The sequence below is a fragment of the Halohasta litorea genome (genome assembly GCF_024494645.1).
In the GTDB taxonomy this organism is placed as follows: domain Archaea; phylum Halobacteriota; class Halobacteria; order Halobacteriales; family Haloferacaceae; genus Halohasta; species Halohasta litorea.
The window spans coordinates 113,050-225,571 of the sequence record NZ_JANHDJ010000005.1 but is presented as its reverse complement, the minus strand read 5'-3'; the positions used below and the strand labels follow the sequence as shown (position 1 = coordinate 225,571).

Sequence of the window (112,522 nt, the reverse complement as noted above, 5' to 3'; positions counted from 1 at the left end):
GCTCATTCCGATTTCTCCCCCTCACTCCCGTCGGTGGCTCCTGGATCGCTTCTCCCACGACGCTCTGGCCCGGTCGGGGCGATGGCTCCGCGAGCCATGTCGAACTGGGTATCGATCGCCTGGACGAACCGATCGCTGACCGTCTCGTTGGTCTCGATCAACTCCTGGATTTCGGCGAAGTTGGCTTCGGCCTCCTGGATATCGATGCTGCCGCCCTGGCTGGCGATGGCCTGGATCGATTCGAGCTGCGCCCAGGGTTGGGCGAGGATCTCGGTCGAGGCGCTGCCGAGGGTGTAGATATCCCGGTCCTTGCCTGCGCCCTCGATTGTCTTGGTGGGCAACTCGGGGTGGTCCTGGATCGCCGAGAGATACCGCGACTGGTGGTGTGGTTTCCCAACTCCCGCCCGCGTCGTACGGTAGCGACAGAAGTAGAGCCGGGAGTCGGCCGCCCGAGCGCCGACCGCGAGCTGGCGGCGGGCGCGGTGGTTGTGGTAGGCCTCGAAGGGGTCGCCGATGGGCTTGCTGGCTGTTGCATACGTTTCGGTCACGTCGGCGGCGGTCGGCTGCGTGACGTCCGGATAGCCGCTCATCTGTTTGAGCCACGCGGTCGGGAACAGGCGGGTGAGGCGTTCCTCGCCGGGATACACCGAATCGACCACGTTGATGAGGAACACCGCTTTCCGCGAGTCGTTTTTCAGGAGCGAGACGTCGCCGACAGTCACCCCTCCCTCGGCGACGGTCACCTCAGCCGTGTGGGCGTACGGTGCATCGTAGGTGATCGCCCGCTCCAACATCGTGATGAAGTCGAACCAGTCGTTCGAGAGGAAGTCCTGGGTGTCGACGAACTCGGCAATAGACAACAGCCGCGAGAGGTTCCGGAACTGCTCGCGGGCGTCGATATCGTCGCTCTCGCGGGCGATCCGCCCTTTTAAATCAGTTGTGACGATCCACTGTTTGAGCGTGGTCGCAATCGATGTCGGATCGACGCAGTCTTCGATTACTCTCGTATCGAGATCAGGGACCCGCGCCTCGATCAGCCCGAGGGCCTGGTCGTCACCGTCGGCATAATATTGGGCGAGGGCGTGGATCTCCCGGACGGCAAGATCCTGTTCGAGCCCGTTGACCCCTGCCGAGGCGGTCGGGACGCCCGACTGCTGGAGGAGCCGCCGGACCCGCGGCATCGGATCGCCCACCGACCGGAGCAACACGGCACAATCGTCGTAGGCCCAGTCGTGTTCGTGGCGGAGGAACTCGATCTCGTTGGCGACCTCCTGGACCTGTCGGTCGAGCGTCTCGGCGGCGATGATCCGGGCTGGCGTCGCTGCGGCCGTCGAAACCGAGCCGGTTGCCAGGAACTCCGCATACGGTGTGCCAGCCCGTGTTTCGGAGGTCCTAGAGTCGGTAGCTGGTGTCTCGGCCGATGCGTCGTCAGTGTGATCGACGGTTTCGAGGCCGTCAGTAAAGCGGTCGAGGCCACCCGCTTCGCGGGCAGTGCGTTCGATGCTTGCCTCCTGTTCGGCCACACAGACCAGCTCGGCGTTAGCGGTCAGCGAGCCGATATAGGCGCGTTCGACTGCTGAATACTCCTCGAACTCGACGGCGATGACGAGATCGAACTCGCGTTCGATCTCCGTTCGGAGTGTTTGGTCTTCGAGAGCCTCAACCGCACGCGGGACCATCGATGCCTGTTCGACGAGATCCCGCTCGGCGAGCTTGTCGTGAAACGCGCGGTTCACCTCGGCCAGTTCTCGGAGAAGGTCGTCGTACCGTGAGTCACCCATCGATTCGGTGTCGAAGCCACCCTGCCAGGTTGCATCGAGCAGCAGCTGGCCCACGTCGCTGCCGAACGAATCGTGTTCTTGGGCCCGGTCGTAGTACTCCGACCAGTTGCGGCCCTGTAGGACCGCCGCGAGGAACTCGATGCGCTGTTCGTACGTCAGGCGGGTGAGCTGTGGGGCGGCCTCTTCGAGCAGCGTCGAGGCGTGCCGCGCGACCGATTTGACGTTCGGCCGGGACTCTAAGCCGACGACGTCCCGCAGCTCGGCGGTGAACTCCGGCACCTCGTTGGGGAGGCGTTTGAGAACCAGGATATCCCGCGGATCGCCGCCAACAGTCTCTAGGGCGGCGCGATAGATCGGAGCGATCCGTGCGGCAAGCGAGCCGCCAGCAAACGGGAGGCGATGTACCGTCCCCGAAAGTGATGGTGCATACGACATATATAATCGGTGATGAACGTAGGTATCATAGCGGAATCCCGTGGCAAATAGGTTTGGATGGCTCCCCTGTCGAAGCCCACCACGCGTCGCTCGGGTAGTGGTTGGTGGGCGTTGGCTGGTGGGGTGTTGCTTCGACAGTCGCTGGGATCGTGGGTTACAATCGGTGGCTCCGTGAGGCGGTCACATCCAGACCTGGACTGTAGTAGCAGACCGGCTCGGTATCGGGTTCGGCGAAGCCGTGGCTTTGCAGCAGTGTGTTCGTCGTGATGTCGGCGGCCGCGGGGTAGAGCGTCCACGGCTCGTGATCGATGTCCGTGTACCGAATCGAGCCGTCCTGGGCCTCGGTATAAAAGCGGTAGCGTTCGACGAGGAACTCGCCGAACGGATCGTCGGGGGCCGAAAACGGCTCGCCAGTCGGCCAGTAGCTCGCCTCGTAGTGGGCGGGTCGGGCTCCTGGATGCAGTCGTCGGCTCGAAAACTGGACGCGTCCGTCGACCCACTCCAGCGCAATCCGTGCATAAAAGTACGGCAGATGGTGGAACAGTCGCGCGCCGATGACGCTGGCGATCCCCTGTGCGTCGAGGCTGAAAAAGTAGACACTGGGGACGCCGTCGCGGGTGACGTAGGTCCGGAGGTTGAGTTCGGGAAGCCGAATCCCGAGGCATTTGGGCATCCCCGCGGGGCGAACCTCGACGTTGGTAAAGGGGACGACAGAGAGCCACGCCGAGCCATCGAAGGTGTCGGGAGCGAGCCCCTCGGGCAGGTGGGCGTCCATCACTCGTGGCTCGACCGGATAGTTCTCGAACAGCAGGTGTCGCCAGCCCATCTCCAGGGGAAGTACCATACGAGATGTTGGTGAGTAAGACAAATATCACTTTGGCTGAAGGCCACTTCGGCAGCTGCCAGTCTTCGTTAGCGGTGAATTTAGGGTGTATACGGTGTGAACGGTCGACGGGTTTTATTTTGGGAGCGGCTATCATAGTAGCTACCCCTACCCGCGTGTCCTACGACACGTTCCTCCGGCCAGTAGCTTCGGTCGGCCGCTGGCCTGTTCCTGTGTATCGAGTCGTGACTCTGTCGATTGGCCGTGCTTTGTGGTCGACCGCCGATCGGACATTCGGTCATGCTCTCCGGCGGGTATCTTGGACTCCGAGCAACAGACCGCAGAATCGTTATCAGATCGTGGTGAGTCTCACCGTGGGAGATACTGCTTGCACTACTCGACGGTGGCCTGCCGATTCCGTATCGCCCCGCCGCAGTTAGGGCACTGACTTGGCGGGGTTTCAGCGACGATCAGGTCACCGCAGTCGAAACACTCGTACGTAGATTCGCTTTCGGGATCGATTTCGGCGTCTTTCATTGGGATTCACGAGTGCCGGATACCGTGCCGGGCACTCCTTTAAGAATAATACGTGTATAAGGGAATATCCAGACGTTCGCTATCACACGTGATTTGCAAAGCGCGGTGTACTATTCAACCCTCAACCGCTGGCGGATGGCTACCGTCCTCGAACAGGGTGTCGAACAGTTTTCGCTGGACGGTTCGGATATGTCGATAGAACGCCGTCGACGAGATAGCCAACGTCTCGGCAACCTCCTCGCCGGTCTGTCCCCGCGGCGATTCGAAGAAGCCGCTGTAGTAGGCCGTCTGGATCACTTCCAGTTGCCGTTCGGTCAGCTCGTCGACGAACCGCGAATACAGGTCGTGTTCGGCGGCCTGATCGAGCGTCTGTTTGGACCGCAACTCGACGCCAGCGAACGTCTCGCGGACGAGCTGGAGGATGTTGCGGACGGTCACACTCCCCGGGATATCGATGCCGAGCGTCGTTGCGGTGGGGTCGGCGGTGGCCTCGCGGAACACAGCCCCGTGGTCGGCCAACTCCAGAGCCAAAAACGGCTCGGTGAGCTGGAGCCGGACGACGCTGCCGGTCCCGTCCCGACTGATCGGCTGGACGCCGTCGACGGCCACCAGTTCATTTGCGGCGTCCTGGACCGCCTCGACAGTGCCGTCCTCGACGGTGACGAACACGTACTGGCCGTCGCTCGTCTGCTGGACGCCACCGTGGTAGGAGAGCGTGCAGTCGGCCTCCCGAGCGAGTCCCGAGAGGACGAACGAGCCGTCGTCGATCGCGACTTCGAGTCGCGTCATCGATGTCGTGAGCAGGGCGTGCTTCCGCTCGATCGCACTGAGCGCCGACGCGGTTGTTTCGGCGAGTTCGCTCATGACCGCCCGCGTGGTCTCGTCGAAGGCGTTCCGACTCCGGGCGTAGACCGTGAGCACGCCGTGTGTGAGGTCGTTGTAGACCAGCGGGATACTCAACACCGAAAGGAAGTCCCGAGTGAGAGCGTCCTTGCGCCAGGGGTCGTCGTGAAGCCCCGCGGCGACGTTCGGAACCACCGTTGGCTCCCCGGAGGCCGCGGTGTGTTCGGCCGGTTCGGCGTTCGATGTCGTCACCGAAAACGAACGGCTGTCGAGATAGCCCTGGCCGTTGCCCGCCCACGCCCGCGGTTCGAGCGTGTCGGTCGACTCCGAGACCGTCCCGATCCACGCGAACTGGAACCGATCATCAGCTGTCAACAGTTCACAGACGGCGTGGTCGACCTCGGCTCGGGTTTCGGCCTGCACGATGGCTTGGTCGATCTGCCGAATCGTCTCGTTGGTCCGGTTCAGACGACTGAGCTGCTCGTTTTGCTGTTGGAGCGTGCGGTCCTGCTCGCGGAGCTTCGACTCGCGGCTCACTCGGTCGAGAGCCGCCTCGGCGGTTGCGGCCAGCAGGTCGGCGAGTTCGCGGGTGATCTCGTCGAACGCGCCGACGGTCTCCGATCCGGCGACGAAAACGCCGTGTTCACCGAGCGGAATGTAGATCGCACTCCGGAGGTCGGTCGCGCGGTTCGCGAGTCGATCCGCCCTGTGGATGTCGTCGTACCACAGCGGTTCGTTTTCGACGAAACTGTAGCTCACGAGCGTCTCGCCGTCCGCACGGCTGGTCGGTAGTGGCCCGTGGAGGGTTTTCATCCGTGCCGAGTGGGCCGCCGGTCGGAGCTCGTTGGTGTCGGCATCGAAGAGGTAGACCGCACTTGCATCGAGGTCGACTACGTCGGCGGTATCGTCGACGATGTGCTGGGCGATCTCGTGGTGGGTTTCCGCATACAGGAAGTCCCGAGCCGTCTCCTGGAGCGTCGTCAGGGCCTCCTCGCGCTGTTTCCGTTTGGTGATGTCCCGGCAGCTATAGAGGAGCCGCCCACCCTGGATCGAGACCTCCCGGACGGTGACCAACAGCGTGTGTTCGGTGCCCGCCTTGTCGGTGGCCGTACACTCGATGTTTTTGAGGGTCCCGCTTGCGGCGAGCTCCTCGCGGTCGAAGAGATCCTCGCCGAGCAGCTCGTCGATAGTCCCCATCTCGTGGATCTCCTCGGCGGTGTAGCCGAAAATGAAGTGGACGTTCGGACAGACGTAGGTGTAGGCGTCGTCCTCGTCGGTGATGAGGATCGTGTCGGTCATGTTGTTGAGCGTGACCCGGTGGAGCTCCTCGGAGCCGCGAAGCTCCCGTTCGAGGCTGACGCGGTCGGTGATATCGACGCCTTCGACGACGATCGAAACGAGATCGCCGCGCTGGTTCTCGACGGGTCGAACCGAGAGGTCCATGATCCACGGTTCGTCTGCTCCCGACTGTTCGATAACCGCGTTCCCGAAGCTGCCGCCACGGGCTGTCTCGACGATCTGTTCGATATCCTGTCGGGTGCCATCGGATTGAGACCACCATGGGAGCGTCCAAAACGGGTCGCCGAGAAGTGCCTCGACGGAATCGTCGACCATCTCACGGGCGGTCTGGTTCGTGCGGGCGAGTGTCCCGTCGGGGTCGAGCACCCACGTTGCCGTCCGGGAGTCCTCGAAAATCGCATCGAACTGCCGGGCCCGTTCTCGCTGGGTTACCGTTCGTCTGCCACCCCGAACGGCTTGCTCGATCCGGTCGATGAGTTCGGGCAGTTGCTCGCTCGGCTCGGCCAGTGGAACGTAGTCGCTGACACCGGCCCTGATGGCCTCGCTAGCGACGGTTTCGCTCCCCGCAGTCGCCCCGATGACAACTGGCAGCGACGTGGTGTCGGCGCGCACCGTTTGCAGCAGGTCGATGCCGGTCCCGCCGTCGAGTTCGTATTCGGTGACGAGGCAATCGACGTTCCTAGAGCCGAACCGATCGACGGCATCGGCTGCGGTCCGGGCGCGTTGGACTGTGGCCGGGGTCCGTGTCGTCAGTGCCTCGGCGAGGTCGTCGAGCCAGTCGCTCGTGCCGACGACCAGGAGGGTCGACGCCTCGAAAGTCGACGCCATGGTGCTCATACTCGAACCCCGTGACCCGTCACTGATCGTCCACCGGTGTCCGGAGCGAGCAACTGTCCGGACGTAGGCTCCTGATACGCAACCATCACTGGTTGAATATCAAACTGGGGTATAGAAAAGGTGTGTGCCGTGCAGCAGCTGGTCGAGACGCTGTACGACCTCGACGACCGACGGGAGCGACAGTCGGAGACGAACGTCTGCGCCGACCACTCAACTCGGGAGTCGACCGGCGCGTTCGAGGAAGCTGAGCCCGACGACTGTCGCCAAGAGAACGCCTGCGGCGGCGGTAAACACGGTGTCGTAGGCGAGCCCGTATTCGATCAGCGTGCCGACGACCGACGACCCCACCGACTGGGAGACCATCCAGACGGTACTGAAGACGGCGTATGCACTCCCACGGGCCGAATCCGGCAGCGCGCCCAGAATGTAGGCGTCGGTCGCGGGGAACAGCGCGTGGATGACGAAGCCGACCAACGCCGAACTGATCGCGAGGGCAACGAACCCGTCGGCAGCGACTACCAGAAGCAGGCAGCCGGCAAACGAGGCGACGATCCCGAGCAGCAGCGGTACCGACGGGAGATCATCGGCCAGCTCGCCAGCGACGAAGAAGGCCGGAACCCCTGCAGCGAAGACGATCGTCAGCATCGTCGAGGCCGCCGACGGCGAGAGCCCACGAGCCTGCATATACAGCTCGTAGAAATTAAAGACGCCCTGCCAGACGAAGACCGCGAGGCCTGCCAACCCCAGTGCAGCGAGGATGATCCGCCACTCCGAACGCGCCCCGGCCACGAGCGAGCGGTCAGCCCCCCCGGCTTCGGGCATCTCGGTCTGCCGAGAGACGACCACGGTGGCGACAGTCACCACCGCAGCACCGACGGCGATGGTCCACAGCGCAAGCCGCCAGTCGACCCATAGCGAGACGGCGACCAAGGGAGCGGCTGCCACCGCCGCCACCTGATTGGCCGCGCCGTGGATGCCCATCACGCGGCCGACGCGCTCGGGGTAGAGCTCGCTTAAAAGCGGGTTCGCCGAGACGAAGTAGACGCCCGACGCGGTGCCCATGAGGAACGCGCCGATCATCAGCTGGCGGACCGTCACTGCCGCAGCCGTGGCGGCGGCTGCACCGGTGAGGATCGCCCCCGAGACGATCACGAGGTAGTGCCGGGGGAGTCGCGTGAGCAGCCATCCGGCTGGCAGCCGGAGCGACGCGCTGCCGACCCACGCCAGCGTGACGATGAGGCCAGCGGTCGCCTCGCCGATCCCGAACTCGGCGATGAACACGTCCAGCAGCGGCGCGAAGACGATCCTGGCGAGATTGAGGAAGAAGACGAGCCCACACAGCGAGCCAAAGAGGCGATGTCGACTCACACTTGCGGTTCGGAACAGAGGGTTTCAAGCGTTCCGACTGCCCGATTCATCAGCGTAAACGAACTTCCTACGCCACTGTCGAGGCGGTCACTTTTTGGGAGTGGATCGAGGAACAGTGTGAGCCGCGTCTCGATCCGGCCGAGGAGGGCCATATGTTCGTATTGATTGTCCGCCGTTTTTGAATTTCCGACTCTCAGACAGCCAGTACCCGATACGAAGTAGCGTTGAGTTGTATCGATAACACCGATCCACACCCCTTTTGACGGATCACCCGAAAGCCACACCCAATGGACGACGAACTCCGCGAGCGCGTGAAAGGGGAAGCCGAGAAACACGCCCTGTTCAACGCGCTCAAACACGACAGCGACCCCGACGTGGGCGCGATCATGGGCCCACTGATGGGCGAGAACCCCGAGTTCCGACCGCACGGCGACGAGGTGCCGGGCGTCGTCGGCCAGGTCGTGGGGAAAATCGGCGGACTGGACCGCGAGGCCCGCCGCGAGCGACTCGCCGAATTGGACCCCGAGTTGGTCGATGAACTCGATGCCGAAAACGAGGCCGACGAACACACCCTGCCCGACCTGCCGAACGTCGAGGAGTACGACACGGTCCGCCTGCGGGCCGCACCGAACCCCAACGGCCCGTGGCACCTCGGCCACGCCCGGATGCCGTCGGTCATCGGGACCTACACCGAGCGCTACGACGGCGAGTTCGTCGTCCGCTTCGACGACACCGACCCCGAGACCAAACGCCCCGACCTTTCGGCCTACGATGCCATCCTGGAGGACATCGACTACCTCGGCTTCGAACCCGACGAAGTCTACCGCGCCTCGGATCGCGTCGAGACCTACTACGACCACGCCCGCGAGCTGATCGAGATGGGCGGCGCCTACACCTGCGATCTGCCCGCCCAGGAGTTCTCGGCGCTCAAAAAAGAGGGAACCCCCTCACCCAACCGCGACAAGGACCCCGAGACCGTCCTCGAAGAATTTGAAGCGATGATCGACGGCGACTACGAGTCCGGCGAGATGGTCCTCCGGGTGAAAACCGATATCGAACACAAAAATCCCGCACTGCGGGACTGGGTCGCGTTCCGCATGATCGACACGCCGCATCCGCGCGAGGAAGCCGCCGACTACCGCTGTTGGCCGATGCTCGACTTCCAGTCGGGCATCGACGACCACCTCACCGGTATCACGCACATCATTCGCGGGATCGACCTCCAGGATTCGGCCAAACGCCAGCAGTTCGTCTACGACTACTTCGACTGGGAGTACCCCGAAGTCCTGCACTGGGGTCACGTCCAACTCGATGCCTACGATATCAAACTCTCGACGTCGACGATCAAGGAACTGATCGACGATGGCGAACTCGACGGCTGGGACGACCCACGCGCGCCGACGCTCCAGTCGGTTCGCCGCCGCGGGATTCGGGGCGAAGCGATCGTCGAGTCGATGATCGGCCTCGGAATGTCGACCTCGGATGTCGACCTCGCGATGTCATCGATTTATGCCAACAACCGCGAGCTGGTCGACGACGAGTCGAACCGGTACTTCCTGGTCCGTGGCGGCCAGCGTGTGCCGGTCGTCGGCGAAGACAAACCGGCCGCAGGCCACCCGCCGCTCCATCCGAACCACGAGGACCGTGGCGATCGCGAGATTCCGGTCGGCGACGCCGTGCTCGTCGAAGCCGACGACCTACCGAGCGAGGGCGAGCGCATCTGGCTCAAAGGCTACGGCTGTGTCCGCTACGTCGACGAGGAGTTCGTCGCTACGGGTGACGACATCTCGGCCGTCCGCGAGGAGGGTGTCGAGGTCATCCACTGGGTGCCAGCCGACGACACCGTTGCGGTCACGATGCGAACGCCCGACGGCGACGTGACGGGCCACGCCGAACCGGCCTTCGGCGACACCGCGGTCGACGAGATCGTCCAGTTCGAGCGAATCGGCTTCGTGCGAGTCGACCGACACGCCGACAACGAAGCAGTCGTCTACTACACCCATCCGTAGGTGTGGTTGTTCAGCAGACTGGTTTGGGGTTGACGCCCATCGATTCGAGCGAGTCGGTGTACTCGTCGTAGGCCGCCTGGATCGCCTCGCTGGCTGCGGCCGCTGCGGCCTCCCGGTCGGCGTCGCTCTCACAGACTGCCTCGACCAGTTCCGCGGCGCGGTCGATCTGCTCGTCGACATCGTCGCCGAGATCCCGGAACACGCTCGCCGTCCGGGGGTCGGCATCGCCGACGAAGTAGCCGGTGTACTGTTCTTTCGACTTTTTGGCGACCAGACAGCGCCCGACCAGGCCGCCAGCCCGCTGGACTGTGGCGGTGAAGGTTCGGAGTGTCTCCTGAATCGCCGGGAGTTCGTCGACGTCTGCTGCGCTCGGCGCATCGTCGAGCTTCCCGGCCACAGTCTCGTAGTGGTCGGCCTCCTGTTCGGCGAGATCGCCGAAGAGGGCCGCCGCATCCTCGTTGGTTTCGTCGTCGGCCCACAGCTCGAACGTTTCGCGGGCGGCGTCTTCGGCGATCGCCGCGGCCCGAAGCACGGTTTCGGCCTCGATATCGCCGCCCGTTTCGGCGTACAGTGATTTCGAGGAGCCGAGTCGCGAGAGGGCTGTTTTGTTCTCGGTTTGGACGTGGTCGATGAAGTCGTCTGTCATGGTCGACTCATGAGCCCGGAGGCTCTTGAGTGCACCCGATTCGGTGTCAGGAGTGTCAAACCAGCGCAGTCGCTACGGACTCAGCGTCTCAAAAATAGTCGAAACGGAGCTTACTCAGCGCTGCCTTTCTCCGCGGGTCGGCTTCGCCTCCCCGCTCCGACTCGAAGCGGCGACTTCGCTCCGCTCAGTCGTCCGCTTCGCCTTTCTCGATCGGTGCGCCGACGAGGTTCCCCCACTCGGTCCAGGAACCATCGTAGTTGATGGCGTCCTCGTAGCCGAGCAGTTCGTGGAGCGCGAACCAGGCGACCGACGAGCGCTCGCCGATGCGGCAGTAGGCAACGGTCGTTCCCTCGCCGTCGATGCCTTTGTCGGCGTACAGCTCCTCGATCTCCTCGGCGGATTTGAAGGTGCCGTCGTCGTTGGTCACGGCGGCCCACGAGATGTTCTGTGCGCCGGGGATGTGGCCGCCGCGCTGGGCGGTCTCGTTGAGTCCTGGCGGTGCGAGGACTTTGCCGGAGAACTCCTCGGGCGATCGAACATCGACCAGCGGCAGGCCCTTGTCGATGGCGTTTTCGACGTCGTCGCGGTAGGCCCGGATCGACTCCCGCGGCCCGGAGGCCTCGTAGTCGACGGCGGAGAACTCGGGGACCTCGTCGGTCACTGGGTAGTCGTTGTCGAGCCAGTACTCGCGGCCGCCGTCGAGGAGTTTCACGTCGTCGTGGCCGTAGTATTTGAACTGCCAGTAGGTGTAGGCCGCAAACCAGTTGGCGTTGTCACCGTAGAGGACAACCGTCGAGTCCTCGGTGATGCCGTGGGCACCCAGCAGCTCTTCGAAGTCGTCTTTCGAGAGGATGTCGCGGGTGGTCTGGTCCTGGAGGTCCTCCTCCCAGTTGAAGCCGATGGCACCGGGGGCGTGACTCTCGTCGTAGGCCTCGGTGTCGACGTCGACCTCTACGAGTCGATAGTCGGGGTCGTCGCTCTGGAACTCGTCGAGATGGTCTTCGGCCCAGTCAGCCGAGACCAGCACGTCTTTCGCATACTCTGTCATACACCCACCGATTGAACCCCCACCGTCTTAGTACTAGTATCAACGGCGCTTTCGGCCGGTCCTGAAGGATTCCGGAGAGTATTGCCAGCGGTTGTCGCTGCGGTGGCGAGAGACCCACTCAGACCCGAGCCGACACCGACCACAGCCGACCCTCCCGCCAAAAACACGGCAACAATATCCTGTATCGAGGAACCCCGGCGGCGGTCGACACCGCCGGATGGTTAACGGCCACTGCGCTACTTGGAGCTAGTATGTCCGCAGATCTACTCGTCGAGGCCGCGTGGGTCGCCGACCGACTTGACGATCCGTCGGTCCGTCTCGTCGACGTCCGCGACGCCTGGGAGTACGACGCCATGGGTCACCTCCCGGGTGCGGTCTCAGTGCCGTTCGATAGCTTCCGTGACGCCGACTCGCCGGACCCGGGGACGCTTCCTGGAGCCGAAGCCTTCGCCGACCTGCTCGGCGAGGCCGGGATCAGCGCCGACGATACCATCGTCGCCTACGACGACACCCACGGCGTGTTCGCCGCCCGCTTCGTCTTCACGGCCCTCGTCTACGGCCACGACGACGTTCGGCTCCTGGACGGCGATTTCAGCGCATGGCGACGCGAGTACGAAACCACGGACTCGGCCCCGGATATCGAGCCGACGAGCTACGAGTCTCCAGGACTCGTTGCCGACGCCCCGATCGTCGACCGCGAGGCCGTCGCGGCTGCGATCGACGGCGGCGAGACGACCCTCATCGACACCCGCGAGGGGTGGGAGTACGAGGAGGGCCACCTGCCGGGAGCAGTCCGGCTCGACTGGATGGAACTCGTCGACGAGGAGACTCGGGGGGTCAAATCCACCGCCGAAATCGAGTCGCTGCTGGCCGACCGTGGCATCGAGACCGACCGCTCGCAGCCGATCGTGCTCTACTGCAATACCTCGCGCCGACTGACTCATACCTTCGTCGTCCTCCGCTCGCTCGGCTTCGAGGACGTGGCTGTCTACGAGGGCAGCATGACCGAATGGGAGAACGCCGACGGCGCGATCGAGACGACAGATACCGACGAGTAGGAGGCCCTTACCGGCAGTAAGGCCGTCCTACTCGCTACTCGAAGCCGCGGTCGACGCCCGCCTCGTCGATGAGATCGTCGAGTTCCTTCGAGAGGAGTTCGTCGGCATCCGCGAACGTCTCGGAGAGTTCGTCGAGTCGGTCCGGCCGGTCGCTGAGTTCGTACTCCATCGGGCCGAAGGCCGGGCTGTCGACGGCCTCCATCATGTCCGTAAAGAAGTCCTCGCCGGTCGTTGGTGCCTCCGAGTGGACTTTGAGCGTCTCCTGGATACGCGTCGCCATCGACTTCGCCTCGGATTCGTCTTCGGGTGGTTGCTGGACCGCGAACCGGCCGGTATCGGTCTCGCGGTGGGGGAGTACCGAATCGATCTCGTCGTCGATGCGGCGGGCGACCTGCGTGCCGACGCCCTGGAGCTCGTGGGGGTTCTTCGCGTAGGTTTTGAGCTGGAAGACACCGGCGGCGGGGTGGCCCAGATACAGGTCCTCGCCGACACCGCGCTGTCGTTGTCCGGCGACCGCTCGCCAGCCCTCCGGGTCACGGTCGCCCTCGATCACGTCCGAGAGAATATCGTCCCAGTCTCTGACGCGCATACGCCCAGATGGGACAGTGACTCAATGAGCCTATCGGTCCCGACAGCCTCGCCCGCCTACTCGGCGGCCCACGCGAGCGCGTCGGCCTCGTTGTTGAACGTCTCGACGTCGACGCCCGCTACGTCTTTGACCTGACTGGAGAGTGCCATGCTTTTGATCCCATCCGAGACGACCGCCCACTTCGTAATCCCGTACTCGGTGCCGACCTCAGCGGCCTCTTTGGCCTTCTCGAAGACGTCCTTGTTCAGCGACGAACTCATATTCAACAGCGACAGGTGGGCGTTGACGCCACCCTGTGCGGCGAGCTCCTCGAACTGTTCGTTTACTTTCGTGTACTCTTCGGCATCCGAGGGCATCCCATCCGAGAAGTTTGCAACCACAACGCCGTCTTCGACATACAGCTCCCAGTCAGTCATTTCCGTCCCAACAGAACCGGTGGGGTAGAATATATATGCCGCTCAAATATCCGTATTTGATAATTTGGAGTCCGGGCACAGCATCGATAAACGGTTCGTTAATATCGAATTTATTATATTATTCTGTGAAATAGAGCTCCCGGATGACCATCCCCATCCCGCCGAGAAGCAACACCACGGTGAACACCGACTCGTTGCCCGAGAGGAACCGTTCGCCGCCCCACAGCACGACACCGAAATACAGCGCGACCCGGAAGCGCTGGCTCTCCATGCTCCCCCAGAACAGTCCGTAGATAACGAGCCCGGAGACGTAGAGCGTCACACCGATCTCGCCGACGACTGCCGGAGAGAGGCCGTTCGTACTCAGAAGCCGAACCGACGCGGCCAGTGATACAGCGACGAGGAATCCCACGCCAGCTCGAAGTAGCACGCCCCAGTAATCGGTCCCAGTCGACTCACTCATATCGAGAGGAATGCCGAGCAGCCACTTCCACCCTCCGACTCGGGGTGGCCATCAATAGTGTTTTTCAGTCCTCAGCACCGAACGCAGGTAGTGACAGCGAGCCTCCGCGGCGAGATCATCGCCGTCGACGAGCCAACGACGGTCGAAACCGAGTACGGCGAGCGCAAACTCGCCGAGCTTCGGCTGCGACCAACCGACGGCAGCGAGACCAACGGCGATGCGGCGGTCGACGTAACCCTCTGGGCCAAGTGGGCCGACACCGCCGACCACGCCGAGCCGGGGATGGATCTGATCGTTACCGAACCGGCGGTCGAGGAGTACGATGGTGGAGTCACCTACAGCACGACGAGCGAGTCGTACGTCGTTCTCGAACCGGATTTCCTGGTCGACGTGACTGCCATCCGGTCGTGGGTGCAGTGTCCCCGGATGTATTATCTCAACAAGCTCTCGGCGATCCCGCTTAACTATCCGGTCGTCAAGGGAACCATCGTCCACGACGTATTCGGCGATCTGCTCCGCGGCCGTGATCTCGATGCCGCCATCGAGGATCGGGTCGCCGAGGCGGGCCTCGAACTCGGCCTGCTCGGCCGCGATGTCGCGGAGGTCGAAGGCGAAGTCCGGGGCAACGCCGCGGCGATCGAGGGGTGGCTCGCACAGGGAACCCTCACGGAGGAAGACGCCTGGCGCTCCGAATACACGCTTATCAGTCCAACGTTCGGCCTCAAGGGCCGAGCCGATGCCCTCCGGCGGGGGATGCCGGTCGAACTCAAAACGGGGAAGAATACGAGCCGTGAACCGCGGTTCCAGGACAAGATCCAGGCGGCCAGCTACGCCCTCATGCTCGACGAGCGCGGCGTCGACGCCGACACGGGCACCCTCTTATATACGAAGAACACGACGCTCGAACGCACCGAAGAGTCGGGCGATCTCTCGCCCGCCAAGGAGTTCTCGATGGGGAAGGGTCTCCTGGAGTTCGTCGTCCAGAGCCGCAACGCACTCGCCGCCATGGAGGCCCGCGAGGAGGTGCCGACCGGCTACGAGGCCGACGCCAAATGCCAGTACTGCTTCGAGCAGGACACCTGCATGGTCGTCTCGGGACGACTCGACCAGGAATCGAAAGCGGGTGCAGTGGGTCGACCCATCCCCGAGGAAGAACGCGAGTACTTCGATCGCTTTTATAAGGCGATCGAGGCCGAACGCCGCGCCACCCACGACGAGTACCGGAAACTCTGGGAGCAGGGCGACCAAGAGCGGGCCGACGACGATCGGGCGCTGATCGGGCTCGAACCCATTGAACAAAACGAGATCGACGGCAACCGGTGGGAGCTTCGTGCGCGCAAACCGCGGGAGGCCGTCTCGAAACTCCGCGAGGGCGACGTCGCGCTCGCCAGCGACGGCGACCCCGTCTCGGGCCACGCCGAACTCTGTCGAATCACCAAACTCGACGAGGAGATCGTCGTCACGACCGACGAGCCGGTCGAGTTCCGTCGGCTCGATGTCTACCCCTCGGAGATCTCGGTCGACCGAATGCTGACTGCGCTCCACGACACCGTCCTCAAGAGCAGCGACGATCGCAAGGAGATCCTCTTCGGCCGCCGGGAGCCCGCCTTCGACGACGGGAGGGAGACGTTTATCGACAACAACGAGGGCCAAAACCAGGCGGTCAATCTGGGCGTCAACGCCCAGGATTGTGCGCTGATTCACGGTCCTCCTGGAACCGGGAAAACCTACACCATCGCGCGGCTGATCCGCGCGCTCGTCGATCGCGGCGACCGCGTCCTCCTTACTGCGTTCACCAACCGGGCGGTCGACAACGCCCTCGAAGCCCTCCGTGAGCAGGGGTTCGAGGACATCTGCCGCGTCGGGACTGATACCGGCATCCGGGAGGATATGCTGGACGTGCAGTTGGAGACGAAGGGGGACCCCCACGAGCGAGCGAGCGAACTCCGAACCGCGCCGGTCGTCGCCGCGACGACCGCCAGCTGTGGCTCGCGGGTCATGCGCGAACAGGCCTTCGACGTGGCGGTCGTCGACGAAGCCTCTCAACTCACCGAGCCCTCGGCGATGGCCGCGCTGAATCTGGCCGACCGGTTCGTCCTCGTCGGCGATCACGAACAGCTGCCACCGGTCGTCCAGGCCGCTAACGCCGGCCAGGTGTCGGGAACGGGCAATCCGCTCTCTACGTCGTTGTTCGAGCGACTGATCGAGCAGTATCCCGACGCCGCAGTGATGTTGACCCGGCAGTACCGGATGTGCCAACGAATCCAGGCCTTTTCTTCCGCGGAGTTCTACGACGGCGCACTCCGCCCTGCAACGGGCGCTGTCGCTGCCCAGTCGCTCTCCGAACTCTGCGATCCGGATTCGCTGCCCGCCGAGCTTCGGGACTCGGTCACGTTTCTCGATCCCGGTGGCACGCGCGTGGGTAACACGAACCCGACCGAAGCCGACCGGGTGGCCGAGATCGTCGATCAGTATCTAACAGCGGGTATCGACCCCGATGCGATCGGCGTCATCGCGCCGTTCCGCGCGCAGGTCGCCGAGATCAGTCGTCGGGTCGACGTGACTGTCGATACGGTCGACCGCTTCCAGGGGTCGAGCAAGGAGATCATCGTCGTCTCCTTCGTCGCCACCGGCGAACTTGCGGGGCCGCTGTTCGAAGACTATCGGCGGATCAACGTCGCACTCACACGGGCGAAAAAGGGGCTCGTGCTTGTCGGCGACCGAGGAGCACTGTCGACCGACCCCTTCTACCAGCGGCTGCTCGACTGGGTCAACCGCTAACCCACCACGGCCGACTCACCAACGGAACCGTATTTATCTGCTGAACTACACTTTTCGGCATTCACGCCGTTGGCTGTGTGTATGAGTAACGAACAGGAAACACGCAGTTCAAAAGAGATCTCACGGGAGTCGGGACAGATCGGCGTCCGCGAGCTGTCGGTGGCCAGTCTTTCGGGGCTCGTCGGGATGATCGCCATGCAGCCGATCTTCGGCGTGGCAACGATCCTTGGCGTGCTCGATCCGGTCGCGTTCTCGGGGTTCGCCAACATCGTCGGCTACGGACTGAACTTCTGGGGCGGGGTTGCGATTTTCGTCCTTGGTGGGATCACGGTCCTGCCGCTGTTGTTTATCACACTCGGGAACTACCTCCCGCCAGCGACGAGTATTCCGCTTCGGGGGGTCACATACGGCACGATCATCTGGACCGGCTTCGCCCTCGCGTTTTATACCGACCAGAGCGGTGTCGGATTGGTGATTTATCTGGTGATGACGCTCGTTAATCACTGGGTATACGGCGCAGTACTCGGCTCGGTGTACACACGGTACGCCTCGATCGCAGCCTACGAAGTGTGACTGTGGCGGGCTCCGCGTGGTAGGGTGTTCCTACTACCGGTATGGGAGATGGTTAGACACGGTCGGCCGTCGACCGAAGTACCCTACCGGTGACAGGTGCGGCGAACCACGTGACACCCAGTACGGGGATGTATCCGGTATGTAAGTGAAATTCAGTTGCTTGTGAGTGTCCGTATCTATATAATATAGCCCTCCAACGGAACACTATCTTAATACAACTGGTCAGAATTACTATATGTGCAACCTGATCCTAACGGAATATGGCAGAACGCCACTCGGACGATTCCGGGCAGAAAGCACAGCTTAACAGACGGGACTATATGCGGCTCGGTGGTGCGGCAGTCGGTGCGACCGCACTCGGTGTCGGGGCAACGACATCGGTTTCGGCTCAGGCCGAGACGGTCGTCGACCTCGGCGAACAGGGCCTCAGCGCGGGCGACGAGATCGACCCGTATCTCGAAGAGTACGTCGGTGACGGCGTCGAGGTACGCGTCCCGGAGGGCGAGTACGACTGGAACGGCGAAGGGTTCACCGGTGCCTCGAGTGACGCGGCCATCGTCGGACAGGGCGAAGTGATTCTCAACAACGTCGCTGGCGAATACTACCAGACGATCAAGGCCCGCGGCGGCACCGTCGAGATTCGGAACTTTACCATCCGAGGCCAGGCAACCGGGAACAGTTCGCGGTTCCGCCTCGATGCGGATTCGGATGGTCACATCATCATCGACAACGTCAACTTCCCCGACGGAGGCGAAGAGGGCGCGGAGTCGAAAGCGTTCTACGCACCCCGCGACCACGCCGGTGTGATCGAGATCCGCAACTGCTACTACGCGAACTTCGACGACAACGGCATCTATGCGAGTTCCCCCGGCTACGATGACGGCGCTGGCGGGCAGGTCATCGTCGAGAACTGTACCTCTCACAACAACAATATCTCCGGTATCCGTATCGGCTCACCCGACAGTATCGTCAGAAATTGTCTGATAATCAACGATAAGGCACCGCGGACAAGCCCCAGCGGCTATCAGAACTCCCGTGGGATCCGTGTCCGTGCCCCCGGTGAGAACCAGCTGATCGAAGACACCGAGATCATCCACTCCTACGACGGGGCAGGGATACCGATCCAGCTCCACGGCACCGCAGCAGGCGGCTCGGGAACGATCAAAAACGTTCGCATCCTGAACAACACGGACAACGACGCGATCCAGGACCAGGAGGGCGAGACCGCCGAGACGTGGACCGGGACGAACATCGACATCACCGGCGACGGCAACCTCAGCGCTCCGTCGAACTTCGATGTGACAACCGGAAGCAGTGCCGAGGAACCGACAGGAGAGGATCCGCAGGGCGACACGACGGTCGACACTCCGGATTCGTCCGACAGTACCGGGTCGACTGATCCAGACAGCTCGGATTCGTCCGGCTCGGGTGATCCTGCAGAGGGCACCGACCGACTCCTCGTCACGACATCGCCATCCGATGGCGCGAGCTACGAGTTTACAGCCACTGGTGAGATCACGCCACGGTACGATCTCGATCAGTACAATGCAAACGACGACTCGGTCGGCGAGAGCGCGACCGAGAACGACGACGGCACGTGGACCGCCACGGGCCAGCTCTCGGGAGCGGGCACCAGCGGCGACTCCTTCGATGTCGCTGGCGACATTACGTCGGTCTCTATCGATGGCGACAGCGGGGCCGTCTCGCTGTATCTCAACGACGAGGAGCTCTCGACGGACGATCTCGTCGACCAGTCGTCCGACGAGCAGCCGACCGATGACGACCAGTCTACTGACGACGAACAACCCACAGAGGACCAGCAATCGGACGACACCGACGAGACTGCGGACGACGGCGACCTCACGAACGTCCTGCTACTCGACGGCACGGTCAGCGAGGACCTCGCCCAGTACAAAGTCGTCGTCAGCGGCGAAATCGAGCGGAGCGACTCGCTGAGTTCGACTGCCGACGGCGGCAGCCCGTGGGACGAGATCGAAGACCGCGTCGACGGATCGAGCGCGACCGGTGTCGTCGCCAAAGGCCTCGATGGCTACCGGTTCTCCGGCGACCTCGTCAGCTTCCAAGTCAAGGGTCACGTCGACCTCACTATCGAACAGGCCTCCCAGTAGACCCATGGCGGCATACAGTGACTGGGAGTCGCTTTCGGCGGACCCCGATCCGGAAGCCGACCTCGGATACGTCGGCACCGAGTGGGATGTCATTCGGACGACGCAGAAAGAGCAGTCCCATCTGCTCTTTTTGCCGCAGGACGAACAGCTCCTGAAACAGGAGGCGTTCGTGATCGCCGACGAATCGGCCGTCGTCGATATCGCTACCCACCGGTGACATAGCGGACGGGTAGCCGCGTCGGGGGTCGCGGCACCCACAGTTAGTCGGCTCTGATCGGTTCGATACCGGGTTATTGTCACCGATACTGTCTCCACCATCAGGTATTGTCTCCAATCGAAGGTCCAGGACGGACAGCAGTCGCTTCCTCTCACCGGTTGTGAACGATGCGGACCTCGTACGGCAACGTCGGATGACTGTACCGACCGCGTGGAGCCGACTCGTCGGCGACTGTCACCGACACCGACGCGGGAGCCGCCGCCCGGTCGGTCGGATACCACTCCTGGCCGGTCGGGATGACGACGAACCGGGCGTGTCGGTCGCCAACCCACGCGAACGACTCGCTGGGCGTGCCCCACGCCGAGAGCCCGACGCTTTCTTCGAGCCACTCGACGAGCGCCAGTGGTTCTTGGGCTGGGAGTCCGACCTCGGTTACCCCGTCGACGACGCCCGAGTCAGCCCGCTGGCGCGGATCACCGTCGTAAGCGAGCCCTTCGAGAACGTTTCCCGCGGCGTCTTCGAAGTAGATCGCCGTCGCGTCCAAAAACTCGAACCGGCGGCTCGGTTCGCCCTCGACGGGGAGGATCGTCGCCCGGTCGGCCAGCCAGTCGACGGCCCGGTCGCCGTCGAGCAACAGTCGAAACGCCAAATGCACCAGCGGGGCGTTGTCGGCGTCGGTGAACTGGAGGGTGGTCTCGCCGAGTCGAACCGCCGACGCGTCGGCGGTACTGTCGCCGCTCGGAGCGAACCGTGAGCGATACCACGCGGCTACTCCCGCCGGATCGGCAGCCGGAACCGCCACCTGTTCGAACCGCATTGGTTGTCTTCGGGTGGCGAACCGCTTATAAATAGTGGCAGCCAGTCCGCTCTACTCGGTTTGGACTGTGTCGGCTTCGTCATCGTTGATCTCGGTGAGCACTCGGTCGTGGAACTCCTGGAGCACCGCGCTTTCGTCGTCGGCGAGCACCACGTCGCTTGCCATCAGCGTCGCCAGCCCGAAGGCCCGCGGGCTCGGGGAGTCGACCGTGTGGGTGTGGACCTCGATCTCGCCGTCCTGGACCCGCTGTAAGAACTCCGTAACGCCGGTTATGTTGAGCTTATCTTCGGTGATCTCCCGGTAGGTCTCCTCGATGACCGCAAACGAGTCGAGCTCTTGGGCGAACGACAGCAGCATCTCGCTGGATACCTGCTGTTGGGCGGCGGATTTCTCGTAGCCCTTGTACCGTTTGAGGATCATCAACGATCGGGTCGCGTTGATCCTGAAATACCGCTGGAGGAGGTCGGTGCCGTCGAGGGCCGCCCGCAGCTCTTCGACTACCGAGTCGGGGTCGAGCTCCTGGATGATGCCCGCCACGTCGACCTTCCGGTTGAGCGGCATCTCGATCGAAAACCCGTTGTCGGCGACTGCGACCTGGACGTTCGCCGTCGCGTGCTGGGCGCAGTGGTAGGCGATCAACCGCGAGAGGCCGTCGTTGAACGCCCGACCGTAGTCGGAGTGGATATAAAACCGGCGGCGGTATTCGGTGCGGTCAATCTCGATTTCGATCACCAGCCGGTCGTCCGTGCTCACGGCCGCCTCGCCGAGATACTGCCGCTGTTCGTCGTAGAGTCGGCTGATCGCCCGGACACTGTGTTCGTCGATCGGGAACCCCCGGAGCCAGCTCCTGACGCCCGCAATCCCGCCAGTGTCGAACCGCTCGCAGAGTTCGGTCTGGAAGCCGACGATCGCCCGCCCGAGATCGTAGGACAGCGGCAACCGTTCGGAGAACCACGAAGGGACGGTCGGCCGCGCCGCGGTCGGCTCGACGTACACTTTCGAGCCGCGCCGATAGCAGTACTCGAAGTTCTGGCCGCCGAGGACGAACACGTCGCCGGGGTCGATCGTATCGAGATACCCTTCGTCGAGGGTTCCAACCCACTCGCTGTCGCTTCGGGTGTGGACCGCACAGCTGAACGAATCGGGGATCGTCCCGATGTTGGTCATATAAATCACGCGCGCGAGCCGACCGCGTTTGCCGATCAGCGGTTCGCCGACCGGAAACTCCTCGTAGTGGTGCTCGCCGTCAGGCGGATCGTTCGTGTCCCGCCAGATCTTCGCGTAGACGTTCTTGTCTTCGAGTCCGGCGTAGTCGGCGGTTAAATACCGCATCAGCCGTTCCCAGTCCGTGGAATCGTAGTTACGGTATGGATACGCCCGCCGAAGGATCGATTTGACATCTGCTTCCCGCCGGACGTGATTGATCGCCATCCCGTAGACGTGTTGGGCCGCAACATCGCTGGCGTTCTCGGGGACGAACACCCGGTCGACGAAGCCCTTTTCGGCCTTCTGAAGCATTACGGCACACTCGATGAGTTCGTCGCGGTCCAGGGCGATCACCCGTCCGGTCACCGTCTGGCCGAGCTGGTGGCCTGCCCGCCCCACTCGCTGGAGCAGCGCGGCGACGGATTTCGGCGAGCCGATCTGGACGACGAGATCGATATGCGGCATATCGATCCCGAGTTCGAGACTGGTCGAGGTCGTCACCACCTCCAGCTCGCCTGCCTTCAGCCCCTCTTCGATTTCTTTCCGGCGGTCTTTCGAGAGACTGCCGTGATGACAGCCGGAGTTAGTCTCACCATACCGGTCGGGAAACCGCTCGCGGAGGGTCTGGAGCACCCGTTCGGCCCCCGACCGCGTGTTGGTAAAGACGAGCGTGTTCGTGTGGTCGCCGATTAGTTCGTCGAGTCGGTCGTACAGTCGGTCCTGGATGACCTCCCGAGGCGTCTCGATCAGGTCGTCGGTCGGACACTCCAGTTCGATATCGAACTCCCGGACGAACCGCGAGTCGACCAGTTCGTACTCCCGTGGTTCGCCGCCCGGCTCCTTGCGACCGACTAGAAACTCCGCGACAGTGTTCAGTGGCTCGACGGTCGCCGAACAGCCGATCCGGGTCGGCGACCCCTCTGTCATGGCTTCGAGCCGTTCGAGCGAGACCGACAGATGCGTCCCGCGTTTGTTCTCGGCGAGACTGTGGATCTCGTCGACGATCACGTACTCGACGGTTTCGAGTTTCCGTTTGAATTTGGGGGAGTTCAACAGGATCGCCAGCGTCTCGGGCGTCGTGTTGAGGATGTGGGGCGTCTCCTCCAACATCCGCTGGCGGGCTGCGCTGTCGGTGTCGCCGTGGCGGATCGCCTGGCGGATCTCGGTGTCGACGCCGCGATCGGCCAGTCGCTCGGAGATCCCCTCCAGGGGGACCGTCAGGTTCCGGTGGATGTCGTTGGCCAGCGACTTCAGCGGCGAAACATACAGGCAGTACACCGAGTTGTCGAGACCGTCCTCGCGCTCGCGCCGAAACAGTTCGTTGATGATCGCCGCAAACGAGGCCAGCGTCTTGCCGGAGCCGGTCGGCGCACAGATCAGGGCGTTCGTTTCGTCGTGAATATGTGGGATCGCCCCGCGCTGCGGCGGGGTGAAAAAGCCGCCGTTGGAACCGACGAACGCGCCGAACGCCTCGACCCACCACTCCTGGACAGCCGGCTCGAACAGTTCGAGCACGTCGGCGTCGGCGATCTCGACCGTTGCCGGATCGAACCCGTAGTCGGCGTCGGCGGCTGCGGCCGTGAGACGCTCGCGGCCGGGGGAGGGCATCTTGGATTCCGTTGTCGGCGGCCGCGTAAGTCGGTTGTGTTGACAGCCGACCCCAACGCCTTTTGGCGACAGCAGCCTGCGGGTGTGTATGCAGGTCACGTTTCTGGGGACCGGCAGCGCGATGCCGACCGCCGATCGGATGCAGACCGGACTCCTCCTCTCGGCCGGTAGCCAGTCCCTACTGGTCGACTGCGGCAGCGGCGTTCTCCACCGTCTCGCCAACACCGAAACGGGGTACGAAGGCGTCGGTAGCGTCCTCCTAACCCATCTCCATCTCGACCACGTTGCCGATCTGCTGCCGCTGTTGAAGGCCCGGTGGCTCGCCGGGAAGGAACACCTCGAAATCGTCGGCCCGCAGGGGACCAAAGGGTTGGTCGACGGGCTGTTGTCGGTCCACGACTACCTCGATGGGCGGGTCGACCTCCGGATTCGAGAGGTGACCGCTGGCCACCCCTTCGAGGTCGCGGGATTCTCGGTCGAGGGCCACGAGACCAGACACTCGATGGACGGGCTGGCCTACCGGTTCGCCGACCCCAGCGAAACGGAGCCGGTGTTCGCCTTCAGCGGGGATTCGGAGGCTTTCGCCGGGTTGGCCGGGTTCGCCGACGGCTGTCGAGTGCTCGCCCACGACTGTTCGTTCCCCGACGACGTCGACGTCTCGGGCCATCCGACACCCACGCAACTGGGCGAGGCGCTGGCCAACTGTGCGGTCGACCGGCTGTATCTCACCCATCTCTATCCGCACACGGAGGGTAACCACGACGAAATGCGGCAGGCGGTCGCAGACGGTGGGTTCGAGGGGGAGATCCGGTTCGCACGGGACGGGCTGCGGGTCGACCTGTAGGCGAACAGAATTATATCGGAGACGCCCAACAGAGTACCAGTATGGGCGGGACCGGAGAGCCAGCGGTGAGTTTCGTCATCCCTGCGCGGAACGAGGCGGCGTATCTCCCTGCAACACTCGAAAGCATCCGGCAGTTGGAGGCCTCGCTAGGCTACGAGTGTATTGTCGTCGACGGCCAAAGCGAGGACGAAACGCCGGAGATCGCCCGCGAATATGGGGCCCGAGTCGTCGCAGGCAACGGAACCGGACAGGGTGAGGACCGCCATCTCGGTGCGGAGTCGGCGGCGGGTCGCTGGCTGGCGTTTATCGATGCCGACACCCGTCTCAGCGACGCGTATCTCGACCGAATGCTCTCGTTCGTCACCGACCACGGGCTGCAAGGCGCAAGCTCCCGGTGTCGCGTTTCTGGGGGTTGGCGAACCGTCCCGATCGAACGGCTGTTTAATCACGTCCTCCCACGGTTGTCGCCGCCGCCGTTTCCGGGATTCAACGTCTTCGTCGATCGGGAGGCCTACTTCGATGTCGGAGGGTTCACGACGGGACCGAACGAGGATATGGCGTTCAGCCGAGCACTCGGCAAGCGGTATCCAACTGGCGTCTGTCCGGCCGTCCTGGTCGAAACGTCGGGCCGACGGATCGAACGCGATGGACTGCTTCGAACCCTCGTCTACTACACGAAGCTCGAATATCAGCGCCAGTTCCAGCCGCTCCTGGATAGGCTGTAGTCGCTGCCCGGCGCCGGGCTGCCGCTTTGGTCGCTGCAAACGAGTCAGAAAGATTCATTTTTGATTATTTATAATTCTCTGTATGGCCGCTGTGACCCATCCGTTCGTGGTTCTCGGGATGGTCTCGACAGTGGCGGCCATCGGGATTGCTGCTGTCGCGTGGTATCAGCGGGAGTCGCCGGGTGCGCGCGAGTATACGATCGTCATGGCCGTGTTGGCGATCTGGTCGACGTGCTACGTCCTGCAGTTGCTCCAGCCGACCGTGTCGGCCAAGACGCCGTGGCTCGTCGCCCGCCACGCCATCACGCCGTTTATTGGGGTGTTGTTCTGGATCTTCGCCGCCCGGTACACGGACCGACCGGGGTTGTTGTCTCGGCGCTACCTGTGGCCGCTGGTGGCGGTGGGGACGGTGAGTGCAGTTCTCGTGGTCTCGAACCCTGGCTCGATCTACTGGACGGCGTTGCGACCGGCCGTGACCGCCTCGCTGCCGGTCGTCGACATCGATTTCGGTCCAGCCTTCTGGCTCAATGCGGGCTATACGCTGGGGATCGTCGGAGGTGGCCACGTATTCATCGTGGTCATGTTCCGCGAATCGCTGGAGGTCTATCGGCCGCAGCTCACGGCGATGACCGTCACCGGGGGCATCGAGTTCGGGCTGACGGCGATGTTTTTGAGCGATCATCTGGCCGCGTTCCCGTCGCTCAATCCGTGGCCACACATCCAGCTCATTACCTACGGGACGACGCTTGCGGTGATCCCAATCGGCTGGTCGTACGTCACCGGCGCGCTGTTCAAACTCCAACCGCTGGCCGAACGCATCGTCATCGAAAACATGGACGACGCCGTCTTCGTCTTCGACAGCAACGACACCCTGCGGTACACCAACAGCGCGGCCCTCCGATTGCTCGATCCCGCCACCGCCGCGGCGATTACGGGCGAGGCTGTCGAAACCGTCTTCGCCGACTATCCCGAACTGCTCGCCCAGTACCGACGGATACCAACCGACTCGACGGCCGACCCGAACACGCTCCAGTTCGTCGTCGACGGCGAGCGACGCTACTACGATCTGCGCGGGTCGCCGATCACCAACTCGGCCGGGATGACGACGGGCGCGGTCGTCGTCGCCCGTGACGTAACCGAACCCAACCGCCAGCGGGCCGAGCTCCGCGAGCGAACCGATGAGCTCGAAGCCAAAAAGGCCCAACTCGAACAGCAGAACGAACAGCTCGACCAGTTCAGCAGTTTCGTCTCCCACGACCTCCGCAGCCCGCTGCAGGTCGCCCGCGGCTACCTCCGACTCGCCGAGCAAACCGAGAACCTCGATCACCTCGCTGAGATCGACGATTCCCTCCGGCGGATGGATTCCATGGTCGAGGACCTCCGCGAACTCACGCGTGTCGACCAACGCGATCTCTCGACCGAACCGGTCGCCGTCGAATCGGCCGCCAGACAGGCCTGGGGACAGGTCGACACCGGGACGGCGAGCCTCGAAGTCGAACATCCAGGAGAGGTCCTCGCCGACAGGGAGTTCCTGTTGCACGTCTTCGAGAACCTGTTTCGGAACAGTATTCAGCATGGCTCAACGAGCAGCCGGACGCAGTCCGGCGACAGAGAGGACCGAAGTTCCCCAGGCAGTCGGCCTGCGGCCGACGACAATGGCGGAGGGGTGACCGTCCGCGTCGGCCCGCTGGCCGACGGGCTGTTCGTCGAGGACGACGGCCCGGGGGTTCCTGCGGGCGAACGCGAGTCGATCCTGGAACACGGCTATAGCACATCCAGCGGCGGCACCGGCCTCGGGCTCTCGATCGTCAGCACGGTGGTCGAGGCCCACGGCTGGACGATCACCGTCAGCGAAAGCGACGACGGCGGTGCCCGCTTCGAGTTCACCGGCGTCGACGGCACTGCCGAGACACCGCCGGACGTGACCCGGCTACCGAGTGAGTAACTCGACTGAGATCCGTTGACAACTGTCGATGCGGATACTTGTGGTATGTCCGCTACCTGAATTACAACACGGTTGTATTCATAACATATATTTATTATGTTGCTTAAAAGTATAAATAAAAAACTTTATTAAATATGTGATTGTTCTGTGCTAATTTATCCGATGATTATTAATGCACATCTGAGTAAATTATTGTCGTACCGTCTTACAAGCACAAAATGGGCTGTTCCGAGCAGATTTACACGGAGATACAATCATGAGTAACAAACCGACGAAACTCTCACGACGTACTGTCCTCACAACAACTGGCGTTGCCGCAACCACTGGGCTGGCTGGCTGTAGCGGCGGAAGCGATGATAGCGACGGGAGCGGTGACGGCGGCGACGGCGGGGCCAACGAGCTCGAACTTCTCCACGCGTGGTCCTCCGGCGACGGCAACGCCGCCATCGCGGCCCTCATCGAGGGGTTCCAGGAGGAACACCCGGACGTCGAGTTCGCCGAGGAGCCGGTCGACGGCGCGGCCCGCAGCAACCTCGATCAGGTCGTCCTCAACAAACTCCAGGCCAACGACCCGCCGAGTACGTTCCAGCTGTGGCCCGGCAAGAACTTAGCGAAGTTCGACGGTGCCTACGAGGACATCGAGGACGACGTGTGGACCGACGACCTCAAGGAGAACTATCTGGCTGGCCCACAGGAACAGGCCCAGTACAACGGCAGCTACGTCTCCGTCCCGCTGAACATCCACCGGATCAACAACCTGTTTTACAATACGGCAGTCCTCGATGAGGCTGGCGTCGACCCTACGAGCCTCTCGTCGGCAAGCGATGTCGTCAGTGCCTGTGAGACGATTGCCGCCGAAACCGACGCCGTCCCCTTCGCCCACCAGACCAGCGGGACGTGGTCGACCGTCCAGCTCTGGGAGACGATCCTCCTCGGACAGGCCGGTATCGACGGCTACGAGTCGTTCATCAACGGCAACGGCGACGCCGAACAGGTCCAAACCGCCCTCGAATCGGTGGTCGAACTCAGCGAGTACTACCCGAGTGACTCCTCGTCGATCACCTTTACCGAGGCCAACACGATGGTGATGGACGGCGACGCCGCATTCATCCACCAGGGCGACTGGGCGGCGGGAGCCTACAGCAACGAGGACGGATTCAATTACGGCGAGGATTGGGGCCAGGTAACGTACCCCGGCACCTCCGGCAGCTACCTCCTCAACATGGATTCGTTCCCCTACATGGCGAACAACCCCTCCCCGGAGGCGACCCGGCAGTTCCTCAGCTACTGCGGCACCGCGGAGGGACAGGTACTGTTCAACGCCGAGAAGGGATCGATCCCGCCGCGCAGCGACGCCGACGTCTCCGCGCTCAACCAGTTCCAGCAGGACCAATACGAGGACTTCAACGCCGCGGACAACCAGCCGCCGTCAGTCGAACACGGGCTGGCTGTCTCCCCGGCTGTCAAGACGAATATCAGCGATGCGTTCAGTAGTTTCCTCGAAAACTACGACGCCGCCGCAACGGCTGACGCACTGACCGGCGCGTTCAACTGATCGGGACCTCCTCTACTCCCGCATTATGCGCAACCCACTTACTGTACTCAAACGACGCCTCTCGGAACACCGTGAGGTACGCACCGATGGTGGCACAACGTCGGCTGGCTCGATCCTCGACCGCGACTCGGTGCGGTCGGCCCCGTTTTGGCTACCGCCGTTCCTGCTGATCGGACTGTTCATCTACGGCGCGATCGCCTGGAACATCGTCCTCTCGCTGACGGACTTCCAGGGTCTCGGGACGCCCGATTACAGTGCCCTCGACTTCGAGAACTACGTGGTCGCCTTCTTCGGCGGAACACCCTCGTGGTCGGAGCTGACCGTCTCGCCGATCTGGAACTCGGCGTGGAACACCGTCGTGTTGATGGTGTCCTTTTCGGTGGTCTGTCTCGCCCTTGGGCTCGTGTTGGCGATCCTCGTCGACCAGGAGATCCGCTTCGAGAACACGTTCCGGACGATCTACCTGCTGCCGATGAGCCTCTCGTTCGTTGTGACGGCGAAGTTCTGGCTCTACATGTACAACGTCGAAACCGGGCTGGTCAACCTCTTTCTCGGGGCCGTCGGCGTCGGTCCCATCGAGATCGTCCAGAACCCCGACCTGAAACTGGCGGCCGTCGCGTTTGCCCTGATCTGGCAGTTCAGCGGCTATGCGATGATTGTCTATCTGGCCGGGCTGCGGGCGATCCCGACCAGCCACTTCGAGGCCGCCCGCGTCGACGGCGCGAGCACGGTTCGGATGTACTGGCGGGTCATCATCCCACAGCTCAGAACCGCCACCGTGAGCGCACTCGTCGTGTTGACGGTGTTCTCGCTGAAGGCCTTCGACTTCCTGTTCTCGATGTACGGGGGGTACCAGCCCGGTCCCTCCGCGGACATCCTCGCCACCCGAATGGTGAGAGAAGCCTACAGCAACGGGAACTGGGCCTACGGTTCGGCTATCGCAGTGATCCTCTTCATCATGGCACTAGCTATCGTTACACCGTACATCTACTCCCAATACAAGCGGGGTGAACTATGAGCACCGAGACGGGTCGAGTCGGCGAGTGGTCGCTGTTCGGCCACTCGCTGCGACGGGTCGTCCTCTACAGCATCCTCGTCGGGATGGGCGTGTTCTACCTCATCCCGATCGAGACCGGGATCATGACCTCGATCATCAATCCCGCGAGCTACACCGGGAGCTTCCCGTACCTCCCGCCGCTGGAGCCGCTGGTGCCGGGAACCGGAACGTTGTCGCTGGAACCGTGGCAGGGTGCCATCGACGGGCTCGGACAGGGCCTGGTCAACAGCGTCATCCTCGTCGTCCCGGCGACGATCTTCTCGGGGCTGCTCGGCAGCATGGCCGCCTTCGGGCTGACGACGATCAGCTGGCGCGGCCAGATCGGCATCTACATCCTCTTCGTCGCGGGGATCTTCATCCCCTACCAAGCGGTGTTGGTGCCGCTGACGCAGTTCTGGTACAACGTCGTTCCGCTGCAGGCCGTCTTCGCGCCGCTGGCGACCCTGCCGTTCGTCCAGGAGTACCACTGGAAGCTCGTCGCGCTGATCATTACCCACACCGCCTACGGGCTGCCGATCTGTACGCTACTCTTCCGCGCGCACTACAAGAAGCTCTCCGACGAGATGGTCGAGGCCGCCCAACTCGACGGCGCATCGGTGTCGACGATCTACCGGCGGATCATCCTGCCGCTGTCGATCCCGATGTTCGCGGTCGTGTTCATCTACCAGTTCACCCAGATCTGGAACGACCTGCTGTTCGCGCTCACGATCGTCCAGTTCGGCGACGCGGCGGTCGTCACCCAAGATCTGGTCGGCATCGGCGTCTCCCAGTCGGGGACGAACTTCCCGCTGCGGATGGCCGCCGCACTGTTGGCTGCGCTGCCGACGCTGCTGGTGTACATCTTCTTCGGCGACAAGTTCGCCAAGGGGGTCGCTGCATAGCATGACAACCGATTCGACAGGAGGAACCCACCCATGGCAGAACTAACACTCGACGGCGTCACGAAGGTATTCACAGAAGACGACGGCAACGAGATCGTCGCGGTCGACGACGTCTCGGTCGACATCGAGGACGGCGAGTTCCTCGTCCTCGTTGGCCCATCCGGCTGCGGGAAGTCGACGACTCTCCGGATGGTCGCCGGGCTCGAAACGGTCACCGACGGCGAAATCAGCCTCGCCGGGCGGCGGATCAACGAGAGCCCCCCGGCCGAGCGGGACATCGCGATGGTGTTCCAGTCGTACGCGCTGTACCCCCACATGACCGTCGCCCAGAACATGAGCTTCGGGCTCGAAGAGTCGACGGAGCTCGACGACGACGAGATCAGCGAGCTCGTCGACGACACCGCCGCGATGATGGGGATCGAGGAGCTGGTCGACCGGAAACCCGCCGATCTCTCCGGCGGCCAACAGCAGCGTGTCGCCCTCGGTCGGGCGATCGTCCGCGATCCCGAGGCGTTCCTGATGGACGAGCCGCTGAGCAACCTCGATGCCAAGCTTCGGGCGACGATGCGGACCGAACTCCAGCGTCTCCAGGAGGACCTCGGCGTGACGACGATCTACGTCACCCACGATCAGACCGAGGCGATGACGATGGGCGACCGGATCGCCATCCTCGACGACGGCGTCCTCCAGCAGGTCGGCACGCCCCTGGAGTGTTACCACACACCGAACAACCGGTTTGTCGCCGGGTTCATCGGCGACCCGTCGATGAACTTCTTCGAGATGGAGGTCGACGGCGAGCGGCTGGTCAGCGATCGGTTCACGTATCCGCTCACAGCGGATCAGGCCGACGCCGTCGGCGAGGCCCGCGGTGTCACGCTGGGTATCAGACCCGAAGACATCGGAATCGACCCCGATGGCAACGCCGACTCCCCCCACGAGTTCGACATGCACGTCGATGTCGTCGAGCCACGGGGCGACGAAAACACGATTCATCTCACCTTCGAAGCGGGCCTCGACGAGCCCGAGACGTTCACCGCGACCGTCAGCGGGCTGCGACAGCTCCAGGCTGGCGATTCGGTCGTCGCGACGTTCCCGCCGGAGGCGATCCACCTGTTCGACGCCGACACTGAGCAGGCGCTTCACAACCGCTCGCTCGACATTCCCGAGGCGACCGAACAGATCGTATAAAACAGTCGGCAGCTACTCCAGGAGGCCGATGTCTTTGGCGACCAAGTCCTGGATCTGGGATTTGAGCGCCGGGTCGACCTCCGCACACTCCTCGCCGTCGTGTCTGTTTTCGTTGTGCCGTTCGAGTTGGTCGGCGACAGCCGAGAGCCCAACAGTCGTCTCGGTGCCACAGGCCTCACAGACGATTGGGATCTCCGGGTCGTCGGTGTCGTCAGTCATACCCGCCAGTTGCCCTGCGGGCTGAAAACCGGTCCGGTTTCCGCGGACCGATAGGTACAAACCACCAACCGAGTTACGACCGGACAACCTGGTATTCGTGAGTTGTATTCGCTGATTATATACTGTTCCGCCTCAACCGTTCAGTCGATGAGCCGTTGGAATCCGAACTCGCCGTGTCGATACAGAGGATCGAGCTGTAACCGCTTGCCAGCCTGCCAGGAGGTGTGATAGATGGTCTCCCAGACCGTTGGCCTCGCCGCGACAGTGGCCACGCTGGCCGTCTTTACGGCGGCGGGGCTCTGGTATGCCCGTGGCCGCGTCGGGACGGCCGAGGACCTGTTGACGGCACGGAACTCCACCGGAACGGCAGCGACGACCGCGACGCTCATCGCCTCGACGATGGGCGCGTGGATCCTGTTTAGCCCCGCCGAGGCTGGGGCCGCCTTCGGTGGAATAACCGCCGTGTTGGGGTACGCCATCGGCAGCGCGATCCCGCTGCTGTGTTTCATCCCTGTCGGCGCTCGCATCCGCGGGTTGATGCCGACGGGCCACTCGCTGACCGAGTTCGTCCTCGTTCGGTTCGGCCCCCTGATGTACCTCCTCGTGGTGGTCGTCTCGGTGTTCTATCTGTTCATCTTCCTCGCCGCGGAGATGACCGCGATCGCGGGCTCGCTCGAACTGGTCGCCGGGGTTCCGGCGTGGCAGACCGCAACCGCGGTCGGTCTGTTCGTCCTCGTCTACACCGCCTACGGTGGACTCGTCGCCAGTATCTTCACCGACACCGTCCAGACCCTCCTCGTGCTCCCCTTACTGGCGGTCGGCTTCGGGGCGGCGGTCCTCTCGCTGGGCGGCACCGACGCGATCTACACCACCGCGATGTCGACCGACCCGACCCTGCTCGATCCGGGTTTCCGGCCCGGATTGGAGTTCGGCCTCTACGTCGTGTTCGCCGTTCTCGGAGCGAACATGCTCAACCAGGGGATCTGGCAGCGCGTCTATGCCGCCGACGGCGAGTCGACGCTCCAACGTTCCTTCGGCGTCGCCGCGCTGACGGTCGTGCCGATGGTACTGCTGGCGGGGCTGTTCGGCGTCGCCGCTGCCGGACTCGGCTTGGTCACCCCCGAGACTCAGAGCGTCGCGTTCTTCCTCGTGGTCAGCGAGGTACTGCCGGAGACAGTCGCCTTCGTCGTGGTGCTGTTGGTCGTCCTGTTGGTGATGAGTTCGGCCGACACGATGCTGAACGCGATTTCGAGTCTGGTGACCGTCGACCTCGCCCGCCTCGGTGCGATCGAAGGCGACCGATCGCTCCGGCTGGTCGGCCGGGGGCTCACCGTCCTCGTCGCCCTCGGGGCGATCGGCATCGGGGCACAGGGGTACAGTGTCCTGGAGCTGTTTCTCACTGCGGACTTACTCGCCGCAGCCGTCTTCGTGCCGCTGATCTGGGGGCTCTACTCGGCGGGACTGACCGAACGCGGTGCGCTGGCCGGGAGCCTCGCCGGACTGGTGGGAGGCATCGCCTACTTCCCGATGCTTCGGGGGGTGCTGCTTGTCGTGCCCGGTCTCGGAGGCTTGCTGCCGGAGCCAGCGATGCTGCCCGCCTTCCTCGCGGCGACCGGCGGTGCGACGCTGGTGACCGGCCTCGCTGTTGCGGTCGGAAACGCGGGCTTCGAGTTCGCCTCGCTGACGACCGAGATCGAATCGTTCGACGAGCCGACCGCCGAGGAGCCGCAAGCGGCCGCCGGGGAGGTGTCGGACTGATGGCCGTCGGGTCAGCACTGTTTGCCGTCATCGTTTGGGGCTCGATCGGGAGCGTGCTGGCGGCTTTCGGCTACCTCTCGTGGCTGCTCGTCGCGCTCCGTCGGGAGACGTAGGCAGTTGTACGGACAGCCTCGATTGAGACTATTTATTCTAACATCAACGCGGATGAGAAACTGATATCCGTTTCAAAAAGCGGCGAGGAGCCTGCTGATTTAAGTCCGTGTGTCGACGATACGTCTCCATGAGCGAGCCCCTCGAAGACGAGTTCGGACGGGAGGTGACCGGCGTCCGGATCTCGCTGACCGACCGCTGTAACTTCGACTGTGTCTACTGTCACAACGAGGGGCTCGGCGACACTCGCGGGCCGATGGAGCCAGCCGACGACGAGATGACCGCCGACGAGGTCGTTCGCTTCCTGGAGGTCGTCGAGGAGTTCGGCGTTGAGGCGGTCAAGTTCACCGGCGGCGAGCCGATGCTACGGGCCGATCTCGAAGAGATCATCCGCTGCACACCCGACTCGATGGAGGTCTCGTTGACGACCAACGGCACCTTCCTCCGCGGTCGCGCCGAGGGGCTCCAGGAGGCGGGACTCGAACGCGTCAACGTCTCGCAGGACGCGCTCGATCCCGAGCAGTTCGCTGCGGTGACGAAATCGGGTGCCTACGAGGCGGTCCTCGACGGGGTCGAGGCCGCCCTTGCGGCCGGGTTAGCCCCCGTAAAACTAAATATGGTCGTCTTCGAGCAGACCGCGGGCTACGTCGAAGGGATGGTCGAGCACGTCGCCGCCAACGAGGGACTGCAGCTCCAACTCATCGAGTATATGCCGGAGCTGACGGGGCGGCCCGAGTGGAACATCGACATCCAGCGCGTCCATGACTGGCTGGCCGACATTGCCGATCGGGTCGAACACCGCGAGATGCACGACCGGAAACGCTACTGGGTCTCCAGCACCGATCCAGACAGCGGGAACCTCGGCGACTGCGGGATGGTCGAAATCGTCGATCCCGTGGAGAACCCGACGTTTTGTGCGAACTGCCATCGCGTACGCGTGACACATGAAGGATATCTCAAAGGGTGTCTCAATCGGAACGACGATCTCCGGTCGATGGGCGAGATGAGTCGCCAGGAGATTCGTGAGGCGTTCCGCGCTGTCGTCGACAACCGCGTCCCCTACTACGGCGAGTATCTGGTCGAGGGCGACGACGGCGAGTGGGAACTCAACGAGGAGTATATCGGGGCCTGAGGCTCGATCGGTGGGCCCAACAGACAGTATACACCGACTACTTATACACGATCGGCGAGAGGGATGGCTGTGAAACTGACTGTCTTCGGCGCGAGCGGACCGACGGGTAAAGCGGTCGTCGAGACAGCGATCCGACGGGGTCACACGGTGACCGCAGCAGTCGAGTCGACGGCTCCGGCCTCACGGTTCCCCGACTCCGTCCGGGTGGTAGAAGCCGATGTCTACGAAGGGAGTGGCCTCGAAGCGGCGCTCGAAGACGCGACGGCCGTGTGTAACCTGCTGCAGCACTCGAAGCGCACGCCTGCTGACTACGTTACCGTCGGCGGGAGTCACATTCTCGATGCGATGGAGTCGGCTGGTGTCGATCGCTATCTGACTGTCGTCCCGGCGACAGTGCAGACCGATGGTGACCGGCATGGCATCGGCGAGACGATCGTCGCCTCGGCGATCCGACTCCTCAAACCGACGGTGGCAGCGGATGCTGACACTCATGTCGAAGATATCACGACTCGTGACCTCGACTGGACAGTGATCCGCGTGCTCCGAACGGGAGAGGGACGAACCACCCGACAGTATCAGACAGGCAATGTCAAACTCGGCGTCGGGAGCGTCTCCTACGGCGACGTGGCCGCATTTCTGCTCGACTGCTGTGATCGCGGGATCTACCTCCGGATGCAGCCCAAAATACGAACGTAGGTCGGTGCGGCTCGATCCGAGAGAGTGTTAGTTTCTGCTCGTCACTCGGCGTACGTCGAGTCCATCGACGACCTCGCGGAGCGATTCGACGATCGATTCGCGGTAGGTCCAAAACCCGGTGTACTCGCCGGGGGACTGCTCTTCGGCCAGCAGGGCGGCGTGCTGGCTCTGCTTGGCTGTCCCATCGAAGATGATCCACCAGTAGTCGCCGTGTGTCTCGTCCGTTGGAGCGTACGCCTCGAACCCGGTATCGGCTGGCGGCGTCCAGTCGGGATCGCCGTATACCGAGACCGTGATGTCGGCTGGAAGCGCGGTGTAAAACGACAGTTGGGGCTGTGTCAACGAGAGCTGTTGGAACCCCGCCGATAGCCGACCGCTGCCGACCTGGGCCGCCCGAGTTTCGATCAGCCGTGAGGCAAGCAGGAGCTGGCGTTTGTTCGAGGAGCGAAACAGCGTCTCATCGAGTGCCCCGAACAGTTCCGGTTGATCGCCGACCGTCGCTAAATTCGACTCCCAGGCATCGATATACTCCGCAACGCTTTCGATATCGTCGGTAGAGAGCGTTTCCTCTCCGTTTTCGATGGCGACCGTCGATTCGGGGAATCGCTCGTCGGTGGTGTATTCGATAACGACGTCATGGACGCCGACGTAGTCGATGATTCGATCACAGTGGTCGGCACTCGTCTCGACGTTGTAGAACACCAGTCTCCGGCGACGTCCTTCGATTCTCGCAAGGATATCACCGAAGACCATACGGTCACAATAACATACACAATGATGAATATTCCGCTCAGTGGCGACCTGTCGGTCGGTTCTCATCACCGTGTCATGACTCGACACCCCCGGCGCGGTTCGTGATGTTTAAGTGGTGGAGTCGAGTTACTTCGACTGTAGTACTGTAGGGGCTTCGGCCCCGAGTCCATGAGGGCGACAATACGAAACCAGCGGGTTGCGGTAGCCAAGCCTGGCCCAAGGCGCAGGGTTGCTAACTCTGTGGCGTCACTGCCTCCGGGGTTCGAATCCCCGCCGCAACGCTCGCACAACTGACAATAGCTATGAGTGCAGAAGAACCAGAAGACGGCTTGACAGAGGAGGAAGAGGAGAACCTCCGCTACTTCGTCCGGATCGGACAGACCGATCTCGACGGCACGAAGTCAGTCGAGCGCAGTCTCACAGACATGAAAGGCATCGGACAGCGGACGGCACGCATCGTGTCGGACGCCTCCGGGGTAGACCGAACGGCGACGTTCGGCCTGCTCGACGAGGAAGAGATCGACGCCGTCGTCGACGTCGTCGAAAATCTCGCAGATCACCTCCCGGAGTGGATGCTCAACCGGCAACACGACTTCTACACCGGTGAGAACAACCACATCGTCGGGAACGATCTCGAGCAACAGCGCCGCCAGGATATCAACCGGATGCAGATGATCGATTCCTACAAGGGCGTTCGACACAAGCGCGGACAGAAGGTCCGCGGTCAGCGCACCAAGTCCACCGGTCGTACCGAGGGGACCATCGGTGTCAACGTCGAACGGATCAAGGAAGAACAGGCCGAAGAGGCCGCAGGCGAAGGTGACGAGGAATGACGACCGGACAGAACACCAAACTGTACGAAACGCCCAACCACCCATACCAGGGCGAGCGGATCGCCGACGAGAGCAGTCTGCTCGGCCGCTACGGGTTGAAGAACAAAGAGGAACTGTGGCGCGCACAGTCCGAGCTTCGATCCATCCGACGCGAGGCCCGCCGACTGATCGGCGACTCGCAGGGTGACGTCGAGGTCGCCGAAGAGGCTGGCGCGGAGTTCCTGACCAAGCTCCGCCGCTACGGAATCCTCGATGAGAACGACTCGATCACGGACGTGCTGTCGCTCGACGAGACCGACATCCTCGAACGACGGCTCCAGACGGTCGTCTACCGCAAGGGGCTGGCTTCGACGCCGCAGCAGGCGCGGCAGTTCATCACCCACGGCCACATCACCGTCGACGGGGCTCGCGCGAAGGCTCCCTCGCGGAAGATCGAGGCTGGCGAAGAGGCGCTCGTCGAGTACGACGAGCGCAGTCCGATCGCCGACGAACTCCACCCAGCACGGGCGGAGGCTCAGGAGTAACCAATCATGAGTGAAACAGCAGACGACAAGTGGGGCATCGCCCACGTGTTTTCGTCGTTCAACAACACGCTCATCACGATCACCGATCTGACGGGGGCCGAAACCATCGTCAAATCCTCCGGTGGGACCGTGGTGAAGCAGAACCGGGACGAGGCATCGCCGTACGCCGCCATGCAGATGGCCGAGACCGTCGCCGAGGAAGTCAAGGCAGCGGGCATCGCCGGACTCCACGTCCGCGTTCGCGGCCCCGGCGGCAACGGCAACAAATCCCCGGGCCCCGGCGCGCAGGCGACGATCCGCGCGCTGGCCCGAGCCGGAATCGAGATCGGTCGGATCGAAGACGTGACGCCGATCCCGCACGACGGCACCCGAGCCCCGAAGAACAAGCGAGTCTAACGACGCATGGCACAGGAATTCGACGTTGAGTTCATCGAACGGGAGGATCGCAAGGCGCGATTCCTCGTCCGTGGACTGACACCGGCACTCGCAAACGGCTTCCGGCGCGCGATGATCGCCGATGTGCCGACGTTCTCGATCGATACCGTCCGGTTCGTCGAGAACACCTCGGTGATGTTCGACGAGATGATCGCCCTCCGACTCGGGCTCATCCCGTTGACCACGCCGCTGGACGACTTCGAGATCGGTGACACCGTCACGGTCGCACTCGATGTCGAGGGGCCGGCGACGGCCTACTCGGGGGATATCGAATCCGCCGACGCGCTGGTCGAGCCAGCCGACGAGAACGTGCCGATCATTGAGCTCAAAGAGGGCCAACGACTCGAGTTCGAGGCCGACGCGGTCCTCGATCACGGCAAGGAACACGCCAAACACCAGGGCGGTGTCTCGGTCGGGTTCCGACACCTCCAGCGTGTGAGCGTCGTCGACGACATCGGCGAGTTCGACGACCAGGAGCCGCAGATCCTTCGCGGGGTAATCGAGACCGACGACGGCGAGATCGTGCTCACCGACGAGTTCGACAACGATCTCACTAACCGCTACCCCGGCAAGGAGCTCGAAGTCGAGGACGTGCCCGGTGCCTACGTGTTCCACGTAGAGACCGACGGCTCGTTTGCGGTCGAGGAACTGGTGCTTCGCGCCGCCGAATCGCTCGGTGCCCGCGCGGACGAACTACACGACGCAGTCACAGCCTAACACAAGCCCCACATGACCACACACTCGATCCACCCGACCGCCCGCGCTGCCGGAGAGACACGCGTCTCGCCAGCAGTCCGGGGCGGTCGATCTTCTCGCCCGATGGCTGGGCGAGGGGACGCACGTCGACGCTCGATGACAGAGCGACGGCGGTGGTGGATCGAAACAGGTAAAGGGTGGTGTGGGCTACATCGGAGTGCGAGCAGGGATAGCCAAGTCAGGCCAACGGCGCAGCGTTCAGGGCGCTGTCCCATAGGGGTCCGCAGGTTCAAATCCTGCTCCCTGCATTTTGCGACTCACTCGAACCGAAGAGTCGTAAAAACCTGCTTCCGGCACTCCACTTTCTATCAGGAGATTACTCATGAGCAGTAAGACGAATCCGAGACTTCAGAGTCTCATCGCCGAGCTGAAGACGGCCGCAGGCGAGTCCGATGCCGCAGTCTGGCAGGACGTCGCCGACCGTCTCGAAAAGCCCCGGCGCACCCACGCGGAAGTCAACCTCGGTCGCATCGAACGGTACGCCCGTGACGATGAGACCATCGTTGTTCCAGGAAAGGTCCTGGGGAGTGGTGTGCTCGAAACGAACGTCACCGTCGCCGCCGTCGACTTCTCGTCGACAGCCGAAACGAAGATCGGACAGGTCGGCGACGCAGTAAGCCTTGAGGCGGTTCTCGACGAGAACCCCAACGGTACCAACGTGCGGGTGATCCGATGAGCGCCGCCGAGTTCGAAGTCGACGTCGTGGTCGATGCCCGAGACTGCATTCTCGGTCGCGTCGCCAGCGAAGTCGCACAGAAAGTCCTCGCCGGACAGCGTGTCGCGGTGGTCAACGCCGAACACGCCGTCATCACCGGCAACAAAGAGGATACCCTCGACACCTACCGCAAGCGCGCGGAGGTCGGCTCCGACCGGGGTCCCTACTACCCCAAGCGGCCGGACCGAATCTTCAAACGTGCGATCCGCGGGATGGTGCCGTACAAGAAGGAACACGGCCGCGAGGCCTTCGAGAACGTCCGCGTCTACGTGGGCAACCCCTACGACGAGGACGGGGACGTGCTTGAGGGAACCTCGCTGGACCGACTCTCGAACATCAAGTTCATCACGCTCGGAGAGATCTCCGAGAAACTGGGAGCGAACGTCACATGGTAACCAACACATCAGGCAAGAAGAAGACGGCCGTCGCCCGCGCCACCGTGCGCGATGGTGACGGTCGCATCCGTATCAACTCCCAGCCAGTCGAGCTGGTCGAACCGGAGATGGCACGCCTCAAGATGCTCGAACCGTTCCGCATCGCTGGCGACGACCTCCGTGACGACGTCGACATCGACGTCACTGTCAACGGCGGCGGCTTCAGCGGCCAGGCAGACGCCGTGCGAACGGCGCTGGCGCGTGGACTTGTCCAGCATCTTAATGATGCAGAACTGCGTGAAGCATACATGCAGTTCGACCGCTCGCTGCTGGTCAACGACGTCCGGCAGTCCGAGCCGAAGAAATGGGGCGGCCCTGGTGCCCGCGCTCGCTACCAGAAGTCCTACCGCTGAGGTGACCAAACTATGATGATCCCAGTCCGGTGTTTCACCTGTGGCAACGTCATCGGTGAACACTACGAGGAGTTCGACGAACGGTCCCAGAGTGGCGAAGATCCCGGCGAGGTCCTCGACGACCTCGGGGTCACTCGTCACTGCTGTCGGCGCATGATGGTGTCGCACACCGATCTCGTCGACGTTGTTGCACCCTACCAATGAGAGGCCAGTACAACCGCTACGAGAAAGCCCGCATTCTCGGGGCGCGAGCGCTGCAGATCTCATACGGCGCGCCGGTCCTCGTCGAAACCGCTCAAAGCGAGCCCATCCTCATCGCAGCAGAGGAGTACGACGCGGGCGTGCTGCCGTTTACGGTCAAACGAGACTAACATGACACAAATCAGCTCGATTTCACTCCGACGCGTGCTCGACTCCCGTGGCAACCCCACGGTCGAAGCGGACGTACTCACCGAATCCGGCGGCTTCGGCCGCGCGGCAGCGCCCTCCGGGGCCTCGACCGGCGAGTATGAGGCGATCGAACTCCCGCCAAAGGAGGCGATCGCCAACGCGAGAGAACACGCCGTCCCCCGACTGGTCGACACCGTCTACGCGGGCGACCAGCGGGCGGTCGACGGCGCGCTCCGGGCCGCCGACGGCACCGAGAACTTCTCTGAGATCGGCGCCAACAGCGCGGTCGCCATCTCGATGGCAGCCGCCAAGGCCGCAGCCGACGTGCTCGGTGCGCCGCTCTACCAGCACCTCGGCGGCGCGTTCCGCGGCGAGAACTTCCCCGTCCCGCTCGGCAACGTGATCGGCGGCGGCGAACACGCCAAAGACGCGACGGACATCCAGGAGTTCCTCGCCGCACCAGTCGGCGCACCGAGCGTCTCCGAGGCCGTCTTCGCCAACGCGAAGGTCCACGGCGCAGCCGGTGACATCCTCGACGAACGGGGAATCGGCGCAGGCAAAGGCGACGAAGGTGCCTGGGCACCGCCCGTTTCGGACGCCGAAGCCTTCGAGATCATGGACGAGGCCGTTTCCCGGGTTTCCGAAGAGGTCGGCTTCGAGATCAAGTTCGGTCTCGACGTGGCCGCCTCCGAGATGTACGACGAGGGAGCCTACCAGTACAGCGACGGCGAGAAGTCCCCCGACGAGCAGATCGAGTACATCGCCGAGCTCGTCGAGGAGTACGACCTCGCCTACGTCGAGGACCCACTCGATGAGAACGACTACGAAGCGTTCGCGGAGCTGACCGAGCAGGTCGGCGACCAGACGCTCATCTGTGGTGACGACCTCTTCGTCACCAACGTCTCGCGCCTCCAGGACGGCATCGACCAGGGCGCGGCCAACAGCATTCTCATCAAACCCAACCAGATCGGTTCGCTCTCCGACACCGTCGACGCGATCGAGCTGGCGGTTCGCAACGGCTACGAGACGATCATCTCTCACCGCTCGGGCGAAACCGAAGACACGACGATTGCACACCTCGCGGTCGCAACCGATGCCGGATTCATCAAAACCGGCACCGTTGCGGGCGAGCGAACCGCCAAACTCAACGAACTTATCAGAATCGCGGAAGACGCAGTATGAGCGACAACGACACCGAAACCGTAGAGACACAGGACGAGCCCGACGCGGCCGACGAGGCCCCAGTCGACGACGAGCCTGTCGAAGCCGAACCGGACGCCGAGGAGTCTGTCGACGAGGCAGCCACCGAGGACGAACCAGCAACCGAGGCAGACGCCGACCCCGAGACCGCCGACGAGGCAGCCGAGGCCGACGCTGACGCCGAGGAAGCGGAGGAAGAAGACGCCTCACCGTTCGACGACGACGTGATGCCGGACGACGAGGCCGACCTCCTCATCCCGGTCGAGGACTACCTCGGCGCGGGTGTCCACATCGGGACCCAGCAGAAGACCCAGGACATGGAGCGGTTCATCCACCGCGTCCGTGACGACGGGCTCTATGTCCTCGATGTGAGCCAGACCGACAGCCGCATCCGCACGGCTGCGGACTTCCTCGCGGGCTACGACCCCGAGCAGGTGCTTGTCACCTCCTCGCGGCAGTACGGTCGGTTCCCCGCCGAGAAGTTCGCCGACGCGATCGGCGCACGCGCTCGCACCGGCCGATTCATCCCCGGCACGCTGACGAACCCCGACTACGCGGGCTACATCGAGCCCGACGTCGTGGTCGTCACCGACCCGATCGGCGACGCCCAAGCGGTCAAAGAGGCGATCACGGTCGGTATCCCGGTGATTGCGATGTGTGACTCCAACAATCAGGTCAGCAACGTCGACCTCGTCATCCCGACGAACAACAAGGGTCGGCGGGCGCTGTCGGTCGTCTACTGGCTACTCGCCAACGAGACGCTCGACCGCCGCAACGCTGGCACCGTCTACGCGCTCGAAGACTTCGAAGACGAGCTGTAGACGCGACCGCCACCTTTTGTTTATTAGCTATCCGCTGAGCGGAGCTTCCGGACTACCAGCACGGGTCCGGCGGTCGAGGCGGCCAGCCGATCGGCCACATCGCCGAAGATGTGGTCGGCCAGCGAGGGTTTCCGCTCGCCGATGATGACGAACTCGCTATCCTCGGCTGCGGTCGTGATCGCTCGCAGCGGCGACCGTGTCACCCGGAGCTGGGTCTCGATTCGATCACGGTCGACGCCTGCCGTCTCCAGTTGGTCGGCGGCAGTCGACAATAGTTCCTCGCCGGTCTCTCGGTCCGCCTCGCTCTTGGCGGCGTGGAACAAGAGGACCTCGCTGTCGGTGCCGTCGACGACCTCGGCGGTCGTCGTCGTGAGCTGGTCGAGATTCACCGGCCCGCGGATCGGAACCAGGACGCGCTTGATGACTGGCGCGGGGTTTGGTAGCAAGATTGCCGTTGTTGCTTCCTCGATGGCGATGCGTTCGATGGTGTCCTGGACATCATGGGTAAACACGGTCCGGGTGGCGACGCGCTCGGCATTGGGCTCGAACAGCGAGGCGTACGCCGACAGCGTCCGGCGGAGTCGCTCGCCGTACTGGTCGCGGGCCTGTTCGAGTGCGGTCTGGTCGGGGACTTCGTGGTAGCCGAGCAGCACGACCTCGACGCTCGACAGCAGGTCGACGACGGCCTCCGAGAGCGACTCGCCTTGCAGGGCGGCCACGGGCACCAGAACGGCGGTCGAGGCTCCCATACCGCTGCACGACGGTCGCCAGCCACAAGAAGCGTCTCACAAGCCGGAATTCCGTAGAGTCGGCCGAACCGTTCGGCGTGAGCGACGGGATCGGATGGCCAGCAATCAGTCCTCGTCGGAGCGGTCGGTACGAACGACTAACACCGGCGAGGCCGCGGCCTCGGCGATCCGGTCGGCCGCATCGCCGAAGATGATGTCGACGACCGAGGGCTCTTTCTCGCCGATGACGACCAAGCCGGTATCGGTCGCCGCGTCGCTGATCGCCCGGATCGGCGTGTCGCTGACGGCGAGTTGGCGGTCGATCCGGTCGGGGTCGACGCCAGCGGCTTCCAGCTGGGCGGCGGCCGTCGAGAGGAGTTCCTCGCCGTCGGCTCGCGTTTCGTCGCTCGGTGCTGCATGGAACAGCACGATCTCCGGGTCGACGCTGAGGGCCGCGGTCATCGTGAGGATCGGATCGAGGTTCACTGGGCCTCGGATCGGTACGAGGACCCGGTCGATGGCCGGGGCCGGGTTGGTCACGAGGATCGCACCGATATCTTCCTCGATGGCGATCCGTTTGAACGTCTCCGGAGCGTCGTGGGTGAACACCGTCCGCGGTGTGACCGTGCCGCCGTGGGCCGCAAAGAGCTCGACGTACTCGTCGAGTTTGCGCTGCATCTGCTCGTTGAACTGGTCGTGGGCCTGCTCGGTCGCCGTCTGGTCGGGGATCTCGTGGTAGCCGAGCAAGGTGACCTCGACGCTCGACAGCACCTCGACCAGCGCCTCCGAGAGCGCCTCGCCCTGTAAGGCTGCAACCGGCACCAACACGCTCGTCGCGTTACTCATCCATCTCACCTCCCTTGAGGCGTACATCACGGGCATACAAGAAGTACCACCCCACCGCGCCGATCATGACGAACAGCCCGACCACCTGCGAGGTCGGCTGCATAAAGGCGATCATGGCGATGCTCGCCGCGCCACCGACCGCCGGGACGACGGGATACCCCGGCGTCTGAAAGGTGGGCGTGTACCACTCGGGGGACTGTCGACGGAGGACGATCAGCGTCACACAGATCAGCCCGTACATAATGAGGTGGAGAAACGAGGCGACCTCGGCCAGCAGTTCGGTCTGGCCGGTACCGACGAGCAGCACTGTGGGTCCGCCGACGAGTGCGAGCGCGAGGTGGGGCGTTCCGTACCGGAGGTTCACCCGACTGACCTCCTTCGGGACCAGTGTATCTCGACTGACGGCGTAGAGGGCACGGGAGGCACTCAGAATCGAGGCGTTGGCCGACGAGACGGTGGCAAACAGCCCCGCGATCAGGATGGCGATCGCCCCCGGCAGGCCGAGATACGAGCGGGCGACCTCGACGATGGCGGTCTCGCCGAGCTGGCCCAACTCCCGGCTCCCGAAAGCACTGGTCGCAACGAAGATCGTCACCACGTACAGCACGCCGACGACGATCACCGACCCCACCATCGCCAGCGGCAGATTCCGGCTCGGTTCCTTCATCTCCCCGGCGACGGTGGCGATCTGGGCGAACCCCAAATAGGAGGTAAAGACGAGCGCCGCGGTCGACAACACCGGTCCGATGCCGAAGGGAGTGAACTCCTCGGGCGTCGTCTCCGCGCCGAGGAAGCCGAGGGCGTCGACGATGCCGACGGTGAGAAAGACCGCCAGAATCCCGAGCAGCAGGCTGACGATCGCGTTCTGAAGTTTCGTCGTGTTCTCGGTGCCGCCGACGCTCAGCGCCGTCAGGGCGACCCCACAGAGGACACCGAGGACGGCGACGAGACTCAGCGGGCCGAGGTCGGGCGGCCGCGGCAGGCCGATCTCGACGAGGACGGCCAGTGCGTACTCGCCGAAGCCGACCAAATAAAAGGCGGTGGCGAAGACCAACCCGAGCCAGAGACTGAGGCCGACGACCGCGCCGAACAGCGATCCCATCCCGCGGGAGATGAAGTAGTAGCCGCCGCCGCTTTTCGGCATCGCGGTGGCCAACTCGGCGGTCGGCAGGGCGACAAGCAGCGCGACGATCGCGCCGATCCCGAAGGAGACCGCCGCGGCAGGGCCAGCGTTGCCCGCCGCTAGTCCAGGAAACACGAAGATGCCCGCGCCGATCATCGTCCCGATGCCGATCGTGAGGCCACCGCTGAGGCCGATGGTGCGTTCGAGCTCGGATCCCTCTTCGGTGATGGTCGTCTCGTCGGTCGTCTCGCCGATGTCGACTGCGGGGTCGGCGTGGGAGTCGGCCTGCGGCGTTTCGGGTGGGGCTGGCTGGTCGTCGCTCATCGCCACACGAGCGCCGCGTGTCGAGTTATATTGGCTGTGGGGGCCGTCTCCTCGTCGACGCCGTTCATTGGTGGCTGTCGTTTCGGTTTCGTGTTAAATATTTGGCCGCTACGTGATCCATATCCCGTTATGTTCCGTGGGTTGTGAGTGAGTCCGTCTCCGAACCCAGTACTCCCCACCGGCAAGCAGTCCATAGGCGACGAGATAGAACGGCATCCAGGCGAATACGAAAAAGAACCCCGGGGAGTCTCCCTGCCCACTCCCCAGTGGTGGGAACGCGACCAGTACGTGCCAGAACAGCAGGATAACCGCCAACAGAACGCCTGGGCTTCGAATCCCATAGCGCAGCCACACCAAGAGCGGAACGCCGACAGTTCCGAAGGCCATCACCGAAAACAAGCCGACTGCGTGCCAGAGCGTCCCGGAGACCGAGATGTCCGTCGCGGGATGGACACTGTAGCCCAACACGATCGCAGTATACAGGAGACTGATCCCGACGCTGATGGCGATCGACCGGATACTCCTCTCGGATATCGGGAGTCGCTGTTGGAGGGACATCACACCTCATCAGGCAACTGATATCCTGATAAGTCTCACCCTGTCGGAACCTGCAGAACTCGTATTGTCTCACAACGGGATTGTTGAGAGAGTCGGTTCGATGGCCAACAGTCATAGTTGCTGACTGCTAACGCCGGGTATGGACGGCCCGCAGTTGCCGGGAGCCACGGTCGACGCCGAGGACCGCATTATCCTCCATGTCGATATGGACTGCTTTTATGCCTCCTGTGAGCGGCTGCGCGAGCCGGATTTACAAGGCGAACCGCTGGTCGTCGGGATGGGGTACGAGCCGGGCGAGGGCCACGGCGCGGTCGCCACCGCCAGCTACGAGGCCCGCGAGCACGGCGTCGAGAGCGCCCAGGCGATCGGCCAGGCCCTCGATGCGCTCCCGCGGGCCGAAGACGCTCCCGCCGACCACGACGGTCCAGTCGGATTCTACCGGCCGGTCGATCTCGACTTTTATAAGGAGATCGCGGCCGATGTCAAGGCGATCCTCCAGGAGCACGCCGAAACACTGCGAGAAGTCAGCATCGACGAGGCCTATCTGGACGTGACCGACCGGACCAGTTGGGACCGCGTCGACGGTGGCGAGCGCACGATTGCGGAGGGGTACGGTCGCCATATCAAACAGCAGATTAGCCGGACGGTCGGCGTTCCGGCGAGCGTCGGCGTCGCACCGAACATGTCGACCGCGAAGATCGCCAGCGATTTCGACAAACCCGACGGCCTCACGGTCGTCCCGCCCGACGAGGTTGCCGCGTTTCTCGATCCGCTGCCGGTCGACGAGATCCACGGTGTCGGCCCCGTCACGGCCGGCGAACTCGGCGAGCTGGGAATCGAAACCGCCGGTGAGTTGGGGACGGCCGACGTGTCGGCCCTCGAAGCTCGCTTCGGCCAGCGCGGCCGCGAACTCCACGCTCGCGCCCGCGGCGAGGACGACCGCGAGGTGACACCCACCGGCAAACCCAAGAGCCTCTCGCGGGAGTCAGCGTTCACCGAGGCGACCGCCGAGATGGATACCAAACGCGATCGGGTGAGCGCGCTGGCGGCCGACGTGGCCGCCCGCGCACAGAGCCGCGGGGCGATGTACCGCACCATCGGCATCAAGGTCGTCACCCCACCATTCGACGTGAACACGCGGGCCTCCTCGCTGTCGGGGCCGGTTGAGGACCCCGAACTGGTCGAGTCAGTCGCGCTGGATCTCCTCGAAGAGTTCGCCGACGAGCGGGTCCGGAAGCTTGGTGTCCGAGTATCGAATCTCGATTTCCACGGCCAAGAGCAGGCCCGGCTCGATGGCTTCGAGTCGGCTGCGGGAACTACCAACTCGACTGCGACCGACACCGAGTCAGTCGAACGCGTCGACGGTGAGAGCCGGCTCACCGACTGGCTCGAAGCCGAGGGAGGGGCCGAGTCGGCAGCCGACGACGATCGCCACCGCGAGGGCCAGTCGTCGCTCGGCGAGTTCGAGTGAGCCAGACCGTGGCGGTTCACGCTCCGAAACCGCTCCTGGAGATATAAGTGAGACGGCCCCAGAGAACACCACGTGTCGAGACGTACCCGACTCGCAGCCGAGGCGACCGACGACTCCCTTCGCGTCGCGATCGCGGTCGGTCTCGCCTCGGTTCCGGTCTCGCTGCTGCTGTCATGGGGCTCGCTGTCGGGCGAGGCGGCGGCGACCGGCGGCCAGTTCGACGGACTCGCGGTTCTCGTCGCTGGCGTGGTCGTCGGTGCCTACTATCACGGCCGGTCGACCGCTACCAAGCGGGCCGGGATCTGGACCGGGCTGACCGGCGGCCTCGCGGCACTGATCGTCTTCGGCGTGCCGTCGTTCGGGGCGATCGCCACGGCGTCCGGGACCCGTGGAATCATCCTCGTGTTGGCCCCGGTTTTCACCGTCCTCGGGGTGGGTCTCTCGGTCGTCGTCAGCGTCCTCGCGGCTCTCGGAACCGACTGGCTGCTCCAACGCATCGACCCTGATCGGAGATACGAGTCGATCGATGACGACGGCCAGCCGACCGACTCGCGGTGGTGGATTCCCGTTGTCCTCTATGCCGTCGTCGGGCCGGTGTGGCTGGCGATCCTGTTGTGGCCCCATCCCGACGCCTTCGGGTTCGGCCTCTCGTTTCTGAGCGCTGTCGGCCTGTTTGTCTGTTCGGCGGTCGCGTTCATCGGACTGTTCCTGGATGCGACGGCCTCCCGAGCTGCCGACGCGTGGCAGCCGACCTGGTGGCGGTACGTGGGGGTGCCACCGGCGGTCGCCGGTCTCGTCTACCTCGCCGCAACGGCCCGAGAGTCGGGCTATCCGGCCGGAGATGCGATGTTCGGCTTTTATATCGCGCTCGCGGCAGTCGCGGTAATATACGCCGTCGTCCGATACCGGCAGATCGGGACCGTTTCGTCGACCGAGTGCGAGTAGCGGGTAAACCGTTTTATCAGTCGGTCGACTCGTTGAACTGTGAACCGATTCGTCGGCTTGCTAGCGGTCGGTGGAGCGCTGCTGCTCGCAGCTGCCGGAGCGATCGTTTCGACTGTCGAGCCCTCGTTCGGGCCCTCGACAATCGGTGGGGTTCCGACCCTGGAGGTCCTCACCAAGGGCCTGTTCGCCGTGGCGGTCCTCGTCGGCCTCTGGGGACTCCATACGCTCGTCGTGGGCGTGCTCCTGCGAACGGCGACCAAGCGACGGGCCCACGACATCCGGAATGTGCTCCGGCTCGTGTTCGGTGCGGTGGGGATCGTCGCCCTGCTTGGCGTGCTCACCGACCAGTGGGTCGGCGTCCTGCTGTCGCTGGGTGTGGTCGGATTTGCGATCACCTTCGCACTCCAACAACCGCTGCTGTCGCTATTGGGGTGGTTCTACATCATGACCAAACGCCCCTACGGCGTCGGCGACCGGGTTCGGATCGGCGAGACCAAAGGGGATGTGATCGAGGTCGACTTCCTCGTGACGACGATCTGGGAGATCGGCGGCGAGCTGGTCTCGACGAACCAGCCTTCGGGTCGCGTCGTCACCGTCCCGAACAGCACGGTGTTGGACTCGGAAGTCACCAACTTCGGCGGCGGTGGCTCGGAGTACGTCTGGAACGAGCTGGCGATCCAGGTCTCCTACGAGACGGATCTCGACGTGGCTTCATCGGTGATGATCGAAGAGGCCGACGAGGTGATCGGCGAGGAGATGGTCGACCGCATCGCCGACTTCCGCGAGCGACTCGCCGAGACGCCGGTCGAACTCGAAGTCACCGACCGACCGACTGTCAACATCGTCCAGGCCGAGTCGTGGGTCGAACTCCGACTCCGGTACGTCGTCCACCCACGGCGCGGCACGCGCGTCAGAAACGAGTTGTACGAGCGCATCCTGGAGCGGTTCAACGAGAATCCAACCGTAACGAGCTTCCCGGTCAGTCGGAACCGCTGAAAACAGGTTTAACTGTCGGCTCGCAGAAACCAACGCAGAGATGCGAGAGTACGCTGCGACGGTGCTCCGGAGTCAGGCGGCGCTCTACGAGCAGGTCGACACCCACTGGTTTCGGATCCTGTTAGTCGGCTCGACGCTGCTGGTCTCGGTGGCAACCGTCCTCATGTTTGCGGAGAACCCCTTCTATGTGAACAAGGATTCGGCGCTGTTCCAGCATGCGGGGTGGTCGATCCTCAACGGCGCGGACCTCTACGTCGACATCTGGGACCTCAAACCGCCGCTGATCTACTTCGTGACGGTGGTGCTGGCGGCGCTGTCGTTCGGCAATATGGCAGTGTTGCACGTCCTCAGCGTGATCGTCGCCGTCGGCACCATCGTCGCCGGGATCACGCTCGTCGGTGTGCTGACCCACCGATTGACCGACGACGGCTTTGCCAGCGTCGTCGCTGGCCTGACGATGTTCATCCTGACTTCGGTGTACTCGTTTCCCTACGCCGGAATCCGACCGAAGTATTTCGTTTTCCTCTGTGGTGTCGGCGCGCTGCTGTTGGCGGTCGACGACCGGCCGTTTCTCGCGGGTGCGGCGGGCGCGGCCGCGGCTGGCTTCTGGCAGCTCGGCGCACCGATCGCCCTGCTCGTCGTCGGGATGAGCCTCCAGCGCAACGGCTTCGATGGGATGTGGCGGGCGATCGGCGGCGGGCTCACCGTGACCGTCCTCACGGTGGCTCCGTTCGTACTACAGGGCCACACGATACCGCTGTTCGTCGAGGCCGTCCTCGCACCGATCTATGGCGTCGAGAACTACACTGTAGTCAGTCGGCTACTCATGTTTGTCATCCAGATCGGCTACGGCGTGTTGATCCTCCCGTTTGCGGTCTACGGCTGGGGCCAGGCCATCGCCGACGACTACACCGAATACTGGTGGGTGGCTGCTGGCGGCGTGATCTACAGCTACCAACTGTTCTTGGAGTTTCAGGGTGCGATCGAACTCGTCCTGTTTTTCGTCTTCCTCGCGTTGGGTGTTGGGTTGTTGGTCTCCTATGGCTCGACGCCTTCCCGGCGGTCGGTGATTGCTGGCTGTGTCCTCTTGTTGGTCGTGACAAGCGGCTACTGGAACCTCGCGTGGGTCGTTGCGGATTCTCCCGACCCACCGCTGCAGAACGCGGTCGAAGCCGAACACGACGAATGGGAGGTCCCGAAATACGACTCGCTGCCCGAAGACCCCGAGGGGTGGCCGTCGATGGAGACGATCTACTGGGAGAAACTCCAGCCCGAACAGTGTCACTACCGGTTGGGACTCAAACAGCAGTTCTTCGAGCAGGAAACCGGAGGCACTCTTTATAAGTCGACCTGTGGCCAGTGGCCCTTCGAGGAGCCACCGGCACAGTGGATTGTCGGCAGCCTCTCGCCGTTCTAACGGATTTCGTCTCTGTCTTCCTCCTGGACGTGTTTTTATCCACCTGCATCCATCAGAATTAAGAGCCGGAACCCCGTCGAACGTGTATATGAATAGTCATTACTCCGTATTTTTGAAACAACCGACTCGGAGGCGTCTCACACGATACCATGAGTGAGTCGCTTGGCGTCGTGATTCCCGCCTACGAGCCGGATATCGAGGCTCTCCTGACGTATATCGACGATATTCGAGCAACGCTCGATCCGTCGACGGTTCGTGTCGAGATCGACGCCCCAACCGACGCGGTACGTTCCCGGATCGAACCAGTCGTCGATGAGCTCAATGCTGTCGCCCAACGCCGCGGCAAGGGCGGCGCGGTCATGGACGGTTTCGACGGGCTCTCGACGGATATCCTCGCATTCGCCGACGCCGACGGCTCGGTGCCCGCCTCGTCGCTGGCCACCATCGTCGGCCACGTCCGCGGGGAGACCGCCGACGTGAGTATCGGTTCGCGCCGCCATCCCGACTCGAAGATCGTCGACCACCAGACGGTCGCCAGACGATTCCTCGGCGACGCCTTCGCCTTCACCGCACGGCAACTGCTGCCGACGAAGTGTTACGACTACCAGTGTGGCGCGAAGGCCCTCCGGGCTGAGGCCTGGGACGAGATCGGCCACCACTGCTACGAGTCGGGGTTCGCGTGGGACCTCGAGTTCATCTCGGTGGCGGGCTCGCTCGGCTACGAGATCAGGGAGGTCCCCGTCGAGTGGGAGGATCACCCCGATTCGACCGTCGATCCGGTATGGACAACGATCGAACTCGGCCGGGCGCTGTTGGATGTCCGTCGGCGGGCCGACGCCATCGCGGCCAGCCCCCGATATCGGGACATCCAGCCGACCCCCCGATCGAAGCTCACCTACACCGGGAACAATGGCGACTGAGTCACCGCTGTCGGCGCTGACCCACCGCGCCCGGATCGGCAAGTTCGTCTCAGTCGGTGCGCTTGGGGCGACCATCGAGACCGCGATCGTCGCGCTGCTGACGACGACCGCCGGGTTCGGACCGCTGGCCGCGAAAGCGGTCGGCGCGGAGCTCTCGATCTCGACGATGTTCGTCGTCAACGACCAGTGGACCTTCGCCGATAACGGCAAACTCGGCCTGGGTGCGTTCGGCCGCCGGTGGGGGAAATCCCACCTCGTTCGGGCGGTCGGGCTCGGTGTCGGCTTCGCCGTCCTCTTCGTACTAACGAGCGTCGTTCAGTTCTCGCTGCCGGTGGCCGGGCTCGAACTGTGGCCGACGGTCGCGAACGTGATCGGGATCGGCGTCGGCATGGTGTTCAACTACGTCGCCGAGAGCCTCTTTACCTGGCGCGTCGACTGACGGTCACACCGAAACGGAAAAACGGCCACACGTCCGAAAAGCGGTAATGGAACAGGGCGTTATTCGGTGTGAGGATCTCGATGGCGCGTTCGATCTCCAGTCGACCGTCGAAAGCGGCCAGAGCTATCTGTGGGACCGCTCCGACGGCGAGATGTACACCACAACGGAAGCCTACGGCGGCAGTGCGTGGTACGAGACGGTCGTGCCACCGATTCCCGCAGTTTCAGACGAGCAGGCCGTGGTTCGGGTCCGCCAGGAAGGAGAAGAACTTCAGTGGGAGTCGACGACCGATGCGGTGCCGATCCTCACACATCTCTTGCGGCTCGACGACGATCTGACGGCGATCGAGGCCGCCACCCCGGCCGATCCGCTGCTCGATCGCGCCTTCGAGCAGTATGCGGGGATGCGACTCGTTCGTGATCCAGTGTTTCCCTGTCTCGTCTCGTTTATCTGTTCGGCCCAAATGCGCGTCTCGCGGATTCACGGGATGCAGCGTCGACTCGCCCGCGAGTACGGCGACGAGATCGCCTTCGACGGCCGAACCTACCACGCGTTTCCGACCCCCAGCCAGTTGGCCGCGCGAACCGAAGACGAACTCCGGGAGCAGAGCTTAGGCTACCGTGCGCCCTACGTCCAGCGGACAGCCGAGATGGTCGCCGACGGTGAGGTCGACCCTCGTGACGCGCTCAATTTCGACTACGAGGATGCCCGCGACCACCTCGCCCAGTTCGTCGGCGTCGGCAACAAGGTCGCCGACTGCGTCCTCCTCTTTTCGTTGGGATTCACCGAGGCCGTCCCCCTCGATACCTGGATTCAGACCGCCATTGCCGACCACTATCCGGACTGCGATCAGGGTGGGTACGTCTCGACATCACGGGCCATCCGCGAGCAGTTCGGCGGGGAGTATGCGGGCTACGCCCAGACCTACGTTTTTCACTATCTCAGAAACGGCGGAAACTGACCGACGGCAGCCGGGTGATACTCCTTTTTTCGAGAAAGTAGGCGAAGTTTCATACGCGCTGCGGGCCTAGTTAGTGCCATGGACTGCCGAGTCGTCGTCGAGGCTGCGGTGCCCGTGTACGATGTCGAGACAGTGGACGAGGCCGTCCGAATCGCCATCTCGAAGACGGGTGAGATGCTGAACCCGGATCTCAACTACGTCGAAATCGAGATGGGGACACGAACCTCGCCCTCCGGAGAGGAACTGCCGCCCGCCTTCATCGCCGCCGACGAAGCGCTGGTCGCCCTCGAACTCGAACTGATCGTCTTCAACGTCGAACAGGAAGAACACGCCAGCCGGATCGCCCGCAAGGAGATCGGCCAGCAGTTGCACAACATCCCCTTAAAAGTGCTGTCGACCGAGATCATGCCCGAAGACGACGCGGACGAAGCCAGTGGCGAGTAAGCAGCTCACGGCTGCAGCCCGTGTCCGTTTTTCAGCCAGTCCGGAATAACAGTCCGGATACTGGTGGTTTTTATAAGCGTTATCGCTACGTAGTAGTATGGAGACGCACATCGTTCCGGTCGGCTTCGACTACGACCGCCTTATTGCGCCGCTCATCCGCGATCAGTTCGATGTGGACCACGTCATCCTCCTGGAGGGCGCGGTCGGCAGCGAGGCCAACGTCGAATACTCCCGCCGACTCGCCACCAAACTCGAAACGGATTTCCAGAACCTCCTGGGCGCGGAGACCGAGCGCATCCGTCTTGAGGACGTCTACGACTACGACGCCGCCTTCGAGGGTGCGTTCGAACTGATAAACGAACAGCTCGACAGCGGCGCGGAGGTCTGGGTCAACGTCTGCTCGATGCCCCGTCCCGTGAGCTTCGCGTTTGCGACGGCGGCCCACTCGGTGATGGTCGAACGCCAGGAGGACCGCGATCGGATTCACACTTACTACACGGCCCCCGAGAAGTACCTCGAAACCGAACTCGCCGAGGAACTCCGGGCCGAACACGAGCTGCTGAGTGATCTCCTGGATGCCGGTGATCTCGACCGCGAGCGGATGGAGACCAGACTCGAAAGCATCAACGAACTGCTCTCGGAGTTCGACGAACGCGGCGTGACTATCGGTGCGAAGAAGATCGGCAACAGCCACATCGTCGAACTCCCCGTGGCCTCCTTTTCGAGCGTCAAACCCTTCGAGGAGCTCGTCTTGTTCACGCTGGGCGAACACGGCGAGTTCGAATCCGTCAGCGAGTTGGCCTCGACGCTGGCGCGGGATCTCAACGAGGAGTACACCGACAGCTTCCGCTCGAAGGTGATCTACAACGTCGACCGGCTCGGCCCCGGCGGGAAGGGGTATATCGAACAGGAGGAGGTCGGCAAATCCTACCGGACCAAACTCTCCCGGATCGGCGAACTCTGGGTCCGCTCGCATGCCGACAAAAATCGGGAGTAGTTAGTTCGACGACCGATCGATCGCTTTGAACGCCGCCTCGAAGTCGTCGAGTTCGCTCATCAGCGATTCGGCGTCGCTCCGCATCGCGTCGGTCGTCTCCTTGAGCCGTTGATACTCCTCGGAGTCCTCGAGTTCATCCTGGCTCATCTCGCCCTTCAGGACCGTGAGTTTCGAGGTGGCCCGGAACAGCTCGCTGACCGTCTCGTCGTACTGTTTGGCCGTGAGCTGCTGTTCGATCGCCTCGACGAGCGTCTCCTTGTCGACCGGCTTGCAGAGGTAGTCGTCGAACGGCATCTCGATGATGTCGAACTCCGGATCGATGGCCGTCACCATAATCACCCGGCAGTCGTAGCCGTCGGCCCGGATTCGTTCTAGGACCTCGTTGCCCGACAACTCCGGCATCCGGCGGTCGAGCAGGACGACGTCGACGTCCTCGTCGACCACCTCGATGGCCGCCTGGCCACCGTACACCGTGCGAACCGTATAGCGGTCCTGGAGCTGGAGGCTATATATGTCGGCGATATCCTCCTCATCGTCGACGACGAGCACTGTCGGCGTTCCGGGTTCGTGGTCGGACATACTGGTGGCAGTTGGTTGAGGGGATTGAACTACTCGGAGGAAACAATTTCGGTCGGTCCCTAATCGGCTGTGACAGCGTGTGGCCGACTTACAGTACTGTCCCCACGAGCAGGTTCCCGAACCCGAGGACGAACGCCGCGATCAGCAGCAGTGTCGTCACCACGACAACCGGTGAAAGCTCCGTCTCTCCGGTGAGAATGTATTGTTCCATACCCTCGTTCGACCACAGAGGGGCTTAACAGTTTAGGAAGGGCCCAGTCAGCAGCGATCGTACCGAACCCGACCGCGGTAAGTCGTTCCTACTGTCGAGTAGGATGTTCCTACTGCGGGCTGTCCGGCGGTTCAGCATCCTCCGATTGGCCCTCCTCCTCGCCCGTGAGCCGGTTGGTCGCCTGCCGAAACACGCCGAGGAGAGTGTGGACTTCCCGATCGGTCGGGTGAGCGCGGCCGACGAGTCGACGGAACAACCGTTGTGTCTTGGCCGTTTTTCGCTCGTTGTAGGCCTGCGCATCTAGGAACTCCGCGAAGTAGTCATAGAGCCGCTCGATATCCGACTCGTCGGCCCGGTGGTGGTCGACATCGGGAAGCTGTGTCTCCGCGACAGTCAGCTCACGCAGCTCATAAAAGAGGATCGTCGCTGCCTGGCCCAGATTAAGCACTGGATACTCGCCGCTGGCGGGGATCGAACACACCTCGTCGAGCCGCTCGATCTCGCGGTTGTGGAGGCCCCGCCCCTCCCGGCCGAAGACGAGCGCCGTTCGAGTTTCGACGGTCGACAGCGACTCGCTGAGTTCGACCGGCGTTGTAAACGGGAACCTGACGTGTCGGCGGCTGTCCTCGCCCGTAATCGCGGTACAGCCCACCGTGTGGTAGTTCTCGATGATTTCGTCGAGGGTGACCTCTTCGGCGTTCGGCAGCACGTCCTCGCGGGCGTGGCCCGCAAAGCCGTAGGCCTCGCCGTCAGGGTCGAGTTCGGGCGGGTCGACGAGCTTGAGCTCCGAAAGCCCGAAGTTCTTCATCGCGCGGGCGATGGTGCCGACGTTGCCCGGCGTTTCGGGTTCGACCACGACGACGATCGGTTTCTGTTGCCGGGGGCTCATTCGTCGCCGGTCGGATAGCTCGTATCGAGGTCCAGCTCGTCGAGTTCCTCGTCATCGATTCGATCCGCGGCCTCGGTCGATTTGTTGGCTTCGTCCATATACTCCCGGAGGTCTATCTCGCTGCGCTCGTAGTCGGCTTCGAGTCGTTCCTGGAGCTCCTCGGGGCTCGGGGGCTCGGGGAGGCCCTCGGGATCGGTTTCGACGTGGTCGACGCCGCCGAAGCCCTCGGGTGCCCGGTTGCCGTCGGCGAACCAGCTGTGGAAGCTGTCGGCGAACTCCGGCTCCCCGCGAAGCTCGCTGCCGCCGTCGTTTTGGTACCAGTAGATGAACTCCGGCTCGTGGTCAGCACAGAGGACCACTTCGTCCATCGGCTCGCCGTAGACGAACGCCGATGGGTTACACCGCTGTTTGTCGGCTTCGCCGTGGATCAGGTAGCAGGCGTCACACGGCTGTTCGACCAGCCGCGAGAGGCGAAGCAGTCGCTGGCGTGGGTCCTCCGGGATCTCTTCGAGCGGTTTGAACTCCTCGTTGTCGGTGAAGATCTCGCTCTCCTCGAACCGCCAGCCACGAAGCCCGACGCTGACTTTTGCCATAGCGAACGTAGCAACTCGGCCGACAAAAAGAGACTGACTCCCGGCGGACCGGACCGCCTATGTCGGCGGCGTTCACAGTGAGTGTATGCGAACTGTCGACGCCGCTGGGCTGCAGATCGGTGACGACCAGCCCCCGCGAATCATGGGCGTACTGAACGTCAGCTCGGAATCCCCCTACAAGCCGAGCGTTTTCAACTCCCCGGATGAGGCCGCCGCCTACGTCGACGAGGCGCTGATCGACGAGGGTGCCGACATCGTCGACGTCGGCCTCGAATCGGCCAACAAGCAGTTCGAGGTCCTCACCGCCGAGGAGGAACTCGACCGGCTCGACACCGCCCTCGAGACCATTGAAAGCGTCTCCGGCGACGCCGTCTTCTCGATCGAGACCCGCTACCACGAGGTCGCCGAAGCCGCCATCAGGGGCGGCTTCGATATGGTCAACGACATCTGTGGCTTTGCCGACCCGAAGATGCCCGAAGTCTGTGAGGAGTACGACGTTGCGGTCGCCAAGATGGCTTCGCCGCCGGACCTCGAACGGCCGGGTGCTGTCGAGGACGTGGATGATATCTACGACGCGCTGGAGCTCAACGGCCTGACCGACAAGACGATCGTCGACCCCGCCTTCGGCGGCTGGAGCGAGGACAAGACGATCGAAGACGATCGGGAAACCTTCCACCGGCTCCGGGAGTTCCGTGGCTACGGCCAGCCGATTTTAGTCTCGATCAACCGGAAGAACTTCCTCCGGTCGGTCGCCGGTCGGGACACCGACGACGCCCTCGCCGTCTCGCTGGCCGCGACTTCGATGGCCGTCGAGCGCGGCGCGCACGTGATCCGGACCCACGACGTGGCCGAAACGCGGGATGCGGCCCTGATCGGCAAGGAGTTCTCCCGGCCGCGGCTCCAGGAGACGGTCGAGGGGATCGGTCTCCAGGAACTCGACGTCACGACACCCCGCGAGGCTCGCCGTCATCTCGACCGACTCGGCGCTGACAAAGACGATACCGAGACTGCCGCCGACAACAGCGTGACACGCGTCTTCGAACTCTCCGGCCTCGACAGTGAGACACGGAACCGGCTCATCGATACCTGTGAGACAGTAGGCGTCGACTGCGTCAGCCACCCGTCTGACGACCGGGTGGTATTAGTTGGCACGAAATCCAGTTATGAAGAGCTTACCGAGGGTCTGAGTGGTGTTTCCGGCCAGATATCCGCTGTTGTCGAACGTATCAGAAAGGCGTGCTGTTAAGAGAAAACTTATGCCGGATCATGGTAAACCAAACAATTGGACGCCGGAGGGGCATTCGGGTAGGGGTACTCTGTGCCAATCCGGCCCATACAATATCACAGCCGATGAGCCACCGGCTCTTTCGGCTGGTTTTATAATTCACCGATGAGCTACAGCTGTCGCTTTTCGACGTGGGAACCGATTTACGAGGCGATCCTCGCGGATCTCGGCTTCGATCGGTCGGCCGACGAGACGGCCCGAGATATCGCCGCCGAGATGGCCCACCCGTTCGATCACGACCGACTCGCCGATCTCGATGGGGCAACGGTCGCCGTCGTCGGTGCGGCTCCATCGCTGTCGGCCGAGCTCGCGTCGTTCGAGCCCGCAAGCGTCGACGCGATCGTCGCCGCCTCGACCGCGGTCGACGTGTTGGCCGACCACGGCCTCTCGGTCGACCTGATGGTGACCGACCTCGACAAGAACGTCGAGACGGCTCGGGAACTGACCCACGACGGTACGCCGGTCGCGGCCCACGCTCACGGCGACAACATCCCGACGCTTCGGGAGTGGCTCCCGCAGTTCGACCCCGAGTGGATGCTCGTGACGACACAGGCCGAACCCCGAGACCCCATTGAGAACGTCGGCGGCTTTACCGACGGAGATCGGGCGGCCTTTATAAGTGACGCGTTCGGGGCCGCGGAGCTGCGGTTTCTCGGCTGGAACTTCGACGATCCGTCGGTCGACCCGCTGAAGGCGCGCAAACTCCGGTGGGCCGAGCAGCTACTCTACTGGCTTGAAGGGCGACGCGGCGAACGGTTTGCGATTCTCGACGGGCGACGCGAGTCGTTGGCCGACGACCCGTCGACGTTTTCGACTAACTGATTTAAAAGGAGTTACTGCTCCTCGGCGGCCATTTTGAGTATCAGTGGCGTGACGACCATATCGAGAAGGGCAACCCCGTAGGCCACCAGTTGGACGGTGCCACTTAAAAAGAAGAACGCGATCGCGATAACGATGAGTCCACCGGAGAGCCCGATTCCCCATCGAACAGCCGGATTGTGTAGTACCATAGGTTCGACTTCGTAGACTATCATAAAAAGTCGGCTATGAGTTCAAGCGGGATTGAATCCGGCCATCATGTATGAACGACGGGCATCGTGTGTGGACTCCACAAGTTTCCTTATCGGTCCGACCGTGGTGTCGGTATGCAACTCCACTGGCACCGGCGGGATCTCCGCGGTGCGGACAACCGGGCGCTGGCAGCCGCCGCCGAGGCAGCACGGGAGGCCGACAGCAGTGTCGTTTCGCTGTTCGTCTTCGACGACGAGGTGCTCGACCACGCCGGAGCCCCGCGCGTCGACTACCTGCTTGATGCGGTGGCCGAGCTCCGGGCGTGGTATCGCGACCGCGGCGGCGACCTCCTCGTTCGCCACGGCGATCCACGTGAGGCTGTTCCCGCGGTGGCTGAGGCTGTCGAGGCCGATCGCGTCGTCTGGAACACGGATTACTCCGGGCTGGCCCGCCAGCGCGATGCGGCGGTCCGGCAGGCGCTGGCGGCCGCCGACATTCGACGCGAGTCGTTCCACGACGCCATCTGCCACGAACCCGGCTCGATCACGACCAACGCGGGCGACCCCTACTCGGTATTTACCTACTTCGGCCGCAAGTGGCAGGACCGAGGGAAGGACGATCCCTACCCGGCCCCGGAGCCCGAACAGCTGGTCGAGGCCGACGCTGTGGGTGTCGACGCTGGCTCGCTACCGACGCTCGCCGACCTGGGGTTCGACCAGCCGGAAGCCGAGCTACTGGCTGCTGGTACCGCCGCCGCCAGAAAGCGGCTCGCGGCCTTCTGCGAGGACGGCATCTACCGCTACGAGGAGGATCGGGACTATCCCATGCGAAAATCGACCTCGCGGCTCTCGGCGGATCTCAAATACGGTACTATCGGGATTCGTGAGGTCTACTGGGCCACCGAGGAGGCACGCGAGGAGGCCAGCGAGGCCCAACTGGCGTCGATCGAGGAGTTCCAGTCCCAACTGGCGTGGCGGGCCTTCTACACGCACGTGCTGTGGTTCAATCCCGAGGTGGTCTCGAAGAACTACAAGGAGTACAACACCGAAATCGAATGGGAAAACGACGCGGAGCTCCTGGAGGCCTGGAAAGACGGGAAAACGGGGTATCCGATCGTCGACGCCGGAATGCGCCAGCTCCGTGCGGAGGGCTTTATGCACAACCGCGTCCGGATGATCGTCGCCTCCTTTTTAACGAAGGATCTGCTGATCGACTGGCGTGAGGGGTACGACTGGTTCCGCCAGAAGCTGGTCGACCACGACACCGCCAACGACAACGGCGGCTGGCAGTGGGCCGCCTCGACGGGGACCGACGCCCAACCCTACTTCCGGATTTTCAATCCGATGACGCAGGGCGAACGCTACGATCCTGACGCGGAGTATATCAAGACATATGTAGCGGAACTACGGGATACCGACCCGGAGATCATCCACACCTGGCACGAGGCGTCGCTGACCCAGCGGCGGAACGCCGCGCCCGACTATCCCGACCCCATTGTGGACCACAGCGACCGCCGCGAGAAGGCGATTGCGATGTTTGAGGCCGCACGTGGGGAATAAGCCGACTGAACCGAACTCGACCGGAACGAACCACAACTGATTCGCCGGACGATCACAAACGCGTGGCTATGGGCAGACACTCGATAGGGCCGGGAGTCGATAGATGAACCGTCGCCAGGCGGATACAGCCGTCGGCGTCCTTCTCGGGGTTGTTCTCATCGTTGGCGGGAGCTACAGTTGGCAGGCCTACCAGCGGCGTCGCGCCGTCGATGGGGCAATGGGACCGATGATGGATACGTCGATGGGATCGATGCACGGACCGGACCCCCTCTGGCTGATCGTCGGAACGCTCCTGATTGTGGCCGTGATCGGTGGAGGCTATCTGTTGGTCCGGGCGGAACTGTCGAGCGAAGCGGATTCACACCCCACAGCCACCCCACCCACAGCAGCAGTCGACGAATCGACAACTGCCGACGCTCAGCCGTCCGATGTCGACGTCGAGTCGAGCACAGCCGACACAGGGCCGGAGGGAACAGAGTCCACATCGACTGCGGCGGCTGGTGACCCGGCAGCTGACGAGTCGACAGCCGAGCCAGAGTCGATCAATCCCGAGGCCCATCCACAGAAACGGGTCCTGGATCTCCTTCCGGAGGACGAACGCCGCGTACTCGAACCGGTGATCGACTCGCCGGGTGTCACACAGATCGAACTCCGGGACCGGGCCGATTTCTCGAAGAGCAAGGTGAGCCAGACGGTGAGCGATCTCGAATCCCGGGGACTGCTGTACCGGGAACGACAGGGCCGAACCTACCGGGTCTACCCGAGCGACGACCTCCAAGCGAACCGACAATAGCTCTCAGCCACCGACCGGGCGAATTCGGCAGCGACGAACGGTCCGATCACAAGGAAACGATTAGAAGCCAGTAAAAACGTTCTCGGAGGATCTCCTCGCTGTGTTCACACCCATTGGGATAACCATTCGACCCTCGTATGACTATCTGAGGCGACACACAATGATACCCAACACAGTCGGACGCTGGCTGCTCGTAACGCTCGCAATCCTCGGAGTCGCACTGGCGGTGCCGGTCGTCAGCGCTCACGGTGGCGACCCGGTCGGGATCAACGAGACGGTCGACGCCGACCAGCCGGTCGTCGACCGGACTGATCGGATTGCGTGGATGGACACCCACATGGGTACTGACACCGTCGACGCACGGGGGTGGCATATGGGGCCGCCTGTCGAGGAGATGGCGACACATATGGGACTGACCGTCGACGATATGGGCCAGTATATGGGGATCGACGACCACCGAGAGTTCGGTGACGACGGCCGACAGATCACTGACGACCATCGCGAGAGTATTGATGATCATCGAGGTGTCGCGGACGATCACTACGACGATCAAACCCAGGGCCACAGAGGCGGCTGTTAGCAGCACTTGGCGACTTCGACCTTTACAAACACAGCTCCGTAGTAACCAACAGGTCGGCGAAGTCGACACGCCGGTTTTCAGCGTGGACGTCGAACGGACGTGGGGATGAGTAGCTACGAACTCGGGATGCTTGTCGTCGCGGTCGCACTGCTCGGGGCAGTGGTGCTACCGCGGCTACTGGCGGACAAACCGCTGTCGTTTCCGATGTTCTACGTCGGTTTTGGAGCCCTGCTGTTTTGGATTGCTCCCGTTCCTGCGGTCGACCCGGTCGCGGAGTCGACGCTGACCGAGCATCTGACCGAGCTGGTGGTCATCATCGCGCTGATGGGCGTCGGGCTGAAAATCGACCGGCCGTTCGGGTTGAAGTCGTGGACGGCGACGTGGCGGCTGATCGGGATCACGATGCCGCTGTCGATCGCCAGCGTGGCGGTGCTCGGCTGGCTACTGCTCGGCCTCCACCCGGCGACGGCGATCCTCCTTGGGGCCGTCCTTGCACCGACCGATCCAGTCCTCGCCTCCGATGTCGAGGCTGGCGCGCCGCTGACCGAGATGGAAGTCGAGGCCGCCGACGTCCACGAGTGGGGCTCGATTCGCTTTGCGCTCACCTCCGAGGCGGGACTCAACGACGGGCTGGCGTTCCCGTTTACCTACCTCGCTATCGCCGCCGCGGGGGCGAGTGCGGTCGACGGGGTCGGCTGGTTGGTCGACTGGGGGCTCGTCGACGTCGGCTACCGGATCGTCGTCGGCCTCCTGTTTGGTGTCGTCATCGGCCACCTGATGGCTCGACTCGTCTTTCACGCCCCCGCGGTCTCCGAGCAGGCCGAACTCATGGCCGGGGGCGAAGCGCTTGTCACGACACTGTTCGCCTACGGTCTGACAGAACTCGCCGGAGGCTACGGCTTTCTCGCCGTGTTCGTCGCCGCCCTTGAACTCCGCCGATTCGAGTGGGAGCACGGCTACTACCACCAGCTCCACGATTTCGCGGCAGTCGTCGAACGGCTCCTGATGGCGACGGTTCTCGTTTTGTTCGGCGGTGCGATCGCCAGCGGCCTGCTGGCACCGCTGACGTGGGAGGCGGCCCTACTGGGCCTCGGCTTCCTGCTCGTCGTCCGCCCGCTGGCCGGTGTCGTCGGCTTTCTCGGCTCCTCGGCCCCATGGGTCGACCGGCTGGTGATCTCGTCGTTCGGCATCAGAGGGATCGGTTCGTTCTACTATCTCTCCTATGCGCTGGCGGACGCCTCCTTCCAGGAACTCGAACTCCTAGTGGCCGCGGAGCTGCTGTGGGCGTTCGTCGGTTTCGTCGTGTTAGCCTCGGTCGTCGTCCACGGTGTGGCAGCGAGTCCGGTGATGACCGTCGTCGACCGCCACCGCCCCTCGCAGGACGAGACGACTCCGGATGCCTGACAGAACTCCCGTACTGTCCTTCGACTGGGACTCTCCACGAAAATGTTAACACACCGAAAGTTTAGGGAGGATTCGACCGTCATCTCAAAAGCATGACGTACGAACTACCAGACCTCCCGTACGACTACGACGCACTCGAACCGCACATCGATTCACGGATCATGGAACTCCATCACGACAAACACCATCAGGGCTACGTCGACGGCGCGAACGCCGCCCGCGACCGACTCGAAGAGATGCGGGATTCGGAGGATTTCGGCGATATCAAGAGCGTCAAGCGGGCACTGGCGTTCCATCTGTCGGGTCACGTCAACCATACCATCTTCTGGGAGAATATGCATCCGGACGGTGGCGGCGAGCCCGGCGGCGATCTCGCCGATCAGATCGAGCAGGATTTCGGCTCGTTTGAAGCCTTTAAATCGGAGTTTTCGGCGGCCGCGGGTGGCGTCGAAGGCTCCGGCTGGGGGCTGTTGTGCCACGATGCCGCCAGCGACGAGCTGCTCATCGCGGCGGCCGAAAACCACCAGAACCAGACTCCGCAGGCTACCACGCCGATCCTCGTTTGTGACGTGTGGGAACACGCCTATTACCTCCAGTACGAGAACAACCGCGGGGAGTACGTTGAGAACTTCTTCGAGGTCATCAACTGGGACGACGTCGCCCGGCGGTTCGAGCAGTGTCAGGGCCGGTCGATCCAGTAGGATCGAACCGGCAGGCTGACACGATTGAGGAAACTATTTTGCTTACGTAGTTGTTCGATTGCGACCAAAATACATTATTTGCCGGTGTTTATGTGCCAATTGTTACCGAACTACTCCTCAAGCTTTAACAGCAATCGAGACAATATAGAAATAGAGGTATTACACATGAGCTACGAACTAGATCCACTTCCATACGACTACGACGCCCTTGAGCCGCACATCGACGAACAGATCCTGACCTGGCACCACGACACCCACCATCAGGGCTACGTCAACGGCTGGAACTCGGCCGAAGAGGAGCTGGCCGAGAACCGCGAGAACGGTGACTTCAGTTCCAGCGGCGGAGCCATTCGGAACGTGACCCACAACTCCTCGGGTCACATTCTCCACGACCTGTTCTGGCAGAACATGTCCCCCGAGGGCGGCGACGAGCCGTCCGGCGACCTCGCCGAGAGAATTGAAGAGGACTTCGGCTCCTACGAGGCCTGGAAAGGCGAGTTCGAAGCCGCAGCCAAAAACGCCAGTGGCTGGGCGCTGCTCGTCTACGATTCGTTCTCGAACCAGCTTCGGAACGTCGTGGTCGACAAACACGACCAGGGCGCGATCTGGGGCGGTCACCCGATTCTCGCACTCGACGTCTGGGAACACTCCTACTACTACCAGTTCGGACCCGACCGCGGCGGGTTCATCGACGCCTTCTTCGAGGTCGTCGACTGGAACGAACCGAGCGAACGCTACGCACAGGCCGTCGAGGCATTCGAGTAACGGGGCAGTTCACACCATTTTTTGTGACGCTACACCGCCAGCGGCAGCGCAGGCGCTGTCGTCCGCGATACCAAACCCCCACAGTTTTCCCCGCCAGCAGCCCTACTGCCGTGTATGCCACGACCCAAAGACGATTTCGAGGAGCTGTATCCCTGTGATTTCTATACCCCTGATGAACTGCTCGACGAGGATATGATGTACTCCGTCTACGAAATCGCTCGCCTGCTACAGGGCCTAGAGGTCGACGCCGAGATCGACGAGGGCGTCGAAGACATCCTGCTCGATTGGGCGATTCCGTGGATCATGCGCAACTCCGAGCAGTTGGCGATCGCCGAACCCCCGAGCGACGAGGAGCCTGGCTACTACGGGCTCAAATCCGACTCGGCCGAAGAGTAGTCGACGCCTAATACCGTTCAGACCATACTATGAAACTGTTAGTTGCTGGTGACGCCCGCGTCGACGCGGGCAAGACGACGTTCGCGGCTGGATTGCTCGCTTCGCTGTCCGATGCGGTCGGCTTCAAACCGCGAGCGGGCAACGACTACTGGTTCGACCACGACGACGTGGCGACCGCACTGGCCGAAGGTCGGCTGTACGGAAAGGATACCGCGACACTCACCGCGGCGGCCAGCGAGGGCGTCGATGAGGAGTTCCAGGAAGAACGACTCAACCCCGTCCATCGACTCTGGCGACCAACCCCCGATCGGACCGGATTACTCGGTGAGAGCGGGCGGACGTTTCTGGCCGACCGCGTGACGACGGCCGAGGGCCAGCAGTTCGTCGTCAACGGCGAGGCCGAAGATGCAGGGCTCGTTTCCGACCCACTGTTCGAGGCGCTGCGGCTGGATGATGCGCCACGAGTCCGGACCGTCGATGGGTTCAACGAGCTGATGGCCGAGCGGTATCTCCCGGCCTTCGAGCGTGTCACCGAGCGGATCGCCGAGACCGATCCGGCAGTCGTCGAATCCTACAGTGATATTGCGCTGCCCGTAGCGGGTATCGACTTCGATGCTGTCGCGGTCGTTGGACCGACGCGAGCCCGGATCTACGACGGTGATCGATATTTAAAAGCCTGCGAGGTCGCAAGCGGCAGCGCCCGAGAGGGACAACTCGAAGAGCGTGTCGATCGCGTCGTCGAGATGATCGAGCCGGTGTCGGCACACGACCTCCATCCCCTCACGAGCGACGAACGAGATGATCCGAAAAGGGTTGCAGCGGCCTATGAACCCGTTTATGAGGCATTGCTAGATGCGGCATTTCGATAGTGTAAGTGACGTGTTGCGGTCCGATACTCACTTGTAGATCGGCTTGTTTCCTACTGCTAACAGCCGCACTCGCGGCACCCACACCATGCAGCAGTATCTCGATCTCGTCGACAGCACGCTCTCGGGCGGCAACTACAAGCCGAACCGGACCGGCGTAGACACGATCGCGTCGTTCAGTCAGTCCTACACCGTCGACCTCCAGGAAGGGTTCCCGCTCCTCACAACGAAGGACCTCTCTGGGTTCCGGTGGAACTCGCTGATCCACGAGTTCAAGTGGTATCTCTCCGGGGAGGAACACATCCGCTCGCTCCGCGAGGAGACCGGCATCTGGGACGCCTGGGCCGACGACGAGGGGCGATTAGACACCGCCTACGGTCGGTTCTGGCGGCGGTATCCAGTGCCTACCGACGGGCTCGACGGCGAGGCCTGGCCCGAGGAGGACCACCGCTGGCGGAACGACGACGGCACCTTCGACCAGATCCAGTACGTCGTCGACACGCTCCAGGAGTCGCCAAACAGCCGACGCCTCGTCGTCTCGGCGTGGCATCCCGCCAACGCCGCGGTGAGCACACTGCCACCCTGCCACTACACCTTCGTCTTTAACGTACAGGGCGACCGGCTCAACTGTCACCTGACCCAACGGTCGGGCGATATCGCCCTCGGCGTCCCGTTTAATATCGCGGCCTACTCGCTTTTGACCCACGCCGTCGCCCAGGAGACCGGCTTTGAGGTCGGCGAGTTCGGCCACACAATCGTCGATGCCCACGTCTACTGTGGCGAGGGCGACCGCGGGGAGTGGTACGCCGACAACCTCGATGAACTCCAACGGCGGCTCGGTGGGGTCGACACACGAGACGAGTATCTCGATGTCCGCGCGTGGCTCACCGAGACCGCACCCGACGAAACCGACGAGACGGAGGGCTACGACCACGTCCCCGGCTTGCTCACCCAACTCTCACGGGAGCCGCGATCCCGCCCGACCATCGAGATCGCCGACAAACCGCTGGACGCGCTCGATTTTGCGGACATTCAGCTCACGGATTACGACCCAGCCGAGGGGATTCGGTTCGCGGTCGCGGAGTGACCATGTCGACCGACGCTCCCCCCGAGATCGCCCTAATCGCGGCGGTTGCCGAAAACGGAGTGATCGGCGTCGACGGCGAGATGCCGTGGCACCTGCCAGCTGATCTCCGGCATTTCAAGGCGACGACCACGGGCCATCCCGTTGTTATGGGCCGACTAACCTACGAGTCCATTGCGGCGGATATCGGTGGCCCGCTGCCGGACCGGACGAACATCGTCTTGAGTCGCGGGTCACCAGCGCTTCCGGATTCGGTCGTCGTTGTCGACTCCATCGAGGCGGCCGTCGAAGCTGCCGGAGAGGCCGCTGGGAATAGCGGGACGGTCTACGTGATCGGTGGTGCAACGATTTACGAGCAGTTCCTCCCACGGGCGGACCGACTGATTCTCACCGAAATCCATGATGCCTACGAGGGTGACACCCGATTCCCGTCGTGGGACCGGAGTGAGTGGATCGAGCGGAGCCGCGATGACCACGAGGGCTTTTCGTTCGTCGAGTACGAGCGTCGTTGAAGCCACCATAACCGTTTTCCGGCTGCACACGCTCTCCCTTTGCCATACCTGAACAGGCCGATGCGGATATCCAAAACGCGGGCCTTGGAGACGGAACCCAACGATACCGCTACGAGCGGGATCGGCGTAACGAAGCTGTTGGCCATCCGGAACCGTCGGTTTCCGGTCGTCTCCTGGACGAACTGCGGCTCCTCCGAGAGTTATAAGGGCAGCGTGAAACACGACCCCGAAGACCCCTTTTCGGCCGGGTTGCCGTCGAGAAGTACCCGTCGAAACAGATAGATTCAGGACTGTTCGGCCCAACATCCGTTCGATGACTGTTCGGCTCGATACGACCACCGAAAAGACCGTGCTGCTCGACGTCGACGGGACGCTCTGTGACAATGTACCGCGGCTCCTCGACTATATCGACGACGAGTGTGGTGTCGCGCTCACCCGCGATGCGATCACGGAGTGGTCGTTTTCGGTCCCCGGGACGGACCTCGATATCGGCGACCTCATCCGGCGGGCGCTCGACGAACGGCCCGAGTGGTTCCTGTTGGGGATGGAGCCGATCGCGGGGGCCGCCGAGGCCGCCCGCTGGCTCGACCACCAGGGCCATACGGTTCGGATCGCCACCCACCGACCGCCCGAGAGCCACCCGCTTACCGCCCAGTGGCTCGACGAACACGAGATCCCCCACGACGGGATCATCCAGGAGGTCCCACAGAACAAGGGGCGGCTCGACGGCGACCTGTTAATCGATGACTACCATATCAATGTCGGGAACGCGCTGGCGGCGGGGAAGGCCGCCGGGCTGTTCGTCCAACCCTACAGCGATCCGACCCGATGTTCGGAGGCTGTCGTCGCCGAAACGTGGTCGAAGATGCTGTCGGAGTTCGGTCGCCAACAGCCAGCCCCCCGAGAACTAACCGGGTAGCAAGGGTTTTTCCTGTCTGACCCCATAGCACAGAGCAGATGAATCAGTACGGACGTCGGTTCACGCGGAGGTCGCAATGAGAGGTAACGATCAGCAGGCCTACGACCGGGGCACCTCGCTGTTCTCGCCCGATGGCCGGATCTATCAGGTCGAGTACGCACGCGAGGCGGTCTCCCGTGGCGCACCGAGCGTCGGCCTCAGAACCAGCGACGGCGTGATCCTTGCCGCCCAGAGCCGGGCGGGATCGCCGCTGATGGAGTCCGAGAGCATCGAAAAGCTCCACAAGCTCGACGACCACGTCGGCGCGGCCAGCGCGGGCCACGTCGCCGACGCCCGACAGCTCGTCGATTTCGCCCGCCGACAGGGCCAGGTCAACCGGCTCCGTTTCGGCGAGCCTATCGACGTCGAGGCACTGACCAAGGACCTCACCGACCACGTCCAGGAGAACACCCAGCGCGGCGGCACCCGACCCTACGGGGCAGCCCTCCTCGTTGGTGGCATCCAGAACGGCACCCCGCGACTGTTCGCAGCCGACCCCTCCGGGACGCCTAACGAGTGGAAGGCCACCGTCATCGGCGGTTCGGGCCGTGACATCCAGGAGTTCCTCGAAGAGGAATGGACCGAGGAAGTCGACCTCGGGACCGGACTCGGACTCGCTGCACGGGCCCTCCGTGTTGCCAACGACGAACTCGGTCCGAGCGAAGTGAGCATCTCGACGGTGACCGTCGAGGACGGCTACCAGACGCTGACTGTCGAGGAGATCGAGGACGTCTTCGCCGAGGCCGACATCGACCTCTCCGACGACGAAGACGACGAATAAGCGGTTTCTGACGGGACGTTTTTCAAACTGCCGTCGAATGGATAGCTATGGCAGCACTTTCGCCGACAGTCGATCGGCTGACAATCTATCCGATCAAATCATTGGACGGGCGGTCGGTCGAGTCGGTCTCGATCGTCGACAACGGCGGACTGGCTGGCGACCGGGAGTTCGCGCTGTTCGACAGCGACGACACCTACGTCAACGGGAAGCGAGAACGGCGGATTCACTCGATTCGGGCGACCTACGAGGGCGACGGGGCGCGGATCGACGCTGTCGAGCTTTCGACGGCCGAGACGGAGCCACAGCAGTTCACGGCCGAGGAACTGGCCGACGCCGGGGCGGCCGTCGACTGGCTAAGCGACCAGGTCGGCTACCCGGTTTCGCTGGCGCGTGATCCCGACGGTGGGTTCCCCGACGATACCCACGCCTCGGGACCGACGATCATCAGCACCGCGACGATCGAGACGGTCGCCGGGTGGTTCGACAGGATCAGCACCGACAGCATGCGCCGTCGGCTCCGGCCAAACATCGAACTCGGTGGCGTCCCGGCCTTCTGGGAGGATCACCTGTTTGCCGACCGGGACCACCACGTCGAGTTTTCGATCGGTGACGTGTCCTTCCGCGGAGTCAACCCCTGTCAGCGGTGTGTGGTGCCATCGCGCGATCCGGATACAGGCGAGGAGTACGATGGATTTCAGTCGACGTTCGTCGAGAAACGGGCCGAAACGATGCCCGAGTGGAGCGGCGGCGACTGGTTCGATCACGACTTCCGGTTGATGTTGAATACGATTGTCCCACAGTCCGAATGGGGCGCAGAGATCGCTGTCGGCGATTCCGTCGAGATCGGTGAGACGGTCCCTGCCGAGGAGTAGGCGGTGGCTACCCTGTCGGTAAACGGTTACTACCCGGTACGGAACGAGTAGTCGAGGCTGTCGGCGGAGTGGGTCAGCGAGCCCATCGAGATGATGTCGACGCCAGTGGAGGCGTAGTCGGCGACCGACTCGACCGTGATCCCACCGCTGGCTTCGATGAGGACTTTGCGGTCGGCGACTTTGATCGTCTCGGCGAGGCTGTCGACTACCTCGCTCAATTCGGTTGGTGTGAAATTATCGAGAAGAACGATGTCGGCTCCCGCCTCGACCGCCCGCCGGGCCTGAGCGGCCGATTCGGCCTCGACTTCGATTTTCGTCACAAAGGAGACGCGCTCGCGAAACTCCTCGACGGCGGTTTCGAGGCCGAGTTCGGCAATGTGGTTGTCCTTGATCATCACCATATGCGAGAGGTCCAACCGGTGGGTGTCGCCGCCGCCAGCGACGACCGCGCGCTTTTCGATTCCCCGCAGTCCTGGAGTCGTCTTGCGTGTCCCCGCGATCCGGACCTCGGGATCGACCGCCTGGGCGCGATCGACCGCCTGTCGGGTCTCCGTCGCAATCCCGGAGGCGTGTCCGGCGAGATTGACCGCGACGCGTTCGGCTCGGAGCGTCTCGCGGGCCGGACCGGTCGTTCGGAGCACGGTCTCGCCAGCCGCGACCGCCTCGCCGTCGGCCACCGGCGTCTCGGTCGACACGTCGAGATACTCGAAGACGGCCGCAGCGGCCTCGATCCCCGCAGCAGTCCCGGCCTCTTTAGCGACGAGTCGACCCGTCGTCTCGCCGGGCACGTCGTTGGTCACGTCGTGGTGACCGACGTCCTCGCGGAGCCAGCGCTCGATCCGGTCGCTCGTGAGCATTAGTTCGGCCCTGCTTCGGCTGTCGGAGTCTGTTCTCGGCTGCCGTCTTCGAGATAGTGGCAGCCGACACTCTCGTCGCTGTCGGCTGCGGCGTTGGCGATCAGGATGGCGACAACCGTGGCGTTGCGGAGTTCATAGAGGCTCCTGGAGGTCCGGGTGCGCGTGTAGGCGTCAACCTCGCCTTTGAGTCGCCGGAGGACGCCCCGCGCGCTGTCGATCCCCGTGGCTGTCCGCCGCAGGCCGAGTTCCGCACTCGTGATCGACCGCAGGCGGTGGAACTTCTCGGCGGCGAACCGCTCGGGGAGTGCGGGGTCGCTGTTCCGCAGTCGCTGGATCTCGATCGCCGCGGGGTCGTGGCCGGTCGCGTCCTCGCCAGCACGGAGGCCCCAGACGAGGCCTTCGAGTAGACTGGTCGAGGCCAGCCGGTTCGCGCCGTGGACGCCGGTCCGGGCGCACTCGCCGACCGCATACAGGCGATCGAGACTGGCGCGGCCGCGGTCGTCGACCGCGATCCCGCCACAGAGGAAATGCTCGCAGGGGGCGACCGGAATCCCCTCACGCCAGTCGACGCCTCGCTCTTCGCAGGTCGACGCAAGGTTCGGGAACACCTCGTCGAAGGGGTCGTCGAGCGGCGAGACGTCGAGGGAGACCGAGCCGGTGGCGTCGATCTCGTCCTGGACCGCGCGGGCGACCACATCCCGCGGCGCGAGTTCGGCGTCGGGGTGATAGTCGGGCATGAACCGCTCGCCGTTTTCGTTGCGAAGGACGCCCCCCTCGCCGCGGACGGCCTCGCTCAGCAGGAACGGATCGTCGACCGCGGCGGCGGTCGGGTGGAACTGGACGAACTCCATGTCCTCGACGGTGGCTCCGGCGAGAAACGCCATGGCGATCCCGTCGCCGGTCGAGCCAGCCGGGTTGGTCGAGTCCTCGAAACAGTCGCCGATCCCACCCGTAGCGAGAATTGTTGCCCCCGCAAAAACGGGCTTGCCGTCGGGTTCGGTATCCAGGAGCGCGCCGTGGACCCGCCCCTCGTGGCGAATGAGTTCGAGCGCAGTCGTGTCTTCGAGGATCGTGACGTTGTCGACCTCACTGAGATACGAGAGGAAGGGCCGCAAGACGTGTTGGCCCGTCGAGGCGTCGACGTGGAGAATCCGATCGGCCGAGTGGGCCGCCTCGCGGGCGAAGTCGTAGTCGGCCCCGAGGGTGTCGAAGTCGATCTCTAGGGTGTCGATCAGGACGTCACGGACTGCGGGAGCCGCGTTCTCGACGAGGACGTCGACGGCTTCGGGGTCGGCCGTATTCGCGCTGGCCTCGATGATATCTTCTTTCAGCGATTCGGGGTCGCCACGGGTGGTGGCGATGCCGCCCTGTGCCCAATCTGAGGAGGCGTCCTCGGGTTCGCTGGCTTTGGTCACCAGCAGGACCTCCTCGTCTTCGCGGGCCGCGGCGAGGGCGGCCGCACAGCCAGCGATTCCCGAGCCGACGACGAGCACGTCGGCTGTGCGTGGGCCGGAGTCGCCAATGGAAGTCGGCTCTCCCGACATCTATAGCTCCAACATTCGGTCGAGGGCGAGGCCCGCGAGTTCCTTCTCCTCGGGGGCGACCTCGATGACGTTGTGTTCACGGCCCGCTGCCAGCTCTTCGAGCACCCACGTCAGATAGTTGGGGTCGATCTGCCGCATGGCATCGCAGTCCATACAGGCATCGCCACAGAGCGGGACGACGTTCACGTCGTCATGCCAGCGGTCGAGGTGTTTGGCCAGATGGATTTCGGTGCCGATGGCCCACGTCTCGCCGGGGTCGGCGTTTTCGACGACTTCGGTGATCGTCGCGGTGCTGCCGACCACGTCGGCGGCCTCGACGACCTCCCGTCGACACTCGGGGTGGACGACGACGTTGGCTTCTGGGTGTTCGTCACGGACTTGGGCGATGTGGTCGGCGGTGAATCGCTCGTGGACCTGACAGTAGCCGTCCCAGAGGACGATTTCCGCGTCTTCGAGCTCGTCGGCGTCCTTGGCCTCGGGGTCCCACGGGTTCCACTCGGCGATCGAATCCTCCATCCCGAGTCGGTGGGCGGTGTTCTCGCCGAGGTGTTTGTCGGGAAGGAAGAGTACCTTGTCGCCGCGCTCGAAGGCCCACTCGAAGGCCTTGTGAGCGTTCGAGGAGGTACAGACGAGGCCGCCTTGTTCGGCGCAGAACGCCTTCAGGTCGGCATACGAGTTCATATACGTGATCGGGATGATCTCGCTGGCGGGGTCTGCGGCGGTGATCTGCTCCCACGCGGCGTCGACCTGCAGGGCCTCGGCCATCCCGGCCATCGGACAGGAGGCCTCCATACAGGGGAGGACCACGGTTTGGTCGTCGTCGGTGATGATGTCGGCGGATTCGGCCATGAACGTCACCCCGCCGAAAACGACGTACTCGGCGTCGGCCTCGGCGGCGCGTTTGCTCAGCGCATACGAATCGCCGATGAAGTCGGCGTGCTCGACGATCTCGCGGCGCTGGTAGTTGTGGCCGAGAATCACCACGTCGTCGCCCAGCTCGTCGAGGGCGGCCTCGATCCGCCGGGTTCGGTCGGCCTCGATCCGCCGGGTTCGGTCGGCCTCGGTCAGCTCCCGATAGCTGGCCGGTAGCTGCTCTAAATTGTCGTATTTAAACAGACTCAGTTCAGTCTCGAACGTCGCCGTTTCCATGTTTGCCATTCGGTCGACACCTAGATGGTGTAACCACGAACAGCCGCATTGAAGGATTTTTCTATTCGATACTGAACTCCGATCAGTATTCCTCGTGAGTTGGCCGGACAGATCCTCGAAGCTTATATTTCAGCAAGTATATCTATGGATACTGCACAACAGCACATATTGTGTGTTGTTCACATGCCATAGTCCTGGAGAGAGTAAGGGCCGACAGAGGATTCGGGTGGGACCGGGTTGTGGCCGATCCCGGATGGCGTCGTGTGGTTTTGTGGGTCGACAGCCCGCCACACAGGGGCACCGAAAGCGCAACTGTTTTGTTCACCACCGGGATACTGTAGGATGCGTTCAGCAGAACGCGTCAGCACGCTCTGATGGTGTAGTCCGGCCAATCATATTACCCTCTCACGGTAATGACCGGGGTTCAAATCCCCGTCGGAGCATTTTCCGAACCGAACAAACTGTAACAGCAGCGCCGAAAGTGGCGGCTGTTTTGATTGATCTTTCGTCTGTCGACCAGCGGCGGCTACTCCGGCGCAGTAATCCGTGTGTCCGATTCGATCGGCGTCGGCAGGTCTTCGATGAACTGTTTGATTACCGTCTCCTCGGCGCGGTGTAACGTTTCGCTACAGGTCGACTTGGCGATGCCGACCTCCCCGGCGAGCTCCGTCAACGAACAGGTTCGCGCCGTGTCGTAATAGCCTTCTTCGACCGCTGTACGCACCCGTTTTTGTTGGGTTTCCGAGAACAGTTGGCTCGTGTGGCTCGCTCCTGGATAAACTCGACACGGAACTCCAGGCCGAAGTGCTGAAGTTGGCTCCCGAGCTCCGAGAGCCGGTGGCGTCGACGGTCGCCTCGCCCTCGGTCGACCGATCGTTTCGCCTTCGACGCCCCGGCTGGAACGGACTGTCTCCGAGACTAAACGGCCGGGTTTATTTTCCCGTCACCTGTAGTGACCGTATGGAAATCATCGAGCGTGGGGCTGCGGGGTCGGCCCGCGTTGCGGTCGTCGGCGGGCTACATGGTGACGAGCCAGCCGGTGAGCGGATCGTCAGGCGGCTCGCCGACCTGCTTCCCGATCCCGACGAAACGGCGGGCGAGGGGATCGTGCGGCTGATCATCGCGAACGAACCGGCACTCGAAGCAGGCGTCCGCTACACAGACACCGATCTGAACCGGGCGTTCCCCGGCGACACCGACAGCGACGAGTACGAACGCGCGCTTGCGCCGGAGATCGTAGCGGCCGTCGACGATATGGATGCGGTCTTCGCCATCCACACCTCCCACAGCGTGCCGCCGCCGTTTGCGATCTACAGCGAGCTGACCGACTCGGTCCGCCGGACTGTGACGGCCATGCCAGTCGACTACGTCCTGGATGCCGGTGGCCTCCGGTCGACGACGCTCGACTCGGTGGCTCCCCATTCGGTCTCGGTCGAGGTCGGCCGCCAAGGCAGCCAGCAAGCCGTCGAGTTCGGCCTCGAATCGACGTTGGCGTTCCTTCGGGCCCACGGCGCGCTGGACGACGAGCCGCCGACGTTCACGCCCGCAACCGTCGTTGAGGGGATCGAGGAGGTCCCCAAGGGCGGCGGCGAGCCACACGTCAACTACGCCAACTTCCAGGAGATCCCCGATGGGGCGGTCTTCGCGAGCGACGCCGAGTACACCCATCGCGTCGACGAGCCGGGCATCGTGCCGGTGCTCGCCAGCGAACACGGCTATGAAGAGATTTTCGGGCTCTATGGCCGAATTACCGGGACGCTCGAACCGCCGAGCGGGGAAGTCGCCTCGGAGTGAAAGCCGGATTCCGCCTTCGAGTCGACGACTCGCTGCGGATACACGTGTCTGCTATGTGACTTCCTTCATTTCTTGCCGCTACATATGACCCTCCGAGAGTGTTTCTTCAGTAGAAAAACCTGCCGACAGGCGCTGTATCGAGTGTTTGAGGCAGCCCCGGCTGTCTTTGGTAGGACCGGAGCTTACCGAAATCCACCGAATCTTAGGCCCACAGGCCAGTAGCAATAGTAATGACTCGACGGACTACGCGACGTTCTCGACGGGCTTATCTCGCGGGTGTCGGCTCGGCAGCCGCACTCGGCGTTGCGGGCTGTCTCGGCGGTGGCGGCAATAGCGACGAACTGACGGTGGCGCATATGCCGATCTTCCCCGATCTCCAGTACTACGTGATGGACTCGGAGGGATATTTCGACGAGATCGATGCGACCATCGAGAGCCAGGAGTTCACCAACGGGCCGGATATCGTCGGGGCCTCGGCCAGCGGCGACATCGATATCGCGATGTTCGGAGTCGTTCCCGCGATGATCGCCATCGACCGCGGCATCTCGGCCAAGGTCACCGCGGCCAACATCAAAGAGCCGATGGCGATCGTGGCCGACGAGCAGCTCAGTTCCCTCTGGAACGACCACGGCAGCGATGCCTTTGGCGTCTGGGAGGAAGAAAACGGCGAGCAGTTCACCTTCGGCACCTTCCCGCAGGGATCGGTCCCGGATGTCCTGTTGCGTTACTGGCTCCAGGAGGAGGGCGTCGACCCCGAGTCAGACGTCCGGATCACCGAGATCAACGGCGCGAACGCGGTCTTTCAGGCGATCGCCAACGGCGAGGTCGACGGGACCTCGATCATGGAGCCCGTGCCGACTCGTGTGGCCCAGGAGGATCTCGGCTTCGGGACGTTCCGCACCTCCAGTGAGATCATGACCGGCCAGCCCGCCGCCGTGACGCTGATGACCGACGAAGTCCGGGAGTCGCCGGTCGCCAGTGAGTTCCTCCGCCAACACGTCCGGGCGACCGAGTTCATCGCCGACAACCCCGCCGAAACCGCGACGATCGTCGAATCGGGGATCGGGATGCCAGCCGAACAGGCCGAACAGGCGCTTACTGGCCCCCTGGCGAACTTCGTCACCGATCCCGCGGAGATCCAGTCCGGCACCGAGATCTTCGCCGAGTTCGCCGCCGCAAACGGCCAGACCGACGAACAGCTCACGACTGACGGGATCTTCGACATGAGCATCTACGACTCCCTGTAATGGCAACGGATCTCCAAGGGGAGCGCTCGCAGACGTCTGAAGCGTCCGATCTCCCCGCACTCGGCGTCGATATTCGACGGGCAGCGCTCGGACTCTGTGGCCTCGCCGGATTTATCGGGCTCTGGTGGGTCGCCTCGCTGTTCCAGCCGGAGTTCGTCCTCCCCTCTCCGGTGACGGTGGCCACCACCTTCGTCGCCGAAGCCGCCAGCGGCGAGATGCTGACCGCCCTCTGGCAGAGCAGCCTCCACTGGATTCCAGGCACGATCATCGGGACGCTGTTGGGCATCATCGCCGGGATCGCCCTCGGCTGGAGTCAGCTGCTCGACGATATCACCTCGCCGGTGGTCCGGACGCTCCGACCCGTCCCACCGCTGGCGTTGATCGGCTTCGCCATCGCGTGGTTCGGCATCAACAACGCCGGGGCCGCCTTCATCATCGCCATCGGGGCCTTCTGGATCAACTTCTATGCCAGCTACGGTGGCGTCGAGGGAGTCTCCGATGACCTCCTGGACGTCGCTCGCAGTTTGGGCGTCAAGGGTGATCTCGAACTGGTCAGATCCGTCGTGATTCCGGCGGCCTCCCCCGAGATCATGACCGGTATCCGAACCGGGATCGGCCGGTGCTGGATGCTGGTGGTCGCCTCCGAGATCTTCGGCGTCCCCGGGATCGGTCGCCGAATCCTGCGGGCCTCGAACAACCTTCAAGTCGATGTGGTGATCAGCTACATACTGGTTTTGAGCCTGATGTTCCTGCTGGTCGATTCGGCGTTCCGCGCGGCCCAACGGCGGGTGTTAGTATGGCGATAGACCACTCCGGCGGCTCGACGGTTCGTATCGAGAACGTCAGCAAGCAGTACGACAGCAAACAGGGGACCGTCCAGGCGCTCGGCGGGATCGAGTTCAGCGTCGAGCGCGGCGAGTTCGTCTGTATCGTCGGCCCCTCGGGCTGTGGGAAGACGACGCTGTTCCGGATTCTCGCGGGGCTCGAACCCCCAACCGACGGCGAGGTCCTGCTCAACGGCTCGACGGTCACCGAACCCAACGCCGATATGGGGATCGTCTTCCAGGAGTACCATCTGTTCCCGTGGCAGACCGTCCAAGAGAACGTTGCCTTCGGACTGGAAAAAGCCGACACCCCGGCCGACGAGAAACGACAGCGCGTCCAGCACCTGGTCGATCTGGTCGGCCTGGAGGGGTTCGAGGACAGCTATCCGAAGGCGCTGTCCGGCGGGATGAAACAGCGCGTGGCACTCGCTCGGGCGCTGGCGATCGATCCCTCGCTGCTGTTGATGGACGAACCCTTTGGCGCGGTCGACGCCCAGACACGGGAGATGCTCCAGGACGAACTCATCGAGATCTGGCAGGAGACCGGCAAAACGGTGTTGTTCGTCACCCACGATGTCGAAGAGGCCGTCAAACTCGCCGACCGAGTGGTCGTGATGGGGAAGAACCCCGGCTCGATTCGGGAAATCGTCGAGATCGACGTCGACCGGCCGCGGTCACGCTCGGACTCCGAGTTCGGTAGCTACTACGAGCGAGTTCGATCGCTCATATAACCGCGTCCCGCGAGTGCGTTATGAGGCTGCCGTCCATCGATTGGCTCCCGACAGCCCTCCACTAGTCCGAAACCAGCCATAGCGCCGAGCTATGCCCACGATTGCGGGGCCTCCACCTCGTCGTAGCGGCAGCGAGTCCGTCTCCCACTCCTTCGTCGACGGGTTCGTCGGGGGCTGATCTCAAGCGAATGACGAACTGATTTAATCCCTGCGGTATATGTTCGCACATGAACCAGACTGTTGTTGATCTGTTAGCAAACAACGCCGACCACGCGACGGCGTTCGATTCTCGATTCGATGCTGTACAAGACGCCCAGCATCCCGATGCCGTCACAGTCTGCTGTTCGGACTCCCGAGTGCTCCAGGATCACAGTTGGGGCAACGATCGACCGGGCCATCTCTTTACCTGCGGCAACATCGGCAACCGCGTCATGCAGCGAACCGAGACCGGTGACGCCGTCTCCGGCGACGTACTGTACCCGATCGCCCATACCGGCACTAAAACCGCCATCGTGATGGGCCACACCGGCTGTGGTGCCGTCACGGCCACCTACGACGACCTCACCGAAGGACTCAACGAGCCCGCCGGAATCAGCCACTGTCTCGACCTGTTGAAACCACGGCTGGAACCGGCTCTCGATCTGCTGCCCGACGACGTGAGCCGAGCCGGAGCGATCAACCGACTCGTCGAGTACAACGTCGACCGTCAGATCCAGTTCTTGAAAGCAAGCGACGACGTGCCCGACGACGTCGACTGCATCGGGGTCGTCTACGACTTCCAGGACGTCTACGGCGGCGACCGCGGCGAGGTCCACGTCATCAACGTCAACGGCGAGACCGACACCGACCGCCTCCGGGCCGAACACGCTGCGGTCGGCTCCAGGATCGATCGGCTCTGGGAGTACTGACCGGCAACTGGCTCCCGACACACCACGACCGGCTACTGTTCTCGACTGCCGATGGTCAACACGGGGACCGGCGTCGTCCGAAGCACGCGCTCGGTCGTGCTCCCCAGGAGGTGTTGGTTGAACCCCTCTCGGCCATGGGTGCCCATGACGATGCAGTCGGCACCCACATCGGTGGCGTAGTCGGTGATCTCCCCGCGGATCGAGCCGAACCGGACCGCGGTGGTGACTTCGATATCGCCTGCGACGTGATCGGCCGCCGACTCCAGGATGGCGTTGTTTTCGGCGTCGCTTTGCTCGGCTGCGGCGTCCGCGCCGATCCCGACCGGGAGCTCGTCGATAACCACGAGCAGGTGGAGGGCCGCCCCGTGAGTGGCAGCGATCTCACTGGCCAGTTCGACGGCTTCGGTCGCCCGCTGGCTGCCGTCGGTCGGGACGAGGATCGTCTCGTAGGGGTAGGCGACCTGGGCGTCGGTCGCTCGAACCGTACACACCTGTCTGTCGCTTCGGGTGACCACCTGGTCGGTGGTGCTGCCGAGGACGTACTCGCCGAGGTTTCGGTTGCCGCGGTTCCCCATGACGATCAGCCCACAGTCGTAGGTGTCGGCGTAGTCGATGATGACATCGGTCGGAGTACCTTGAATTACGTTGGTGGTCATCGTCACGCCGCGATCCTCGCCGCGGTCGCGGGCCTCCTCGACGATTCCGGTCCCCGATTCGACCAGTGCGTCGACCACGTCGCCGCCGACGCGGGTCTGGCTCGGAACGTTCGTGTCCGCGACGTTGATCGCATCTACTGTCGAATCGTGCTCGGCGGCGATATCGAGGGCGTGATCGAGCGCCGCCGACGCAGCGTCGCTCCCATCGACTGGAACGAGGATTCGGTCGTACATACGGGACGTAGGCAGTCGACTGATTTACATTTGTGGGCACGCGGACTCCACGGGCTGCTATTCGGTCATGTCGCTGTCACCGCTCTCGTCGGCAGCCGGTTCGTCCAGTGTGTCGATACCCACGGTGGTGATCCGGGTACCGTCGACGGCCTCGACGGTGAGCCGGTAGCCGCCGACGTCGACCTGATCGGTGGCGTTGGGTGCCCGTCCCAGCCGATCCAACACTAGTCCGCCGACAGTGCCGAAATCGGTACTCTCGAATTTCGTTCCGAGGGTTTCGTTAATCGTCGAGATAGTGAGCCCGCCGTCGGCGACGTAGCTGCCGTCCTTGCGCTGGTCTATCGAGGGTTCGTCGTCGGCCACATCGAAGTCGTCCCGCAGATCGCCGAGGACGACCTCGATCACGTCTTCGACCGTCACGATCCCCTCGAAGGCCCCCCACTCGTCGATAACCGCGGCCATCTGTCGCCCCTCACGCTGGAACTGCGCCAGCAGATCTGTCAGTTGGCCGGTCTCGGGGATGATCGACATCTCGCGAGCGATCTCGCCCGCCGTGATCGACTCGGCGCGCTCGGCGTCGAACTCCTCGGCGCGAAGTACGTCCTTGACGTCGACGAAGCCGACGATCTGGTCGGGTTCGTCGGCCTCGACGACCGGATATCGAGTATGGCCCTCCGTGATAATAGTCGACCGAAGCTCGGTCAGCGGGAGATCCGCCGAGACGCTCGCCACGTCGGGTCGGGGAATCATCACCTCTCGGACCGACAGATCGTCGAGATCGAAAATCTGCTCGATCATCTCGACCTCCTCGCTGGCGATGTGGCCTTTCGTTCCCGACCGCGTGAGGACGGTGAGGATCTCCTCTTCGGTCAGCGTCTCGTCGGTTTCGGAGGCCGGTGGGATGCCAATCAGCCGGGTGAAGTAGTTGGCCGTCCCGTTGAAAACGTAGATGCCCGGCCGGAAAATGTAGTAGAAGAACTGCATCGGCGGGGCGACAAACAGCGAGACGCGCTCGGCCTGGGCGATGGCGATCGTCTTTGGGGCGAGTTCGCCGAAGACGACGTGGAGGAACGTGATCACGCTGAAGCCGAGGGCGAAGGCGATGAGATGGATCAGATCCGGCCCAACAAGCGACTCCAGGACGGGCTCGATAAGCGCGGCGACCGCAGGCTCGCCGATCCAGCCCAATCCGAGCGAGGAGATCGTAATGCCGAGCTGGGTGACCGCGAGATAGTCATCGAGATTGTCAAGCGCTTCATCGAGGAGATCGGCACCGGGTTTTCCCTCCTCGACGAGCCCTTCGACGGCCGATGCGCGAATCCTGACGTAGGCGAACTCCGCGGCCACGAAGAACCCATTTAGAAGAACCAGAAACAGCGCGGCGGCGAGTCGGCCAGCCGACAGTGCGAGCGTAGTCATTGCGTTGCCTATCACTCCCCCAACTGAAAATACGCTCGCTCGTTCCGCTGATCGACGGTGAGCCACGGGCCACGCACTCGCCACCCATTTATGAGTCGGCTGTCTCTCCCTAGCTGTGGTTGGAGAAGGCCCTGATACACTCGTCATCGTCGCGCTCATCCTCGCACTCGGCGTTGCCGCCCAGGTACTCGCCGACCGGTACCGTGTGCCGAGCGTCCTGTTTCTGATTTTGGCGGGTGTCGCTGTCGGCCCCAAGGGGTTGTCGATCGTGACCGTCGAGACCTTCGGCGACTCGCTGACGACCATCGTCGGGCTCAGCGTCGCCATCATCGTCTTCGAGGGGTCGTTCCATCTCAAGGTCGACAAACTCCGTGAGGCACCCTCCGCGGCGCTCCGGCTCGTCACCCTCGGGGCCCTCCTCTCGTTCGTCGGCACGACCCTCGCAGCCAGAGTGTTCCTCGGTGCCGACTGGGGGATTTCGGCGCTGATCGGCGCGCTGTTGATCGCCACCGGGCCGACTGTCATCACGCCGATCCTCGCGGTGGTTCCGGTGCGGGACCGCGTCGCGGCGGCCCTCGAAACCGAGGGGATCGTCAACGACGTGACCGCGGCCATCCTCGCGGTCGTCATTTTCAAACTGCTGACCGCCCAGGAGGTCGCCCCGACGGCCTATTTGGTCGAGTTCATCCAGCGGCTGAGCATCGGCGTGTTTTTCGGCCTGCTCGCGGCGGGGGTGCTGTGGTTCCTCTTCGTCCGCTCGGAGCTCTCGACCGGCTGGACGCCACAGAACGCCCGCCTGATGACGCTTGCAGGGGCCATATTGGCGTTCAGCCTCGCCGACACGGTCGCCTCGGAGTCCGGTGTCGCCGCGGTGGCGACCGCCGGGATCGTCCTTGGGAACGTTGATCTCCCCTACGAGGAGACCATCGAGGAGTTCAAAGGCGACGTGACGATCATCGTACTGTCGTTCGTCTTCATCGCGCTGGCGGCCCTGATCGAGTTCGACACGCTGCTGTCGCTCGGGCTCGGCGGGCTCGCCGTCGTGGCGGCGGTCGCGCTGCTCGTCCGGCCGCTGCTCGTCTTCCTGTCGACGACCGGCGAGCGGTTCGAGACGACCGAGAAACTGTTTATGAGTTTCGTGGGGCCGCGGGGCATCATTCCCGCCAGCGTCGCCACACTGTTTGCGATCCAGCTTCAGACGCCAGCGGCCCCCTCGAACCCCGAGGGCGCGAGCATCCTCGCGGGGACGGTCTTTCTGGTTATTCTGCTCACTGTGGTATTCGAGGGTGGATTCGCCAGACAAATTGCGGAGACATTAGAGGTCATACCAATGCGTGTACTCGTCATCGGCGGCGGTCGTGTCGGCACGGAGATAGTCGATCGGCTCGAAGAGCGGGGTGAAAACGTCGTCATCATCGAACAGCGGGAGTCGACCGCGGAGGACCTTCGTAACCAGGGCTACGCCGTCCACGACGGCGATGGAACCAACATCGAGACGCTCCGGAAGGCCGGGGCCGAACAGTCGAAGATCGTCGTTGCCGCGACCGGTGACGACGACACGAACCTGCTTGTGGCCCAACTCGCCAGCTCTAAGTTCGACACTGAGACGGTCATTAGTCGGGTCAACGAACCCGACAACGTCGAGGCGTTCAACGAACTCGGCGTCAAAACTGTCTCCTCCTCGGCAGCCACGGCATGGGGGATCGACAACCTGATTGAACGCCCCGCCCTGTCGCGGTGGATGACCGAACTCGGTCGGAGCGGCGACGTCCAGGAGATCGAAGTCACCGACGAATCGCTGGTCGGCAAAACGGTCGGCGACGTCTCCGAGTCGCTTCCCGCCAGCTGTATGATCGCCCTCGTCAGCAGGGACGAAGAAAACACCGTCCCCGAAGACAGCCAAGAGATCCACTACGGTGATCACCTCACCGTCCTCGGCCGAACTGATGCGGTCCACGACGCGATCTCACAGCTCCATCCCCACGACTGAACGGGCTCGGTCGACGACGCCCGACGACGGTTCTTTAATAGATCGGTAGCGAAGAGAGCGGTGTGAGTACGTACCGGAACGGCGGACTGTTTCTACTGTTATCGTTTCTGTGGGGAACGTCGTTTATGGCGATCAAAGTGGGGTTGGAGTTCATGCCGCCCGTCCTGTTCGCGGCGTTCCGCTACGACCTCGCTGCCATCGGGATGCTTGCCTATGCAGCAGCCGCGACCGAGTATTGGCGGCCCCGATCCCGAGCGGACTGGACCGTCGTCGGTATCGGCGCGATTCTCATCATCGCCCTCTACAACGCGTTCCTGTTCGTCGGCCAGCAGGGTGTGACGAGCGGTGTCGCCGCGATTCTGATCGCGATGAACCCGGTCTTGGCAACGGGGTTTTCTCGACTCCTGCTGCCAAGCGAACGGCTTGGAACCGTCGAATCCGTCGGCCTCTGTCTCGGCTTCCTCGGCGTCGGACTGGTTGCGCGGCCGACGGCCACGACCCTGTTGGCGGCCGACCTCGTCGCGCCGGGGTTTGTCCTGCTTGCGGCCGTCGCTGTCGCCCTCGGCAGCGTGTTGGTCCAGCGCGTCGACAGCGATCTCCCGACCGAGGGAATGGTGGCGTGGTCGACCGCACTCGGAGCCGTCGTTCTCCACGCGATCAGCATCGGTCTCCCGTCGGAATCGGTGGCTGACGTGACGGTCACGACCGAGGCGATTCTGACGGTTATCTATCTCGCGGTGTTCGCCAGCGCGGTCGGCTACGTCATCTACTTCGATCTGCTCGACCGACTGGGGGCCATCGAGATCAACCTCGTCTCCTACACCGTTCCCGTCTTCGCGGCCTTCTCGGGGTGGCTTGTCTTGAGCGAGTCGGTCGACGCGCTGTCGGCGCTCGGCTTCGCCGTCATCTTCGGTGGCTTCGTCCTCCTGAAGCGGGAGACGCTGCATGAGCGACTCGGCTCTGTGAGCCCGAACCGCGAGTAGGCTCGCTGCGACAGTCGACCGCTCGATTACTCGGAATCTCCCTGGGCTGACTCATCCGAATCATCCGGGTTCATGCCGAGCTGTCGAACCAGATTCAGATCCAGGAGATGGAGGTGTCGACCGATGCCGAACAGAAGCAGTCCGAGTCCGACGAAGATGAGCGGCAACAGGATCGCATCGATCAGCTCCGCCAGACTGTCCATGCGAGCGGGAACGAGTCCGACAACCGCAAGCACGAAAGCCGTTAGAATAACGATCAGTCGCCATGTGACGACCACACACGCAGTATACTTTTAAAATCGGATCGTCCGGTTTGTCGACGCGTTGGCGGCGGGTTATCGGTTCTGCCGCTGTTCGACCTTGTTCAACTCGATTAGGAGTCGGAACACCGCTTTGACCAGATTCGAGTCGACGTCGAACTTGTCGGCGTTCGCCCCGGCACGCTCCATGACTTTCTCCTCTTGGCCCTCATCGGTCGTCGGGAGGTCCTGCTCGGCTTTGACCTCCGCGATCGTGTCGGCGACGTAGGTTCGCCGAGCGATCAGTTCGACCAGCTCACGGTCGATATCTTCGATTTCGGTGCGCAGTTCGTCTAGGCTCTTTTCTTCGGGGTTCGTGCTCATTGGATTCGTGCTCCCTCGGTTCGGGTTGTCGTCTCAAGAAGGCTCCCATCGCGGGCAGCCCATTGCTCGCGGACTGCTGCCAGCGACTCGCCATCGCCGACCGCCACGACACTGGGACCGGTGCCCGACAGCGAGACGCCCTCGGCGTGGGGCATGGCTTCGACGGCCGGATCGGTCGCAAAGTCGAGTGCTGCCGAGTAGGCGAGTCCGTTCACGGTCATCGCCTTCCCGTAGCGGCCATCGAGGGCCAACTCTTCGACCAACTCGGCCATCTCGGTGATGTTGCCACAGCGGTCGACATCCGCATCCGCGCTGTAGGCTCGCTCCGGCGGCGTCCAGACCAGTACGTCCCACTCGCGGGTCTCGCGGGCCAGTAGCTCGTCGGTGTCGTTATCAGTGACCACGACACCGCCGACCATGCTGGCGGCGGCGTCGTCGAACGCGCCGGTGATCGTCACGCCCACGTCGCGGGCGGCCTCGACACCCAGCCGACAGGCGTCCAGATAGGTGATCTCGTCGCTTGCGCCGACTGCGGCCTCTCCGTCGAGTTCGCCTTCGCCAGTTGGGTCGACGACTGATACGCCGAGCGCGTCGAGGGCCGCGAGAACCGTCGCGTTGGCGGCCGCGCTCGAACTCTTGAGCCCGGCGGCCATCGGCACCTCGCTGTCGGTGTGGACGGTGCCACCTTCGCCGTTGCCGAATCGTTCGGTGACGAGCTCGACACAGCGTTCGATCAGTCGGGTGTCGCCGTCGGGGGCCGCAGCGATCTCACCGGTGACCGACTCGACGGACGCGTCGAGATCGACGGTGGCGGTGGTATCGACATCAATACCGAAGGCCGCGCCAGTGTGTGTTGCCAGCGCGTTGAGAACGGTTCCGGCACCCGGTGCCGAGGCGACTCCCTTCATACGCCAACCGGTGTGAGGCGTGATAAAAGAGGTGACGGTTCGGACTGCACTCGGCCGGATCGTTCAGTTTACCGCCGCACTTATTGCCGAAATCAAGCTCCCAATAATCGCGGTCGGAATACCGGTTACGGCGAGCGGGAACAACGCCTGGCCGAACGAAAACGCTTGCTGGGCTCCCGATCCTTTCGAGAGGACGAGCACGCCGATCGCGATGATACTCATGAGATAAAACCCGAAGAGGCTACCGACCCCACCCGTTATGAGTGCGGTTTTCGGACTCGAAAACACGGAGCCGAGTAGTCCACCGGCAACTGCCGCGATGACCGGTCCGAGGAAAAAGATGATAACGGCTGTCTGGAGGTAGGCGATACCGATAAAGACGGGACCGAAGTCGGTCGCACCGCTAGCGCTGGTAATGAGTTGTGACTGTGCCCACGAGCCGGAAATAAAGGCCAACACTCCGAGGGCGATGCCGAAAAGCGTGAAAATTAGCGTTATAAACCCAACTGCTTGCAGTGTCTTTTTCATAGTTGTTGTCGAGTGTTATGGATTGAGCCACGTGCCGTCGAGGAGTTCGGTCCGTTCGTCGTCACGTTCTTCCCATGGTGTCCGCAGAGGGTCGACCGCGAACAGATACGAATCTGCTCTACAGAAGTAGCTGTAGAACCGTTGTCCGTCGTTGGTGTAGAGTACCTGGTTCCAGGACTCGTCGCCCCACTGGACTTCGGATTCGATTTCGAGGTCGAACGTCTCGTCGGCAACGACTGCCTCGAAAGCCGCTTCGGCGGCCCTGAGGTCCTCGTACTGCTGGCCGTAGACCGGTATCGGATCGGTTTCGGTTGGATCGATGCTGCCACTGGTGGCCACATCGTGAATCCGAACGTAGAGCCGATAGCGCCGGTCGGTCGGCTCTGCAAACGGAGCGAACCGGTCGTCCATCGACGACAGCACGTCGTACCGTCTCCCACCCATCGGTCGATCGAGATACTCGATCTCGCGGCTCGAATCCGAGACGGCGTAGACACCGTGTCCAGGAAGCCGCTGATCGGCATCCTCGTGTCGGTCGGGGTCGTCGCTCAGGTGTCGGATCTCGAACATCGTTCCGGCTTCGTCCCCGCCGAGCCAGCCGTAGTGTCGGTTGTCGATCGGATTGGGCGAGTAGCGCTCTTCGGTCGCTTTGACTGTCGAGGCGTTGCCGTAGATCCGTGCGACGTATTCGAGTTCCTCCTCGACCCGGTCCCAGTCCTCGCGGTCTCTGAACCGTTTGGCCTCGGGAAACCTATCGTCGTTGACGGCCGCGAAATCAATATGGTTCCGGAACTGTGGTTCGGGAATCTCGGTGACCGTACTCGCCACATCGGCCGCGAATGTTTCGGCGTCTTCGAGCGGCTGTGCGTCGAGCCGTCCCTCGTCGGCGATCGTCTCCAGTAACGATTCTATCTCGGTGTAGACGTCCCGAAGCCGACTCCGATATTCCTGCATCGTGTCATCGTACTCGGTCTCGAACCACCGGAGCTCGTCGTACACCCGCATTGTCTCGTCGGCGAGCCGCGTATTGATCGGTTCCCCGGATGGCTCTTCTGACTCCCCGGGGCTCTCGCCCTCACCCGAGTTTTCGGACCCGTCCGACCCACCTGCCTGCTCCGGATAGGTGATGTTCGATCCCGATGAAAGACAGCCTGCAACCCCAACGCCGATACCAACACCGGCGACCGCAAGGCACCGACGGCGTGTTGGTTGCATAATCCTGATTGGTTGTTCGTGGATAATAAACCCCACGTTCGGGGAGGTAGTGACCGCTCGAACGGCGGGGTTTTTCCGGTCTCACACGTAATCCGGGTATGGCTGTTCACAACGACGTTCCCCCGCGAACACTCGGCGTCGAACTCCGAGAGGAGGGTGTCGTCGTCACCTACGCCGACGACCGAACGACGATCTACCGCGGCGTCCCGCAGAAGGTCAGCGGCTCGCTCAAAACCGCACCCGGCAAGGAGACCCACGTCCTCGTCACCGACCCGACCGAAACTGAGGGCGTCCTGCTGTACGTCAACGACCTCAAGACCGCCGACGAGATCCTCGAAGACACCGGCGTCGGCCGCATCCTCCTGGAGGAGGGTGACCGCGAGGACGTCTTCCCCGGCGTGACCGTCTCCAGGACCGACGGGCTCCGGACGACCGTCGAGGCCGACCCCGAGGAGGCCCGCGGCCGCGTGTTCGTCTTCGTCGAGGACGACTGGGGCGAAGCCAGCTACGAGTTCGTCGACGAATCGAGACTCGATTAGCCACAGTCTACTTATAAACAAATCATCAATGAGTCTCAGAAAACAGTGGCGACCCCTCGAACGGTCGACGGTGGGTCGGGCTCCCGACGCCTACGGCCTCTACGAGTTGGGCGACAGCGACGGCACCAGCCTCGGGTTCGGGATCGGCGTCCTGCGGGACGAACTCAAGGAGGCGCTGGCCTACGGCGAGCCAGCGGGATTCGAGCCGACATCGACCGAGGGTGCTGGCGAGCCGACACAGGTGCGGTGGGAGCGGGCGACCTCGAAAGCCCACGCCGAGCGGCTCCTGGACGAACACTGCTGAGCGGTTTTCAGGCTCCGTGTATCATAAACCGCCAGCGGTCGAAGGGACCCTATGAGCGAGGATGCGGGAGTCGAACTCACCGTTCGCAGTGCCGAAAAGCGGGATGCCGGACGCGGGATCGCCCGGCTCCCCGACCGAGCGATGCGCGAACTCGGCGTGCTGAGTGGCGATACGGTCGTCATCGAGGGCGCGGCCTCGACGGTCGCCAAGGTGTGGCCCGGCGGCCACAACGTGACCGAGGGCGCAGTCCTCATCGACGCCGACACACGCACCAACGCGAGTGTCAAAGTCGGCGAGACCGTCCGAGTCAAAAAGGAGCCGGTGTCGGATGCCCGCCGTGTCCGACTCACCCCGCCGACGGAGTTGGCCGCGGCCGACATCTCACACGAAACCATCGAAACCGCCGTCGAACGCGATATTCGGGACCGACCGATCCGCGAGGGCGAAGGCGTCCGCATCGAACGCCTCGCCGGAACCCGGTTCACCGTCGCCTCGACCGACCCCGAGGGAACGGTGCGGGTCACCGACTCGACGCGTGTTACCGTCGACCCCGTCAAGCAATCACAGTCGAATCCGACGAGCAAACCGCCGGAGTCGATCGACGAAGCCATCGATGGGATATCTGCGGAGACCGACAGCGAGGCCCAATCACCGACCGGCGTTACCTACGAGGATATCGGCGGCCTCGACGACGAGCTCGAACTCGTCCGGGAGATGATCGAACTCCCGCTGTCGAACCCCGGCATCTTCACGCGGCTCGGCGTCGAACCGCCGAAAGGGGTCCTCCTGCATGGCCCGCCCGGCACCGGCAAGACCCTGATCGCCAAGGCCGTCGCCAACGAGGTCGACGCCACGTTCCTCACCGTCTCGGGCCCCGAGATCATGTCGAAGTACAAGGGCGAGTCGGAAGAAAAACTCCGGGAGAAGTTCCAGGAGGCCGCCGACAACGCCCCCGCGATCGTCTTTTTCGACGAGATCGACTCTATCGCGGGCAAACGCAACGACGGCGGCGATGTCGAGAGTCGGGTCGTCGGCCAACTCCTGAGCCTGATGGACGGGCTCAACGCCCGGGGCGACGTGATCGTCATCGGCGCGACAAACCGCGTCGACTCCCTTGATCCCGCGCTGCGGCGTGGCGGCCGCTTCGATCGAGAAATCGAGATCGGCGTCCCTGGCGAAGCCGGTCGCAGGGAGGTCCTGGATGTCCACACGCGGCGGATGCCGCTGGCCGACGATGTGGACGTCGACAAACTCGCCGCCCGAACCCATGGGTTCGTCGGGGCGGATCTCGAATCGTTGACCAAGGAGGCCGCGATGACCGCGCTCCGCCGGACCAGACGGGCTGGCGAGCCGCTGGGGAATATTACCATCTCGCGGGCCGACTTCGAGAGCGCGATGGCCGCCGTCGAGCCCAGCGCGATGCGGGAGTACGTCGCCGAGACGCCGACGACTGATTTCGACGACGTGGGCGGGCTCGACGAGGCGAAAACACAGCTCGAACAGGCGGTGACCTGGCCGCTGATGTACGGCCCGCTGTTCGATGCGGCCGACACGGCCCCGGCGGCTGGTGTCCTGCTTCACGGGCCGCCCGGCACCGGGAAGACGCTTCTCGCACGGGCGATCGCCGGGGAAAGCGAGGTCAACTTCATTCAGGTCCAGGGGCCGGAGCTGTTGGACCGCTACGTTGGTGAGTCCGAAAAGGCGGTCCGAGAGGTCTTCGAACGTGCCCGACAGTCGGCTCCGGCGATCGTCTTTTTCGACGAGATCGACGCCATCGCGGGCGACCGCGACAGTCTCGGCAGCGACTCCGGCGTCGGCGACCGCGTGGTCTCCCAGTTGTTGACCGAACTCGATCGGCTCAGCGACAACCCAAACCTCGTGGTGCTGGCAGCGACCAACCGACGGGACAGTCTCGACGACGCGCTGCTCCGGGCCGGGCGGCTCGAACGCCACATCGAGGTCCCCGAACCTGATCGGGAAGCCCGGCGGGCGATCCTCGACGTTCACACTCGCAACAAGCCCCTGGCCGACGACGTCGACCTCGATTCGATCGCCGACGAGAGCGAGGGGTTCTCGGGGGCCGAACTCACCTCCATCTGCCGGGAGGCCGCGCTGGCGGCGATCATGGAGGTCGCCGGACGCTACGAGGGCGAGACGGCCAACGACCACGTCGATGAGTTGGAGATCACCAACGAGCAGTTCGAGACGGCCCTCCAGTCGATCGCCGCCAGTCGGTAACGGCGGCAGTTGAGCCGACCCATGGATTCAAATCGTCACACTCCGTACGGGTGAATCATGAGCGATGAAGAACCGATGAGCGAGCAGCCGCTGACTGATGCACGCGCCGACCAACTCAAAACCGCCTGCCGGAGCGCTGTCGGCGACAGCTGTCGGTCGGTCACCTACTTCGATGCGACCAACTATATGCAGGTGTATCTCCGCGGCGATCTCGAACAGGACGCCGACCTGATGTCGTTTATCGGCCACGAGTGGCACGACTACAAGACGACGACCGACGCCTACGCTGGCTCCGAGCTGGGCAACTACGAGTACACGATCCGGAACTTCGAAAACGGGTTTCTGGTCCGGGTCGGCGTCGGCGATAGCGGCGTCTTCGTCACCACCGACGGCCTGAAGCTGAAGGATTTCGACTCGCTTGTCGCCACGATCACCGAGCTGCTCGAAAGCTGGGAGTAACACCCGCCACTGGTAAACCACTGACCTTCATACGCTGACCTACTGTGGCATCTCGGTGGCTCCGCGAACTCGGGTCGCTGCCCGCAACCGTCGTCGACTGGTGGCGACGGACGACAGCCGCTGGGCCCGTCGAGCAGTGGCTGGTGTTGGGGCTGCTTCCAGGAGTACTTGTATCGGTGTGGCTGCTGTCGCCGTCGATTGGATTCGGATTCAGTCTCGGGGCCGATTCGCTGTTCGAGAGCCCCCGCACGCTGTCGACGGCCTTCACGGCCAACTACATGCACGCCAGCAGTCGCCACCTCTTCGATAACGTGCTCAACTTCTGGGTCACCCTGTTCGGCATCTACCCCCTGGTATCGATCGCCGATTGGCATCGCGAGTTCAGGCTCTCGGCGGCGGTCTACCTCCTGGTCGGTCCCTTCGTTATTGCGTGGCTAACGCTCCAGACGCTGGGCGTCGTCACCGACCAGCCGTCGGTCGGTTTTTCAGGGATCGTCGCGGCCTTTCTGGGGTTCCTGCCGATCGCGCTGGCGGCGGCGGCCAGCGAGGTGACCAACGGCGAAGTCGACACCGTGTGGGCGGCGGTTCCGTTCCTGTGTTCGCTTGCGGTCGTCTTTGCGGTCCCTTCGGTGTGGTATTTCCCCACGCGGCCGCTGTTCGCGGCTGGCCTGGCTGTCTGTGGACTCTCGATCGGTGGCCTGTTGTGGCGATATGACCGCCCCCGGCGACTCGGCCAATACAACCGGCAGCTCGAACCGGACGTGCGGCTCGCCTTCCTGATCGGTTCGACGGTGTTCGTCTTCGGCGTCGCTGGCGCGCTGCTGTTCGTCCGATCCGGCACTAACGTCTGGGGACATCTGGCGGGCTATCTCGTCGGGTTCACGGTTCCCTTTATTGGCTTCGTGGTACTACCAGCACTCACCGGAACACCGAGCGGTCCCGAGTAGCGGCTGGTGGATTTTTTGCGACCGCAAACGATGGGTTCCCAATGACTGCACTCGCGGTGAGTCTCGATATCGTCGCCGTTCTACTCGCCGTGGTGTCGCTGTGGTACGGTTCGCGGTCTCTCGTCGAGGGTGCCGTACAGATCGCCCGTCGGCTCGGGCTTTCGGAACTCGTGATCGGCCTCACGATCGTCGCCGCCGGAACGTCAATGCCCGAATTCGTCGTGACGAGCGATGCCGCACTCGCTGGCCTCGGCGATATCGCAGTCGGCAACATCGTCGGGTCGAACATCTACAACCTCGCGGTCGTCCTCGGCGTCGTGGCGCTTTTTCAACGGATTCCCGTCGACCGAGCCATCGTACGGCGCGATGGGGCCGTTTTGTTCGTGACGACTGTCGTCGCCCTGGTATTCATTTCGGACCTGACGATCACGCGGATCGAGGGAGGAGTTCTTTTTGCAGGACTGCTTGCCTACCTGCTGGTACTCGCTCGGTCCAGTGATGCCACGAACGTCCCGTCGGAACTGACGGCGGCGGAGTCCCCGCCGTTGTGGCGTGAGATCGCACACATCATCGGCGGGCTAGTGCTCGTTATCGCTGGCGGGCATTTGCTCGTGACAGCTGCATCGGATCTCGCGCTGTTCTTCGGGGTTCCGTCGTGGGCGATCGGTGCGACGGTCGTCGCGGCCGGAACGTCGACACCCGAGTTGGCCGTCTCGCTGATCGCCATCAGGCGCGGCCGGATCGGCGTCTCACTCGGCAACGTCCTCGGAAGCAACGCCCTGAATATTCTGGGCGCACTCGGGATCGCCGCCCTGTTGCGCCCCTTGGATGTCACACCGGCAGCGATCGACGACACCCTCTGGCTGCTCGCGCTCAGCAGTGGCGTCCTGCTGTTGCTCTGGACCGGGCGATCGCTCTCTCGGCTCGAAGGCGGGCTGATGATGCTCACGGAACTGATTCGGTGGATCGGTGAGTTCTTGCTGCGGTAATCAGTCCCAAAACGACTGGGTCCGGGCGTACTCCCGTTCCTGTTTGAGAAGGTCCCGATAGAACTCCGTCTCCTCGTCGCGGAAGGTGTTGATGATCCGAGTGGCGGTATCGGGCCCGACGCCGCGAGCAAAAGCGATGATTGCGGCTGGTGCGGAGCGAATTTGGACATCGATCGAGTCGCAACTGCTCGCGACGATGCTGAGTAGCCCTGTCGAAAACGGGGTAGCACCGTCGAAAACGGGCCGTGCAGGTGCTATCGATTACATCTCAATTGAATTCAGAGTGAATAGCGGTATGCAACAGTATCTGTGCTGCGGTTGGCAGCCGACACCAACCGTTCAGATCACGAAAGAACCAACGATCCAAGGATATTATGAGACCGCAAACTGAACGATATATGCAAATGCGAGGGAATTCGGTGTATGAGTTCGTCATATCGTCGTCGGTTCGGGTTGATATTTTGCAGCTACTAGCCGCAACTGTGCAGCAGACGGATTATCTCATCGACCACCTAGATGCGAGTACATCAACGGTGTATACCGCACTCGCGGATTTGGAGCGTCAGGGAGTGGTTTTTGATGGCGAAGCTGGCTGGAGGCTCACAGGACAAGGTCGTCTGGTGGTAGATCAGATCGAACGACGAAAATCCACCGTTCAGACAATCACCTATGACCAGGAATACTGGGTGAACCACCGAACCGATCACCTCCCCCGAGAGTTTCGCCGCCGACTTCCTGAACTGGGGCACTACGAGGTCGTTCGTTCCGAACCACCCAACGTTCGAGCACATGCCAGCGCAGTTGTCGACCTGCTTGAGCAAGCAGATAGCTGCTGTACTGCCGTGCCGATCCACGCTCCGGAGTATAGGGATGCGTTCCCAGATGATCCAGATTCTCGTCTTCTGTTTCCGCCGAGTGTTGTCGACCAGTTACAGGCGGACGTCGAGGCGGGAACCCGCGAACGAATCCGTGAGATCGATGCAGCCCAGTACAAAGTGACGGATATTCAGTTCGGACTCACTGTTGCTGATTCGTATATGATGATGGCACTCCGACCGATGACCCAGTCCCCGGTTGAGTCGGTGCTAATCTCCGAGGCGGAATCGGCTATCCGCTGGGCCTCGGACCTCTACGAATCGCTCTGGCAGGATGCGGAACCCTTGGATTCGTATCTGAGTCGGGTGTGACGGGTTTCGTGGGGTTTCTATTGATTGCGTAGGCGTGTCGTTGACCACGGCACCGGAACCAAACACAGATAACACATCAGATTACATATGGATGGAAATATTTTTACCACAATGTAACAATTCTACAGGGTAAAAAATTTTTACCCCAAGATTCTATGGGTTTTATTATTCGAAACCAAATTCTCTAAGACATGGGTGAAACAACCACAGCTACAGGCGTACCGGTATTCAGTAAACCAGAGAACCCCGCAGGGTATCTTGCCATTCTGACTGCACTCACGACTGGCATCCTGCATTTCTACCTCATTCCGGGGGCAACCGCGACTGCAGGTACTACTGGGGGAGTGTTGTTTGCACTCAACGGGGCCGGATTCGTTGGCGGGACGGTTCTATACCTCTCGAAATACTGGCGGAAGGAACTGTTTCTTGTGGCAGCACTCTATGCGTTACTCTCGATTCTGGCAATGTTTATGGTACACGGATGGGGGATTGAAGCGTTCTACAGAGACGGCTCCCTCGCTCACTGGGCAGTTATAACAAAGACTGTGGAGTCGATCCTCGTCGGCTGTTCTCTCTACCTGTATTCGAATAGCTAACCACCAGACACAACGCTGATCAAGTGCTCTCGACTCTCCTTTCGGGACAACACATCTGTGACCGCCATCGCCGAATCACTGACTACGTAACCCGCCACCGGAGTTAGTCCCAAAACGACTGTGTTCGGGCGTACTCGCGTTCTTGTTTGAGGAGGTCTCGATAGAATTCCATCTCGTCTTCGCGGAACTTGCTGATAATTCGGGCGGCGTTGTGGGGACCGACACCGCGTGCCGCCAGTGCGATCACGGCCTGTTTGCCGTGGCTCTGGACGAGGTTCGCCGCCCGGTAGGCCCGCTGGGTCTGTTTCTCCTGTTCGTCGTCCTTCTCGTCGGCCCGCACTGCCGAGACCACCTCGTCGGCCCACGGGTTCAGCGCGGCGACGCGTGTCGACCCACACTCCGGGCACTCGGGCTGCTCGCGGACCCTCCTGACCTTGGTGGTGTGGTCCCAGTCCTTGCAGTGGCAACAACACAGCAGCACGCGGTCGTTGTGAATGCGGTCTTCGATCGCCTCGATCACGCTCGCGTCGGCCTTTTCGGGGACGAGGAGCTCCTGGCCGCTCGGCCGGGAGGTCGTCCCGATCGGCGTCACGTCGCCGACGACCACGAGGTCGAGATCGCCCTCCTGGACCCGCCGCAACACGTCGGCCGTCTCTTCGAGTGCCAGATCGCGGTGGAAGATCTCTCGCATCGCCTCGTCGTACACTGGAGTTCCCTCCAAGGCCTCAAGCAGACGGTCGCCGCCGAACCGCCCGCGGCCCTGATACCGCTTCAGCGAGCCGAACTTGGCGGCCACCTGCGCCAAGGTAAACTTGAGGGTCTCGGATCTTTTTAAGGCGAGTTCGAGATAGGATTCGAGGTGGTCGGGGTCGGTCGACTGGAGAATATCTCGAAACACGCCGGCAGAAACGCCCTGCGGAACCTCGAAACTGATTCGGTAGGGGTCGACGCTCATCCCCACCGATGAGCCGGTCTGCTGGCCGACCAATGCCGACAGCAGCCGACCCAAGGTTTCGTTGATCTCGTGGCCGAAGGCGGCGTCGACCCTGACCGTCCGCCCTCGTGATTCGATACAGATTCGACGGTCAGTCGGCAGCGGGAACCCGGCCTCAACGTGGCGGTCGATCGGGTCGAGTGCGGGTTCGAGCGTCGCAGCGTCGGCCGGATACCGGCCGCAGAGATCACCGGCGACGGCGCGCTGTGCGGCCCCGTGTTCGAACTGCGAGCCGGCGATCCCGCGGAGTTCGCCGACCTCGTTGGCGACCGCCGCAGGCACCGGTATCTCCTGGCCGATCCAGGAGGGAACCTCGCCTGCGGGGTCCTCGATCGGCGCGACGTTTACTTTCGCCTCCTCCTCGTCGATGTCGTTGATCCGCCACATCTCGCCGCGCTGGATGAACACCTCGCCGGGCGCGGCGAAGTTGACGACGAACCGCTCGTCGAGCGTGCCGACCTGCGTTCGGGAGGACATGTCGTGGACTTCGTAGCTCTCCTCGTCGGGGATCATCGAGAGGTTGGCGTAGTAGTACTGCCACGTCCCACCGGACTTTTCGAGCCGATCGGCCTCTTCGTCAAGCCACAGGAGCCGGTTACTGCTGAGTTCCCGGACGACCGCCCGGAACAGTTCCTCGCTCAGATCGTGGAACGGGCGGGCCCGCGTGACGGTTTCGTAGGCCCGTCGACCGCTCACTTCGCCGAAGTCCATCACCAGCCCGACGATCTGGTTGGCGACGACATCGAGACTCCCGTAGTGGATGCCGGCGGATTCGACCAACCCCTCGCCAGCGCGCCGGGCGATGGCGAGCGATTCGAGCGTGTCGTCGGGGTGGCTCGTGATGATCGTGCCACGCGAGACCTGATCGTGGCGGTGGCCAGCCCGGCCGACCCGCTGGAGCAGGCGGGCGACCTCCCGGGGACTGCCGTACTGGACGACGTGGTCGACCCGCCCCACGTCGATCCCGAGCTCCATCGAGGAGGTACAGACCAATGCGTCGAGCTCTCCCTTTTTGAACCGGTCTTCGACATCCACGCGCACGTCCCGCGAGAGCGAGCCGTGGTGGACCTCGATCGGCTCGCCGAGTTTTTTAAACCGAGAGCCGAGTGCTTCGGCTGTTTGGCGAGTATTGACAAAAATCAAGGTCGACTCGTTGTCGTCGACGATTTCGCGGATGACCCGAACGTGGCTGGCGATTTCCTCCGTTGTTGCGAGTTTGCCCGCCAGTCGATCGTCTTCGGCGGTGATCTCCGGGTGGATGACGGAAAATTCGACGCGACTGCCGACGTCGACCTCGACGACAGAGAAATCGCGGTCGGCGTCGGTTTCGGATTCCGGCGCGTCGACGCGGGAGCCAGTCAGAAACGCCGCCACGGCTTCGGGGTCGCCGACGGTCGCAGACAAGCCGATCCGCTGAAAGGCTCCGGAAAGCAGCCGCAAGCGTTCGAGGCCGACAGTGAGTTGTGCGCCGCGTTTCGAGGCGGCGAGTTCGTGGACCTCGTCGACGATCACGTGCCGCACGTCCGCCAGCGCGGTCCGCAGTTTCGAGCCGCTCAACATCGCTTGGAGCGTCTCGGGGGTCGTCACCAGCACGTCGGGCGGATCGTTCGCCTGCTTCTGTCGCTGGTACTGGGTCGTATCGCCGTGCCTGACGTCGATCTCGATATCGAGTCGCTCTCCCCACCAGTCGAGGCGCTCGCGCATATCCCGGTTCAGTGCGCGGAGCGGGGTGATATATAAAGCACAAAAGCCGTCGGTCGACCCTTCCCGTTCGCGGTGTTGGCCGATCGCATCGAAAACAGGCAGCATCGCCGTTTCGGTTTTGCCGGTCCCAGTCGGTGCGATCACCAGCGTGTTGCGACCAGAGGCAAGCGGCGGAATCGCCCGCCGCTGTGGCTCGGTGGGTGTCGAAAACCCGCGGTCCGACAGGGCGGCCCGCACCGTCTCGCCGAGATGAGAGAAGGCATCTGCGCCCGACTCCGCGTCCGCGGAACTCATTGTCCTATCACACGGCGCGAGGGAATTAAGCACACCGTCGTTGTGCTCTCGCCCCTCACACCGAGTTATACGCACCCAACCGCGTCCCGTCGAGCAGATAGCAGTCAGCATCGACCAACGCTTCGGGCAGGAACGGCGACAGAAACCCCTCGCTTTCGACGTTGACCCACGTCCCACCCGAGCGGTCGTTGAACGACGGGACGACGACGAGTTCGGGATCGCCCCACGTGATCGTGTCTGGATCCGCGTCGACGCCCGCCGCCATGATGTCGCGGTCGAGTCGTCCCCGGAGCCACGCCTTTTCAGTGCGGTAGCCGCCGACGCTGTCGGTGAGCTTGACGGTCGGATGTTCGTGGGCCATACAAATCACCTCGGCCGACAGCAGTTCGGGGGCGGGCCACGTGTGGCCGTGACAGACGCCGACCGTCTCGCCGCGGTCGGCATCGCCCAGTAGACCACCCGCCTGCGGGAGGATATCGACGCCCTCCAGATCGCCCCACAGGCCCTCAAGCCCGCCGTCGTGGTTGCCAGGAGCGACCGTGATCCGGGCTCCGAAATTCTCGACGACCGCTTTATATAGGGAGTCGAGTTCCTCGCGTTCGGCCCCGTCGACGCTCCCGATCCGGTGGCCGAGGTCGCCGAGGACGACCAGCCGGGCGGCGTGTTCGTTTCGAAGGAGTTCCAGGAGCCGCTGGCGGCGCGCCGGGCCGTCGCTCGGCAGTTCGACGCCACGTTCGTACCGCAGTCCGGCCTCGATTCCCGCGTGGTAGTCTCCGATGACGAGGGCGCGGTCCGCACCGAGGTCGACCGTCGCCGCCGGGGCGTCGGGAACCGGTTCGATCCGCGGTCGGGAGCCGCGAGCCATCAGATCGCTTTCAGCGTGCCGTCGGCCGGTTCGTAACACCGGCCGCCCATCAGCGCGTCGTCGATGGCGTCCTCGACGGCCGCCTCGTCGACCCCGTATTCGTCGACGAGTTCGGCCACCAGCGCCTCGCGGTCGACGCCGTCGCCGTCGTCGAGTTCGGCCATTGTTTCGACGACCGCTCCTTCGAGGTCTACCTCTGTGCTCGGTTCCTCGTCAGCGCCGGACCCTGCCTCGGGGCTGTCGTCGGTTTCGGTCGTAGACTCGGTCTCTGTAGCTGGTTCCTCGGCCGAACCAGTGTCCTCGTCGGAGTCACCGACGCCATCATCGAACTCGCCGAGCGGCTCGTCAGCCGTTTCTGCGTCGGCGGCCGTCTCCTCGGGTGCTGTCCCTTCGGCCTCGGCCTGCTCTGCGAGTTCATCGGCGTCGGGGACGTCGATATCGGCCTCGCCCGCCGGATCAACCTCGTTGCCGCTGGAAAAGCCGGTGTCGAACTCGGATTCCAGCTCCTCGCGTTCCTCCTCGTCGAGCTGGTACATACCCGACTCGGCGGCTTCCTCGTCCGTGCTGTTGTCGGTGGCGTCACCAGTCTCGGCGGCTGCATCGGGCTCGGAGGCCCCGTTTGCGACCTCGGTATCCGGCGTGGCCGACACGTCCGTCTCGGGTCCGGCTTCGTCTTCTACGTCGGTCGTTGCCGTATCGTCTTCCGGATCCGTCGTCGGTGTGCTGTCAGTCGACTCCGAGGCCGGTGTCCCGCTCGATTCTGCCGGGTCCGGGGTCGTCGGTGTCTCCGTCGCTTCGGTCGAGGCCGCTTCATCAGCCGTCGTCGCCTCGGCAGAGTCCGATGCCGTGGCGGTCGGCTCCTCGGTCGAGGCGTCGGTCTGATCGGTCGCCGAATCGGCTGTGTTGGCCGCCGTCTCGGCTGGCTCCGTCGACACGTCCTCCTCAAGATCGATGTCGACCGCCGGAAGCGGGCCGAGTTCCACGTCGCCGCTCTCGTCAGGTGCAACGTTGAGCGGCCGTACCTCCTCGCGTTCGTCGGCGACGAGTTCGAGGGCGTCGACCGCGAGCTGGCGGAGCCCTTCCAAGTAGGCGGTTGTCGTCCCGTAGTGGTCGAGCGCACGCGGAACCCCCGCGGCCAGCGAGTCGTCTACTCCGGCTTCCGAAAGGGCCGCCCGGAGCGCCTCGCCGCGGAGCGGGGAGTCGCGGGCGGCCGCACAGACCGCGATCCGCTGCAACGTCGACTTCGCCGCCGAAACGACCCACCGGTCGCGGGTCGAGACGTCGACTTCGCTGAGGCTCTCGGGTCGAACGGAGGTAAACACCCGATCTGAGTCCTCCGGCTCGAAGGTGCGGGCCTTGCCGGTGATCGCCACGAACGCCGGGGGCGTCGTCCGGTCCAGGAACGCCTGTGCTGGCGGCTGGTACTGCCCGGCGTAGGTCACGAACGCGCCGGTGGGATCGACGATCCGCCCGCGAAGGGTATCCTCGTTGATCGATTCGACCTCGGTGAGCACGCCCACGGCGAACAGTCGATTAACCCGAAGTCCAGTTGGAGTGACGACGAAGTTCGGCGCACGCTCCTCGTCGCTCTCGGAGTACGACAGTGACGCGTCGTCGAACTCCGCCGCGAACGGCCGATAGGCGACCTCGCGTCGCCCCGGTCCGGAGTCACCGTCGGCGCTCATTGGTGCACCTCCGCCAGCGCGGCTGTCGCAAGTGCGGCCGGGTCCTCGTCGGCCGCGTCGAAGGCCTCGACGTTGAGATTCGGACCGTACTCGTCGACCGACAGCGAGCCGCGAACCCGGTAGGCGTTGCCGACCAGTCGCTCGCGGATCGTCTCGGCGACGACCTCCTTGTCCATCGCATCGCGGGCGGCCTCCTTGGCGTCGGCCACGTCGCCGCCGTAGATCTCTGCGGTGAGTTCCGAGCCGATGATCGCGGTGACGGTGTCGGTACCGTCGTCGAGGATCGCCTTAATCCGGAGGTCGTCCTCGCCCTCGACTTCGCCGTGGGTCCGACACTGGTTGTTTTGGATGACGCGGCCACAGTCGGGACAGCGCTCGATCAGTCCCGAGCCATCGCGGACCTCCAGGACGTTGCCCACGACTTCGACATCGAACAACCCGCCGCTATCGACCGCCTCCGCCAGCGAGAGCTGTGGGGCCGAATCGGTAACCGCGACCGGCTCCGAGAGCGGTTCGACCGTCGAGAACTCCGAGAGGTTCACCGACGGCGAGCCACGGAACTCCCGGATATACACGTCTTCGATTCTGAGGTCGGCCCCGGTTTCGAGGTCGGGGTGTGGGTCCCAGTCGGTAAAGGGGAGTCGGGCGGTTTCGTCGGCCAATACACCAGAGAGGATCGTCGTCTCGCCGTCCCGGCCGTCGATGGTCCTGGAGTCTACCTCCTGGACCCGCACTTCGACGTTGCGACCCCGATCGCCGGGTTCGAGGTCGATCAGGTCGCTGTCGCCGCCGATCGACTGGTCGACATCGACCGTCTCGTCGGCCATCGAAACGGTCGTCGACTGGCCGAGGTTGAGTTCGGGGCGACCGTCCCACTCCCGAACCCCGGCGTTGCCGATGACGATCGAATCGCCGGGCTCGAAGCCGAAATCCTGCCAGGCGGTGTAGGAGATCGTCCCCGAGGCGTCGGCGAGTTTCCCCTCCCGAATCGTCACGTCCTCGCCTTGGTACCGGATCGTCCGGGTGCCCTGTGTGAGCACCCGCACGGTGACGTTGACCGAATCCTGTGCGGTCGAGATCCCATCGAGGTCAAGCGTCTCCGGCGTCGACGAGCCACCGCCCCCGCCGCCGTGTTTGCGGCGGACGCTCTGGGCGGCCTCCTCCAGGGGCACGTCGAACTCCAGCAGCGATTCCAGATCGGCTTTGACCTCCTGTTTGTCAACACCGAGAGCGGAGGCAAGCTCTTCGGCTTTGTTGTCTACGTCCATCACCAGTTCGTTCGTCGGCTTGCATTAAAAACTATGTGCGCGCATGACTGGTCAGCGTGGGCGATCCCGGGGAACTGATAAGTGGGTTCCCGCCAACCGGGAACTATGAGCAACTCCGAGGAGTTCACCTACACGACCCGTATCGAAGACGGCACCACCATCATCGAGGTCAGCGGAAACCACGACGTCGCCTTCGTCATCCAGTCGGCCAGCGGCGAGCGGATCTACTTCCCGCCGGAAGACATGTCCGACAAATCAGACGAGGAGCGGGACAGCCCCTATCAGAGTCGAGACAGCCCATATCAGTCGGATAGCCCCTATCAGCCCAGCGACAGCGATAGCCCCTACCAACCGAGCGACGATCCGGAAGTGAGTACACGCGGCGTCACCGAAACCCGAACCGGATTCCGTATCACCCATCCGGAGCCAGCCGCCGAGATTACGCTGTTCCGTGGGTCGACCGCTGCGGTTGAGGCCTAACGACACGACCCAGCGGCGACACGCCGAGGGTTCCGCGCTCCATCAGGGCATCGCCGAGAGTCCACCAGCCCCGACGATCGCACTCGTCGCGCTCACACCTTTCATATACGTCCGACGGTTGATGCCGTCGTCTGAGTCATCGTTTGTCATCGCGCAGTCACCAACTGACTACTATTTAGTATCGTAATGCACACAAAACCATCAGTTGGCACTGAATTACCGGATGACCCTCACTAGTCACTGGCTACCATTGGCAGATTCAGTCGACAGCACACACTACTAGCCCGGTAAAGAGGCGATCATCGTCCCGGCTGCGTGGCTCAACTGCCGTGGTCGGTCTCACAGTAGTCCGACTGAAACGCAGACACAGACACGTGGGTTCAGGCCACTAGCTCCAGGAACCTTCGACAGTCAGAGGGCAGTCTGATAGACGTCGAGCAGGTCGTCGGCGACCTCGTCCCAGGTTCGGGGCTCGTACTCCGGTGGTCCCTCGCGGGCGAGGGCCTCGTCGATTCCGCGGGCGATCGAATCCGAATCGGTCGTCACCTCGACGAGACAGCCATCGGGGAGCGTCTCCCGGACACCGCTTTCGGTGGCGACGACCTGTGCGCCCGCGGCGAGTGCCTCGGTGATCGTCAGGCCGAACGGTTCGGCCCGCGACGGCGAAATGAACACGTCGGCGGCCGCGTAGTAGTCGCCGAGTCGCTCTTCGGGAATGTAGCCAGCGAACTTGATGCGGTCGGTGAGCCCGAGCAGTTCGGTAAACATCTTCAGGTGCTCGGTCTGGTGGCCCGAGCCGCCGAGGACGAGCGTGGCGTCGGTGTTTTGGATCTTGTCCATCGCATACAGCAGGTGGCTGATTCCTTTCTGGTCGGTGTGTCGACCGACGAACAACAACATCGGTCCCTCGATGCCGAGATCGGCCTTGACGTCGAAATCGGTGGTCTCCAGCGAGGAAAACCCGTTGTGGACGACATGCGAGTCCGCACCATAGAGATCGAGAACGTTCTGTCGAGTGATTTTGCTGACTGAAATGAGGATGTCCGACTGGTTGGCTACTCGGCGTTCGGTTTCGACCTCCCGTTCGGGCGGGTTGATGTTTCGGTCGCTCGAAAGCGAATGGAACGCCGAGACCCACGTGGCGTCGGTCTCGCGTTTGGCCCGCAGCCCCGGCCCGTAGCCGAACCAGTCGTTGGTGTGGGCGATGTCGGCATCCTCGGCGAGATCGACGAATTTGTCGCTCATCCGGCCGACCCGTGTGATGATATCGCCCTCGCCGGTTGGGACGCTGTGAATCCCCTCACGACCCTCGGGGGCGTACTCCGACGGGAGCAGGAGTTCTAGCTCCGCGTCTTTCGGCTCGAAGGCTTCGAACACTTCGCCCACCCACGTGTCGAGACCGCCTGTGACGTTCGGTGGGAACCCCCAGCCTAGCATGAGTATACGTGGATCCATACCGTTCGATTCGCTGAGCCCCCACTTATCAGTTGGCCTGTTTGAGATGTTCGATCATTGCCAACCGCCGATCGAACAGCGGGACGCGGCACGATTGGCAAAACCGAAACGCCGAAGCGGTCGCCGTGTGATGTCCGGGCATGGATGTCGTCGTCAACGCCGCGATGAGCGTCGACGGAAAGCTCTCGTCGCGCCGCCGCGAGCAGATCAAAATCAGCGGCCCCGAGGATTTCGACCGCGTCGACCGCATCCGACGCGAGGTCGACGCCGTCGCCGTCGGCATCGGCACCGTGCTAGCCGACGACCCACATCTCACACTCGACGATCCCAAGCGACAACAGCAGCGACGCGAGAACGGTCGGCCTCCCAATCCCGCACGGGTCGTCATTGACTCCCGAGGCCGGACGCCGCCGGATGGACGGATCTGCGACGAGGCGGCAACTACCTTTGTCGTCGTCTCGTCGGCCGCATCCGATGAGCGGCGCGAGGCACTCGAAGAGGCGGGCATCGAGCTGATCGTCGCTGGTGAGCACCGCGTCGATCTGCTGACGGCCTTCGGCGAACTCGAAGCCGCTGGTATCGACAGCCTACTGGTCGAAGGTGGTGGCGAGTTGATCTTTTCAGTTATTAAAGACGGACTTCTCGACAGGCTAACAGTGTTCGTCGGCTCGCTCGTTATCGGCGGCCGCGAGGCACCCACACTCGCGGACGGCGAGGGACTTGTCGAGGACTTTCCGACGCTTTCGCTCACGGCTGTAGACCGCGTCGACGACGGTGTCGTCCTCAGTTATGTAGCCGAAGAATAACTATATATTGGTGTGTTCGGTCTATTGACAATCGGTTGGGTAGGCAACTGACACATCCCTGCAACTGTTATACCGGTAGAGCCTGTATGGTGTTGTATGAGTACCACAACTGCCTCCGAGCCGATTCACGTCGAAGACGAGAGCCATTTCGAGGAACTCATCGACACTCATCCGATCGTCCTCGTCGACTACTACGCTGACTGGTGTGGGCCCTGCAAGATGCTCGAACCGACCGTCGAGGAGATCGCCGACGAGACCGACGCCGCCGTGCTCAAGGTGGATATCGACGAGCTCCAGGAGTTTGCGAGCAGCAAGGGCATCCGTAGCGTCCCGACGCTCGAATTCTACCACAACGGCGAGTCGGTCGACCGCGTGATCGGCGTCCAGGACAAAGACGACCTCCTGGACGCACTCGACGAAATCACCGCCTAACGCGAGACCCCCGGCTCCTGGATCGGCCATTTTTTGAGCAGCGTCGGGCCGTTCGGCCCATGGGCTCCGTTCCTAGTCGATCCGTTTAAAATCGAGCCGGTGGCCGGTGATCGATTCGTGATCGGTCGCCCGTTGTTCGGCCCGCGCAGCCGTCTCGACGACTAACTCCGTAGGGCAGTCACGACAGACGAGGTGGTAGGTTGGTACCTCAGACATTGCTCGCTGGTGGGCGGATTAATTGATAGTTACGAGGCGGATAACCGACCGTAGGCGGCCCCTACCGACGGGTAGTCGACCAGAAATCGGCGAACTGACTCCCGAGAAACTCCGGGGTCAGGCGGCTGAACTCCCGCTGTTCCTGGGCGGCCAGAAACGGGGCCACAGAGCGCGGCCGATCGGGGAGGTACCGCTCGCCGACCAGCAGCCGAACCCCACACTCGTCGGGGCCGCGCAGCACGCGGCCGATCGCCTGCCGCACCTGTCGGACTGCGGGGATCGTCAACGCGTAGGTGAACGCGTTGTCGGCCCCGAACCGGTCGCCGTAGGCGTGTCTGACCGCCTGTACACGAGGTGAGCCGATGTTGACCAGCGGCACGCCGAAGACCGCACAGGTGTGGAGTTTCTCGCCCGCGTAGTCGACGCCTTCGGTCAGCGTCCCACGCGTGCTGGTGACCAAAACGCTGTGCTCGTCGCCGAAGAATGCCGATTTGAGCCGTTGGGTCTCCTCGTGGGATGAGGACCGATCGAGCACCACGGGTTTGTCGACCGACTCCTGGAGCCGCCCCGCGGCCCACTCGGCCTCGGCGTAGTTGGGGTAGGCCAAGAGGATGTTGCCGTGGCTTCGGGCGATCTCGCGGGCGACGTAGGCGTAGCGTTCCCTGGTCTCGTTGTGGTTGTCGGGCGTCGGTGGCCCACGGTTGCGGGCGGTAAACGGCATGACGTCGACGACCCAGCTTTCGCGGTTCGACTCGGGAAATTGCAGGTCGTAACTCCGCCGGTCGACCCGGCGTTTGGCTCCCTCATCGCCCGTGGCGGTTCTGGTCGACAGGGATTCGAGCCCGCTGACGGCCTCGAAGATCGGAATCGGCTCCAGGGTCGCGCTCATCAGGATGCCGCCGCCGAACTCCCCGAGAATCTCGCGGACCTGCTCGGAGGGGATACAGTTGTACATAACCAGCGAGGCGTTGTACGCGTTCTGCCACGGATAGTCGGGCTCTCGGTATTCCGACTCGCTTGGTTCAAGCGTGATCTCCCGGAAGAACTCGGTGTGATCGCGGTGCCACCACCGATTGAAGAGGACGCCGGTGGCCGTACAGACACAGTCGCGATTGACTCCCATCTGTGAAAGGACATCCTCGACGGCACTGCCAACCGTCCCGAGCGTGCGGAAGAAGCCGCCATCGTAGCCCGCTCGGTCTTCGGCCCACTCGGTGAAGGCGTCCCGCTCGTCGGATTTCGGGTCCCGCAGTTCGAGTTCAACCTGCTCGTCCGGCAGCACTTCGTTTATAAATCCGGTGCCGTAGCCGTCGAACCGTTCGCGGAGCGCCGCCTCGACCCGCTCGTCGAGCCAGTCGATCGCCTCGCCGTAAAACTGGTGGGCCCGTTCGACGGCCTCGTAGGGAACGTCGTGGTCGGCGAGCTTCGACTCGATCAACTCCTTGTTATCGGCGTGTTGGTGCGCCCGTTCGAGCAGCGTTCCGACGTCCTGTTGGGCCTGTTTAAGCGTTACTCTCCCGACGGTGTCGCTCAGCAAGTCCCGGACGCGCTCTTCGAGCCGGTGGGCCTCGTCGACGATCACCAGCGTCCGTTCGTCGAGGATGGACTCGGTGAGGTGGCGGGTCTGGCTATCGAAGAGGTGGTTGTAGTTGCCGACGACGACGTCTGCGTCCTCCAGGAGGACGCTCATAACCCGATGTGGGCAGGTCCCGGCCTCGACTGCGGCCGGGAGGAACTCACGGGTCGACAGCACGTGGTCGGTCCCCTGCTCGAAGCCGACCGGCGAGCCGGTGTCACGGGCATACCAGTCGGCCTCGAAGGGGCAGTACAACGGCGTACTCTCGCTGTCGGTGAAATCCGCGGGAGCCGCAGGCTGTGCGGTCCCGTAGGGTGCGGTTGCACCCGCCGTTTCCAGCGGATCGCCGTCGCCCGCACGCAGATCCTGCCGTGCGGTGTCGGCGAGCTCGCGGGCAAGCTCGGTGTCCCACCATTGTTCGGCCTCGTCGTCGACGCCCTCGATGACGGCCGCGGGCTCCGGTCCGGCCTCCCGATCGAGGTCGACCGGTTCGGCGGCTGCCGACTCACCGGTATGGGCGCGGCGGTCATCCGAGTCCTCGGCACGGACGAGGTCCGCGGTCGTCTCGCGGAGCTCCTCACACCGGGATTGGACGCTCGTGTCTGCCGGAAAACTGTCTTCGCGGCCGTACGGACAGAGGTCGGCCTTGCCGACGAGGCCGACGCCGGAAAGCGGGTCGTCGAGCCCGTGGTTAATGGTTCGAAGATCCTCGATGAACTGCTGGCGCTGCTGTTTGACCGGGGTGGCGACGACGACGTTCTCGAAGCGGTCGGTCTCCTGGAGGAGGTAGGCCGCGGCGGTGAGCGCGGCCATCGTCTTGCCGGTCCCGCAGGGGCCCTCCATCGCGAGATAGCCCTCGGCCTCGACGGTTTCGATCGCGGCCTCGATGGCGTCGGCCTGGTTCTCGTAGGGCGACTCGAAGCCGAAAAACCGCTCCCAGCCCGGGCTCTCGTTCGACACTGTTGGAGACTCTCCTCCGTGTTCACATTTATATCCTCGGTGTTGTCGGCTGTCGCACGGTACTCTTTGCGACCGCACCATTCGTCGACCGATAGAAATTTATGTTTTAATGACACAACAGACGTTCAATGACGCCTCGCTGGAGTTAATTTAGCTGCTCGGATACTGATGTGGTTGCGCTTCTCCCGACAATATTAAATAGTAGTTTTGGTATTATACTATACTATAGATGGACTCGAATTTACTCGAAACGGACATTAACGATATCCTACAGTCAGTACTCACTGAATCGAGTGACGACCTGCTCTTGGTCGATCCGACCGAGGAGGCGATCCGGGCGTTGGTCGACGTCGCCACCGCCTTCGACGGCGAGTTGCCGACGATTCGGATGCTGGCCGAGGAACGACCGATCAAGGAGACGATGGAGGACTTCCTCGTTGCGAGTCGCGCCGCCGACCTGATCGACGCCGGAGGGTTGTCGATCCGGATGCTGAGCGAGCCAGCAGCCAACTCCCTGCTCGTCTCGGGAGATTCGGTGCTCGCACTCGTCTCGGCGGGCGACCGGATCGCCGCCCTGACCACCGACGACAGCGCGTTCGTCGACAGCGCCCGCGAAAGCTACGACGAGCAGTGGGAGGCCGCCGACAGCTACCGGCTCCGAACGCCGCCGATCTCACGCGTCCGTGAGACGCTTGCGGCCGACATCAGCGAGGCAGCCCGCGACGATTTCGATGCGGTGTTGGCCGATCTCGACACCGCCCGCGGCGACGGCGAGGGGCTCGACGAGGTGACGATCTCGCTGCTCGTCGCAGCCAAAAACGAGGTCCTGCTGTACGACATCTCGAAGTGGGGCGAAGACGTCGGCATCGCCAGCAAGGCGACGTTCTCCCGGACGAAAACGCGGCTCGAAGATATGGGACTGATCGAAACCGAGAAGGTCCCGATCGATGTCGGTCGGCCACGGCTCCGGCTCCAACTCGGCGACGACCGGCTCCGCGAGGCCGACACCAGCGAGCTCGCGGGCGTGAGCCAGGAGCTCCTGGAGTAACCGCGTCCCCGACTCTCTCATTGCCCATCGCCGTGTTCTTTTACTCGCCACTGAGAGCATAACCCATGGAACTCGGTCTCGTTGGCAGCGGTCCCGCTGCCGAGGCACTGACAGCCGCCTGTAGCGACGTCGATCTCTCGGTAGAGCGGCTCGACCCGTCAGCACTCGACTCGGCGAGCGCCGACCCAACACCCGCCGTTGGCGCGGTCGTCGCCCCCACCGGGGCCGACGTATTCACCGCCGCCTCGACGGCCTTCGACCGCTGGGTCGCCGTCGAAATCGGTGGCATCGGCGGCTATCCGCTGGCCGAAGTCGACGCGACCGTCTCGCTGTTTTCGCCCGAGTCGGGCTGTTATCGGTGTCTGCGAGCCCGCGTCGAGGCGATCCAGGAGGGGCCGCCCGAAGCCGATCCCAGCGGCTCCCGAAGCGAGGTTCGACTTGCCGGGGCCGTCGGTGGGGCCGAACTGATCGGGCTGCTGTCGGGCGAACGCGCTGGCGGGCGGATCGTCGAGATCCCGTGGCAGGAGCGGATTCTACTACCTGTGCCGGGCTGTGAGTGTGCCGACGGGGGCCCCGACCGCTCGCTCGAACTCACCCATCGGTCGGTCGGCGTCGAGGACGCCCTCTCGCGGGCCGAGCGGGCAGTCGACGATCGGCTCGGCCCCGTTAGCCAGGTCGGCGAGCGCGAATCGTTCCCGGTGCCCTACTACATCGCCTCGACGGCCGACACCACCGGCTTCAGCGACGTCCGGGCCGCAGAGTTCGCTGCAGGCGTCGACCTCGACTGGGATCGGGCGTATATGAAAGCTCTCGGCGAGGCGCTCGAACGCTACAGCGCGGGCGTCTACCGGCGTGGGGATCTCGACGGCGGCTCCGAACGAACCCGCGCGAACCCCGTCTCTCCTCGGCGGTTCGTCCGGCCTGACGGGTTCGAGACGCCCGATCCCGAACAACGGATCGAGTGGACCGAGGGCCTCGACCTCCGGGCAGACGACACCGTCTCACTGCCCGCAGAGTTCATCTGTTTCCCGCCGCCGAACCGGCGGTATCGCCCCGCGATCACCACCGGCCTCGGGCTCGGCAACTCGACGGTCGAGGCGGTGCTGTCGGGACTCTATGAAGTTATTGAACGCGACGCGACGATGTTGGCGTGGTACTCGACGTTCGATCCCCTAGAGCTGGCGGTCGACGACGAGACCTTCGCCGAGCTCGAAGCCCGAGCCGGAGCGGAGTCGCTGACCGTGACGCCGCTGCTCGTCACGCAAGACGTCGACGTGCCGGTCGTCGCCGTGGCAGTCCACCGCGACGACGAATGGCCACAGTTCGCCGTCGGCTCGGCGGCCGATCTCGATCCGACCGCCGCCGCCCGGTCGGCGCTCGCCGAGGCGCTGCAGAATTGGATGGAGCTGCGGGCGCTCGGTCCCGAAGAGGCCGCCCAGCAGGGCGGTGCGATCGGCGAGTACGCCGACTTCCCCGAGGCGGGCCAAGCGTTCGTCGAAAGCGACAGCCGGATACCGGCCGACTCCCTCGGCACTCCCGAACTGACGGGGACCGACGAACTCGACGCTGTCGTCGACCGACTGGCAGCTGCCGATCTGGATGCCTACGCGGCACGGCTGACGACGCGCGACGTCGAGGGGCTCGGCTTCGAGACGGTGCGGGCGGTGGTTCCGTCTGCACAACCGCTGTTTACCGGCGAGCCGTTCTTCGGCGACCGTGCCCGGACCGTACCCAACTCGCTCGGCTTCGACCCACAACTCGACCGGCCGTTCCACCCGTATCCGTAGCTACGTTTCGGAGTTCCCGTCGGTCGACGGCGATCCGTCAGTCGGTGTGGACGAGACGTCTGTCGATGGCGTCGATTCCGGAGGTGTTGTCGAATCGGAGTCTGTCACGGGCTCCTGGATCCCCTCAGTCGCTGGGGAGTTGGCGGCCTCCCGAACGGCGACCTGTGCCTCGCCGCTGTGCTCGTCGAACACGAGCTGTTGGTGGGGGTAGGCCATCTCGATGGTCGCGTCGGCGTCCATGAACGTCTCCCGAATCCGGGTTCTGACCGCCGACTCGACGGTGGCGATCTTGTAGGGCTTTTTGACCCAGTAGCGAAGCCGAAGCAGAATGCCGTTGTCGCCGTAATCGGCGATCAGACAGCCCGGATTCGCGGGGTAGCGTGCGCTGCCGACCCGAATATCCGGCCCCCCCTCAATCACCTCGTCGGTGTCTCTGGCCGATCGTTCGATCAGCCGACGCGCCTCGGGGATGTCGGATTCGTAGGTCACTAGCACGTCCAACGACAGCCGAGTCCGTTCGTCCTCCGCGGAGTAGTTGGTTACATCGCGCTCGCGGACGTTCCCGTTCGGAATCACCAGAAACGTGTTGTCGAGGGTGAATATCTTGGTGTACCGGATCGTGATATCGTCGACGAAACCGCGGGTGCCCTCGTCGAGTTCGATCATATCGCCGATCTCGAACGGTTGATCGGCCAACACGAAGATCCCGTTGAGGACGTTCCCGACGATCGGCGCGAGGATAATACCGACGACGGCCGAAAAGACAGTCACCGAGAGGACGATATCGCCGATCCGGAGTCCGATAAACGAGCCGGCCACGATGAGCGCGAGGCCGATCGTCAGGCCGCGAACCCCACCGAGGACGGTCTGGGCGACGCTCTGTCTGGCGAACCGACGCGCGATCGGCCGCCCCAACAGCCGCACGAGCAGTTTCGAGAGCCAGATGCCGGCCAAAACGACCACCAGCGCCGCCAGAAGCCGCCCCGGGAACTGCAGCCAGCCGGGAAGCAACTGTGCGAGGGAGTCGGCGGCTCCCTCCGTCTGCACCGGATGCCCGTAGCGAGTCATACCGTGGTCTCACGGGCCTCCTGAAAAAGGGTTTCTCCCGATGACTGTCAGGGTTCCGTCGACGATTGTGAAACCGGATTATAAAACCGGGTGCAACTCGATACATAGTAAATTACATACCGGTAGACCGGACAACGACCAGTATGGCAGACGACCTTCGGCAGCTGCTCGATACGGTCGGCGAGCGGTTCAATCTGGG

Annotated in this window: 115 protein-coding genes, 3 tRNA genes and 2 pseudogenes (2 of these 120 running past the window's edge); 76 read left to right on the top strand and 44 right to left on the bottom strand. The window is 63.3% G+C overall.

Annotated elements, in window-relative coordinates; translation table 11 throughout:
* The 7 genes from NO877_RS13345 to NO877_RS13315 all read right to left on the bottom strand — a co-directional run.
* A protein-coding gene (locus NO877_RS13345; protein ID WP_256396846.1) for a hypothetical protein crosses the window boundary here: on the bottom strand, positions 1-6 show its beginning. 915 nt of this gene lie to the left of the window's left edge; only the first 6 of its 921 coding nucleotides appear in the window; its start codon is at positions 4-6; its stop codon lies beyond the left edge, outside the window.
* Positions 3-2,216 (bottom strand): PD-(D/E)XK nuclease family protein, encoded by a 2,214-nt coding sequence (locus NO877_RS13340; RefSeq protein ID WP_256396845.1) that lies wholly within the window; start codon positions 2,214-2,216, stop codon positions 3-5. Before NO877_RS13340 ends, NO877_RS13345 begins: the two co-directional genes overlap by 4 nt.
* Before the next feature lie 154 nt (positions 2,217-2,370).
* Entirely contained in the window at positions 2,371-3,060 is a 690-nt protein-coding gene (locus tag NO877_RS13335; protein WP_256396844.1) for a YqjF family protein, read from the bottom strand.
* Between the two features lie 372 nt (positions 3,061-3,432).
* On the bottom strand, positions 3,433-3,576 hold the full coding sequence (locus tag NO877_RS13330; protein WP_256396843.1) for a rubrerythrin-like domain-containing protein: 144 nt from the start codon (positions 3,574-3,576) through the stop codon (positions 3,433-3,435).
* A 114-nt stretch (positions 3,577-3,690) separates the two neighbouring features.
* Positions 3,691-6,555 carry a bacterio-opsin activator domain-containing protein gene (locus tag NO877_RS13325; protein WP_256396842.1) on the bottom strand — a complete coding sequence of 955 codons (2,865 nt, stop codon included), beginning with the start codon at positions 6,553-6,555 and terminating at the stop codon, positions 3,691-3,693.
* Between the two features lie 210 nt (positions 6,556-6,765).
* On the bottom strand, positions 6,766-7,923 hold the full coding sequence (locus NO877_RS13320) for an MFS transporter (RefSeq protein ID WP_256396841.1): 1,158 nt from the start codon (positions 7,921-7,923) through the stop codon (positions 6,766-6,768).
* Positions 7,920-8,075 (bottom strand): hypothetical protein, encoded by a 156-nt coding sequence (locus NO877_RS13315; RefSeq protein WP_256396840.1) that lies wholly within the window; start codon positions 8,073-8,075, stop codon positions 7,920-7,922. Before NO877_RS13315 ends, NO877_RS13320 begins: the two co-directional genes overlap by 4 nt.
* Positions 8,076-8,210: 135 nt before the next feature.
* Here NO877_RS13315 and NO877_RS13310 point away from each other — a divergent pair, with 135 nt between their 5' ends.
* Positions 8,211-9,932 carry a glutamate--tRNA ligase gene (locus tag NO877_RS13310; RefSeq protein WP_256396839.1) on the top strand — a complete coding sequence of 574 codons (1,722 nt, stop codon included), beginning with the start codon at positions 8,211-8,213 and terminating at the stop codon, positions 9,930-9,932.
* Between the two features lie 10 nt (positions 9,933-9,942).
* Here NO877_RS13310 and NO877_RS13305 read toward each other — a convergent pair whose 3' ends face one another.
* Both NO877_RS13305 and NO877_RS13300 read right to left on the bottom strand, forming a co-directional pair.
* Positions 9,943-10,578, bottom strand: coding sequence for a transcription antitermination protein (locus NO877_RS13305; protein WP_256396838.1), 636 nt, complete (start codon positions 10,576-10,578; stop codon positions 9,943-9,945).
* A gap of 184 nt (positions 10,579-10,762) precedes the next feature.
* Positions 10,763-11,626 carry a sulfurtransferase gene (locus NO877_RS13300; RefSeq protein ID WP_256396837.1) on the bottom strand — a complete coding sequence of 288 codons (864 nt, stop codon included), beginning with the start codon at positions 11,624-11,626 and terminating at the stop codon, positions 10,763-10,765.
* Between the two features lie 251 nt (positions 11,627-11,877).
* Here NO877_RS13300 and NO877_RS13295 point away from each other — a divergent pair, with 251 nt between their 5' ends.
* The gene (locus NO877_RS13295) at positions 11,878-12,684 is read left to right on the top strand and encodes a sulfurtransferase (RefSeq protein WP_256396836.1); all 807 of its coding nucleotides are present in this window, start codon (positions 11,878-11,880) and stop codon (positions 12,682-12,684) included.
* 34 nt (positions 12,685-12,718) lie between these two features.
* Here the strand turns inward: NO877_RS13295 and NO877_RS13290 are convergent, their stop codons facing one another.
* The 3 genes from NO877_RS13290 to NO877_RS13280 all read right to left on the bottom strand — a co-directional run bounded on the left by NO877_RS13290 (position 12,719) and on the right by NO877_RS13280 (position 14,152).
* A complete protein-coding gene (locus tag NO877_RS13290; RefSeq protein ID WP_256396835.1) occupies positions 12,719-13,273 on the bottom strand; it encodes a hypothetical protein in 555 nt (184 codons plus the stop codon).
* A 56-nt stretch (positions 13,274-13,329) separates the two neighbouring features.
* Positions 13,330-13,689 (bottom strand): hypothetical protein, encoded by a 360-nt coding sequence (locus NO877_RS13285; protein WP_256396834.1) that lies wholly within the window; start codon positions 13,687-13,689, stop codon positions 13,330-13,332.
* A 118-nt stretch (positions 13,690-13,807) separates the two neighbouring features.
* Complete coding sequence (locus NO877_RS13280; RefSeq protein ID WP_256396833.1) at positions 13,808-14,152, bottom strand: hypothetical protein; 345 nt, start codon at positions 14,150-14,152, stop codon at positions 13,808-13,810.
* A 90-nt stretch (positions 14,153-14,242) separates the two neighbouring features.
* Here NO877_RS13280 and NO877_RS13275 point away from each other — a divergent pair, with 90 nt between their 5' ends.
* The 4 genes from NO877_RS13275 to NO877_RS13260 all read left to right on the top strand — a co-directional run bounded on the left by NO877_RS13275 (position 14,243) and on the right by NO877_RS13260 (position 19,852).
* Complete coding sequence (locus NO877_RS13275; protein WP_256396832.1) at positions 14,243-16,933, top strand: AAA domain-containing protein; 2,691 nt, start codon at positions 14,243-14,245, stop codon at positions 16,931-16,933.
* A gap of 81 nt (positions 16,934-17,014) precedes the next feature.
* The gene (locus NO877_RS13270; protein WP_256396831.1) at positions 17,015-17,506 is read left to right on the top strand and encodes a DUF6789 family protein; all 492 of its coding nucleotides are present in this window, start codon (positions 17,015-17,017) and stop codon (positions 17,504-17,506) included.
* 260 nt (positions 17,507-17,766) lie between these two features.
* Positions 17,767-19,635 carry a right-handed parallel beta-helix repeat-containing protein gene (locus NO877_RS13265; RefSeq protein ID WP_256396830.1) on the top strand — a complete coding sequence of 623 codons (1,869 nt, stop codon included), beginning with the start codon at positions 17,767-17,769 and terminating at the stop codon, positions 19,633-19,635.
* Positions 19,636-19,639: 4 nt separating this feature from the next.
* Positions 19,640-19,852, top strand: a complete 213-nt coding sequence (locus NO877_RS13260) for a hypothetical protein (RefSeq protein WP_256396829.1) — start codon at positions 19,640-19,642, stop codon at positions 19,850-19,852.
* Positions 19,853-20,003: 151 nt separating this feature from the next.
* On the opposite strand, the gene NO877_RS13255 is transcribed toward NO877_RS13260, so the two are convergent.
* Complete coding sequence (locus tag NO877_RS13255) at positions 20,004-20,669, bottom strand: VOC family protein (protein ID WP_256396828.1); 666 nt, start codon at positions 20,667-20,669, stop codon at positions 20,004-20,006.
* A gap of 51 nt (positions 20,670-20,720) precedes the next feature.
* On the bottom strand, positions 20,721-23,483 hold the full coding sequence (locus NO877_RS13250) for an ATP-dependent helicase (RefSeq protein ID WP_256396827.1): 2,763 nt from the start codon (positions 23,481-23,483) through the stop codon (positions 20,721-20,723).
* Between the two features lie 88 nt (positions 23,484-23,571).
* On the opposite strand from NO877_RS13250, the gene NO877_RS13245 reads away from it, so the two are divergent.
* From NO877_RS13245 to NO877_RS13215, 7 genes are all read left to right on the top strand, one after another.
* Positions 23,572-24,327 carry an MBL fold metallo-hydrolase gene (locus NO877_RS13245; RefSeq protein ID WP_256396826.1) on the top strand — a complete coding sequence of 252 codons (756 nt, stop codon included), beginning with the start codon at positions 23,572-23,574 and terminating at the stop codon, positions 24,325-24,327.
* Positions 24,328-24,368: 41 nt separating this feature from the next.
* Positions 24,369-25,052, top strand: a complete 684-nt coding sequence (locus NO877_RS13240) for a glycosyltransferase (protein ID WP_256396825.1) — start codon at positions 24,369-24,371, stop codon at positions 25,050-25,052.
* An 82-nt stretch (positions 25,053-25,134) separates the two neighbouring features.
* Positions 25,135-26,997 carry a sensor histidine kinase gene (locus NO877_RS13235; RefSeq protein ID WP_256396824.1) on the top strand — a complete coding sequence of 621 codons (1,863 nt, stop codon included), beginning with the start codon at positions 25,135-25,137 and terminating at the stop codon, positions 26,995-26,997.
* 256 nt (positions 26,998-27,253) lie between these two features.
* Positions 27,254-28,552 (top strand): ABC transporter substrate-binding protein, encoded by a 1,299-nt coding sequence (locus tag NO877_RS13230; protein WP_256396823.1) that lies wholly within the window; start codon positions 27,254-27,256, stop codon positions 28,550-28,552.
* Between the two features lie 25 nt (positions 28,553-28,577).
* The gene (locus NO877_RS13225) at positions 28,578-29,570 is read left to right on the top strand and encodes a carbohydrate ABC transporter permease (protein WP_256396822.1); all 993 of its coding nucleotides are present in this window, start codon (positions 28,578-28,580) and stop codon (positions 29,568-29,570) included.
* Positions 29,567-30,490 (top strand): carbohydrate ABC transporter permease, encoded by a 924-nt coding sequence (locus NO877_RS13220; protein WP_256396821.1) that lies wholly within the window; start codon positions 29,567-29,569, stop codon positions 30,488-30,490. The genes NO877_RS13225 and NO877_RS13220 overlap by 4 nt, the downstream gene beginning before the upstream one ends.
* 33 nt (positions 30,491-30,523) lie before the next feature.
* Complete coding sequence (locus NO877_RS13215) at positions 30,524-31,678, top strand: ABC transporter ATP-binding protein (RefSeq protein WP_256396820.1); 1,155 nt, start codon at positions 30,524-30,526, stop codon at positions 31,676-31,678.
* 12 nt (positions 31,679-31,690) lie between these two features.
* On the opposite strand, the gene NO877_RS13210 is transcribed toward NO877_RS13215, so the two are convergent.
* On the bottom strand, positions 31,691-31,897 hold the full coding sequence (locus NO877_RS13210; protein WP_256396819.1) for a DUF8149 family protein: 207 nt from the start codon (positions 31,895-31,897) through the stop codon (positions 31,691-31,693).
* A gap of 231 nt (positions 31,898-32,128) precedes the next feature.
* Between NO877_RS13210 and NO877_RS13205 the strand changes: the two genes are divergently transcribed.
* From NO877_RS13205 to NO877_RS13195, 3 genes are all read left to right on the top strand, one after another.
* Entirely contained in the window at positions 32,129-33,655 is a 1,527-nt protein-coding gene (locus NO877_RS13205) for a sodium:solute symporter family transporter (RefSeq protein WP_256396818.1), read from the top strand.
* Between the two features lie 241 nt (positions 33,656-33,896).
* Complete coding sequence (moaA, locus tag NO877_RS13200; RefSeq protein WP_256396817.1) at positions 33,897-34,898, top strand: GTP 3',8-cyclase MoaA; 1,002 nt, start codon at positions 33,897-33,899, stop codon at positions 34,896-34,898.
* Positions 34,899-34,967: 69 nt separating this feature from the next.
* The gene (locus NO877_RS13195; protein ID WP_256396816.1) at positions 34,968-35,594 is read left to right on the top strand and encodes an NAD(P)-dependent oxidoreductase; all 627 of its coding nucleotides are present in this window, start codon (positions 34,968-34,970) and stop codon (positions 35,592-35,594) included.
* A gap of 27 nt (positions 35,595-35,621) precedes the next feature.
* On the opposite strand, the gene NO877_RS13190 is transcribed toward NO877_RS13195, so the two are convergent.
* Positions 35,622-36,347 (bottom strand): hypothetical protein, encoded by a 726-nt coding sequence (locus NO877_RS13190; protein ID WP_256396815.1) that lies wholly within the window; start codon positions 36,345-36,347, stop codon positions 35,622-35,624.
* 195 nt (positions 36,348-36,542) lie between these two features.
* Here NO877_RS13190 and NO877_RS13185 point away from each other — a divergent pair.
* From NO877_RS13185 to rpsB, 13 genes are all read left to right on the top strand, one after another.
* Positions 36,543-36,628 (top strand) — tRNA-Ser (locus NO877_RS13185).
* Positions 36,629-36,649: 21 nt separating this feature from the next.
* Positions 36,650-37,180 (top strand): 30S ribosomal protein S13, encoded by a 531-nt coding sequence (locus NO877_RS13180; protein WP_256396814.1) that lies wholly within the window; start codon positions 36,650-36,652, stop codon positions 37,178-37,180.
* A complete protein-coding gene (locus NO877_RS13175) occupies positions 37,177-37,704 on the top strand; it encodes a 30S ribosomal protein S4 (RefSeq protein WP_256396813.1) in 528 nt (175 codons plus the stop codon). The genes NO877_RS13180 and NO877_RS13175 overlap by 4 nt, the downstream gene beginning before the upstream one ends.
* A gap of 6 nt (positions 37,705-37,710) precedes the next feature.
* A complete protein-coding gene (locus NO877_RS13170; protein ID WP_256396812.1) occupies positions 37,711-38,100 on the top strand; it encodes a 30S ribosomal protein S11 in 390 nt (129 codons plus the stop codon).
* 6 nt (positions 38,101-38,106) lie between these two features.
* Positions 38,107-38,856 (top strand): DNA-directed RNA polymerase subunit D, encoded by a 750-nt coding sequence (locus tag NO877_RS13165; protein ID WP_256396811.1) that lies wholly within the window; start codon positions 38,107-38,109, stop codon positions 38,854-38,856.
* Positions 38,857-39,058: 202 nt separating this feature from the next.
* Positions 39,059-39,143: transfer RNA gene (locus NO877_RS13160), tRNA-Leu, on the top strand.
* Positions 39,144-39,217: 74 nt separating this feature from the next.
* Entirely contained in the window at positions 39,218-39,571 is a 354-nt protein-coding gene (locus tag NO877_RS13155) for a 50S ribosomal protein L18e (protein WP_256396810.1), read from the top strand.
* Entirely contained in the window at positions 39,568-40,005 is a 438-nt protein-coding gene (locus tag NO877_RS13150) for a 50S ribosomal protein L13 (protein ID WP_256396809.1), read from the top strand. Before NO877_RS13155 ends, NO877_RS13150 begins: the two co-directional genes overlap by 4 nt.
* Complete coding sequence (locus tag NO877_RS13145; protein ID WP_256396808.1) at positions 39,999-40,397, top strand: 30S ribosomal protein S9; 399 nt, start codon at positions 39,999-40,001, stop codon at positions 40,395-40,397. Before NO877_RS13150 ends, NO877_RS13145 begins: the two co-directional genes overlap by 7 nt.
* Positions 40,398-40,409: 12 nt before the next feature.
* The gene (locus NO877_RS13140) at positions 40,410-40,601 is read left to right on the top strand and encodes a DNA-directed RNA polymerase subunit N (protein ID WP_256396807.1); all 192 of its coding nucleotides are present in this window, start codon (positions 40,410-40,412) and stop codon (positions 40,599-40,601) included.
* Positions 40,598-40,768: a DNA-directed RNA polymerase subunit K gene (locus NO877_RS13135; RefSeq protein ID WP_089672660.1), complete on the top strand. Its 171-nt coding sequence runs from the start codon at positions 40,598-40,600 to the stop codon at positions 40,766-40,768. Before NO877_RS13140 ends, NO877_RS13135 begins: the two co-directional genes overlap by 4 nt.
* A 1-nt stretch (position 40,769) precedes the next feature.
* Positions 40,770-41,969 carry a phosphopyruvate hydratase gene (eno, locus tag NO877_RS13130; RefSeq protein ID WP_256396806.1) on the top strand — a complete coding sequence of 400 codons (1,200 nt, stop codon included), beginning with the start codon at positions 40,770-40,772 and terminating at the stop codon, positions 41,967-41,969.
* The gene (rpsB, locus tag NO877_RS13125) at positions 41,966-42,808 is read left to right on the top strand and encodes a 30S ribosomal protein S2 (protein WP_256396805.1); all 843 of its coding nucleotides are present in this window, start codon (positions 41,966-41,968) and stop codon (positions 42,806-42,808) included. Before eno ends, rpsB begins: the two co-directional genes overlap by 4 nt.
* A 23-nt stretch (positions 42,809-42,831) precedes the next feature.
* Here rpsB and NO877_RS13120 read toward each other — a convergent pair whose 3' ends face one another.
* From NO877_RS13120 to NO877_RS13105, 4 genes are all read right to left on the bottom strand, one after another.
* Positions 42,832-43,557: a universal stress protein gene (locus NO877_RS13120; protein WP_256396804.1), complete on the bottom strand. Its 726-nt coding sequence runs from the start codon at positions 43,555-43,557 to the stop codon at positions 42,832-42,834.
* 105 nt (positions 43,558-43,662) lie between these two features.
* Positions 43,663-44,382, bottom strand: a complete 720-nt coding sequence (locus tag NO877_RS13115; RefSeq protein WP_256396803.1) for an adenine nucleotide alpha hydrolase family protein — start codon at positions 44,380-44,382, stop codon at positions 43,663-43,665.
* Entirely contained in the window at positions 44,375-45,829 is a 1,455-nt protein-coding gene (locus tag NO877_RS13110) for an APC family permease (RefSeq protein WP_256396802.1), read from the bottom strand. The genes NO877_RS13115 and NO877_RS13110 overlap by 8 nt, the downstream gene beginning before the upstream one ends.
* Before the next feature lie 108 nt (positions 45,830-45,937).
* Entirely contained in the window at positions 45,938-46,387 is a 450-nt protein-coding gene (locus NO877_RS13105; RefSeq protein ID WP_256396801.1) for a hypothetical protein, read from the bottom strand.
* Positions 46,388-46,526: 139 nt separating this feature from the next.
* On the opposite strand from NO877_RS13105, the gene dinB reads away from it, so the two are divergent.
* The 9 genes and pseudogenes from dinB to NO877_RS13060 all read left to right on the top strand — a co-directional run bounded on the left by dinB (position 46,527) and on the right by NO877_RS13060 (position 54,977).
* Positions 46,527-47,858: a DNA polymerase IV gene (gene dinB, locus NO877_RS13100; protein ID WP_256396800.1), complete on the top strand. Its 1,332-nt coding sequence runs from the start codon at positions 46,527-46,529 to the stop codon at positions 47,856-47,858.
* Between the two features lie 72 nt (positions 47,859-47,930).
* On the top strand, positions 47,931-48,803 hold the full coding sequence (locus NO877_RS13095; RefSeq protein ID WP_256396799.1) for a hypothetical protein: 873 nt from the start codon (positions 47,931-47,933) through the stop codon (positions 48,801-48,803).
* Between the two features lie 39 nt (positions 48,804-48,842).
* A complete protein-coding gene (locus tag NO877_RS13090) occupies positions 48,843-49,799 on the top strand; it encodes a mechanosensitive ion channel family protein (protein WP_379826983.1) in 957 nt (318 codons plus the stop codon).
* 40 nt (positions 49,800-49,839) lie between these two features.
* Entirely contained in the window at positions 49,840-51,216 is a 1,377-nt protein-coding gene (locus tag NO877_RS13085) for a DolP-mannose mannosyltransferase (RefSeq protein WP_256396798.1), read from the top strand.
* Between the two features lie 149 nt (positions 51,217-51,365).
* Complete coding sequence (locus tag NO877_RS13080) at positions 51,366-52,136, top strand: glycosyltransferase (RefSeq protein WP_256396797.1); 771 nt, start codon at positions 51,366-51,368, stop codon at positions 52,134-52,136.
* The gene (locus tag NO877_RS13075; protein ID WP_256396796.1) at positions 52,126-52,575 is read left to right on the top strand and encodes a GtrA family protein; all 450 of its coding nucleotides are present in this window, start codon (positions 52,126-52,128) and stop codon (positions 52,573-52,575) included. The genes NO877_RS13080 and NO877_RS13075 overlap by 11 nt, the downstream gene beginning before the upstream one ends.
* A gap of 46 nt (positions 52,576-52,621) precedes the next feature.
* Positions 52,622-53,536: a DNA-3-methyladenine glycosylase family protein gene (locus NO877_RS13070; protein WP_256396795.1), complete on the top strand. Its 915-nt coding sequence runs from the start codon at positions 52,622-52,624 to the stop codon at positions 53,534-53,536.
* Between the two features lie 78 nt (positions 53,537-53,614).
* A pseudogene (locus NO877_RS13065) lies at positions 53,615-53,977 on the top strand (DUF555 domain-containing protein); the annotation flags it as partial.
* A 100-nt stretch (positions 53,978-54,077) separates the two neighbouring features.
* Entirely contained in the window at positions 54,078-54,977 is a 900-nt protein-coding gene (locus NO877_RS13060; protein ID WP_256396793.1) for an HFX_2341 family transcriptional regulator, read from the top strand.
* On the opposite strand, the gene NO877_RS13055 is transcribed toward NO877_RS13060, so the two are convergent.
* From NO877_RS13055 to NO877_RS13040, 4 genes are all read right to left on the bottom strand, one after another.
* Positions 54,978-55,556, bottom strand: coding sequence for a response regulator (locus NO877_RS13055; protein WP_256396792.1), 579 nt, complete (start codon positions 55,554-55,556; stop codon positions 54,978-54,980).
* Positions 55,557-55,644: 88 nt separating this feature from the next.
* Positions 55,645-55,767 carry a hypothetical protein gene (locus tag NO877_RS13050; protein WP_256396791.1) on the bottom strand — a complete coding sequence of 41 codons (123 nt, stop codon included), beginning with the start codon at positions 55,765-55,767 and terminating at the stop codon, positions 55,645-55,647.
* Between the two features lie 109 nt (positions 55,768-55,876).
* Positions 55,877-56,656: an RNA methyltransferase gene (locus tag NO877_RS13045; RefSeq protein ID WP_256396790.1), complete on the bottom strand. Its 780-nt coding sequence runs from the start codon at positions 56,654-56,656 to the stop codon at positions 55,877-55,879.
* Positions 56,653-57,249 (bottom strand): DUF8114 family protein, encoded by a 597-nt coding sequence (locus NO877_RS13040; RefSeq protein ID WP_256396789.1) that lies wholly within the window; start codon positions 57,247-57,249, stop codon positions 56,653-56,655. The genes NO877_RS13045 and NO877_RS13040 overlap by 4 nt, the downstream gene beginning before the upstream one ends.
* Positions 57,250-57,334: 85 nt before the next feature.
* Between NO877_RS13040 and NO877_RS13035 the strand changes: the two genes are divergently transcribed.
* Both NO877_RS13035 and NO877_RS13030 read left to right on the top strand, forming a co-directional pair.
* On the top strand, positions 57,335-58,495 hold the full coding sequence (locus tag NO877_RS13035; RefSeq protein WP_256396788.1) for a dihydropteroate synthase: 1,161 nt from the start codon (positions 57,335-57,337) through the stop codon (positions 58,493-58,495).
* Positions 58,496-58,639: 144 nt separating this feature from the next.
* Positions 58,640-59,356 (top strand): 6-hydroxymethylpterin diphosphokinase MptE-like protein, encoded by a 717-nt coding sequence (locus NO877_RS13030; protein WP_256396787.1) that lies wholly within the window; start codon positions 58,640-58,642, stop codon positions 59,354-59,356.
* An 11-nt stretch (positions 59,357-59,367) separates the two neighbouring features.
* Here the strand turns inward: NO877_RS13030 and NO877_RS13025 are convergent, their stop codons facing one another.
* A complete protein-coding gene (locus NO877_RS13025) occupies positions 59,368-59,544 on the bottom strand; it encodes a hypothetical protein (RefSeq protein WP_256396786.1) in 177 nt (58 codons plus the stop codon).
* Between the two features lie 135 nt (positions 59,545-59,679).
* On the opposite strand from NO877_RS13025, the gene NO877_RS13020 reads away from it, so the two are divergent.
* From NO877_RS13020 to NO877_RS12955, 14 genes are all read left to right on the top strand, one after another.
* A complete protein-coding gene (locus NO877_RS13020) occupies positions 59,680-61,104 on the top strand; it encodes a cryptochrome/photolyase family protein (protein ID WP_256396785.1) in 1,425 nt (474 codons plus the stop codon).
* Positions 61,105-61,207: 103 nt separating this feature from the next.
* Positions 61,208-61,897 (top strand): helix-turn-helix transcriptional regulator, encoded by a 690-nt coding sequence (locus NO877_RS13015; protein WP_256396784.1) that lies wholly within the window; start codon positions 61,208-61,210, stop codon positions 61,895-61,897.
* Between the two features lie 160 nt (positions 61,898-62,057).
* Positions 62,058-62,477: a hypothetical protein gene (locus NO877_RS13010; protein WP_256396783.1), complete on the top strand. Its 420-nt coding sequence runs from the start codon at positions 62,058-62,060 to the stop codon at positions 62,475-62,477.
* Positions 62,478-62,582: 105 nt separating this feature from the next.
* Positions 62,583-63,881 carry a cation:proton antiporter gene (locus tag NO877_RS13005; RefSeq protein ID WP_256396782.1) on the top strand — a complete coding sequence of 433 codons (1,299 nt, stop codon included), beginning with the start codon at positions 62,583-62,585 and terminating at the stop codon, positions 63,879-63,881.
* A gap of 92 nt (positions 63,882-63,973) precedes the next feature.
* Positions 63,974-64,582: a superoxide dismutase gene (locus NO877_RS13000; RefSeq protein WP_256396781.1), complete on the top strand. Its 609-nt coding sequence runs from the start codon at positions 63,974-63,976 to the stop codon at positions 64,580-64,582.
* Positions 64,583-64,747: 165 nt separating this feature from the next.
* Positions 64,748-65,347: a superoxide dismutase gene (gene sod, locus NO877_RS12995; RefSeq protein WP_256396780.1), complete on the top strand. Its 600-nt coding sequence runs from the start codon at positions 64,748-64,750 to the stop codon at positions 65,345-65,347.
* Positions 65,348-65,461: 114 nt separating this feature from the next.
* The gene (locus tag NO877_RS12990; RefSeq protein WP_256396779.1) at positions 65,462-65,743 is read left to right on the top strand and encodes a DUF5827 family protein; all 282 of its coding nucleotides are present in this window, start codon (positions 65,462-65,464) and stop codon (positions 65,741-65,743) included.
* 29 nt (positions 65,744-65,772) lie between these two features.
* Positions 65,773-66,612, top strand: coding sequence for an ATPase (locus NO877_RS12985; RefSeq protein WP_256396778.1), 840 nt, complete (start codon positions 65,773-65,775; stop codon positions 66,610-66,612).
* Between the two features lie 85 nt (positions 66,613-66,697).
* Positions 66,698-67,696 carry a thymidylate synthase gene (thyA, locus tag NO877_RS12980; protein ID WP_256396777.1) on the top strand — a complete coding sequence of 333 codons (999 nt, stop codon included), beginning with the start codon at positions 66,698-66,700 and terminating at the stop codon, positions 67,694-67,696.
* Positions 67,697-67,698: 2 nt separating this feature from the next.
* Positions 67,699-68,205 (top strand): dihydrofolate reductase, encoded by a 507-nt coding sequence (locus NO877_RS12975; protein WP_256396776.1) that lies wholly within the window; start codon positions 67,699-67,701, stop codon positions 68,203-68,205.
* 60 nt (positions 68,206-68,265) lie between these two features.
* Positions 68,266-68,487 (top strand): zinc ribbon domain-containing protein, encoded by a 222-nt coding sequence (locus tag NO877_RS12970; RefSeq protein WP_256396775.1) that lies wholly within the window; start codon positions 68,266-68,268, stop codon positions 68,485-68,487.
* 31 nt (positions 68,488-68,518) lie between these two features.
* Positions 68,519-69,124 carry a 5' nucleotidase, NT5C type gene (locus NO877_RS12965; protein WP_256396774.1) on the top strand — a complete coding sequence of 202 codons (606 nt, stop codon included), beginning with the start codon at positions 68,519-68,521 and terminating at the stop codon, positions 69,122-69,124.
* A 76-nt stretch (positions 69,125-69,200) separates the two neighbouring features.
* On the top strand, positions 69,201-69,944 hold the full coding sequence (locus NO877_RS12960; RefSeq protein ID WP_256396773.1) for an archaeal proteasome endopeptidase complex subunit alpha: 744 nt from the start codon (positions 69,201-69,203) through the stop codon (positions 69,942-69,944).
* Positions 69,945-69,991: 47 nt separating this feature from the next.
* Positions 69,992-70,816, top strand: a complete 825-nt coding sequence (locus tag NO877_RS12955) for an MOSC domain-containing protein (RefSeq protein WP_256396772.1) — start codon at positions 69,992-69,994, stop codon at positions 70,814-70,816.
* Positions 70,817-70,845: 29 nt separating this feature from the next.
* On the opposite strand, the gene nadC is transcribed toward NO877_RS12955, so the two are convergent.
* Genes nadC through nadA form a run of 3 tightly spaced genes read right to left on the bottom strand, consistent with a single transcriptional unit; the run spans position 70,846 to position 74,375 of the window.
* Positions 70,846-71,673: a carboxylating nicotinate-nucleotide diphosphorylase gene (gene nadC, locus NO877_RS12950; protein WP_256396771.1), complete on the bottom strand. Its 828-nt coding sequence runs from the start codon at positions 71,671-71,673 to the stop codon at positions 70,846-70,848.
* Positions 71,673-73,217 (bottom strand): L-aspartate oxidase, encoded by a 1,545-nt coding sequence (locus NO877_RS12945; RefSeq protein ID WP_256396770.1) that lies wholly within the window; start codon positions 73,215-73,217, stop codon positions 71,673-71,675. Before NO877_RS12945 ends, nadC begins: the two co-directional genes overlap by 1 nt.
* Positions 73,218-74,375: a quinolinate synthase NadA gene (nadA, locus tag NO877_RS12940; protein ID WP_256396769.1), complete on the bottom strand. Its 1,158-nt coding sequence runs from the start codon at positions 74,373-74,375 to the stop codon at positions 73,218-73,220.
* A gap of 359 nt (positions 74,376-74,734) precedes the next feature.
* Between nadA and NO877_RS12935 the strand changes: the two genes are divergently transcribed.
* A tRNA-Glu gene (locus NO877_RS12935) sits at positions 74,735-74,809 on the top strand.
* A gap of 83 nt (positions 74,810-74,892) precedes the next feature.
* On the opposite strand, the pseudogene NO877_RS12930 reads toward NO877_RS12935, so the two are convergent.
* A pseudogene (locus NO877_RS12930) lies at positions 74,893-75,229 on the bottom strand (helix-turn-helix domain-containing protein); the annotation flags it as partial.
* 97 nt (positions 75,230-75,326) lie between these two features.
* On the opposite strand from NO877_RS12930, the gene NO877_RS12925 reads away from it, so the two are divergent.
* The 5 genes from NO877_RS12925 to NO877_RS12905 all read left to right on the top strand — a co-directional run bounded on the left by NO877_RS12925 (position 75,327) and on the right by NO877_RS12905 (position 79,870).
* A complete protein-coding gene (locus tag NO877_RS12925) occupies positions 75,327-76,160 on the top strand; it encodes a M14 family metallopeptidase (protein WP_256396768.1) in 834 nt (277 codons plus the stop codon).
* 230 nt (positions 76,161-76,390) lie between these two features.
* Complete coding sequence (locus tag NO877_RS12920; RefSeq protein WP_256396767.1) at positions 76,391-77,407, top strand: ABC transporter substrate-binding protein; 1,017 nt, start codon at positions 76,391-76,393, stop codon at positions 77,405-77,407.
* The gene (locus NO877_RS12915; protein ID WP_256396766.1) at positions 77,407-78,213 is read left to right on the top strand and encodes an ABC transporter permease; all 807 of its coding nucleotides are present in this window, start codon (positions 77,407-77,409) and stop codon (positions 78,211-78,213) included. The genes NO877_RS12920 and NO877_RS12915 overlap by 1 nt, the downstream gene beginning before the upstream one ends.
* Positions 78,204-78,962, top strand: coding sequence for an ABC transporter ATP-binding protein (locus NO877_RS12910; protein WP_256396765.1), 759 nt, complete (start codon positions 78,204-78,206; stop codon positions 78,960-78,962). Before NO877_RS12915 ends, NO877_RS12910 begins: the two co-directional genes overlap by 10 nt.
* A gap of 227 nt (positions 78,963-79,189) precedes the next feature.
* The gene (locus tag NO877_RS12905) at positions 79,190-79,870 is read left to right on the top strand and encodes a carbonic anhydrase (RefSeq protein ID WP_256396764.1); all 681 of its coding nucleotides are present in this window, start codon (positions 79,190-79,192) and stop codon (positions 79,868-79,870) included.
* 32 nt (positions 79,871-79,902) lie between these two features.
* Here NO877_RS12905 and NO877_RS12900 read toward each other — a convergent pair whose 3' ends face one another.
* Complete coding sequence (locus tag NO877_RS12900; RefSeq protein WP_256396763.1) at positions 79,903-80,760, bottom strand: universal stress protein; 858 nt, start codon at positions 80,758-80,760, stop codon at positions 79,903-79,905.
* A 57-nt stretch (positions 80,761-80,817) separates the two neighbouring features.
* A complete protein-coding gene (locus NO877_RS12895; RefSeq protein WP_256396762.1) occupies positions 80,818-82,179 on the bottom strand; it encodes a hemolysin family protein in 1,362 nt (453 codons plus the stop codon).
* Between the two features lie 115 nt (positions 82,180-82,294).
* Between NO877_RS12895 and NO877_RS12890 the strand changes: the two genes are divergently transcribed.
* Complete coding sequence (locus NO877_RS12890) at positions 82,295-84,169, top strand: cation:proton antiporter domain-containing protein (protein WP_256396761.1); 1,875 nt, start codon at positions 82,295-82,297, stop codon at positions 84,167-84,169.
* A 62-nt stretch (positions 84,170-84,231) separates the two neighbouring features.
* Positions 84,232-85,152: a DMT family transporter gene (locus NO877_RS12885; RefSeq protein WP_256396760.1), complete on the top strand. Its 921-nt coding sequence runs from the start codon at positions 84,232-84,234 to the stop codon at positions 85,150-85,152.
* Positions 85,153-85,178: 26 nt separating this feature from the next.
* Here NO877_RS12885 and NO877_RS12880 read toward each other — a convergent pair whose 3' ends face one another.
* The 5 genes from NO877_RS12880 to NO877_RS12860 all read right to left on the bottom strand — a co-directional run bounded on the left by NO877_RS12880 (position 85,179) and on the right by NO877_RS12860 (position 88,426).
* Entirely contained in the window at positions 85,179-85,355 is a 177-nt protein-coding gene (locus tag NO877_RS12880; protein ID WP_256396759.1) for a hypothetical protein, read from the bottom strand.
* A gap of 132 nt (positions 85,356-85,487) precedes the next feature.
* On the bottom strand, positions 85,488-85,775 hold the full coding sequence (locus NO877_RS12875; RefSeq protein WP_256396758.1) for a chorismate mutase: 288 nt from the start codon (positions 85,773-85,775) through the stop codon (positions 85,488-85,490).
* On the bottom strand, positions 85,772-86,683 hold the full coding sequence (locus tag NO877_RS12870; RefSeq protein WP_256396757.1) for a shikimate kinase: 912 nt from the start codon (positions 86,681-86,683) through the stop codon (positions 85,772-85,774). Before NO877_RS12870 ends, NO877_RS12875 begins: the two co-directional genes overlap by 4 nt.
* Positions 86,684-86,746: 63 nt before the next feature.
* Positions 86,747-87,211 carry a hypothetical protein gene (locus tag NO877_RS12865; RefSeq protein ID WP_256396756.1) on the bottom strand — a complete coding sequence of 155 codons (465 nt, stop codon included), beginning with the start codon at positions 87,209-87,211 and terminating at the stop codon, positions 86,747-86,749.
* Between the two features lie 15 nt (positions 87,212-87,226).
* On the bottom strand, positions 87,227-88,426 hold the full coding sequence (locus NO877_RS12860) for a hypothetical protein (RefSeq protein ID WP_256396755.1): 1,200 nt from the start codon (positions 88,424-88,426) through the stop codon (positions 87,227-87,229).
* 98 nt (positions 88,427-88,524) lie between these two features.
* On the opposite strand from NO877_RS12860, the gene NO877_RS12855 reads away from it, so the two are divergent.
* The 8 genes from NO877_RS12855 to NO877_RS12820 all read left to right on the top strand — a co-directional run bounded on the left by NO877_RS12855 (position 88,525) and on the right by NO877_RS12820 (position 95,685).
* Positions 88,525-88,965, top strand: a complete 441-nt coding sequence (locus NO877_RS12855; protein WP_256396754.1) for a DUF5796 family protein — start codon at positions 88,525-88,527, stop codon at positions 88,963-88,965.
* 28 nt (positions 88,966-88,993) lie between these two features.
* Positions 88,994-89,269 (top strand): DUF7508 domain-containing protein, encoded by a 276-nt coding sequence (locus NO877_RS12850; protein WP_256396753.1) that lies wholly within the window; start codon positions 88,994-88,996, stop codon positions 89,267-89,269.
* A gap of 51 nt (positions 89,270-89,320) precedes the next feature.
* Entirely contained in the window at positions 89,321-91,507 is a 2,187-nt protein-coding gene (locus NO877_RS12845) for an AAA family ATPase (protein WP_256396752.1), read from the top strand.
* A 57-nt stretch (positions 91,508-91,564) separates the two neighbouring features.
* On the top strand, positions 91,565-91,966 hold the full coding sequence (locus tag NO877_RS12840) for a DUF7522 family protein (protein ID WP_256396751.1): 402 nt from the start codon (positions 91,565-91,567) through the stop codon (positions 91,964-91,966).
* Between the two features lie 44 nt (positions 91,967-92,010).
* Positions 92,011-92,913: a hypothetical protein gene (locus NO877_RS12835; protein ID WP_256396750.1), complete on the top strand. Its 903-nt coding sequence runs from the start codon at positions 92,011-92,013 to the stop codon at positions 92,911-92,913.
* A 41-nt stretch (positions 92,914-92,954) separates the two neighbouring features.
* Positions 92,955-93,902: a calcium/sodium antiporter gene (locus NO877_RS12830; RefSeq protein ID WP_256396749.1), complete on the top strand. Its 948-nt coding sequence runs from the start codon at positions 92,955-92,957 to the stop codon at positions 93,900-93,902.
* Between the two features lie 419 nt (positions 93,903-94,321).
* Positions 94,322-95,089, top strand: coding sequence for a helix-turn-helix transcriptional regulator (locus NO877_RS12825; RefSeq protein ID WP_256396748.1), 768 nt, complete (start codon positions 94,322-94,324; stop codon positions 95,087-95,089).
* Positions 95,090-95,280: 191 nt separating this feature from the next.
* The gene (locus tag NO877_RS12820; RefSeq protein ID WP_256396747.1) at positions 95,281-95,685 is read left to right on the top strand and encodes a DUF7475 family protein; all 405 of its coding nucleotides are present in this window, start codon (positions 95,281-95,283) and stop codon (positions 95,683-95,685) included.
* Between the two features lie 103 nt (positions 95,686-95,788).
* Here the strand turns inward: NO877_RS12820 and NO877_RS12815 are convergent, their stop codons facing one another.
* Genes NO877_RS12815 through NO877_RS12800 form a run of 4 tightly spaced genes read right to left on the bottom strand, consistent with a single transcriptional unit; the run spans position 95,789 to position 102,495 of the window.
* Positions 95,789-98,677: a DEAD/DEAH box helicase gene (locus NO877_RS12815; RefSeq protein WP_256396746.1), complete on the bottom strand. Its 2,889-nt coding sequence runs from the start codon at positions 98,675-98,677 to the stop codon at positions 95,789-95,791.
* A 55-nt stretch (positions 98,678-98,732) separates the two neighbouring features.
* Positions 98,733-99,542 carry a metallophosphoesterase gene (locus NO877_RS12810; protein ID WP_256396745.1) on the bottom strand — a complete coding sequence of 270 codons (810 nt, stop codon included), beginning with the start codon at positions 99,540-99,542 and terminating at the stop codon, positions 98,733-98,735.
* Entirely contained in the window at positions 99,542-101,227 is a 1,686-nt protein-coding gene (locus tag NO877_RS12805) for a hypothetical protein (RefSeq protein ID WP_256396744.1), read from the bottom strand. Before NO877_RS12805 ends, NO877_RS12810 begins: the two co-directional genes overlap by 1 nt.
* Complete coding sequence (locus NO877_RS12800; protein ID WP_256396743.1) at positions 101,224-102,495, bottom strand: Single-stranded DNA binding protein; 1,272 nt, start codon at positions 102,493-102,495, stop codon at positions 101,224-101,226. Before NO877_RS12800 ends, NO877_RS12805 begins: the two co-directional genes overlap by 4 nt.
* A gap of 105 nt (positions 102,496-102,600) precedes the next feature.
* Here NO877_RS12800 and NO877_RS12795 point away from each other — a divergent pair, with 105 nt between their 5' ends.
* A complete protein-coding gene (locus tag NO877_RS12795) occupies positions 102,601-102,975 on the top strand; it encodes a DUF7510 family protein (protein ID WP_256396742.1) in 375 nt (124 codons plus the stop codon).
* A gap of 411 nt (positions 102,976-103,386) precedes the next feature.
* Here NO877_RS12795 and NO877_RS12790 read toward each other — a convergent pair whose 3' ends face one another.
* Positions 103,387-104,430, bottom strand: coding sequence for a glycosyltransferase family 4 protein (locus NO877_RS12790; protein WP_256396741.1), 1,044 nt, complete (start codon positions 104,428-104,430; stop codon positions 103,387-103,389).
* A gap of 140 nt (positions 104,431-104,570) precedes the next feature.
* Between NO877_RS12790 and NO877_RS12785 the strand changes: the two genes are divergently transcribed.
* Together NO877_RS12785 and trxA are read left to right on the top strand one after the other, a co-directional pair.
* Entirely contained in the window at positions 104,571-105,236 is a 666-nt protein-coding gene (locus NO877_RS12785; RefSeq protein ID WP_256396740.1) for a 2,5-diamino-6-(ribosylamino)-4(3H)-pyrimidinone 5'-phosphate reductase, read from the top strand.
* Between the two features lie 96 nt (positions 105,237-105,332).
* Positions 105,333-105,668, top strand: coding sequence for a thioredoxin (gene trxA / locus NO877_RS12780; protein ID WP_256396739.1), 336 nt, complete (start codon positions 105,333-105,335; stop codon positions 105,666-105,668).
* Positions 105,669-105,740: 72 nt separating this feature from the next.
* Here the strand turns inward: trxA and NO877_RS12775 are convergent, their stop codons facing one another.
* Positions 105,741-105,884, bottom strand: a complete 144-nt coding sequence (locus tag NO877_RS12775) for a hypothetical protein (protein WP_256396738.1) — start codon at positions 105,882-105,884, stop codon at positions 105,741-105,743.
* A 61-nt stretch (positions 105,885-105,945) separates the two neighbouring features.
* Positions 105,946-108,420 carry an ATP-dependent DNA helicase gene (locus NO877_RS12770; RefSeq protein ID WP_256396737.1) on the bottom strand — a complete coding sequence of 825 codons (2,475 nt, stop codon included), beginning with the start codon at positions 108,418-108,420 and terminating at the stop codon, positions 105,946-105,948.
* Positions 108,421-108,649: 229 nt separating this feature from the next.
* On the opposite strand from NO877_RS12770, the gene tbsP reads away from it, so the two are divergent.
* Positions 108,650-109,468 carry a transcriptional regulator TbsP gene (gene tbsP, locus NO877_RS12765; protein WP_256396736.1) on the top strand — a complete coding sequence of 273 codons (819 nt, stop codon included), beginning with the start codon at positions 108,650-108,652 and terminating at the stop codon, positions 109,466-109,468.
* 65 nt (positions 109,469-109,533) lie between these two features.
* Complete coding sequence (locus NO877_RS12760) at positions 109,534-111,255, top strand: YcaO-like family protein (protein WP_256396735.1); 1,722 nt, start codon at positions 109,534-109,536, stop codon at positions 111,253-111,255.
* Here the strand turns inward: NO877_RS12760 and NO877_RS12755 are convergent, their stop codons facing one another.
* Positions 111,256-112,323: a mechanosensitive ion channel family protein gene (locus NO877_RS12755; RefSeq protein ID WP_256396734.1), complete on the bottom strand. Its 1,068-nt coding sequence runs from the start codon at positions 112,321-112,323 to the stop codon at positions 111,256-111,258.
* A gap of 143 nt (positions 112,324-112,466) precedes the next feature.
* On the opposite strand from NO877_RS12755, the gene trmB reads away from it, so the two are divergent.
* Positions 112,467-112,522, top strand: partial view of an HTH-type sugar sensing transcriptional regulator TrmB gene (gene trmB / locus NO877_RS12750; protein WP_256396733.1) — the 5' portion only. Its footprint extends 994 nt past the window's final position; only the first 56 of its 1,050 coding nucleotides appear in the window; its start codon is at positions 112,467-112,469; its stop codon lies off the right edge, out of view.

Coding starts and splice junctions, on each gene's coding strand:
- NO877_RS13340 (WP_256396845.1), bottom strand. CDS start 2,216: ATGTCGTATGCACCATCACTTTCGGGGACGGTACATCGCCTCCCGTTT.
- NO877_RS13335 (WP_256396844.1), bottom strand. CDS start 3,060: ATGGTACTTCCCCTGGAGATGGGCTGGCGACACCTGCTGTTCGAGAAC.
- NO877_RS13330 (WP_256396843.1), bottom strand. CDS start 3,576: ATGAAAGACGCCGAAATCGATCCCGAAAGCGAATCTACGTACGAGTGT.
- NO877_RS13325 (WP_256396842.1), bottom strand. CDS start 6,555: ATGAGCACCATGGCGTCGACTTTCGAGGCGTCGACCCTCCTGGTCGTC.
- NO877_RS13315 (WP_256396840.1), bottom strand. CDS start 8,075: ATGGCCCTCCTCGGCCGGATCGAGACGCGGCTCACACTGTTCCTCGAT.
- NO877_RS13310 (WP_256396839.1), top strand. CDS start 8,211: ATGGACGACGAACTCCGCGAGCGCGTGAAAGGGGAAGCCGAGAAACAC.
- NO877_RS13305 (WP_256396838.1), bottom strand. CDS start 10,578: ATGACAGACGACTTCATCGACCACGTCCAAACCGAGAACAAAACAGCC.
- NO877_RS13300 (WP_256396837.1), bottom strand. CDS start 11,626: ATGACAGAGTATGCGAAAGACGTGCTGGTCTCGGCTGACTGGGCCGAA.
- NO877_RS13295 (WP_256396836.1), top strand. CDS start 11,878: ATGTCCGCAGATCTACTCGTCGAGGCCGCGTGGGTCGCCGACCGACTT.
- NO877_RS13290 (WP_256396835.1), bottom strand. CDS start 13,273: ATGCGCGTCAGAGACTGGGACGATATTCTCTCGGACGTGATCGAGGGC.
- NO877_RS13285 (WP_256396834.1), bottom strand. CDS start 13,689: ATGACTGACTGGGAGCTGTATGTCGAAGACGGCGTTGTGGTTGCAAAC.
- NO877_RS13280 (WP_256396833.1), bottom strand. CDS start 14,152: ATGAGTGAGTCGACTGGGACCGATTACTGGGGCGTGCTACTTCGAGCT.
- NO877_RS13270 (WP_256396831.1), top strand. CDS start 17,015: ATGAGTAACGAACAGGAAACACGCAGTTCAAAAGAGATCTCACGGGAG.
- NO877_RS13265 (WP_256396830.1), top strand. CDS start 17,767: ATGGCAGAACGCCACTCGGACGATTCCGGGCAGAAAGCACAGCTTAAC.
- NO877_RS13260 (WP_256396829.1), top strand. CDS start 19,640: ATGGCGGCATACAGTGACTGGGAGTCGCTTTCGGCGGACCCCGATCCG.
- NO877_RS13255 (WP_256396828.1), bottom strand. CDS start 20,669: ATGCGGTTCGAACAGGTGGCGGTTCCGGCTGCCGATCCGGCGGGAGTA.
- NO877_RS13250 (WP_256396827.1), bottom strand. CDS start 23,483: ATGCCCTCCCCCGGCCGCGAGCGTCTCACGGCCGCAGCCGCCGACGCC.
- NO877_RS13245 (WP_256396826.1), top strand. CDS start 23,572: ATGCAGGTCACGTTTCTGGGGACCGGCAGCGCGATGCCGACCGCCGAT.
- NO877_RS13240 (WP_256396825.1), top strand. CDS start 24,369: ATGGGCGGGACCGGAGAGCCAGCGGTGAGTTTCGTCATCCCTGCGCGG.
- NO877_RS13235 (WP_256396824.1), top strand. CDS start 25,135: ATGGCCGCTGTGACCCATCCGTTCGTGGTTCTCGGGATGGTCTCGACA.
- NO877_RS13230 (WP_256396823.1), top strand. CDS start 27,254: ATGAGTAACAAACCGACGAAACTCTCACGACGTACTGTCCTCACAACA.
- NO877_RS13225 (WP_256396822.1), top strand. CDS start 28,578: ATGCGCAACCCACTTACTGTACTCAAACGACGCCTCTCGGAACACCGT.
- NO877_RS13220 (WP_256396821.1), top strand. CDS start 29,567: ATGAGCACCGAGACGGGTCGAGTCGGCGAGTGGTCGCTGTTCGGCCAC.
- NO877_RS13215 (WP_256396820.1), top strand. CDS start 30,524: ATGGCAGAACTAACACTCGACGGCGTCACGAAGGTATTCACAGAAGAC.
- NO877_RS13210 (WP_256396819.1), bottom strand. CDS start 31,897: ATGACTGACGACACCGACGACCCGGAGATCCCAATCGTCTGTGAGGCC.
- NO877_RS13205 (WP_256396818.1), top strand. CDS start 32,129: ATGGTCTCCCAGACCGTTGGCCTCGCCGCGACAGTGGCCACGCTGGCC.
- moaA (WP_256396817.1), top strand. CDS start 33,897: ATGAGCGAGCCCCTCGAAGACGAGTTCGGACGGGAGGTGACCGGCGTC.
- NO877_RS13190 (WP_256396815.1), bottom strand. CDS start 36,347: ATGGTCTTCGGTGATATCCTTGCGAGAATCGAAGGACGTCGCCGGAGA.
- NO877_RS13180 (WP_256396814.1), top strand. CDS start 36,650: ATGAGTGCAGAAGAACCAGAAGACGGCTTGACAGAGGAGGAAGAGGAG.
- NO877_RS13175 (WP_256396813.1), top strand. CDS start 37,177: ATGACGACCGGACAGAACACCAAACTGTACGAAACGCCCAACCACCCA.
- NO877_RS13170 (WP_256396812.1), top strand. CDS start 37,711: ATGAGTGAAACAGCAGACGACAAGTGGGGCATCGCCCACGTGTTTTCG.
- NO877_RS13165 (WP_256396811.1), top strand. CDS start 38,107: ATGGCACAGGAATTCGACGTTGAGTTCATCGAACGGGAGGATCGCAAG.
- NO877_RS13155 (WP_256396810.1), top strand. CDS start 39,218: ATGAGCAGTAAGACGAATCCGAGACTTCAGAGTCTCATCGCCGAGCTG.
- NO877_RS13150 (WP_256396809.1), top strand. CDS start 39,568: ATGAGCGCCGCCGAGTTCGAAGTCGACGTCGTGGTCGATGCCCGAGAC.
- NO877_RS13145 (WP_256396808.1), top strand. CDS start 39,999: ATGGTAACCAACACATCAGGCAAGAAGAAGACGGCCGTCGCCCGCGCC.
- NO877_RS13140 (WP_256396807.1), top strand. CDS start 40,410: ATGATGATCCCAGTCCGGTGTTTCACCTGTGGCAACGTCATCGGTGAA.
- NO877_RS13135 (WP_089672660.1), top strand. CDS start 40,598: ATGAGAGGCCAGTACAACCGCTACGAGAAAGCCCGCATTCTCGGGGCG.
- eno (WP_256396806.1), top strand. CDS start 40,770: ATGACACAAATCAGCTCGATTTCACTCCGACGCGTGCTCGACTCCCGT.
- rpsB (WP_256396805.1), top strand. CDS start 41,966: ATGAGCGACAACGACACCGAAACCGTAGAGACACAGGACGAGCCCGAC.
- NO877_RS13120 (WP_256396804.1), bottom strand. CDS start 43,557: ATGGGAGCCTCGACCGCCGTTCTGGTGCCCGTGGCCGCCCTGCAAGGC.
- NO877_RS13115 (WP_256396803.1), bottom strand. CDS start 44,382: ATGAGTAACGCGACGAGCGTGTTGGTGCCGGTTGCAGCCTTACAGGGC.
- NO877_RS13110 (WP_256396802.1), bottom strand. CDS start 45,829: ATGAGCGACGACCAGCCAGCCCCACCCGAAACGCCGCAGGCCGACTCC.
- NO877_RS13105 (WP_256396801.1), bottom strand. CDS start 46,387: ATGTCCCTCCAACAGCGACTCCCGATATCCGAGAGGAGTATCCGGTCG.
- dinB (WP_256396800.1), top strand. CDS start 46,527: ATGGACGGCCCGCAGTTGCCGGGAGCCACGGTCGACGCCGAGGACCGC.
- NO877_RS13085 (WP_256396798.1), top strand. CDS start 49,840: ATGCGAGAGTACGCTGCGACGGTGCTCCGGAGTCAGGCGGCGCTCTAC.
- NO877_RS13080 (WP_256396797.1), top strand. CDS start 51,366: ATGAGTGAGTCGCTTGGCGTCGTGATTCCCGCCTACGAGCCGGATATC.
- NO877_RS13075 (WP_256396796.1), top strand. CDS start 52,126: ATGGCGACTGAGTCACCGCTGTCGGCGCTGACCCACCGCGCCCGGATC.
- NO877_RS13070 (WP_256396795.1), top strand. CDS start 52,622: ATGGAACAGGGCGTTATTCGGTGTGAGGATCTCGATGGCGCGTTCGAT.
- NO877_RS13060 (WP_256396793.1), top strand. CDS start 54,078: ATGGAGACGCACATCGTTCCGGTCGGCTTCGACTACGACCGCCTTATT.
- NO877_RS13055 (WP_256396792.1), bottom strand. CDS start 55,556: ATGTCCGACCACGAACCCGGAACGCCGACAGTGCTCGTCGTCGACGAT.
- NO877_RS13050 (WP_256396791.1), bottom strand. CDS start 55,767: ATGGAACAATACATTCTCACCGGAGAGACGGAGCTTTCACCGGTTGTC.
- NO877_RS13045 (WP_256396790.1), bottom strand. CDS start 56,656: ATGAGCCCCCGGCAACAGAAACCGATCGTCGTCGTGGTCGAACCCGAA.
- NO877_RS13040 (WP_256396789.1), bottom strand. CDS start 57,249: ATGGCAAAAGTCAGCGTCGGGCTTCGTGGCTGGCGGTTCGAGGAGAGC.
- NO877_RS13035 (WP_256396788.1), top strand. CDS start 57,335: ATGCGAACTGTCGACGCCGCTGGGCTGCAGATCGGTGACGACCAGCCC.
- NO877_RS13030 (WP_256396787.1), top strand. CDS start 58,640: ATGAGCTACAGCTGTCGCTTTTCGACGTGGGAACCGATTTACGAGGCG.
- NO877_RS13025 (WP_256396786.1), bottom strand. CDS start 59,544: ATGGTACTACACAATCCGGCTGTTCGATGGGGAATCGGGCTCTCCGGT.
- NO877_RS13020 (WP_256396785.1), top strand. CDS start 59,680: ATGCAACTCCACTGGCACCGGCGGGATCTCCGCGGTGCGGACAACCGG.
- NO877_RS13015 (WP_256396784.1), top strand. CDS start 61,208: ATGAACCGTCGCCAGGCGGATACAGCCGTCGGCGTCCTTCTCGGGGTT.
- NO877_RS13010 (WP_256396783.1), top strand. CDS start 62,058: ATGATACCCAACACAGTCGGACGCTGGCTGCTCGTAACGCTCGCAATC.
- NO877_RS13005 (WP_256396782.1), top strand. CDS start 62,583: ATGAGTAGCTACGAACTCGGGATGCTTGTCGTCGCGGTCGCACTGCTC.
- NO877_RS13000 (WP_256396781.1), top strand. CDS start 63,974: ATGACGTACGAACTACCAGACCTCCCGTACGACTACGACGCACTCGAA.
- sod (WP_256396780.1), top strand. CDS start 64,748: ATGAGCTACGAACTAGATCCACTTCCATACGACTACGACGCCCTTGAG.
- NO877_RS12990 (WP_256396779.1), top strand. CDS start 65,462: ATGCCACGACCCAAAGACGATTTCGAGGAGCTGTATCCCTGTGATTTC.
- NO877_RS12985 (WP_256396778.1), top strand. CDS start 65,773: ATGAAACTGTTAGTTGCTGGTGACGCCCGCGTCGACGCGGGCAAGACG.
- thyA (WP_256396777.1), top strand. CDS start 66,698: ATGCAGCAGTATCTCGATCTCGTCGACAGCACGCTCTCGGGCGGCAAC.
- NO877_RS12975 (WP_256396776.1), top strand. CDS start 67,699: ATGTCGACCGACGCTCCCCCCGAGATCGCCCTAATCGCGGCGGTTGCC.
- NO877_RS12970 (WP_256396775.1), top strand. CDS start 68,266: ATGCGGATATCCAAAACGCGGGCCTTGGAGACGGAACCCAACGATACC.
- NO877_RS12965 (WP_256396774.1), top strand. CDS start 68,519: ATGACTGTTCGGCTCGATACGACCACCGAAAAGACCGTGCTGCTCGAC.
- NO877_RS12960 (WP_256396773.1), top strand. CDS start 69,201: ATGAGAGGTAACGATCAGCAGGCCTACGACCGGGGCACCTCGCTGTTC.
- NO877_RS12955 (WP_256396772.1), top strand. CDS start 69,992: ATGGCAGCACTTTCGCCGACAGTCGATCGGCTGACAATCTATCCGATC.
- nadC (WP_256396771.1), bottom strand. CDS start 71,673: ATGCTCACGAGCGACCGGATCGAGCGCTGGCTCCGCGAGGACGTCGGT.
- NO877_RS12945 (WP_256396770.1), bottom strand. CDS start 73,217: ATGTCGGGAGAGCCGACTTCCATTGGCGACTCCGGCCCACGCACAGCC.
- nadA (WP_256396769.1), bottom strand. CDS start 74,375: ATGGCAAACATGGAAACGGCGACGTTCGAGACTGAACTGAGTCTGTTT.
- NO877_RS12925 (WP_256396768.1), top strand. CDS start 75,327: ATGGAAATCATCGAGCGTGGGGCTGCGGGGTCGGCCCGCGTTGCGGTC.
- NO877_RS12920 (WP_256396767.1), top strand. CDS start 76,391: ATGACTCGACGGACTACGCGACGTTCTCGACGGGCTTATCTCGCGGGT.
- NO877_RS12915 (WP_256396766.1), top strand. CDS start 77,407: ATGGCAACGGATCTCCAAGGGGAGCGCTCGCAGACGTCTGAAGCGTCC.
- NO877_RS12910 (WP_256396765.1), top strand. CDS start 78,204: ATGGCGATAGACCACTCCGGCGGCTCGACGGTTCGTATCGAGAACGTC.
- NO877_RS12905 (WP_256396764.1), top strand. CDS start 79,190: ATGAACCAGACTGTTGTTGATCTGTTAGCAAACAACGCCGACCACGCG.
- NO877_RS12900 (WP_256396763.1), bottom strand. CDS start 80,760: ATGTACGACCGAATCCTCGTTCCAGTCGATGGGAGCGACGCTGCGTCG.
- NO877_RS12895 (WP_256396762.1), bottom strand. CDS start 82,179: ATGACTACGCTCGCACTGTCGGCTGGCCGACTCGCCGCCGCGCTGTTT.
- NO877_RS12880 (WP_256396759.1), bottom strand. CDS start 85,355: ATGGACAGTCTGGCGGAGCTGATCGATGCGATCCTGTTGCCGCTCATC.
- NO877_RS12875 (WP_256396758.1), bottom strand. CDS start 85,775: ATGAGCACGAACCCCGAAGAAAAGAGCCTAGACGAACTGCGCACCGAA.
- NO877_RS12870 (WP_256396757.1), bottom strand. CDS start 86,683: ATGAAGGGAGTCGCCTCGGCACCGGGTGCCGGAACCGTTCTCAACGCG.
- NO877_RS12865 (WP_256396756.1), bottom strand. CDS start 87,211: ATGAAAAAGACACTGCAAGCAGTTGGGTTTATAACGCTAATTTTCACG.
- NO877_RS12860 (WP_256396755.1), bottom strand. CDS start 88,426: ATGCAACCAACACGCCGTCGGTGCCTTGCGGTCGCCGGTGTTGGTATC.
- NO877_RS12855 (WP_256396754.1), top strand. CDS start 88,525: ATGGCTGTTCACAACGACGTTCCCCCGCGAACACTCGGCGTCGAACTC.
- NO877_RS12850 (WP_256396753.1), top strand. CDS start 88,994: ATGAGTCTCAGAAAACAGTGGCGACCCCTCGAACGGTCGACGGTGGGT.
- NO877_RS12845 (WP_256396752.1), top strand. CDS start 89,321: ATGAGCGAGGATGCGGGAGTCGAACTCACCGTTCGCAGTGCCGAAAAG.
- NO877_RS12840 (WP_256396751.1), top strand. CDS start 91,565: ATGAGCGATGAAGAACCGATGAGCGAGCAGCCGCTGACTGATGCACGC.
- NO877_RS12830 (WP_256396749.1), top strand. CDS start 92,955: ATGACTGCACTCGCGGTGAGTCTCGATATCGTCGCCGTTCTACTCGCC.
- NO877_RS12820 (WP_256396747.1), top strand. CDS start 95,281: ATGGGTGAAACAACCACAGCTACAGGCGTACCGGTATTCAGTAAACCA.
- NO877_RS12815 (WP_256396746.1), bottom strand. CDS start 98,677: ATGAGTTCCGCGGACGCGGAGTCGGGCGCAGATGCCTTCTCTCATCTC.
- NO877_RS12810 (WP_256396745.1), bottom strand. CDS start 99,542: ATGGCTCGCGGCTCCCGACCGCGGATCGAACCGGTTCCCGACGCCCCG.
- NO877_RS12805 (WP_256396744.1), bottom strand. CDS start 101,227: ATGAGCGCCGACGGTGACTCCGGACCGGGGCGACGCGAGGTCGCCTAT.
- NO877_RS12800 (WP_256396743.1), bottom strand. CDS start 102,495: ATGGACGTAGACAACAAAGCCGAAGAGCTTGCCTCCGCTCTCGGTGTT.
- NO877_RS12795 (WP_256396742.1), top strand. CDS start 102,601: ATGAGCAACTCCGAGGAGTTCACCTACACGACCCGTATCGAAGACGGC.
- NO877_RS12790 (WP_256396741.1), bottom strand. CDS start 104,430: ATGGATCCACGTATACTCATGCTAGGCTGGGGGTTCCCACCGAACGTC.
- NO877_RS12785 (WP_256396740.1), top strand. CDS start 104,571: ATGGATGTCGTCGTCAACGCCGCGATGAGCGTCGACGGAAAGCTCTCG.
- trxA (WP_256396739.1), top strand. CDS start 105,333: ATGAGTACCACAACTGCCTCCGAGCCGATTCACGTCGAAGACGAGAGC.
- NO877_RS12775 (WP_256396738.1), bottom strand. CDS start 105,884: ATGTCTGAGGTACCAACCTACCACCTCGTCTGTCGTGACTGCCCTACG.
- tbsP (WP_256396736.1), top strand. CDS start 108,650: ATGGACTCGAATTTACTCGAAACGGACATTAACGATATCCTACAGTCA.
- NO877_RS12760 (WP_256396735.1), top strand. CDS start 109,534: ATGGAACTCGGTCTCGTTGGCAGCGGTCCCGCTGCCGAGGCACTGACA.
- NO877_RS12755 (WP_256396734.1), bottom strand. CDS start 112,323: ATGACTCGCTACGGGCATCCGGTGCAGACGGAGGGAGCCGCCGACTCC.